The organism is Vibrio sp. NFR (assembly GCF_027587095.1).
GTDB classification, from domain to species: Bacteria; Pseudomonadota; Gammaproteobacteria; order Enterobacterales; family Vibrionaceae; genus Vibrio; species Vibrio harveyi.
This window is the reverse complement of the sequence record NZ_JAPPTN010000005.1, coordinates 287,947-403,289: the sequence shown is the minus strand read 5'-3', so window position 1 is coordinate 403,289 and position 115,343 is coordinate 287,947. Positions and strand designations below refer to the sequence as shown.

Here is a 115,343-nt window from a genome sequence, read left to right as displayed (position 1 = left end):
CTCACGCAGCGCCTCAAAGTCGAGCTGGTTTAATCGCGTATCGTTTAAAGACGGGGCGATGGGTGCAGAAGTCACGCGTATCGACAATGGTAAAACTTGGCTATTGAGTTGCACGGGCGGCGGCATGTCAGTTAACTATATGGGCGTCGATTTCGGTGGAAACGATCCTTACACATGCCAAATCACCCAAGACGGTGTAAAAGTCGGTGAGTTTGCGATGGAGCCTAAATCGGCACTGATTGATATCAGCTTAGAAAAGAAAGAAACAGGCACCGTTCGCGTTGGCGACACTCATTTCAATGTGGAAACCGTACACACTAGCCCTGATTCCATGATGGCGGTAGACATTCCATTGGGTTACAGCTTTAAACAAGGCACACAAGAAATTGCGGCAGTGCAAACCAACGGCACAATCGCAGTACAGATGCTGCCAGAACTTAGCGAGCAACAAAAAGATGTTGTTGCTATAGGTGCGGTTGCAAGTGCACTGAGCTGGCGTCCCGAGCAGTAAACGTCTCATACCCTAAAAACCAAAGCCGCTAAAACGAGCGGCTTTTGTTTACTAACAACACTTGTTCTTACAAAGGCTATTTTTCCAATCGAGCCGCATATTGCTTAGGCGTTAAACCACGATGTTTTTTGAACATACGATTAAAGCTCGCCACATTGGTGTAACCGAGGCGCGTCGCAATATCTTCAATGCTGACGTGCTTACTCAACAAACCCGCAGCAACATTGCTCAATACGTAACCCGATACCGTGGAGAAATTGAGACCTAGTTTATGAAGCCGGCGCTGAAACTGCTGGTCAGATAATCCTAACAACGCAGAGACACGCTCTAGCGTTGGTAATCCGTAATGACTGCTGTAGTGCACCACTTCATATATCACTTTCAACTCATCTTCTGGATCTGGCATATTGAGTAAATCATCCAAATCGGAAAAACTCATTGCTAAACGGTTGTCTTCGCGATGAATTACCTGCCGAGAAGCGAGACGGTCATCGCCGTTAATCCATATTTCGGTCTTGGGTTGGCTCCATTCTACTTCACAGCCAAAGTACTCTTTATAGAGCTCACCGTTTTTCCTAGAGCCAGAAATCATCACGCGCAATGGTTTGTAATCTTGTCCCAGAAATTCACGTAAAATCTTAATCATGAAAATCGCACAGCGAATGCTGTCATGTACTTTCACTGAGGTTTCAACGAAGGGGTTATGGTAAGTCCACTTGATGATCTTCCCTGACTGCTCGCCAGCAAAAAAAGCCCCCGATTGCAGGTTACTCACTCCGTAATTCACACGTCGAATAGTACTGGCTAAATCGTTACCAGAAAATAACCATCGACCGACAGGACCGAGTTTCTGCAATTCGATGCCACGACTCAAATTAAGCACCACATCAGGATCATTACTGAGTTGCTCAACACGTCGATACCATTCCGCGACCGCCTTTAAAGGCACCAATGTCATTGGGTTATGAAACACCGACGACGGGATCCCAAGCTCTTCAGAGCTCAAATTATACTTAGATAACGCGAGGTTATGCATATTTAAAATACCCATCGCGCGAATAAATCGAACCGTTTTCATAACCAATCACATCAAATTTAATCTTCTAGTGATTGAATTTGTCACAAACCCTCACCTATTTCAATTCCAGATCACAATACGCCAACAGTTTGATAGAGGAGTGTTTAATGAGTTTACTGAGTGTCCCATTTGTCGGAACAGGCGCAGATACAGCGTTACATGTTGTCGCTGCCGTCGTTTTAATCGCGAGTGTCGCTGGCGCATGTTACGGCTTTTGGAAAATCCATGAGTTGCCAATCAATAAGGCACACAGCAAAGACCATCACCAGATAGGGCTTATCACCGCCCTCACCTGGATAGGATTTGTCTGGCACTGGGTATGGGTGTTAGCCGTAATCTTTGCATTCGTTGATATGGAAAAAGCCATCATCAATCTGCGCGATACATGGAAAAGTAAACCGCAAACAGAAACACAGCCACAAGAGGAGGCATAATGTTAGAAGGTTTAGCGGTATGGGCACTCTTCATCTACCTGCTCCGTTTAGTCGGTATGCCTTGGAACAAAGCAACCAAATCGTTCGCTTATCTTGGCGGTTTAGGTTGGTTAATGTTCGTATGGGTAGGTCTCATTAACTTCACGCCTATGGACTTATCTGGCGGCTCTGTTGTGCAATCACCGCACATCCAATTGCGTCCAGATTCGACCAACGTGAAAGGCAAAGTTGACCATATTTACATCAAACCAAATCAACAGATTGAGAAAGGTCAGCTCATTTACGAACTCGATCCAACGCAGTATGAGATCGCATTGAACCAAGCGAACGTGTCAGCTGATTCGGCTCGAGTAGCACTGGCAACAGCACAAGGTGATATCGAGATTGAAGAAGCAAACCATCAAGCTCTGGTACAAGATCTAGAAACCTCCAAGAGCCAATTAGAAGCGGCGAAAGTTGACTACAAATTGCAGAAAAAGATGCTCGATCGTTACGTTGAACAAAACCGTGTGGTCCAAAACACCATCACGGAAAGCGACATCGACAAACAATCGAGTGCCGTTGATATGGCACGCCACAACGTGTTAACTCTTGAATCTCAAATTAAGAAAAAACAAGTTGATATCTCACGAGCAAAACTGGCAATTCATAAAGCAGAATTAGCAGTTGAAACCAAACAGGCTGAATTGCGCCAAGCTGAGGAGCAAATTGCAAAAGCGCAATGGGATTTGAACAGTACGAAAGTTCACGCACCAGCAGATGGCTTTGTGACCAACTTTATCTTGCGTGAAGGTCAACGTGTTTCGATGATGCCGCGTATCAATATGTACACCAACGAGAAGTACGTTTTGATGCGCGTCAATCACCAAGCGATTCGTAACATCAAACCAGGTCAACCTGCGGAATTCTCTTCTTCGGTTTATCCTGGCAAGATCTTCTCTGCAACCGTAGAGGGCATTGTTGAAGCGACTGGTGAGTCACAAGGCAACCTACTTGGTTTGGATGATTCCGTTCGCGCTACAACTGGCAAGAACTTACAGAATAAGCATCACTTTGTCCGCCTTAAGATTGACGAGCCAGAAGGCTACGATATCCCTGTCGGTTCGGTTGGCTTAGCATGGGTCAGCGGCGAGAAGCCGATCGGTTTCCTAGCGTTCTTGGATGTGATTCGTGGCATCATCATCCGAATGAAGTCTCAACTGTACTTCTTCTACTCTATCTAAACTCATAAACCGCCAGTTCTGCTGGCGGTTTTCTTTTCATTTGTATCCAAGCACGTACTTTTCCCGTATAACAAATAGTTAGTCATAAGTGGAGAAGATTCATGTCGGCAAAGGAAAGAAGCCTACCTACCCATCGTATCTCAAGATTCAGCAAGTTTGCTTCCCTTGCAACCCGTGTCGCAGGCAACGTAATTGCAGAAGGCACTAAACAAATCGCCAAAGGTAATAAACCTAAAGCGAAAGACCTGTTGCTGACGCCACAAAACATCGCGCGTTTAACAGACCAACTTGCTCACTTGCGTGGCGCTGCAATGAAGCTTGGTCAAATGCTCTCAATGGATGCTGGTGATGTTTTAGAACCTGAACTCGCCGATATTCTCTCCCGCCTTCGCTCCAACGCAGACCCGATGCCAGCCAAACAGCTAAATGGAGTAATGGAAAGTTCATTAGGGACGAATTGGAAAGCCGAGTTCCTGTCCTTTAACTTCAAGCCAATTGCCAGTGCCTCAATCGGACAAGTACACCAAGCCTACAGCGACGGAGGTGATAACCTAGCAGTCAAAGTGCAATATCCTGGCATAAGAAAGAGCATCGACAGCGACGTAGACAACGTGGGTACTTTGCTCAAAGTCGTTGGGTTGATTCCCGAGTCTGTTGATTACAAAGGGTTGCTGGAAGAAGCCAAAAAGCAACTGCATGATGAAGCCGATTACGCACGAGAAGCGCAATTTGCCATTCGTTATCATGACGCTTTGAAGGATCACCCTCATTTTGTCGTGCCAAAGATTCACACTGAAAGTTGTTCAGAATCCGTTCTCGCTATGGAATTCATTGATGGCAGCCCGATTGAGCAAATTGAACACTATGACCAAAATACACGTGACTTCGTTATGCACAGCCTGCTCGAATTGCTATTCCGAGAGCTGTTCGAATTCAAGATGGTGCAAACCGATCCCAACTTTGCCAACTATTTATACATAGAGAACACCCGTCAAATCGGCTTGTTAGATTTCGGTGCGACTCGCGAGTACAGCGAACGATTCAGCACTGGTTATCGCCAAGCTTTTGCATCGGTTGTTAACGACGACGAACAAGGCTTGAACGATGCACTGGAACAGATTGGTTTCTTCAGCACAACCATCATGCCTACGCAGCGCCAAGCGATTCTTGATTTGGTAAAAATGGCATGTGAGCCAATGTTAGTGGATGAGCCTTATGACTTCAAAGCCAGTGGTTTAGCCCAGAAACTTCGAGAAGCTGGAACCATTCTAAGCATGGAGCAAGACTACTGGCACACGCCACCAGCAGATGCCCTATTCCTACATAGAAAGATCGGCGGAATGTACTTGCTGGCAGCCCGTATTGGCGCAAAAGTGAACATTCGCCAATTGGTCTCACCTTACCTACAGATAAGTAACCAATAGGCTATTGTTTTTCTGCTATTTTCGAGTACCTTGATCAGCTGCCTATAAGAATAATCTGACTGTCGGGGTGCTCGGTGAGTAAGTTTCAAGACCTCTCCACTCTAATCGAACAAATTGTCCAAGCAGACGAAGCGGATCAAGTCACCGCTTTGAATGATTCTATCGAATGCGGTCTCGAGCCCGGTGCTGTTGCGCTGATCCTCGAAGCCTTTCCTATCGATGATCGTGTGCGCTTGTGGCGTGCATTACCACTAGAGCTACATATTGATGTACTAACGGAAATGCGTGCTGAAGTGCGCCTTTCTATCATCGAAGCATTATCGGAAATAGAGCTAAAGCTCACGCTAGCCAAGCTAGATAACTTATCTTTAATCGAATGGGCAGACTCTCTGCCAGAAGAGTTCATCAATGAAGCACTAGAGCTTATCGAGAAAGATGAACTTGAGCTTTATGATCAAGCGAACGAATACGAAGACGAACAACTCGGTCGTTGGGCAGAGCGTAAGATAATCACCCTCCCTTTTAATATCACCGTTGGTAAAGCAAGACGCTTGATGGAGCGCTATAGCTACGATACACCACAGCAAGTGTATCTCATCAACCGTAAGAAACAGTTTCGTGGTGCGGTAAACTACTATGAAATCTTGCGTAGTGAAGCTGACGTCCGCCTTAAAACTTTAGCGATTGAGACCGTCACCGTACTCGATAGTAAAATGGAACTTCCGGAAGCAGTGGAAGCACTTGAGCACAGTGCGCTTCCGGCACTTCCGGTTACCGATGCGGATCAAACCCTGATCGGTGAAGTGGATTGGCAATTTGCATTGAGTACTCAACGTGAAATCTACGAAGCACGTTTGATGGCGGGTACCGGTATGGACGAAGGCGATGACTTATTCGCCCCTGTTTTAAAGAGTTCGCAAAAGCGTGGAGTTTGGTTGGGTATAAATTTACTCACTGCAATTCTAGCCTCCGTCACCATTGGTCTATTTGAAGACGTGATTGCACAGGTGGTCGCCCTTGCTGTGCTGATGCCAATAGTAGCCTCAATGGGAGGTATCGCTGGTAGCCAAACACTGACCCTGATGGTTCGTGCTATGGCATTAAACCAGATCACTCCAGGTAACCGTTTTGCATTACTCAAAAACGAATTGGGAATCGGCTCTCTTAATGCATTGCTGTGGGCGCTGATCATCGGTGGTTTAGCAGGGCTTTGGTTCCAATCTCCCGTATTGGGCGGCACCATTGCTCTGGCGATCATCGTCAATATTGTTACTGCAGCCTTATTTGGTGTGGTTATCCCAATAGTTTTAGACAAGCTCAAACTCGATCCAGCATTGGCGGGCTCAGTGATTCTGACCACGGTAACGGATGTCGTTGGCTTCTTTGCCTTCTTAGGTACCGCAAGCCTAGTAATGTTATAAAAAGAATTACTCTAGTTAATTAATTCATCATTAGCATTATAATTACAAATTGCAATCCGCATTTGCAATTTGCAACAAACAGCTAAATTTAGGCAACTCATATCACAGAAACCGTGTTTTTTCGGTGGTTTTAAAGTTGGCACACTAACTGCATTATTTAAAGTGACCCTTCTTAAGCCGAGGGTCACCTAGCCAACTGACGTTGTTAGTGAACTTGAATTTGTTCACAAGTATATAAGCCAATCGCACTCTTTGCGGTTGGCTATTTTTTTGTCTATTCCTTCTCCAACTTCTTCGATTTACCCTCCCGCGCTCAGCAACCAACCTTATTGAATAACTTTACAATCGATTACACACGTAAAAGTCACGACGTTATCTATTATAAATACCCACTTAACCCAAATCATCAAGTCAAACTTACAAAAGAATAAGCTTACAAATCGCCTTTCGATTAAATAACAAACAACGGTTACCAGCAAGCTCATAAAAACGTTTGCCAACCATCACTAAAATCAATCAAATCGCAATTTTATAAACAAACCACATAAATATGACATCATAACCACGAACTACCAATGACACCGATTTCATTACACATTACAGAAAACGAAACCCACTTGTAGCTAAACTTTTTTGATTTTTCAAAAAACCATAACACCATGTTTTAAAAAGCATTAATAAATAAAAACCTTAAAGCAAACGCTTAAGTGACAAAAAACTCATTGACTATGAGATTTACATCACGATAATACGCGCCGTTTGCCCAGAAATTGGGATCTATAATTCGTTTTAATTTTCTTTGCGGAGGTAAAAATGGCTGCAGACAATAACTACAGTCTTGGACCGGTTCCTAACACTGCCAGAAAGGGTGTTGCATCATTAACCATGGTAATGTTGGGACTCACTTTCTTCTCCGCAAGTATGTGGACAGGCGGTTCGCTCGGTACCGGACTTTCTTTTGATGATTTCTTCCTCGCTGTTCTTATTGGTAACCTAATCCTCGGCATCTACACTTCTTTCCTCGGTTACATCGGCGCTTCTACTGGTCTCTCTACTCACCTCCTTGCTCGTTTCTCATTTGGCTCTAAAGGCTCTTGGCTCCCTTCCGCTCTTCTTGGCGGCACACAAGTTGGTTGGTTTGGTGTTGGCGTGGCTATGTTTGCAATTCCAGTAAACAAAGCAACAGGCATTGACACAAACACACTCATTATCATTTCTGGTCTACTCATGACTGCAACGGTTTACTTCGGTATCTCTGCACTAATGGTACTTTCAGCGATTGCAGTACCAGCGATTGCTCTGCTTGGTGGTTACTCAGTAGTCGAAGCGGTAAACAGCGTTGGTGGTGTAGCTGAGCTACAAAAAGTACAACCAGCACAACCTATCGACTTTTCTGTAGCGCTAGCAATGGTCGTTGGCTCATTTGTCAGTGCAGGGACACTAACTGCAGACTTCGTACGTTTCGGCAAAAAGCCAAAAGGTGCCGTGATGGTCACAATGGTGGCATTCTTCATCGGTAACTCATTGATGTTCATCTTCGGTGCCGCAGGTGCCGCAGTAACCGGTCAATCAGACATTTCAGAAGTGATGATTGCGCAAGGTCTTCTTATCCCAGCTATCATCGTGCTTGGCTTAAACATCTGGACAACCAATGACAATGCGCTTTACGCATCAGGTCTCGGATTCTCCAACATCACAGGCTTGCCAAGTAAATACATCTCTATGGCAAACGGTTTAATAGGTACATTGTGCGCACTATGGCTGTACAATAACTTTGTAGGCTGGTTAACCTTCCTATCGCTTGCAATTCCACCAATTGGTGGCGTCATTATTGCGGACTTCTTCATGAACCGTAAACGTTACAAAAATTTCGCAGCAGCAGAGTTCCAAACAGTCAACTGGGCTGGCATTATCGCGGTAGCGATTGGCGTTGCAGCAGGTCACTTCCTTCCGGGCGTAGTACCTGTGAACGCGGTACTAGGCGGCACAATCAGCTACCTGATTCTAAATCCTATTCTTAATAAAAAGACACTGGCACAGCAGCCAGCGTAAGGAACCATCATGACAACACTATTGATCAAGAACGCAACGCTTAAGGGACAGGAAGGTCTCCAGCAAATTTTGATTGAGGATGGTCAATTCAAGCGTATTGAAGACAATAATGTAGAACTAGATTACACAGGTGACACTCTTGATGCGGAGGGCGGCATGGCTGTCGCGCCATTCTGTGAGCCGCACATTCACCTAGACACCACGCAAACCGCTGGTGAGCCGAGCTGGAACATCTCTGGTACACTTTTCGAAGGTATCGAGCGTTGGGCTGAGCGCAAAGAAATGCTGTCGATTGAAGACGTAAAATCACGCGCGAAACAAACACTTAAGTGGCAAATTGCAAACGGTGTACAGCACGTTCGTACTCACGTTGACGTTTCTGACCCTACTCTAATTGCTCTAAAAGCAATGGTAGAAGTACGCGAAGAAATGAAAGAATGGGTAGACATCCAAATCGTTGCGTTTCCACAAGAAGGCATTCTGTCTTATCCGAACGGCAAAGAATTGCTAGAAGAGGCAGTTCAGTTGGGTGCTGACGTTATTGGTGCTATTCCTCACTTTGAATTCACTCGTGAGTACGGCATCGAGTCTCTGCACTACGTTTTCGAACTGGCACAGAAATACGACCGTTTGATCGACGTACACTGTGATGAGATCGATGACGAGCAATCACGCTTTGTTGAAACACTTGCAGCGCTAGCGCACAAGTTCAACATGGGTCACAAGGTAACCGCAAGCCATACAACGGCGATGGGCTCTTACAACGGTGCTTACGCATCTCGCCTGTTCCGTCTGCTACGCATGTCTGGCATCAACTTTGTTGCAAACCCATTGGTGAACATCCACCTTCAAGGTCGCTTCGATGATTACCCGAAACGCCGTGGTGTGACTCGTGTAAAAGAAATGTTGAACGCCAACATCAACGTATGTTTTGGTCACGATGACGTCTTTGATCCTTGGTACCCACTAGGCACTGCAAACATGCTGCAAGTTCTGCACATGGGTCTGCACGTATGTCAGGTAATGGGTTACGACCAAATCAACAACTCACTTGATCTGATCAGCACCAATTCAGCACGCACACTGAACATTCAAGACAAACACGGCATTGAAGCAGGTAAGCCAGGTAGCTTGCTTATCCTTCCTGCAGAAAATGGTTTTGATGCAGTGCGCCGCCAAGTACCTGTTCGCTACTCTGTTCGCCACGGTAAAGTCATTGCTGAAACTCAACCGGCAACAACGCACATTCACCTTGGTCAACAAGAGCAAGTAACGTACAAGCGTTAATCTCTAATCTGCACATACAAAAAAGGGTCTGACTTGCATCAGACCCTTTTTTATTTCTTTACGCGTTGCGTTAGCTGTCTACGGCAACTAATGACATTTCTTAGCAACGAGGGTGTATTCCCTAAATAAACAACCTTGCCATCTTGATCAATGATTGCAGGAACAACCTTTAAGCCTTTCATGTCTGCGCCGTATTCCACCAACTTACGCTCTAGCTCATATAAATCCTGCATAGCTTAGGCTCAATTTATAATTCTCAATTTCGCGTGAATGCTATCCCTCTGAAGGAGGATTAATATTGATCCAGATCACAAAATGGCGATCCAGTTTATGCTTGGCTCAAACATGAGACAGCACAAGCGATCTTGCGCTATTTACACCATTTTAGATTGTTATCTGTTGTGATATTACTTCAAATTATATTTCAGAATATAGATAGTTTACGTAATAAATATTTGCACTCGTGTTGAACAAGCACTAAAGTTAGCAAGTTAGTTGAGCTTTATATTAAAAAGCCAAAAATCGCCCAAAGTAGATTTACCACTAACAACGTCAAAATTAGTGCTTCTAAAATAAAAGAATAAAACCATATAGGGTCAACAGCGATGTTGACCCTTTTCTTTATCTCTTTTTTATCGAGCTATTCAGTTAAGATTTGAGCTTTTTAATAAAAAACATTTACATGTGATAACTGACGGTTATCAGCGAGATAAGTGGATTCACAATCAAACAGCGTTCAATAATAGCTCCGAACCAAACATCTCGGAGTGAACACATGAACATTTTCAACAAAACAACATTGGTCGCGGCGCTATCTCTTCCCCTACTTGCAGGATGCGTGACTCCGGGAGAAGACGATCCAAATGCATTAACAAAACAAGGAGCCGCTGGCGGTGCACTTCTCGGTCTTACTATGGGCGCATTAACTGGCGACGCAGAGCTTGCAATGAAAGGCGCTGTCGCAGGTGGTGTTGCTGGCGGAGTAGCAGGAGCTGGCGCAGATATTCACAACAATCGAGAAAACATTCGCCATGATAGCCGTAACGAAGCGATTGGTGGCATCAATGGCGGTCAGAATACAGCAACCACCAACGCACCTCAGCAATGGCAAGAAATCGATAACTTTGTTGGGGATTGGAACGTAAACATCCAAAACCACAATCGCGATTTTAAAGGCTTAGACGGCTTACAAGCGCACGGTTCTCTGGCGAAAACAACAGAAGCAAATATTAAGGTGACCAACTCGCAAGGTGTTGACCTTAATGCCGCATTCACGTTCGACCAACAAGCTGGCTATCAATTGACATTAACTAACCAAGCAAAAGATGTATCGGTCGCATTTGCAGGCGAGCAACAAGCGCAAAGCAATCGCTACAACTTTTATCCGATGAACATTAACGACGTTATCTATCAAGGAATTCCAACCGGTGATGTACGTGTGGAACTAGGTTTCGCAGGTCCAAACGTTTGGACCATCGATAGCTATGCATACATCGACGGAGCAGAGCAAAAAGTGCAGACGTTCCGCTTCACTCGTACACAATAAAACGACAACGTATTCATCGTAACATCGCAATAACAACGTCTCATTTGGCAATTTAATAAAGGCTTAGGCATACTCTGTCTAAGCCTTTATTTTTTAGAAGAAATCCATGCCTCAACTCAATACATCAGAGCTCAACCGATTTGAGTCTCAGTTCCTTCAATTTATGCAACAAGAGATGCAAACCGATGCGGCTCACGACCTCAGCCATGTCCGCCGCGTAGTCAAGACAGCTCGCCAGCTTGCACTTCAAGAAGGCGCTGAGTTAGCAGTTGTGTTACCCGCAGCCTATTTGCATGATTGTTTCACCTATCCCAAAGATCACCCAAACCGTAAACAAAGCTCTGCTATTGCTGCAACCAAAGCCATTTCGTTTCTTGAAAGTATCGATTACCCTGCTCAATACCATGACGCCATTGCCCACGCGATCGAATCGCACAGTTTTAGCGCCAATATTACGCCAAATACTTTGGAAGCTCAGGTCGTCCAAGACGCAGACCGCTTAGATGCGCTTGGCGCTATTGGCGTTACACGCTGTATTCAAGTCAGCACGCTATTTGATGCCACTTTGTATAACGAACAGGATATGTTTGCAGAGCATCGAGAACTGGAAGATAAACGATTCACCATCGATCACTTCCAAACCAAACTGTTTAAAATTGTAGATACGATGAACACCAAAGCGGCGTATGAAGAAGCTGTGAAGCGTAAAGCGTTTATGCAATCTTACCTAGAACAGTTGCGCCAAGAAGTAGAAGGTTAATATGTCGGAAAGTCACAACCTAATTAAAGAGCTTAAACGCCAGCTCAAGTTGTCCGGTATACACTATGTCGATGTAGCAAAACACTTGGGCTTAAGCGAAGGTTCCGTAAAGCGCTTATTGGCAGAAGGCAGTCAAATTAGCCTCGATCGGTTGGAGCGAATCTGTCAACTAATTGGTTTGGAAATGGCAGAATTGTTTAAGCTATCAGCGGCACGTAACAAAGGGCTGGAATCGCTCATGTTAGAACAAGAAAAGCAGCTGGTCGACGATAAGGGCTTGTTGCTTGTTGCGGTATGTGTGGTTAATGGTTATCGCTTCGAGCAAATCATCGAGCAATACACCTTTGATGAATTGGAGCTCATACAAAAGCTCGCCCAACTCGACCGCCTCAATATCATTGACTTGCTACCAGGTAATAAGATTCGTCTACGTATCTCCCCGACTTTTCGTTGGCACACTGGCGGTCCTATTCAGCGCTTCTTCCAACAACAAGTTCAAGATGCCTTCTTCCAAAGCTATTTCTCCGCCGAAGATGAAAAACTGGTGATGGCGACGGGGCTGATGAGCTTGCCAACAAACAAAAAGATGCAACAGAAGCTACAGAAGGTCATTGATGAGTTTTACCAAATCTGCCAAAGCGACGACTCATTAGACATGAACGAGAAACACGGTACTTCTCTAGTGATTGCCATGCGTCGCTGGACATTTCCGCTGTTTAAGCCTTGGGAACGTAAATAGGGAATACCTGATGCTCGATAAACTCAAAAGCCTATCTATTAAGACAAGACCTGTTCTCCCTTTATTCGTGTTAATTGCATTTGGTGGTTTTGCTGTGTTCGTTGCCACGCTTCTGCAACTTTCCAATATGGTTAAAGAGTCTTATCTGATTCCGAGTGGTGTAGCGGCTTTATGGGCTCTTGCCGCTTGGGTGATGATCTCAAGCTTTCAGCATGTTCCAGAGCTTACGCCAAGCCTTGGCTTTTTCAAACGAATGAAAGCTCGCATGGTACGTCTGTTTTTTTATCTCATTGCTTTGGGCTTTATAGGATTATCTGGCTTCATCCTATTTGTCACATTGAGAATGCTCAGTGTCTGGTTCCGACACTAAATTCATACTCGTAATACATAAAAGCACCAGTTCGTATCAAATCACGAATTTATGCAATCAAAAGTAGCATTAAGTGTTACTTTTGGTTTCTCATAACGTAACTCTTTTCTTCACACTGGCTTCCTAAAGCCAAGCCTTTAAAGTGCTCCCATCTCAACGCTATTTCGCCTTTACGGAGCCAGCATGTTTCTCACTAAACGATTCTTCCCTTATTTCGTCACTCAGTGCCTTGGTGCACTGAACGACAATATCTACAAAAATGTTCTTTTACTGATGGTGACGTACAGCCAAATTGACTCACTGCCAATGTCGGTTGACCTTTTTGTTAACCTTGCAGCTGGCTTGTTTATCCTTCCCTTTTTTCTGTTTTCTGCCCACGCAGGTGCGATTGCAGACAACATGGACAAAGCAAAATTGATCCGCCGCTTAAAACTTATTGAATTAGTGATCATGAGTTGCGCTGCGACTGCCATTATGACGCAGAGTGCTATCCTGATGCTCGTCCTCCTCTTCATGACTGGTACTCAATCGGCTTATTTTGGTCCAGTGAAATACGCTCTACTTCCTCAAGCGCTAAAGTCGAATGAACTAGTGAAAGGTAACGCTTGGGTTGAGATGGGGACTTTCCTTTCGATTCTGATTGGTACATTAAGCGCTGGTCTATTACTCGCAGTTCCAAACGGCATGATTATCGCCTCTTGCATTGTGATTACGCTATCTCTGCTTGGTCTGTTAAGCAGCGCTAACATCCCTTCTCTGCCAAGTAAGAAAAGTGACAAAGTAAAGTTCGAGCCTATTACTGGTTTGAAGAAAACGCTCAAACTGGCACAAAAACAACGCGGTATTTGGATGTCGATTCTAGCCATCAGTTGGTTCTGGTTTATGGGCGCAACTTACCTGACCCAATTTCCAAATTTTGCTCGCGAACACTTATTCGCAGACAGCACTGTGGTTTCTCTATTATTGGCTCTATTTTCAATTGGTATCGCTACGGGTTCATGGCTATGTGAGAAGTTGTCTTTCAATCAAGTAGAACTGGGCATTCTGCCATTTGGTATTTTGGGCTTAACAATTTTCAGTGCAGACCTTTTATGGGCAGTGCCTGCAATCGAATCTTTTCCGAGTCAGTATTACGATATACATAACTTTATTACTCAGTCTTCGCATATTCGAGTGATGTTCGATTTGTTCTTGGTTGGTGTGAGCGGCGGTGTGTTTATTGTTCCCCTTTATGCGTTTATCCAATCACGCTCTGAAGAAGGCGAATGTGCTCAATCTATTGCAGCCAATAACATAATGAATGCACTATTTATGGTCGCTTCTGCTGCTGTTTCAATATTGATCTTAAGTGTTTTAGAGTTCTCTATCGTTGAACTGTTTGCCATTTTGGCCGTCGGTAACTTCATCGTAGCTGTCTACGTTTACCGCCAAGTACCTGAGTTTACTCAGCGCTTTGTTAGCTACTTACTAAGCCACTGTTTGTACCGAGTATCCGTAACTGGTCGTCAGCACATCCCAGAGCAAGGTGCAGCCCTGATTGTGGCAAACCATGTGAGCTATGTAGATGCTTTGATTCTAATGGGCACATCAACCCGCCCAGTGCGATTTGTGATGGACAAATCAATCAGCGAGCTGCCTGTTCTTAAATACGTCTTCCGCCATGCTGGCGTCATCCCAATTTGCTCTCCACGCAAATGCGCAGAGACTTACAAAAAAGCTTTCGAACAGATTGAGCAGGCTCTTAGTAACGATGAAGTTGTTTGTATCTTCCCTGAAGGTCGCTTGACCTCAAATGGCGAACTAGGCGAGTTCAGACCCGGTGTTGAGAAGATTTTAAAGCGTACACCTGTACCCGTGATTCCAATGGCGTTAAAAGGCTTATGGGGATCTTTCTTCAGTCACAAAAATGGACATGCGTTAACTAAACGCCCTACTCGCTTTTGGTCTCGTATCGAAGTCAATATCGGTGAGTTATTGCAACCAGCCACACTAGATCGCCATTTGTTACAAAAAGAAGTGCAAGATTTGCTAATTCGCTGACAGTAGCCCTGTGGAGAATTTAGTAGGATAAAATCAACATCATAAATCTAGGAGGTATTATGAAAATCATCATCTTACATGGTCTTTATATGCATGGGCTGGTCATGCAGCCTCTTAGCCAAAAGCTGAGAAAGCTGGGCTACGAGACCCAAGTATTGAGTTACAACACGGTTTCAATTAATGAAGAATCGCTATTTAACTCCATCGACAAAGCGCTTAACCCGTTGACTGCTAATGTGTTAGTGGGTCATAGCCTAGGTGGCTTGATGATTAAACGATACCTCGCAAGCAGAAAACCATCGACAAGCCTCGTTTCTCACGTTGTTGCAATTGGCTCACCACTGAAAGGCGCTTCCATCGTGACTCGCATTCAGGATTTAGGTTTAGGTGCGATTCTTGGTAACTCACCATACCATGGTCTGAATAAGCACGAGGACAGTTGGACTTTCCCACAAAAGCTTGGCAGCATCGCTGGCACGATGGCAATTGGTGCAAGACCCATTCTAATGCACAGAGACAACACCATGTCTGACGGTACGGTTACTGTCGATGAGACACGCTTAGAGGGCATGCAAGACCATATTGAGACCAAACAAACTCATACCAGCCTTATATACAACACCTACGTGCCTGCACAGATTGATCACTTTATCAAAACTGATCACTTCAGCCGATAGCGCACTTTTCCATCAAGTAGTTGCAATCTACTTTTCAAGCCAAGGCGTTCGCAGTACTATCCCTACTCCGACCACTCATTTGAGTGTCGGAGTTTTTTACTTCTGACCATATTGGTTGGATTCAATGTTCTCAGGGCGGGGCGAAATTCCCCACCGGCGGTATACTCTTTTGAGTGAGCCCGCGAGCGCTCGATTCGTCGAGGTCAGCAGATCTGGTGAGATGCCAGAGCCGACGGTTATAGTCCGGATGAAAGAGAATAAGAAAACATCAGCGTTTTCCTCAACGTTCTTTGTTGATGAACACTGGTGCACTTCTTTTTGGATCGCATTTTTATTGCGTGGGTTTGTGCCAACTTACCGTTGGCGGCTCAGCGCATGCATAAAATGTGACGATCCCTCATACCGCCCTGATTCTGGTGATATTTAGGAGTTAACCATGAATCAGTCATCACTACTTGCCGAATTTGGCGACCCAATTACTCGCGTTGAAAACGCACTTATCGCACTTAAAGAAGGTCGTGGCGTACTTCTTCTCGACGATGAAGATCGTGAAAACGAAGGCGACATCATTTATTCCGTAGAGCACTTAACCAATGAGCAAATGGCTCTTATGATCCGCGAATGCAGCGGTATTGTTTGTCTGTGTCTGACCGATGCTCAAGCAGACAAGTTGGAACTGCCACCAATGGTTGTAAACAACAACAGCGCAAACCAAACGGCTTTCACGGTTTCTATTGAAGCAAAACATGGTGTAACAACTGGCGTTTCTGCCGCTGACCGCGTGACGACCATCAAAACAGCTGCTAACCCAAATGCAAAACCAGACGACTTGGCTCGTCCTGGTCACGTGTTCCCGCTGCGCGCTCGTCCTGGTGGCGTAATGACTCGCCGTGGTCACACAGAAGGCACTATCGATCTAATGCAAATGGCAGGTTTGCAGCCTGCTGGCGTGTTATGTGAGGTGACAAATCCAGATGGCACTATGGCAAAAACACCAGAGATCGTCGCGTTTGGTCGTTTACACAACATGCCAGTACTGACCATCGAAGATATGGTTGCTTACCGTAATCAATTTGATTTGAAGCTAGCGTAATCAACACGTATTTGCTCTAGTAAAAAGCCGCTGAACTCAGCGGCTTTTTTGATCGATTTGGTTCCTTTTCTAGTAGTTATACTTAGTAAAAATAAAAGGAATCAACATCATGAAAGGAATTACTCGCAGCGCACTTATCGCGACACTACTCTCCACCAGCTCTTTGACTTTTGCATCGAGTTGCCCAGATATCTTGCAAGGTAAGCAACGACTTCTCAATTCAACAGAAGAAATAGCCCTGTGTGATGCCTTTAAAGGCAAAACACTATTGGTTGTGAACACCGCGAGCCAATGCGGCTTCACTCCCCAATTCGAGCAACTGGAACAGCTACACCAAACGTACAAAGATCAAAACTTTTCAGTTGTCGGCTTTCCTAGTAACGACTTTCGTCAAGACCGTGGTAGCGAAGAGAAGACCGCAAAAATCTGTTACCTCGACTATGGTGTCACCTTCCCTATGATGGCTAAAACGTCTGTCCTAGGTGAGGATGCAAATCCAGTATTTACCCAGATCAGTACCCAAGCGGGCATTACACCGAAATGGAACTTCTACAAGTTCTTGATCAATAAAGAAGGCAAAGTCGTCGCGACCTTCCCAAGCTCAACCTCTCCAACAAGTACTACGCTTACTAACATGATTGAACAGCAACTGTAAGGAAGGCTGCTATGACAACCACACGTACGACGATGTTGCAATTGGGTTATTTGGGGCTGTTGCCATTTCTGTTCAGCTTGGTTCTCATCGTTACGGAAAGAACTTTGTTTAACTTGTCTGGGGAACAATTTTTTATCGCTTACAGTGCAGTGATTTTGAGTTTTCTCTCAGGAGTACTTTGGGGCAATGCTATTGATCATTTTTATCACCGCTTGAGTCGCAATGCATTGGTGCTCAGTAATTTATTTGTACTACTCGCTTGGGGAGCGCTACTACAAGGTAACAAACACTATTTGATTGCAACTCTGTTATTGGCTGCTGGTTACATTGCCGTTTGGTACGCGGAAAAGCTGATTCGGAAAATAGAAAAAGAGGCGGAGCCAAAAGGTTACCAGATGATGCGAGGCAAGCTCACGACAGGCGTAGTGCTCATGCATGGGTTGGTTTTAATTGCATAAGCTGGTCTGTCCACCTACCAGATCACAAAATTACTGTTGTTATATAAAACAATGTTCATTTCGTGAACCTATAGCAATTTTGAACACTGTTTTGTTCCAATTATGAACAGGCAAGCATATAAGTACTCAAAAGCATTCACAAAGGATATGAATATGTTTTTTCGTAAACTTCTTTTTAGTACTGCAGTTATCAACGCAACAGCAGGTTGCGTGTCTTACCAAGCTCATCAAGCTGCGGTCAATACGGTGAATAACACTGGCGTGGTTTTAAATACCGTGGTGAAAACCACTATAGCCCAACCTTGTAACGTTGCCGTCACCATGGCGAGCTTGTTTTACCCAAACGCGATCTTTATGACCGATATGCCAACAGCAGCTTGCACAGCCGTCCTACGCTAAAGCGAACAAAACAAAAAAATGGCGACCTCATTGGTCGCCATTTTTCATTTTATAATTAAAGCGTTAGTAAGTAGTTTACCAACTTGTTGTACTCATCGTAGCTTCGGATTTCGTTCGGTAATACGATGTACTTGTTGTTAACAACCACCCCCGGAACACCAGTCAACGTACTTTGCTTAAACTGCTTATCGAAACCCTTTTGCATCGAGTTTACGGCAAAGCTGTTGTATGCCGCATCAAATTTCTTACCATCTACCCCATTGTCCACAAAGATTTGCTTCAATTCAGCTTCATTTTGAGGAGCTTGACGTTTCTGGTGAATTTGAGCAAACATCGCCGGTACCATCGTCTTCTCTACGCCCAAAGACACCATTGTCGCGTATGACTTCGCCATCGGCACCGCCATATTGCCGCCCATAAATGCGACATGTACTTTCTCAAAACTCGCGTCTTTTGGTAGCGATGGTTTTAGGTTATCGATGACTGATTCAAATTTGTAACAGTGTGGGCAATAGAAAGAGAAAAATTCGGTTACTGTCGGTTTCTTCGACTTCTCTACGTCCAACACTTTGTAATGTTTACCCGCTTCAAATTGCGCAGCGTGAGCAGTGAATGCCAGTAATAGAGTGCTACAAAGAGCAAATAGCTTTTTCATGTTTGATTCCTTCAGGCACACGTGTGCCGTATTCATTAGTGAGTTTTTAAAAAGCCCAGCAGGGCTGGTTTGTGATGAATAAAAGGATCAAACAATAGGAGGACGGTAAGGTTTATAAACCACAGTCACTGCTTTCGGTGTGGGTGATTTATCGATCAGTGCGAGGCTATGCGGGAGCAAGATGACATCATCTTGCAAAAGGTTAGTTGGAATTTTCACGATACAGGAAGAGCTGCAACTGGTATGTGCTTGCTGCCCTTTTTCCATCAAGTGATCACTATGGTGCGACTCGATGCAATCCTTGCTATCTACACCCATTTTTTGATGAAGTTCAGCGACAGGGTCTTTGTTTGAACTCACTTCAATTGGTGCCGTTGCTGCACGCACACTCGACACGACACCCGTTAGCAACATGGCTAATAGACAAAGCATTGTCGTCAGGAATGTACGGTTAAAACTCGGCATACAACTTCTTCAAAATATGGTGAATCTTCATCATACAGAATCCTTCTTTTCATACAAGCCAATCACTTAGTAGCACGTTCACAAACCAGAGGATTCTGACACTCGATACCGACTGCAATGCCGATAACACTTGAAATCCTTATGAAACCTGAGTAATAGTTAGATCAGTTTTTGTACAAACAAGGAAAGATTAATGCTTAAAAAGAGATTCTTTAAAACAAAAGACGAAGTCGAAGTCACGTTCGAGCTAGACAAAAACCAGTGGGAGTCGATTCAAATTGCAGGCGACTTTAACAACTGGCAACCAGAACCAATGAAGCTCGTGAAGAAAAGTGGACAGTTTAAATTTAAAACACGCTTGCCGAAAGAACAGAATATTCAGTTCCGTTACCTATTTAACGAAGCTGAGTGGGAAAACGACCCACAAGCGGATGCCTACGTACCAAATGGTTTTGGCAGTGATAACAGTGTCGTGTGCACTCAAGAGCAACCAGCTTAATCACACAGACAGAAAAGATAGGCGTACTCAGTGCGCCTTTTTTATCGCCAATTTTTCATCGAGTCACCATTAATTGTTGCTATACAACAACAGTGTTTTACCTAAAGTGATATATATCAACAAAAGCCATTTCCTTAATATACCCACATCGCAGCGAGATAGATGTTCTTAACTAAAAGCTGCTCTCATACAAAAGCAACTCTCAAACAAAGAGATGAAGGAAACAAAAGATGAAAAAACTGATTGTAATTACAGGTGCAAGTTCTGGTATCGGTGAAGCAATTGCCCGTCGTCTAAGCGATGAAGGTCACCCACTTCTTCTTCTTGCTCGTCGTGTAGAACGTTTGGAAGCCCTAAACCTGCCAAACACGCTATGTGAGAAAGTAGACGTAACAGACAAGTCTTCATTTGAAGCTGCGATTGCGAAAGCGGAAGAGAAATTTGGTCCAGCTGATGCACTAGTAAACAACGCAGGTGTGATGCTACTTGGTCAAATTGACACACAAGATGCATCAGAATGGAAACGCATGTTCGACGTGAACGTACTTGGTCTACTAAACGGCATGCAGTCTGTGCTTGCACCAATGAAATCACGTAACAGCGGTACTATCATCAACATCAGCTCAATCGCAGGCAAGAAAACGTTCCCTGATCACGCAGCTTACTGTGGTACTAAATTTGCGGTTCACGCGATTTCTGAAAACGTTCGTGAAGAAGTCGCAGCATCGAATGTTCGTGTAACAACAATTGCCCCAGGTGCGGTAGAAACCGAACTGCTTTCTCACACAACATCGCAAGAAATCAAAGATGGTTACGGCGCATGGAAAGAGGACATGGGCGGCGTTCTTGCTGCTGACGACATCGCACGTGCAGTTGTATTTGCTTACCAACAGCCACAAAACGTTTGCATCCGTGAAATTGCATTAGCACCAACTAAGCAACAGCCTTAATCTATACGATTTTAAGACGACGAAATTCAAAAAGCGGCTTCAAAGCCGCTTTTTCTCTTTATGTAATCAACGCTCTTCATGTAATCAGCAATCTTCGGTAAATGAGGCGACCGTAACGCTACCGCCGGAGACAGCATCTTTGTAATAAACGTAGCATTTCTTGTGCCACACGTTATCTTTCGTAAAGCCAATAAACGCTTCTCTACCCGCGGCATCACTGCCTTTGTTTGTAACGTAAACTTGCTCAGCATCGATATTAAAGCTCCGCAAAACATTATCTCGGTGTGCAGTGGGATACCCATTACAGGTATAAATGTCATCGATATAGGTATAACACTGGTTTTCAAGGCCTTGAGTCAGGGCCTTAGAGAACACAATATCCGAGCCTGTTTTCATCACCGCTTCGATTTCTTTTAATTTTGCCACGCGTCCATCACTAAAAAAACCTAAAATTCGAGGTGCAGAAGTGACAGACACGAGGGCCAATACAACGACAACAATAACCAGCTCTAACAAAGTAAACCCTTTGCTTCTCCTCATAATCTATCTCTCTACAAATCCAAGCAAGCCACCAAAGTAATGAAGAAAATTATTTCATAACCACACAGTCGCCACGTAAGCGTTTGTAAGAGGTCGTGCACTTCGTAGACAAAAAAGCCGAGCAGTTGCTTGCTCGGCTCAATCGGCTAACGCTGAAGAAGAAACCTTCTTTACTTCCTCGGCTTAATCGTTCGATAAGCCACATCAGTTAGGTAGTCATTTAGGCGATGTGATGCCGTGACCGCTTCCTCGGCATCAGTATGGCTGACAGCGCGTAAAACGGCAGCATGAAGAGAAGATGCTTCAACCAAATCTGAGTCTTGGTTTTTAAATGCAAACCAAAAGCGACGGGATAAACCTTGTAGTGGTGCCATCGCTAACTGTAGATATTCATTACATGCAGCTTTGACGAGCAAGGTATGGATTTCTTTAAGTAAAGACGCGTAAAGCAGGTCATCTTTGTTTTCTGCACAAGCTTCTAACTGCTCAGCCAACATTAACATCTGCTGCTTCTCTTCAACACTTGCTCGCGAGGCAGCGTAGTTGACACATAAGGCTTCAATGTCGCGACGGACTTCTAGGATCTTTAGTTGGCTCTCGACAGAGATTGCTGGGATTTGAATTCCACGTCGCGGGTGGATCTCAACCATACATTCATAAGCCAATCTTTGTAACGCTTCTCGAACTGGAGTTCGCCCAAGCTCTAACTCTTCTGCCAACTGCTTTTCACTGACCATACTCCCTGGTTCTAATTCGCGGAAGATGATCATTTTTTCAAGCTTGCTGTATGCAACTTCTGTCTTATTGACTGAATTTACGGTCATTCTCGTTCCTATTCCATTGATCAATCTTTTAGTGAGCAATCTCACGATAAGAAGTTTTGCCATTGTACCAAAAAAAGAAATACGAATATATTAAAAACATACAACTGATATATCAGATGAACATCAGTCATCTATTAGTGAGGTAAGAATGAAATCTTGGAACATTATCCGTCGTTATGAACACACTCCTGACCTACCTGTTTTGGCTGAAGTAGAAGTGTTAGTCATTGGCGGAGGTCCTGCTGGTGTTGCCGCAGCTGAAACGGCTGGTCGTCTAGGTAAGAACACTTGGCTAATTGAGAAATACGGTTTTTGCGGTGGTGCTGCCGTCGCGGGCTTATCTGGCACTATTTGTGGTATGTACATGGCATCGGACGATGAAAATGCGCAGCCAGAACAAGTAGTATTCGGTTTTACAGAACGTTTTCGTCAAGCATTAGAAAACAAAGGTGGTGTCACTGCTCCACAGCGTTACGGTAAAACGTACACAGTGACGCACGATCCTTTGATGTGGCGTGAAGTTGCTGATGATTTCCTAGAGCAAGCAAATGTCAAAACTCTATTCCATACGTCAGTCACTGGCGTGATCATGGAAGGTGACACATTTAAAGGCGTGATCATCGAATCAAACGCAGGGCAAAGTATCATCTTAAGTAAACAGATCATCGATGCTTCTGGTGATGCTGCTGTGGTAGCTCGTGCGGGCATGGATTATTACTTTGGCGACAATGGTCGTATCCAAAACCCAACCATGTTCTTCCGTTTTGGCGGTGTCGATATGGACACTTATCTTGACTACTACGGCAACGACACGATCTGCCCTCCAAAAGTCACCGAAAATATTCTTGCAGCCAACGAAAGCGGCGAATACCAGTTGCCACGTCATAAGATTTGGATTTTCCCGACCACACGCGCGAATGAGCTGATGGTCAATGCGACACGCCTTGCAGGTCAAGATGGACGCATGCTGAACGTCATTGATCCTGAAGATTTCACAGAAGCCGAAGTGTTCGGTCGTCGCCAAGTTCGTGAGTACGCCCGTTTCTTGAATAACTTTGTTCCAGGTTGTGAACAGGCATTCGTTGTCGACACCGGTGTAGAAGTCGGCATTCGTCAAACGCGCTCTATTGTTGGTATCGAAACGCTAACTAATGAAGACGTTGTTAACTGTCGCAAGCGTGAAGACGGTATTTGCCGTACCCCTTGGCCTATTGAATTGCACTCCGGCGATAAACCAAAACTGCACTGGCTAATTAACGATTACTACGACATCCCATTCCATACGCTAGTGCCAGTGGTTGGTGAAAACATCATTGTTGCTGGTCGATGCTTGAGCGCTGAACACGAAGCGCTTGCTTCTGCTCGCGTCACCGCGCAATGCTTTGAGCTTGGTCATGCAGCTGGCGTTGCTGCTGCACAAGCGATTGATACAAATACGGCGATTCGTGACTTAAATGTCGCGGAGATTCGCGCCACCATGATTAAAAATGGCTCACGCCTGTAAGGACTGAAAAATGACCGATCTAAAAATTGAACGTGTAGAACTTTACGCTGTAGCAGACCGCGATGCAGCACCTGTACCATGGGCAGATAACCAAGAACCTTTGTTATACACCAATAACATCGTCCGTCTAATTTGTAACGATGGTACAGAGGGGTTAGGCGCAACAATCAGCTACACAGAGAACGATTTTGACCGCTGCATTATCGAATCTCAACGCACCATAGTTCCAGGTTTACTGGGTAAAAATCCATTGGCAACTCAAGAGCTCTACAACTGGTTAATGGCGCGTTGTACTTGGGGTGGTCTGCCGGCTAAAGCGCCAATTGATATTGCAGCATGGGACATCAAAGGCAAAAAAGCGGGCATGCCTCTTTACATGCTTTTAGGTGGCGCTCGAAACAAAATGTTGTCTTACGCATCGACGCCAATGTTCGACACCGTAGAAGAGTACTTCCCGTACCTAGACGACTGTATTGCACACGGCTTTAAAGCAATCAAGCTTCACTGCTACTGCGTGTACGAAAAGGACGTTGCCCTTGTTGACGCAGTTCAGGCTCGTTACGGCAAAACAGGCATTCGATTCATGCTTGATACGGCAACCTTCTACACGCCAGAACAAGCAATGGCAATGGCCAAACGCCTAGAACGCTACCACTGGGAATGGTTAGAAGCACCGGTTTCTGATTACGACTACAACACTTATAAACGCCTAGTTAGAAACACTGACCTTGAGATTTCTAGTCATGGTAACTGCTTGTTAACACTGCAAGAAGTGACCTATGCCTTATCACAAGAGATGTGGTCTGACATTCGCCAAGACGCGACGGTTTGCGGTGGTATTACACCTCTAAACAAATGCTTCCACATTGCAGAGGGCTTCTCTAAGAACCTAGAGATCCAATCAATGGGTTACACGCTAACGCAAGCCGCAAACCTGCACGTCGCTCTTGCGCACAACAACTGCAAATTCTTTGAACAGTTCTACCCTTACGAAGACTTTGAGCTAGCGTCGAAAACCGTTATCCGCACCGACAAAGAAGGTTATGTCCGTGCTCCTGAAGGCAATGGCTTAGGTGTTGAAATGGATTGGGACAAAGTGAAAGAAATGTCTGTGGCGTCGTACGTTTTCGAATAAACCGCATGCTTCATGACATAAACAATTAATACAGAGACAGCAAAAGACTGACATCCCTCTAACCCTACACTGTCTGCCTTTCTAATTACTCGTATGGGAACGGGAGAAAGGCAGACACCCTGAGTGTCAGTGACAATAAACAAGGCCGTCCGAGTATTCTCATTAATAGACAATATTGGAAAGTCACAATGAAATTGAATACTTCAGAAATCGACTGGAAACTTACTTTTGGCAGTTTTGGATTTGTACTGCTTCTAGGTATTCTTGCAGTGGTATACCCAGAAGCCGTAAAAAGCACCATGAGCGGCATGCTAGATTTTACCGTCATTAACTTCGGTTCTGGTTTCCTTTGGTACACACTTTTTGCAACAGGTGCCCTATTGTTCCTCGCCTTTTCTAAATATGGCGATATTCGTATGGGCGACACCAAACCTAAGTTTACGAAATTCCAACTGTTCGCAATGGCATTGTCTGCGGGCATGGGTGCAAGCACCATGTACTGGGGCTTTATTGAAGCGGTATACTACTTCATGGACCCTCAGTTCGGTATTACAGATAAAGCCATGGCAATGGAATACGCTACAGCTTACAACATGTTCCACTGGGGCGCTGCAGGCTGGTTTATCTACCTCATTGTAGCCATCCCATTCGCCGTCGTATTCTACCTAAAGAAAAGCCGTCGAATGAGCTTAAGTGGTGTCATTAACTCACTGTTTGATGACCGTTTACCGGTTTGGGCACAAAAGTTTATTGACCTACTGTTTATCATCACAACGCTTGCCGCAACCGCATTAACATTAGGTTTGGGCATCCCGATGATTTCCTCTAACCTAGCGAGCTTAACGGGCATTCCAGACAATTTAATGTTGGGTATTGGCGTTATCCTTGGGTTGTCAGTGATCTTCTCTCTCAGCTCTTACATCGGCATTGAGAAAGGCATGGCCCGCCTATCTAGTGCAACCATTTATATCTGTGCAGCGTTTGTTGGTATCATATTCATCATCGGACCATCCGCTCTGATCATGAACAACTTAACCAATGGCATTGGTATCATGTTGACTGAATACATCCGCATGAGCACCAACACAGATCCATATGGCACAACGTTGTTCCCTCAATACTGGACAGTATTCTTCCTAGCGAACTGGATTTCTTACTCACCGGGTGTAGGTGTCTTCATCACTAAGATCATCCAAGGTCAGAAGCTAAAAGACGTGGTTCTCATCCTCGTGATTGGCGGCACAATGGGCTCTGCGGTTATCTTCGGTGTATGTGGCACCTTCTCAATGGATCTTGTAAACAACGGCGTCGTTGATGGTGTCAAACTGATTGGTGAAGGTCAGCCAACTGAGTTGGTGAAGCAAGTATTTGACTCAACATCTATTCCAATGTTGCTAACCGCTATCTACCTAGTCACGATGATTCTGTTTACAGTAACAACACTAGATGGCACCTCGTATTCACTAGCAGGCATCGCAACTAAACAGCTAGATGAAGAAGCAAACGTAAACCCAATGTTTCGTCTGTTCTGGTGCTTATTGCTAACAGCACTACCAATCATCTTCTTACTGATTAATGCTGACTTGAATATCCTTAAAGCGTTCCCTGTACTGATCATCGTATTGATCGTGCCAGTGTTCTTCATCGCGGCGGTTAAAACACTCCAATACCTTAAGCAAAACTACGGACAAATTATGGAGCATCAACGCCAACAAGACGAACTTCTTGCAAAACAAGCACAAGAGCAACAAGTTGAAGTAACAAACTCGACACCCGTTCCTCAAGCTAGCTAGCATCGACTTCTAACTCTCAAAAGCTCCGATAAACGTCGGAGCTTTTTTTATTGGTTGTTAAGTTCAATCACTACCGTCTATAAATTCCACAAGACTATTGATGTTTATTGAAATCACTGACAAATTTGTTTAAGTTTCAGGAAGAATTCCTACAAAGCGCATCACTGCCATGAATGTACAAGACACTAAGCAATCAATTTTCATCGTTGAAGACGATCCTAAACTGCAAGCCATGTTAAGCGAATACTTTGTTGAACAAGGCTTCGACGTCCGTTGTATCGATAATGGAACAGATGCTCCAGATGCGATTATAGAGGCTCAGCCCGACCTCGTACTGCTTGATTTAATGTTGCCTGGCCAAGATGGATTGAGCGTCTGCCGCCAGATTCGCGAGTGCTTTAAAGGCAAAGTCTTGATGCTAACTGCTAGCGACGATGATTTTGACCACGTCGCTGCCCTTGAAATCGGCGCAGATGACTTCGTAAACAAGCCAATCAAACCACGAGTTTTGCTTGCTCGAATCCGCATGCTTTTGCGTCGTAAGGAGGCAACGACGTCTGATTCCGATACTTGTCTAGAAGTGGGGTTATTATGCCTTAACCGCCTACGTAAGGCTTGCGCTCTAAATCATGAGCCCATTGCCCTAACCGATGGTGAATTTGACTTACTTTGGGTCCTCGCAAACCACCCTGAACAAACTCTTTCTCGCGAGTGGCTAACAAAAACATTACGTGGTATCGAATATGACGGCACTGACCGTACTATCGATAACCGCATCGTTACCTTACGCAAAAAGCTGGGCGACAGCACCACTCCACCACAAAAGATCATCACTGTGCGTGGTAAAGGCTACTTGTTTATGCCTGATGCTTGGAATGCGTAATGAAACGTATTTATCTGGAAAGCTTCTTAGGTCTGATTATTCTTTTTGTCGCCAGTTTAGTTGGTTACGAAATCATTGTTTATCAACTGAACACTGACTACGACTACCTACTGGAAGAGCATGAGGCGCAAGCTTTCCATGAGCTTATTTATCCGATTTATCGTGAGAAAGGTGAAGACTACACCATTCAACAATTGGAGAAATTCGCAACCTCTAGCCATATGTTGTTGATCGCTCAAGAGATGACTAGTGTCCCTCTTGAGGTTCAACAGGCTTTCGATGAAGATCCTTCCGTCAATACCGCGTTTGATGAGGATCGAGATTTATGGTTTCGATTTGAACCAGGCTCGCCAGTATTCAAATTAAGCCAAAACCCCAACAGCCCAATCATTCAAGCCATTAATTTTGACGACAATATCGTTTGGCTGTTCTTCCTCGCTGGATTTGCACTGTATTGTGTTCTGCTAATTTGGTTTTTAAGCCGCCGCGTAAGAGCATTAGAGAAGGTTACGATGGATTTTGCATCCGGTGATTTTAATGCTCGCGCCGATACTTCCAGCGCGAAGTCGGTGGGAACATTAAACAAAAGCTTTAACCATATGGCAGAGAAGGTCTCTCGTCTTATTACGAGTAACAAAATGCTAACCAATGCTGTCGCTCATGAGTTAAGAACACCAATCTTCCGACTCCAGTGGCAAGCCGATCTTCTGGCGGACGCTTCGTTAAATGAGCATCAGCAAAAATACGTCGATAGCATTGTAGAAGACATTGACGATATGGAAAAAATGGTTGAAGAATTGCTCTACTACGCAAAAATGGAGCGACCAAATTCCGAGATACAAACATCTACCGTGGTGTTATCTCGCTTTCTTCAATCGCTTCTTCCTAAATGGCAGCGCGATACGCCTTTATCCATTGTGATTGATGATGCCGAATCACAAGGCGTGGTTGTCAACGCCGATCCAACACTGCTCAAACGTGCACTCGATAACCTACTTCGCAATGCAATGCGTTATGCGAAAAAGCAGATCGTTTTGGAGCTGGTTGATACTCCCGACCACTGCTGTATTCAGATCCACGATGACGGCTGCGGAATTGAAGAGAAAGACTGGCCTCACTTGTTCGATGCATTTTATAGCGCCGATAAAGCGCGAAACAAAAGCACCAGTGGTTTTGGCTTAGGGCTCGCCATCGTAAAACAGATTGTCGAGTTACAAGATGGCTGCGTGTCTGTCTCTCACAGTCCTTTGGGCGGCGCATGCTTCACGGTATGCTTTCAAAAATAAAATCATAAACTTATCAGTAACTCCTACCTTGTTGTTACAAAACACGACATTTCAATACATACGATAGACAGAGCTCAAAAATAAAACAGTGTACATTTAATCCATCAATTCACAGCAATAATGGATTACAAAAATGTATAAACACCTTTTTCTCCTCACCCTTTCTTCCACACTTGCTGCTTGTGCCTACAACCAAAAGCCTGTCGTTGATATGACCAATGTCGACCAAGCTCAATACGAGCAAGACTTCGCTTATTGCCAAGGTTATGCCGAAAAAGTCGACAAAGGCGAAGCGGCGAAAACTGAAGCAAAAAATGGAGCTGTGACGGGTGCTCTTGTTGGTGCCGTAGCTGGCGCACTAGAAGATGGCGTCGGTGGTGCTGCCGTAGGTGCCGTAGCTGGTTCAGCAGTCGGTGCTGGCGCAGGTGCACTTGGCGGTGCAAATGACTCAACCAAAACCCAATCGCTCGTGCTTCGTAAATGCCTAGCAAATAAAGGCTATACCGTATACGACCTTGATTCATAACGTATAAATTAGCATCAATTGCATAAAATAATGGTCAGGCGACATCTTTTTCACAAATGTTTCACGCTCGACCTATTACTCTCAACTTTCGCAATTTGATGCCTTTTCTTTTATCAGGGGATGCTTATCCCTCAAGCGCCCCTTCTTTTTTGGCTCAGCAGTATAGGCCCCATTTTGAAACCAGGAAAAACAGGCATTCGCCGGATATTGGACGCAACCGGCTATTCACTTCAAGGATTGAAAGCAGCATGGATTAACGAAGCAGCATTTAGACAAGAGTTAGTACTGACGTTAGTACTCTCTATCGCTGCATTCTTGCTTCCCGTCACCATGCTTGAACGAACAATGATGATCAGCAGCTTATTGCTGGTTGTAATAGTTGAATTGATTAATTCCGCCATCGAAGCGGTTGTCGATCGTGTCAGCGATGACTGGCATGAACTCAGTGGAAGAGCCAAGGACATTGGTTCCGCAGCAGTATTTGTTGCGCTTGTTCTCGCCCTATTTGTTTGGGCGTCGATTTTAATTTAGTTACATCGAAGTACGTCAATTATGAAGACAATTGAACTACCAACTAAAGGTCTCTCTTACGTTACCTTTACGCTTTTACTCGCCTTGTATTTCGCCCTTGTGGTGAACATTCCCATTTACAAGGAATTGGTTCACATCCTTACTAATCTCGATCAAGTTAAGATCGGTTTCATTATTACCATTCCCATCTTCTTTTTTGCAGCGCTGAACTTTTTATTCAACTTGTTCAGTTGGCCTTGGATCAGTAAACCATTCTTTATCTTATTGCTGATCACCTCAGGTATAGTGAGCTACGCGAGCTACAACTACGGTACACTCTTCGATACCGACATGATCACCAATATTGTCGAAACTGATACCAGTGAAGCAAGTTCTTACTTCAGCGCTTACTCGTTGATCTGGACAGTTTTGATGGGGGTACTTCCTGCATTACTTGTCTTTAAAGTGAAGTTTCAATCGCTAAAAGGAAACTGGCTAAGATTCACATTAACTAAAATCGTCTCAATGCTTGCTTCTTTAGTGATCATTGCGGTGATTGCTGGTTTGTATTACCAAGACTACGCATCCGTTGGTCGTAATAATAGCTACTTAAAGAAAATCATTATCCCTACTCAGTACGTGTATGCGATCTCTAGTTATGTCAAAGAAACCTACCTGACAACACCACAACCATACCGTGAGATTGGCACTGATGCTAAGCAATCTCAGCTAGCTTTAGAACAAGCCAAAGAGAAGCCTACTCTGGTTGTCTTCGTATTGGGAGAAACTGCGCGTACTCAAAACTACCAAATCAACGGTTACGATCGCGAAACCAACCCATACACCAGCAAGCTAGACGTCATTTCATTCCAAGACGTTTCCTCTTGCGGTACAGCAACAGCGGTGTCCGTTCCTTGTATGTTTTCGCAACTGCCTCGTAGCGACTTCGATCGTAGTACAGCAGATAACCAAGACAATGCTTTGGATATAATGCAACGTGCTGGCATTGATTTGATGTGGAAAGACAATGACGGCGGAGATAAAGGCGTCGCGCATAAGATCAATAAGATGGATGTGGACCGCAGCCAGAAAAATGAACAGTGCAACGGCAGCACTTGCTATGACATCGCATTGCTAAATAACCTAGATGACCAAATCGCAAGCATGAAAGGTAACCGCCTTGTTGCGCTGCATCTCATTGGTAGTCATGGCCCAACGTATTTCCAACGCTATCCAAAAGACAAAGCCTTCTTCCAACCAGACTGCCCTCGTGCAGACATCGAAAACTGTAGCGTTGAACAAATCGTCAATACTTATGACAATACTATTCGCTACACGGACTTCGTTTTGGATCAAACTATAGCGAAATTGAAAGCGCTAGAAGACAAATACAATACGGCCATGATTTATGTTTCTGATCACGGTGAGTCTTTAGGTGAAAATGGCTTGTTCTTACACGGCATGCCTTACGGATTGGCGCCTGATTTCCAAAAGCGTGTTCCTATGATACTTTGGATGTCTCCGGGCTTTAAGCAAGCTAAACACATCAATACTGATTGTTTGGAACAAGAGGCGCAACAAACCGCGACGCACTCTCACGATAATGTATTCCACTCTTTACTCGGCATCATGGACGTAGAAACCGATGCTTATGATGGAGATTTGGATATCTTTAAAACCTGCAGAACATCTTAGTATCAAACAGCACGATAAAGCCTGATTCACATGAATCAGGCTTTTTTATGACCTTTTGCTCTCAGAAATCCAACAGGTTCTCGTTATAATGTTTATCCCGTCAACGAACAAAGTAGAACCAAATGAAAATTGGCATCATTGGCTTGGGCGACATTGCTCAAAAAGCCTACCTCCCTGTTATCACCCAAATTCCAAATGTTGAACTGGTATTTTGTACCCGTAACGCAAATACACTTAACACACTGGCTCAACAATATCGCATCACACAAACTTGTCAGGACTACCAACAGTTGGTTGGCATGGGTGTGGATGCAGTAATGATTCATGCAGCGACGAGCATTCACCCTCAAATCGCATCTTTCTTTTTAGAACAAGGCATCCCGACATTTGTTGACAAACCTTTGGCAGACAGCGCTGCTGAGGTGGAAAAGCTATACGAACTAGCAGAACGTGTAAGTCAGCCTTTGTATGTCGGTTTCAATCGCCGTCATATTCCGCTCTACAATCAGCATATGCTGGGCGTACAACAAGGCGAACTTTCAGGTCTGAAATCAATACGTTGGGAGAAGAATCGTCATCAATTACCGGGGGATATTCGTACCTTCATTTTCGATGATTTTATCCACCCTCTCGATAGCGTGAACATTACGACCAAAGCAGATCTACAAGACGCTTACATTACGCACCAAATGGAAGGCGACCAACTGGCTCGTTTAGATATCCAATGGCAGCATGGTGAGACACTGCTTCATGCATCAATGAACCGCCATTTTGGTATCACAACGGAGCGAGTCCAAGCTTGCTATTCAAATAAAGCGATTGAATTTGATTCATTTGTTGAAGGGAAAATGTGGCAAGACAATCAAGAGCAAAAGCTCAGCTTGAAAGATTGGACGCCAATGCTGACCAGTAAAGGTTTCCACTCTATGTTGCTTGATTGGTTTAACGTCATTCAGTCAGGTAAAGTCGCCACTGAAATTGTCCAGCGCAACATTGCTAGTCATCAACTTGCCGAAGCGATTTGTCAGCACATTGAACAATCAATGCGTCGATAATTGAGCACTAAAACGAGCGCGGAATGCTTTGGGTGCCAGTCCCATGGTTTTAATGAATACTTTTCGAAACGCGCTCGCATCTTGATACCCCACGTGGTAAGCAATCGCCTCAAAAGCGAGGTTGCTTGATTCCAGCAAGTCACATGCTTTTTGTACCCGGAGGTGTTGTAGATACTGATTCAAGTTCAAACCTGTCGCTTTTTGGAAACGTCTCTGAAGCGTGCGCTCAGTTAAACAACTGATCTCCGATAGAGCTTGGTTTGAAATCACATGGGAGAAATGATCGGCCATGTAGTGCTGAGCACTAAGAACGGCACTATCACCGTGTTGAAAATTAGGCATGAATTGCTGATAAAAACGTTGCTCTCTGGCACCAGTATCAACCACCAGCATCTTTCCCAATAACCGCATCACTGCAGGTGTGCTTAGCTGAGATACCAGCTCCAACCCTAAATCGAGCCAAGACATCATGCCACCAGCTGTGATGACACTGCCCTCGTTGATAAGGATGGATTCAGGCTTAAGCATCACGTTAGGAAACCTATCTCGGAATAACCCTGCCAGCCCCCAGTGTGTCGTGCACGCTTTGTTGTTCAACAAACCAGCTTGAGCGAGAACAAAAGCCCCGGCACATGCAGACGTAACAACCGCTCCTGCTTTGTGTTGCTCAAACAGCCAAGATGTTAACGCCTCACTTGGCGAAAGATAATATTGCTCCGCGCCGCTTGGCGGCAATATGACGACCGTGAAATCACCATCTCGAATAACGTCTCCTTGCCAATCAATGATGTCTGCATCAAAGCGGCATTCAGCACCCAACTCAATCGCAGCGCGGTTTGCCATCTCAAACAACTCCTGCAAACCAAAGACTGACGCTTTGGAGGCGCCCGGATAGCTCACTATGGCAATGTTTATCTCATTCATTCCAATTGTCGTTTTTAACCTATTTTTTGTCATTTTAGACACTGAGCAAGATAAAAGAAAGCACGCATAATAGCTCCCATACCAAAGCAATACATTCACTGAAAACAAAAGGAAAACACCATGAGCCAAGCAGCACTTCTTGTTATCGATCTACAAAACGACTACTTCCCAAATGGTAAATTTCCTCTATGGAATACAGAAGCAACGCTAAACAACATCAAGAGCGCAATTGCTAAAGCGAATGAGAAAAATATTCCTATCATTCATATTCAGCACATTGCGGATCCGGCAATGGGTATTGCACCTTTCTTTAATGAGGGGTCCGAAGGTGCTGATGTTCACCCTGAGATCTTAGCGCTGGCGCCGAGTGCAGATGTAGTTATCAAGCACTTTGCAGACAGCTTTGAGCAAACAAACCTTGAAGAAGTGCTGCAAAAACATGGGGTAACAGAACTATTGGTATGCGGTATGATGACGCAAAACTGTGTCACTCATACTGCGATTTCTAAAGCGGCAGAAAAGTATGATGTCTCAATTCTTATGGACTGCTGCACAACGGTTGACGAAATGATCCACAACATTGCCTTACACGCAGTCTCTACCCGCGTTCCCCTAATAACTGCAGAACAAAAACTATAAACGAAATATTATAGAGGTATGCATAGAACGCATACCTCTATTCACTTTTTGTAATTTGTCTCGCTAGACAATTATCTCTACACTTCGCGCTCATTTTTCTACTTGAGCGCACAATGCATGCTTTTTTCTCAATCCATTTTCGCTCAGGTGCTGAGAATGTCCATCATGTTGGGGCTATCTTTAGTTATCGTCCATCACTCTCCTAGGTTGCTGGAAATATTAGCAGAGCAAGCCATCAACAGCGGCTGTCACCAAACCACAGGCGACGGCGAGCATCATGATCATTCTCATCACCACCATCATTAATAAGAGCAAATTATGAGTATTTTCCGATTTCCAATTCTTGTTTGGCTTGGAATAGGGATTTTGATTATTTGTCTAGGGATCAGACAATCTTTCGGCATTTTCATGATGCCAATTTCAGACTACTTTCACACTGGTCGCGAGTTCTTTAGCTTTGCTATTGCATTGCAAAACTTGTTGTTTGGTGTGTTCCAACCGTTTGTTGGTATGGCTTCAGATCGTTGGGGCGCGAAGCGTATTATCATTTTAGGTGCCATTTCTTACGCTTTGGGTCTCTACCTGACTTCTATCGCAGTTGAACCAACCATGATGTACCTGTCACTTGGTGTTTTGGTCGGTTTTGGTCTGAGCGCGACCAGTTACGTGATCGTGCTAGGTGCCGTTGCAAAGGTCGTCCCTGCGCAACATGCTGCGAAAGCATTTGGTTTGACAACAGCCGCAGGTTCATTCGGTATGTTCGCCATGATCCCAGGTGCCCAAGCGCTGTTGAGTGATTTTGGCTGGCAAGGCGCGCTTCAAGCATTCGCTGTACTGTGTAGCTTTATGATCATGTTTGCACTGTTCATGAGAACGGCGAAACCACAAGCGAGCAATGCAACTAATGCTCAAGAAGACACACAAACTCTAAAAGAAGCATTGAAAGAAGCCTTTTCACATAAAGGCTATTGGCTAATCCATGCTGGCTTCTTTGTTTGTGGTTTCCACGTAATGTTCATCGCGACTCACCTGCCGAGTTACTTAGCCGATAAAGATTTACCGGCATCAACGGCGGCAATGGCGCTAGCGTACGTCGGCATTTTCAACATCTTTGGCTCGTACTTCTGGGGTGTAATGGCAGACCGCTTTAACAAGCGTCATGTTATGTCTGCACTTTATTTGATGCGCACAGTCGTAATCGGTGCTTTTGTGACGCTACCTGTCACCGAACACACCGCTGCTATCTTTGGTGGTGCAATTGGATTTTGCTGGTTAGGCACAGTGCCACTGACTTCCGGCTTAGTTCGTCAAATCTTTGGAGCTCGTTACCTTTCCACCTTGTATGGCTTGGTGTTCTTTACGCACCAAGTAGGTAGCTTCTTAGGAGCTTGGGTTGGCGGTCGTATTTACGATTACTACGGTTCGTACGACCCAATCTGGTGGTCAACCGTTGTATTAGCATTTATTGCTGCACTGATTCACCTGCCAATCAATGACAAGCCAGTCCCTCGCTTGAACTTAGCTACTGCCTAACCTGAAAGGCTCTCGACATTTCTCGTTGAGAGCCTTTTCTTTACTCCATCTCATGCGGTCTAGTACCTGTATTAAATCTGTATTCTCATCAATGATTGCTTATTTAAGATAAAGTGTGTCCATTCATCCTCTGTTAAGATTCGTGTGACATACTTAACACAACGCTATAAATCAAAAAGGGTTTTAAATGAGAACACTCGGCAACATCATCTGGTTTGTATTCGGTGGCGTATTCATGGGTTTGCTATGGTGGTTCTTTGGACTTCTAGCGTTCATCAGCATCATCGGCATTCCATGGGGACGCGCTTGTTTTGTAATGGGAAACTTCTCGTTCTTCCCATTCGGTAAAGAAGCAGTCTCACGAGATGAATTAACCAATGAAATGGACATAGGCACGAGCCCACTTGGTGTCATTGGTAACGTAATTTGGTTTGTGTTTGCAGGTATCTGGTTGGCAATCGGTCACGTACTTTCTGCCGTAGCGTGCTTTGTCACCATCATCGGCATCCCGTTTGCCCTTCAACACCTGAAACTTGCGGTTATCTCTCTAGCTCCGATCGGTAAAACAGTCGTGACAACAGAAGAAGCAGCAATGGCTCGCTACAATATCAATCGTTAATTTACTAAACCCTCTAAGCTTCCGGCTTAGAGGGTGATTCCCGTCAAGAGCAACCCCATAATCGCCACTGCGTATTCAATCATCGTTGATTGTATGTTCATATCGACTCCTTAAAAGTTGAAGTTAACGCCTAGCTCCACACTATTTTCTTCACTTACCTTCGTGGAACCTGGAGAGACCCTATGTTCACCAAATGTGTATTTCACGTAAGGTTCAACCCACTTTGGTTTTAATGTAATTCGCACTTCATGGTTTGTACGATGACCGCCCTCCGTGAGCTTTTTATCGTAGTTATAAGCATAGCCGAGGCTGACAAATTCAATTGGTGTATAACTTGCCCCGATGGTGTTTTTCCATTCTCTTGTTGTATTTTCGAATGCCGGAAATGACTTACCAATAGCGCTTTTTCTCCATTCGTGAGAGCTATTGGCATAAACCATCCAATCTTCACCCAACGCTGTTCCAGTAAATACGCCGGCGTCATACACATCAAACAAATCAGCACGTCCGTAACTCACAAAAGCCTCGGTATAAAACTGTCCCAGCATGACACCATATCCAGTCCCAAGTTCTAGGTAACCAGTCGAGTCGATTTCCGCTGAAATATTCCACTCTTCCGTTGCTTGTAAGTAGCCGCTGGCAGTGACAATCCATTCATCATCTGTATTGGATACGTCCAATCCAAACTCTGGCATTTTATAGTCAGCGGAAAAACACGGGACAGCAAAGAGCGCGCAAAGCAGTGTCAAAGATTTATTCATTGGAGAGACCTGTGAAGAAGAGTTAAAACAAAAAAGGAGCCACTTTATTCAAGCGGCTCCTTGCTACTTACCCTTATGCGATTAGCTTACGAACGCTCAACGCGGTCACGAATCGCTCTTTTTATTTGCTGACGTTGCTCTTGTGACAGAGATTGAACCTTTTGTTTCAGCTCTGCACGCTGTTCTTTGGTTAACTCATTTGCAGGAAGATTAACTGGACCTTCGATCGGGTGACCAATTTCCGGCTCGATTGGGTTAACTGGCGACGGAAGTTCAATTGGATGCATTGGCACACCTTCAATTGGATGGCTAATATCCGGGCGGTTCGTAACGCCTGCGAATAAACGACCATCTTCATTACGGAATACGACTTCTGTACCATCTTCTAAGCGTACGATGTAGTTATCACCCTCTTTTGAAGTGTGTCCGACAACCTCACCGTCTTCATTTCGAATCTCACTACCATTAACGGTGTAAGAGGCACCCGAATCACCGACGGCAATGTTTATCGTGTCTGTTTCGTCTTTACTGATAAACACATGGTTGCCATTATCACCAACGATAACCGCAGCGCCTTCAAGCTCGATGATGTCACCATATGTAGGAACAACGCCGCCTCCGTAACCAGGATCTACATCTTCTTCAATAGGATGCTCGATCTTAGGTTTTACCTCTTCGACTACTAGACGACCATCGTCAACAGATAAGTGAATAAAGCCTTTGTCATTCACAAACACCAATTCATTATTGCGAACTTCAATGTTACCAACTACGTTACCTGAAGCGTCTTTCACCACATCGCCGTCAGTGAAGTACAGCTCACCGCCAACGTTGAATACGGTGTTACCTTCTACGCCGCGAATAGCCACTGTGTTGTATTCGCCGTTGTCACCTTGAATTGCCATGCCATCAAAGTGCTCACCTTCGAAGGTTTGTACCGATGCAACTCCTGCAGGCTCACTTGGGGAGTCCGAAGAACCAGATGATGAACAACCGGCTAGAAAAGACGCTGCGATAACTGCACTTAGTAATTTAACTTTCATGATTTACTCTCTTAATTTGTCGAAATTCAGGGCTGCCTCTTGCAGATTCAGTGGACTCCCTGCCCGATGAAGAGAAGTATATTGAGCGGTGTTTTATTGCTCTAATCGCTTATAAGAAACCCGCCATTAACGGCGGGTTATTAATAAACCAAGGTAGAGAGCTTGATAACCGATGGTTATTATTGTTCTTGAGGGCGTTCGAGGTGACTAATGATCACTTCGGTCACGATATTACGTAACCAGTGCACGGTTTCGTTACGACGATTCTTATGATGGAAGTAAGCGTGCAAACACGGTTCTATCACCATACCATCCAACTCAATATCCAACCTACGTAGCTTATAAAGTTTATCGACATTGACGGTTTTTGATGCAGGAAACACCATATCAGAGTTTGCGACTACGTCGATGATGGCTGATGGAAGCTCTGATCTAAACGCAATTTTTGGCTCTACCCCTTTAATTTTCATGATCTTTTCTGAAAAAGAAATGTTCGAGTTCCAATCAGCAGCGATGACAGTTGCAAATTCTAGATCATTGCAATCAGATATCTGCAGTCGGTGACCTTGCAGAGGATGATCTTTTCGCACATAAGCACAGAATTCATCTTTAACGATCATTTTAGTCAGAAGCTCTTTGGGTGCATGGTTTATTTCGTAATTAACTCCTAACACAACTTCGTCCTTGATGATCTCTTCCATGGTTGAGCGAGACCAATTCAGCAAATGAATTTGGACATGAGGGGCAGCTTGCCTGATGGCTTGAAAGATCTCACTCGCGTAAGAACTAAGAATAAATGGTGCCAGAGCGATCTTTACCGTGCCGTTCATTTCCAGTGGGTTAAATGCCTTGGAACCATTTATCGTTATGGAAATATCGTCCAACAAAGGCGCTAAGCTCTCTGCAAGATCATTGGCATATTCGGTTGCTCGCAAACCATGGTGAGTTTTCACAAAAAGCTCATCTTCAAAATGATCACGCAATCTTTGTAGCGCTTTGCTCACGGCGGGTTGGGAAACAAACAAACGTTCAGCAGCGCGCCGCATATTGCGCTCTTGATGAAGAATGATGAATGTCCTGAGCAGGTTTAAGTCAAGAGTTGAGAATAGATCTTTAGCCATGTTCCACTTCGTTAATAACTTGAGGTTATTATTCAGCATAAGAACAGATTGGCGCAGTTTCCAACCGAAGTGCATGAATTCTTTGCGCTCGATAACTCTCTATGACACAAAAATAACAAAACAGACAGTAAGATTATTTTGAAAAAAGGAATAAATGACGACGCAAATTTGTAAATGAACTCATTGTCTGACGCCATACATACATTACATTCCTGCTGTCAATGTATGAAGATCGTCGACTCGATAGGCAGCAAAGAAAAGAGATGATGGGGTGAAGTCTAGAGGAGATAGGAAAAGGTTAATTTCATCAAACATGACGCGTTTAATGAGAAAGATAGAAAGCAAAAACGTTGGCTAAGCGCCAACATAAAGAAATTAAAAGACCTGACTTCAAACACTTTGAAATCAGGTCTAAACATACTCAAGAGCCAAACAGCCTCTTGGTTTTAGCTATTTACTGTGGTGTTACTTGCTCATTTGGATCAATGAGCGACCAATCAACCACTCTAGCTCTTTGTCACTGCCTGCGCCAAACTGGCTCTCAGCCATTTTGTACAAACGATCAATGCCGTTTGCCGCAAACTCGTGCGCGCTCTCAGAAGTAACAATATGGTGGAATAATAGACGCAAAATCGCTAAGAATTCAGAGTCTTCTAGAGCCGTGATCCAGCTCTTTGAAAACGCTTCTAGACCTTTATCGAATTCTAGATGTTCAACGAACATTTTGAAAATACGACCGTCTAAAGCGGCGGTAAAGTCCGTTTTCTTAGGGAAATGGTGGCTAATACCTGTACGCGATACACCTGTCTGCTGGCTTAACGTGGTGTAAGACATTTTGTCATAACCAAGTCTCAGAAGCTGATCAACAACGGCATCCATGATCTTCTGGATAGTGATTTCGGTATCTTCTTTACTACGCTTTGGCATATTTTAAGCTCTTCTCTTTGTAAATCCATCTAACTCACAATTAAATGAGGCCAGAATGAAAATCATCCTCAGCATTATGTACTGTATACCTCAAACATCAAAGTTAGAGGACCAATCATAACTAAACTGCACTGCGTAACGTGCAATTTACAGTGATATTTCTGTCAATACATGTGACTCAAAATATGGCGAAAAGTCCACTCCATCAAAACCTTGCACCAAATCATTCATCGAAACTATTCTCAGGCTAAGAATGATAATTATGTAAAAATAATTAATCCGGAAATAGTCTTATAAATTGAACCCCAGTTCAACTCACCTGACAGAAATCTCACGAATATCTAGGTTAATTGATTTTAAATATTGATACATATCACACTAATTTCCTTAAGGAAGTTCTAATAAAATTAGTTAACCCTCCATTAACAACATAACATACTGTCCTTTTTTTATCCAAAATCATTCATTTTTGTAGATAGAGATCAAATACCTGATAGAATACTGACAGTATTTACAAGAGGATTCGTTATGAGTGTCGAATTAGAAGAAAACCAAGTATGTGAAGCTTGCGGTTGCGCTGGTGAAATGGGTTTTATCATCAAAGAAGGCGACGATGTCGCTGACGTAACGATTTTCGCAGAGACTAAAGCAGCACTTGAAGCTGAGTTGGCGAAATACATCGAACTAGCAAAACAAGTTTGTACAGGCGTTGAATACAACGTTTCTGAACTAACGGAAGATTCGAAAGAGCTTACTGCTCGATTCAAGTTTGAAGTAAGCGCTGAAAAGCTAATCTTCGAACTTAAGACTCGCTCTCTAGCGCGTTAATCATCGATATTTCATCGTTAGATAGGTAAAAGCGAGCATCCAGCTCGCTTTTTTGATCTCTACTGAACCTATCTATTTCTTGTCTTTCTGAAACACAACCCACTTCAACGAGCCATTAGTTTCAAAATCATTTTCATCGGTACACATCAGTAGCACCCCATCTACGTTTAGCACTGCCCCAGTAGTGTAGGCTTTGTCGTCATAGTAACAAACACGCTGCCCTAGCTTACCGTCTGCCACCACTAACGCTTTTGAATCTGGCGTACTATAGGATTTCGCCATCGCAAAACTTGATAAAACAGCAGCAACGCTAGCAAGCAAAACAGAAATCGATCTTACATTCATGAATATCCCCTTAATGAAGAGCCATAAAACTAACAAAGAAGTGCTTTCAGTTCTTGGCAGCATCTCATATTCTTGAGACATGGATAGGTAGCAGCCCCCCAAGCTTTACGTTATCCTTTTCTCGCTTTTACCAATACTGTGGCTGCTATGCGCATTTTTCCTCTTTTATTAGCTCTGGTGTTTTTCTCGAGCTCTTCTATCGCTTACGAGCTTGATTACTATGCTAAATTCGGTCATACCGACAACTACGGTAATATCGATCTCCGCAACAAGCCCTATACGACCCTACCTGATGGTCTTGTCGTAAAAGGAAACCTCAATATTTCCCAGACACCGATTACTAAACTTCCTAAAGGACTCGATGTTCAAGGCAGCCTTGAAGCAACGAATAGCGCCCTCAAAACGATAAGACCTGGAGTTAAAATTAAAGGCTATGCAAATTTACTTGGTAGTAAGGTTGAACGCTGGCCTCGCGGTGTAAAACTGGGTGGTTATTTGAATTTAACCGATACCCCGTTAACTAACCTACCAGCAAGACTAAGAGTAAAAGGCGACTTGAGCGTCATTCGGACACCATTGACCGAACTACCAGAAGGATTGGTGGTGGATGGTAACCTCTATATAGGAGGTTCAAAGGTCACAACATTTCCTGACACCATGACAGTCAAAGGCAACATCTTCTTGGGAGGAAATCGAGTGACAAAGTGGCCAACGAATTTGACCTTAGGCGGTGCGGTTGCACCATAAAAGTAATTGAAGTGAGGAACGAGCTCAGAATCTAACAAATAACACGCCTGAGATAGATTCCGATTAGGCCCCGTTCCTCGCAATTGAATGTCCATTGCTACTTCGCGCAATGGACAATAGCAAGGTTATTCTTGGTTATTTACTGGGTTAGCGTAACTTGCAACCAAGTAACTGTGCGCACCTGTCGGTAGCTGTTCAAGTTTCTCTTGCAACTGAGATTTTACTGACTCAGTGATCGATTCGTCTTCACGACCCGCAGCGAGCAAGTTGATAGGGAATACGCGGTAGTTATTGTGGATTTGGCGATCGATTTCGTTTGCCAACTCATCCGGCGTCTCGAACTCTTGATCGATCACATCGCCAAATGCGACATGCACTTTACCTTTGTAACCCACGATACCTTGGATGATGCTTTCAATATCTTCAAACTCACCTTTTTCATAACTGCCGTTCTCTGCTTTTTCATACAGTTCTTTAGCTTTTGCAATATCACAAGGGTCATTTTGGTAAGAGATAGAAACAGGCACAATCTTCAGTGAGCGAGTGTATTCACCAAAGCTGATTTTTTGCTTACGACCTTCAACATGGAACATCTTCAAGATTGCTGGGTCAGTGAAATCATTACCGTCTTTCGCACGACCTTCTTTTTGCGCAATCCAGATTGAGTTACCGGTATCTAAAGAGTGCTTGATATAGCCCGACAGTAGACCAAGCGCTTTCATCATTTCACGTGGTGCTTTCGCAGAACGTTTTACGATGAAGCTCTTGTTGAGCCTCATTAGCTCCGTCGCACAAGGTTTCTTAAGCAGGTTATCACCAATCGCAATACGCACTGTACGGTGGTCTGTTTGGTGTAAACCAAAGTTAACAAGCGCGGGGTCCATTGCGATATCGCGGTGATTAGAGACAAACAAGTACGATGTGTTCTTGTCGAGTTTGTCCAAACCAGAAAAAGTAACTCCGTCAGTAGTCGTATCTAGTGTGTCTTTAAGGTACTTCTTCACTTCTAGCTGAATGGCTTCCACAGAATCCAGTTTACTCCACTTCGCTTTTAAGTAGACACGGATAATCGGACTCATGAGTGTTTTGAACCACGCCGCTTTGTTTGCAAAACGGTGGTTTAAAATCGCACTGATAAACTCATCGTCTTTGATCAGGCGGTCCAGCGCAGCTGGAATTTCTTCGTCGTTGTATGGACGAATTTCAATATAAGGATCGTTATTGGCAGTCATTATTCAATTCATTTCAAAAAAAGCTGGCACATTTTACGCATTGTTTTGCCAACCCGCAGCATTTCAGACCATACTTTTAACATGGTCATACCAGTAGCATTACAATTTCTATTCGCAAAAAAATCTGTTATCCGGTTGGCAATTTAGGGGTTTAGCGTTACCCTTAGCGCCCCAAAAACTCTGGTATTCACAATGAACTACGCAATTGAATTTCACGACGCTAATTACCCTTTTCTTAATGTTGCTGCGCGTAAAAAAGCGCTAAAACACAGCTTACTATCAGTTGTGGAAGGTTTGGCGATCATTAAATTGGGTAAACATGAGTATGCCATTGAACCGGGTCAACACTTCTGGATTCCTCAGGGATGTTTGAGCTCCCTCACCTTTTTACCTAACACACGAGTAACTCGCTGTGACTTCTCTGTGCGCTTAACTGATGCATTTGCTCAACAAGCAGGCTACGTGAAACTACCAGTGTTATTGTCAGCGCTGATTGAAAAGTTGGTGATGACAAAAGCGCGCAGTGAACATCAACTCGACTTGCTAGCGGTTGTGAAACACGAAGTGCTAACACTCAAACCAATGCTTACCAGTTCAGCATTAACGGATTCTATCAATAAGTGGAAACCAGGCTGTGAATCTCAGATTTCCATTGAGCTTTGTCTAGTATTAACGCTTCGAGAAGCACGCAAGATGAAGTTATCCGGCAAAAAACAAGCGGATATCGTTGCGAAGCTATTTAACGACAATGAAGAAGAATACGAACAGCTTTGCTTTTTGGTGTTTGGGGAAACGCTATAAAGGGTAAGTCGCAATAGAATACAAAAAGGACGCATCAATGTGCGCCCTTTTTATTTTGATTCGAATATTAAAACGGTACTTCGATCTGCATCATCCAATCAGCGTCGTAGTATTCATGCCAGCGGTAATCAACACGCATTCGTGGTTCACTGCCATTCTTGTCACCAAAGCCGATGCTGAACATTAAGCCATGACTTCTCAGCCACTCTTCTGTACTCATTTTGGCTTCATCATCACGCAGTTCTTCTGGCATCCATAACCCGAGCCCAAAATAGTTACTATCTAAATTTTGAGTAAGTATTGGAGAGTCTTCAGACTTGAACGCCCATTGATCCCAGTAACTTTCTGTCGGACCTTCTATCTGTTTTTCTGCGGTATACCAATTGAGCGTATCGATACTAAGAACGCCAACACTGTCAAAGATGTCTTCACAAACTGGCATGGTGTTATCAGCAAATACAACGGAACGATCAGATAAATAGTTACATGCGGAACTCGCCTGTGTTGCCACAAGCATTGCGCATGCACTAAGTACGACGATTCTGACCATGAAAACCTGACCTCTCAGTTCTCAGATTAAGATTGTTTATATAAGCCTTCGCTTAGCAATAATTCACTGACCGTTGATGTTGTATACCCGCTAATATCGTTACCTTCGAGCAATGCATTGCGAATATCGGTGCTCCTGATTTTCACTCTCTCAGGGCATGCCATCACAGTCCAACGTTCCGTAATTTCTTCTGCTTTGTAAAATTTAGCAAATTTGAAGAAATTATCAGGACCAATGACAAAAGTTATATCGGCTTGCGTGTGGATTTCTTGAATTTTTTCTAATAACGCAAAAGTCGTCACACTTTGTCCTGGTTGGTACAAAGTTTGCTCAAGGTCTGAGCGTTGAACATTAGAAAGCCCCATGTCTTTAATAAAGGCATCAACCAGTTTGCACCGAATTGGGTAATCCAACATATTTTTGCCCCAAGCGTGTGCAATGCTTGGTTCTAATAGCACAAGATCAAAGTGGCTCAGTGACTCGATCACGCTCTTGTGACCTAAGCTTGGTGGGTTAAATGCGCTGCCAAAAACGGCGATTTTTTTCATATCCGGTGATTACCTGGTTGAAGAGAGTTTTCTAATCCGATGAATTCGGTATGATACTACTAATCTTTAGAGCTTTTTGACACTAAAGCGACGTTTATAGACATCAACTGCATGGTTTATCGCCATTTGTGAACTATAAACGCCTGCGACAGTATGAATTTATTCACACTCACTTGGTGTCGTACATATTTGCAGGAAAAGGAACCCTAAATGGAACAATCCATCCGCGATGAAATGCGAGTACTCCCTTCTATCGATCCGCATTTCGAAATTGAACGCCGTGTCGCTTTTATTAAGCGTAAATTGCAAGAAGCAGGCTGTAAGTCTCTTGTTCTTGGCATTAGCGGTGGCGTTGACTCAACGACATGTGGTCGCTTGGCTCAACTGGCTGTAGACCAACTAAACGAAGAAGCTGGTGACAACAACTACCAGTTTATCGCTGTTCGTTTGCCTTATGGCGAACAAAAAGACGAAGATGAAGCACAGCTCGCACTTTCTTTCATCCAACCAACGCACTCTGTATCGGTAAACATTAAAGCTGGTGTCGATGGTCTCCATGCTGCTTCTCACATCGCACTTGAAGGAACAGACCTTCTTCCAACGGATGCTGCAAAAGTGGACTTCGTGAAGGGTAACGTAAAAGCGCGTGCACGCATGGTCGCTCAATACGAAATCGCTGGTTACGTTGGTGGCTTGGTTCTTGGTACTGATCACTCAGCAGAAAACATCACTGGTTTTTACACTAAGTTCGGTGATGGCGCGTGCGATATGGCCCCACTATTCGGCTTGAGCAAACGTCAAGTTCGCGAAGTTGCAGCAACATTGGGTGCGCCTGAGCAACTCGTGAAGAAAGTACCAACGGCAGACTTAGAAGAGCTTGATCCTCAAAAAGCTGATGAAGATGCACTGAGTTTAACTTACGAACAAATCGATGACTTCCTAGAAGGCAAGCCAGTATCTCAAGAAGTCAGCGATCGCCTTGTGGCTATCTACAAAATGACTCAGCACAAGCGTCAGCCGATCCCAACGATCTACGACTAAATCACGATTGTGCACATCAACGATTCGTTTTTAAATCGTTCTGCTATAGATAAAAACGCCGCTAATTTAGCGGCTTTTTTGTTTGCTTGTTACAAGCAGTGTTTATGCTCAGCAACGTTAGTCTGTTAGCGTCACATCCGTTTCCGGAATAGCACAACACGCGAGCACTTTCCCCATCGCGCGCTCTTCTGCGCTCAGTGCAGGCACGTCAGGATGCTCTACCTGTCCTGATTCTAATTGAACCTTACAAGCACCACACAAGCCCGCACGACAACTATTGGTAATACTTTGACCGGCATTCTCAACTTGTTCAAGTAACGTTTGTTGGTTGTTACCCATCAACTTAAAGCCGTTGAATTCAATCTCAACACTTTTCTCTGGCTTAGCTTTTGTCGCTGCAACACCAAATGCTTCTTGATGATAATTGCCTTCTGGGAGCCCCTTCTTAAGCAATAGGTTTTTCGCCTTTTGCATAAAGCCGTCAGGACCACAAACAAACACTTGGCGCTGTTCAACATCTTTGATCTGTTTTATGTGAGATAGACTGATTCGCCCCTTAAGACCAAACCAATCTATCGCAGGTTGCGTTAAGCAGATCTTTACATCCAACCCCGGGTGTTGGCGCTTTAACTCGTTTAACTCATCTTTGCATGGAATATCAATCTCGCTGCTGCACTGATGGTAGAACACCACATCATCGAGTTGGTTGTGATCAGCCAAGTAACGAACCATCGACAGCATTGGTGTTACGCCGCTACCAGCAGACAACAGCAATAGAGGCTGAACAGAATGCTCTTTTAGATGAAATTGGCCATCTGGCGTTTCCGCTTCCAGAACATCCCCCACTTGTAGGTTGTCAAGCAAAGCATTGGATACGCGCCCACCAGAAACACGTTTCACCGAAATTGCGTAGCGTCCCGGGCGAGACGGGCTAGATGACAGCGTATAACGACGCCCTACTTTCTTACCGTCTATATCCACTTCAATAGGTAAATGCTGTCCCGGTAAGTACGTTGGTAATTGACCTTTGCTTGGCTCAAGCCACAAGGTGACAAAGTCGCGTGCGATTTCTTCTCGTTCGACACAAGTTAGCGTCATTCGCTGAGGAGAGTTGTCTGGATAGAACTCTGGCTCTTTGTATTCCAGCACTTCAACTTTGTCACCAGAACGAATAATGCCTTCGTTCAGAGCAACAAGGTTTTGACCGAAGAACACGCCCCCACGCTCGTTTGCACGAAACTCTTGCAATGTCTTCAGTGGTTCTTTGCTTTCTCGAAATGTGCCTCGCTGAGTATTAACGGTAGTTAGAATACATCGCTCACATGGTTTTACTGATTCAAATTCCACTTCGCCAATGCGAATACGCTTCCATGAGTCTTCTTCAAATGGCTTGGTATCAGATACCACAAGGTTGGTTCGGAATTGATCCATTGAGTGCAGCTCAGAGCTTCTGCGGTTTAATTCTTCCAGTGATGCCTCACTGATGACAAGTACTGGGTAGCCATCGGCAAAGCTGACGTTGTGACCCAGTTTCTCTCTTATGCGATTTGATTGCTCACCAGTAAAAAGTAACTCGACGCGAAGACCTAATACTTTGCTAAACCAATCATCCGCTTCATCCGTGGTGGTATATGCCGTAAAACTGTCTTTCCAAACCGTTGCAGGTGCTTCCTGCATTTTGAAATCTTGATAGCGAATCTTTAGTGGCTCTTCGCCAAGACTGGTAAACACCACTCCGTCTGGCAACAGCGCGGACTTGATGGTCACCATTTGAGGGAATTTTCGAGCTGTCACCATTGAGCCATCTGACGTCGCAATCATAAATCGACGATCAAAACTCAATCCTTGTTTTTCTACCCAAGCGGAAGATAACGCAACGCCTCCGACGGATTTGACTGGAAAAACATTAATTTGGGACAAAACTGATTGCGACATAGCCTTCTTCCTACAGGTACTTTCTCATTATTGGACTATCATATCCTTATAACAGTTATGACCCAAGCCTCTATAAAATATCGATTTATAACCGCACTTTCGTCAGTCACCCGATATGACGCTTGCTTTGCAGGTGGAAGAACTTCTTCTTATGAATGGAGTCCCATAAATTTGCATAGTATTGACGAAACTAGGATTGCCAAGATGTGATATTGAGCACATAATTCGCCAACTTTTTGACACTATAGATAATCTATCCGGAGCATAGACCATGGATACTAATAAACTGATTCTAATTCTACTTTGTATCTTCCTTCCACCAGTGGCGGTTTACATGGAAAAAGGTCTAGAGAAAGACTTCTTCATCAACCTAATCCTGACTTTCTTCTTCTTCCTACCCGGCACAATTCACGCGCTTTGGTTGACGATGAAGTAACCAACTGAGCTCCTACCGTAAAGAAATGTGAAAAATGGGGTGAAATAGAACTGCAATTCCTCTATCATCCTGTCGCCTAAGCGCAAGCGTTTGCTCTTGAGGTAAATGCAGCGTTTAGGCTCCAAACATAACTTTTTAATGGTGGGAGCAATTAATGACAACACTGACTATTACTCGTCCTGACGATTGGCACGTTCACTTACGCGATGGTGAAGTTCTAAAAGATACCGTTCGCGATATTAGCCGTTATAACGGCCGTGCGCTGATCATGCCAAACACCGTCCCACCAGTGACCAATACTGAAATGGCATTAGCCTACCGTGATCGAATCCTTGCTGAGCAACACGGCGAGCAATTCGAACCTCTGATGGCACTATACCTGACAGACAACACCACGCCAGATGAAATCCGCAAAGCCAAAGCAACAGGCAAAATTGTCGCAGCAAAGCTTTACCCAGCAGGTGCAACCACCAACTCTGATTCTGGCGTAACCGATGCAAAGAACATCTACCACGTTTTTGAAGCGATGGAAGAAGTTGGCATGCTGCTTTTGGTTCATGGAGAAGTGACTCACAACCACGTTGATATTTTTGACCGTGAGAAGGAATTCCTAGACACGGTTCTTGCTCCTATCGTTAACGACTTCCCTAACCTAAAAATCGTTCTTGAACACATCACGACGGCGGATGCCGCAAACTTCGTTAAGAACGCTTCTGATAACGTCGCAGCAACCATCACTGCTCACCACCTGCTGTTCAACCGCAACCACATGCTAGTCGGTGGCATTAAGCCTCACTTCTACTGCCTGCCAATCCTTAAGCGCAATACCCACCAACAAGCGCTTATCGAAGCAGCAACAGGCGGTAGCAAGAAATTCTTCCTAGGTACAGATTCAGCGCCGCACGCAAAAGGCGCAAAAGAATCAGCTTGTGGTTGTGCAGGTTCTTATACCGCACACGCAGCACTAGAACTTTATGCAGAAGTGTTTGAGAATGAAGGCAAACTAGAAAACCTAGAAGCATTCGCAAGCTTAAATGGTCCTGATTTTTACGGCATCGCTCGCAACTCAGACACAGTAACACTAGAAAAAGCAGCTTGGGATGTACCAGAAACGATGCCGTTTGGTAGCGACATCGTTGTGCCAATTCGTGCAAATGAAAAGATTGAGTGGGAAGTGAAGTAATCATCTCCACGAAATAAAAATGGGTCATGCCACCATATTCGATATGGAAACGCATGACCCTTTTCTTTTGGCTCCTATAAAGCCTTATGTCTACTGTCTACAGAGTAATTATTTACCACGAACTTTCTCTACTAAAGTCCAAGCTGCAACCACAACCAAGCCAGCGATGACACCAATCACACCATTAAGCAATGTCGGCACAATCGCCGTCGCAATCGTATGACCACGGAAATCCATAATGATCGGTTCAATCAGATGATGAATTGCAGGCACGTTATGGACAACAATACCGCCCCCAACAAGGAACATTGCCGCAGTACCCACCACAGCAAGCATCTTCATCAACTTAGGCGCAAACGCCACTAACGCTCCACCTAGCTTGGCTTTCAGTCCTTCACCATTTGATGTGCGTTCTAGGTAAAAACCTAAGTCATCAAGCTTAACGATGCCAGCGACTAAGCCGTAAACACCAATGGTCATCAATACCGCGATTAAGCTGACCACAAGAATTTGCGTTACGATGCTTGAGCCTGTCACCGTACCCAAAGCAATCACGATGATTTCTGCAGAGAGGATAAAGTCAGTACGAATCGCACCGGCGACCTTTCTCTTCTCGTACTCTTCAACCGATTCTCCGGTATTGAGCTCTTCTTTCTTCTCTTCATGTTGGTGCGCATGAGGAAAAAGCTTTTCTAAGACCTTCTCAGCCCCTTCAAAGCAAAGAAACAAACCACCAATGAGAAGTAATGGCATGATCAGCCAAGGAATGAAGGCACTGATCAACAACGCCGATGGCACTAGAATCAGTTTGTTTTTAAACGACCCTTTTGCCACCGCCCAAACCACCGGGATTTCTCGTTCTGACGCTACGCCAGACACCTGTTGCGCATTTAGCGCTAAATCGTCGCCCAGTACACCAGCGGTCTTTTTCGCCGCCATCTTAGACATCAACGCGACATCATCCAATACAGCTGCAATGTCATCCAACAGTGTTAGTAAACTTGCTCCAGCCATTTATTTATCTCTTTTATGGAATTGAATAAGTAACAAAATGTAACACCAATAAACTACTCAGCAAAGTTATGATTTCGCAAAGAATAAGGTCACAAATTGTGTTTTCTATTGCCGTGGCTTTGAGACAAGACTAGTCTTGTCTTACCTTTCACGCACACAAAAGAAAAAGTATAGATGAAAAGCGGATACACTTACCCAATTGGTACCCCAGGTCAGTCATGGGGTGAAGCAGAACGTAAAGCTTGGCGTGAGCAACGTGACGTAAAACGTAGCTACCAAGAAGAAGTCGTGACCAAAATTGATGCTCTTCGCGAGCGTTTTGATGTTGAGCAATACGGCGCACTCTCTTACGACGAAGCGCGCTTCCCTCTGTTTTGTATCAAGACTCGTAACTGGGATGCTGCAAAACCGGTTGTTTTAGTAACTGGCGGCGTACATGGCTACGAGACAAGTGGCGTACATGGTGCGCTGAAGTTTGTTGATACGCAGGCAGAGCGTTATGCAGAACACTTCAATATTGTCGTTGCACCATGTGTCAGCCCTTGGGGGTACGAGGTGATCAACCGCTGGAACCCAAATGCGATTGACCCAAACCGCTCTTTCTACGCAAATAGTCCTGCGGAAGAGTCAGCTAACTTGATTAAGCTTGTTGCGACCTTAGGTGATGTTCTAATGCACATCGACCTGCACGAAACCACCGATTCTGACGAGACCGAATTCCGCCCTGCACTTGCAGCACGTGATGGTCTTGAATACATCGAAGGCATGATCCCAGATGGTTTCTACACGGTGGGCGATACAGAAAACCCGCAACCTGAGTTCCAAAAAGCCGTCATCGAGTCAGTAGCGAAAGTAACGCACATTGCACCTGCTGACGATAAAGGCGAAATCATTGGTTCGCCAGTGGTGCAATTTGGTGTGATTAATTACCCAATGGTGAAACTGGGTCTGTGTGGCGGCGTCACCAACTGCACTTACGGCACTACAACAGAAGTTTACCCAGACAGCCCGAAAGTCACTGATGAAGAGTGTAACGACGCTCAAGTTGCAGCAGTTGTAGGTGGTTTAGATTACGTGCTTACTCAGCTATAACAAGCGGTTCTTATATTGCTCCGGTGTAATGCCGGAGTATTTCTTAAACATGGCGATAAAAGGACTGGCCTGGTTGTAACCCAATGTCAACGCTACCTCTTTTACTGTTTGCCCCTTCCTTAACAACTCCATCGAATGCAAGTAACGCACTCGCAATCGCCACTCGGTAAAACTCATCCCTAACTCACTTTGGCAATGGCGAGCTAAAGTGCGCTCCGTGGTATGAACCTTTTCCGCCCATTCCCCCAAGCTAATTTCATCAGTTGGCGCTTCTTCGACGGCTTTAAGAATTGGCTCCAGATATTTGTTGTCTGTGGTTGGCAAAAAGTGATGTTCGACTTCTTGTTTGGCTAGCTGATCCAACAAGACCTGAACGAGGCGTTTATCTTCTTCGCTCTTAGCAACATTAATATCACGCTGGCGAAAGTCTTCCACAATCGCCGAAACAATGGGCGTCACTTTGATCAAGCTCGTTTTGGATGGAAAGTGCTGAGTCAACTCTGGGTCGATATTTAACGAGCAGTATTCCAAAGGCTTACGATTATAACTGGTGTGACGGATCCCAGCCGGTACCCAAATCGCAAGATGCGGAGGCGCTAAGAAACGTGTGTCTTCCGCATCCATTTCTAGAATACCGCCACTGATCAGTTGAACTTGTCCCCACGGGTGGCTGTGAATGCGAGTTTCTGTATTCGACAAAAAGGCTTCAAAATTCATAAACACATCTGATGGTGCTCTGTCGATTGATAATGACGGATGAAGATTCCTTGTGCTCTTTTTCAAATTTGTCTTCCTATCGCTTACGATGTCTTTCCAGAGATACTTTTCATTATAAAGACCTGTCAGACTAGCGCCATTAATTATTCTGCGATGAGGTTCTCATGGTTTATTTGCTTCCGTTTTTTACTGTCATGATTTGGGGTGGGAATTCCATCGTAAATAAAATGGCAGCAAGTGCCATCGAACCTAGCGCAATGAGTTTCTACCGTTGGTTTGTTGCTATGGTACTTTTAACGCCATTTTGCTTACCAGCAGTGATCAAACAACGTCATGTGATTCGCCCATACTTGGCTAAATTGGCTTTCCTCGCACTATTAGGCATGGTGCTAAACCAATCCCTAGGTTATTACGCAGGGCTAACAACGACCGCTTCTAATATGGCACTGATTACGTCTCTCGTTCCTTTGATCAGTGTTTTCTTGAGTGTACCTTTACTTGGCAAATCGATTTCCATGCTGAGCGTGGCTGGTGGTGTGATTTCATTAGGCGGCTTGGCGTTTATGTTAGGGCACGGCGATATCACCTACTTCCTGCATCAAGATATGACGCAAGGTGACAGCTTGATGCTGCTGGCTGCGCTTTGCTACGCAATTTATTGTGTGTTACTAAAACGCTGGAAGATGCCTTTCAACAGTATGACTTTGGTTTACATGCAAGGCTTTTTCTCATTGGTTATGCTTGCGCCATTGTGGCTAAGCAGCGATCAACTTCTACCAAGCCAAAGCGCATTACCTTTAATTGCTTACGCTGGTATTGCCGCGTCTATCTTTGCTCCATTGATGTGGGTAAAAGCGATTGACTTGATTGGTGCTGACTCAAGTGCCATGTTCATGAACCTGATGCCTGTGGTTTCGGTAGCTCTCGCTTCAACCATGCTCGGCGAAGAAGTTCATGTTTACCACATCATTGGCGGTATGTTGGTTATCTCTGGCGTTATCTTGTCGCAAATTAAAGTACGTAGAAAAGGCAAAGTCATCGACCCAGAAGCTCAAACTGCAACGAGCTCATAGCAACTAAAAAGAAAAGAGCCATGATGGCTCTTTTCTTTTTGCTTTCATTTGGATTAAAGGGCTTCAGCCTGCTGTTCCAATTCTTTGCTTGTCTTTTGGCTCACAAACTCTTTATATAGCGCCGCTTTATCCGTTGGATCAATATCCGTTCCTGCCGTTACAGCAGAGTTAAACATCTTTTCTGATTCAATCTTTGGCATGACTACTAGCGCACAAATTTGCTCTACACCACCAATTTCAACCAGTGATACTTGCTCAACTTGGCTCTTTTGAATTGAAGTATTAGTTATTTGCTTAGCGATTTGCTCAAAAGATGTGCCAGAGGTTTGACCGTCAACTGAGCTATCAATTTTTTGATAGTTCTTCTCTAACACACTGACTTTAATATCAAGGTTTTGCGCAAGCGTGTTACGTGCTAGAGAGATAGCGTGGTTACGATCAACAGAAAAGTTACCTGACGCCGTAACACAGTTTGACGCTGCAAAGCCATTCGCTGAAGTTGGGTTTAGTACCCAGCTAGGCACATTGCTGCCTTTGTTGGTTTCCACTTTCGCCGTGTTTTCAGAACCACTTTGACTCGCACAGCCAGATAAGATCACTGCGCTGATTGCAGCGGTAAGAATTTGATATTTCATCTTCAATTCCTTTTAGATAATTGAGTTGGACTGCGCATGATAGGTTTTCATTCTATCGTTGACCTTTTTGAGATATTTGCGAGTCTCGTTATAAGGTAAGTTCTTGATAAGGTGCTCATATACTTCATCAGAACTCATGGTATTGATTTTCTTAATCGCACTAGAAACACGTCGCTCACCAAATGCTTTGGCCACATTACCTGACCCGGTGTTGTAAGCCGCGATCACACTGTAAGTCGCACTTTGTGGGTCTTTAATGCCTTTTAGGTATCGACTCTGAAGAATTTTTAGATACGCCGTGCCAGTTTCGATATTCAAATTGGGATCGTATAAGTCATTCGCTTTCATCGGCTTATCTTTACCGCGATATAGCTTATTCACGTCATGACCAGCGGTTGTCGGCACGATTTGCATCAGCCCATATGCGGGCACATGAGATTTTGCTTTCGGGTTGAAATGCGACTCTTCGTGCATGATTGCCAAAACAAGTGCAGGCGGTAGTTCTCGCTTTGCACTTTCTTGTTGAATCGCAGGAAGGTACTGATTAGCGCGGTTCGCCAGTGATGATTTTGGAATCTTGACCTTATACTCAACAATCTTTTTAGGCTGTTGCTTTAGCTGCTTTTCTTGCAGAGCTAATTCTTGCTTCACAGCAGCAATGCGTTTTTCTTCCAGCTTCACCATTTGTTGTTTTTGCTGAACAATCACTTGCTCTTGCTTTTGTTCACTTAACACCGCACTTTTCTCAGCAGCAAAGATGTCAAGTTGACTCATTTGGCGCTCAGTTTGCGCCTCAATCTCTTTCTTCACCTCTTCGAAAGTCTTTGGTTCTACTTTAATTTCCTCAACGAAAACCATTGTGGGCTCAGCTTTTTTAGGTTGAATTACACCAACTTCTTCAAACACCTTGGCGTTTTTCTCGATAACGGCATTGACGACTTCAGCTTCAACAACTGGAGCTTCGGCTTTTCCTTCTTCCGCAGGCGGTAAGTAGCTAACCGTAATCTCACCTTTCTCCAAATCAACAACGGTTCGTGCGTTATGTTGTTCGTCATAAACCACTACCACATCCGGAGAAGGTATTTTGGTGTCACCCCATTTTTGAATAGAGGCTTTCTGTTTTTTGTCCCAGTCCGCTAAGTAAGCTTGCTGCCATTGATTGAACTCTTGAATTTGGGCGGCATACCATTGCTCAAACTCATCCGTATCATCAGCGGTTAATTGTTCGATTTCTTGGTCCAGTTCAGCAAAAGGATCATTTGCAAAACTTGGTTGCATCACAATTAGGTTTAACAACGCAGCCAGTGCGCAATATTTCAATTTCATAAATTGAGTTACCGTAATTTGTTAAATCAGAAATAAGAAGACAGATCTCCGACACTCTCAGCTTGCTGCTCAAACATTTGATCTTCAATGTCTATCACTAAACGCTCGCATTCTTTGCTTGAGCACTGCTTTGCGATGAACAAGCTTTCCTCAAGTTCTCCTTGCTCAAACTGCCATTGAGCTAGCCAGTGCTTGATTTCACTGTTGGAAATTGCGGGAACATCGACATACTGTTGATAGTAATTTTCAGCTTTGGTCACGTCTGATTGAGATAAGAGCAAGGTGACTAAACCTGCAGCATCCATCGCAACGCTAGGTTCTTTGATGATCAACGGTAATATCGGCTTGATGTGCTGGTACTGCTTGGTTGAGTAATACGCAACGGCATAGTTCAGCGCTGTGGTTTGGAGATTGGTTTTGTAGCCAGTATCATTCACATTCGCACGGCACTGAGCTTGACTCTTACTCACTGAAGAAAACTGAATATTGGTCAGTTCGTAAGTTAGACTCGCAAAAGGCCACGAATCTAAAGTTTCACGAATGAAACCACCTTCAAGCAACTTGTCTTCGTATTTTTTGCGAAGCTCTAAACCGAGCCCTTTACGACACAATGACTTCATTTGTTTCGTGGTCAGTTCATGCTGTCTTTTCACTTCAACTGACACTTCTGCATCACTGGTTTTAAGCTCATAATCCGTGCCGTTGAACGACCAAGAATGAGAGTCGGAAGCAAAAACTGGTAGACCTAAAAGGCCTACCAGAACAAGCAAGTATCTGTGGTTACAGATCATTTGCGTTACTCACTTGACCAGATGGTCCTTGAGTATTGTTGCTTCCGTCAGTCAAACCGCCAGTTGTTGAAATTTTGTGGTCTGAGCTTGCGTTTTGACCTTCACGAACGCGCTTTTTGTTTTCTGCAGCGGCTTGCTTTGCCGTCGCCTCTAGAGAAGGGGCATAAACCGCAACGGCTAACATCCAGTCACCATCGCTACTCTTAAAGGTTTTAACGGAAACACCTGGAGGAACTTGACCCGCTGCAAATGACTTGTACGAATCAAAGCTCTTGATGTTGTTCATGAACGTGTGTTTGTCTTCTGCCAATACTTTCGCATCTGCTGGGTTAACGCTCTCAGGTGGGTACTCGAACTGTTCATTCTTCTCTAACTGGTTCTCTGTGAAACCACCTTCCCAGTAAACTTGTTCACCTTGCATTACTGCAATCAGACCGTTTCTCGCTTTTGCTTGCGCTTGAGATTTAGACATACCAAGCAGCTTGCGTTTCACGCTCTTATTCTTGTTGTCACGAATGATCGAAGAACCGAAACCAAGTACAAACGACTCGCCCGTTTCAGCGTTGGTAATCACTTTCGCACCAACAGGAGGCATCACACCCGCCTGCAGATCAGCGATGATTTGTTTGAAAATCACGTTTGGTTCTGTAGTCTGAGTCAGAGCGCCCACTTTACGCTTCGTTTGCTCACGTGTTTTCGGCGTTGAAATCAAACTAACACGAACTAGGTTTTCACTTGGATCATCATACACATCGAACGTCACGTAACCTGCCAACGCGCCTTTTACTGACTCAGCACAGTTATCGCTCATCATGCTTGTGGTGTTTGCCGCGCCTTCTGTCGCAGTATCAATCACATCCATGGTTTCGTTGATCGCTGTCGCACACATGTTGCTCATGCCTTCCATGTTTTCCACTAATTGCTTTTTCGCAATTTGGAAAGCTTTCATGTATGCACCACGCTTAGATAACAACGTCGCGTTACGGTTTTCGTAAGTTTCGTAGCTACCAGAACCCGTAGATAGAATACCGATACCCGAGCCAACTGCGATCATCTTAACGCCATCACCTTCGTCTTCGATCAGGCTTTGGTGAGCAACAAGTACCGCGGCTTTCGGGTCTGCCGCCACAACTAGATCACCCACCTCTTTTACGTCATCTGTATTTACAGCTTGTGTTTCAGAAGGTGCATCGGTTGCAGGAACGAGATCATTAAGGTCAAAATCTACATTTGCATGTGCAGAACCAAAGGCACTTGCTAGTACCAATGAAAGAAGTGTTTTTTTAAACATAAATATCCTGTAGAGGTCTTAAAGCACGTTGATTTGGTAATCGTTCAAAACACGTAGCTTGGACTGATAATTTGGCTGATGAATGCGCAACGTTGGCTGGATAAACTGAGCAAGGTCATTGGCGTTGTTTAATGAGCGAAGTCGGACAATAACCTTGCCAGAACGACTTTCAATCTTGATATCAGAAACGCCGTTAATCGCACTAAGCAAGGTATAAAGTTGACCTTGTTGACCCGCCGCTTTCGGCGTAAAGATCAATTCTCTAACCGGGCCACCACGCATTGCCATTTTTTGGACGGCGCTATGTAACGCTTGAGTCAGCATTTTCTGGTTTTGATCGACAGCCAAGTGCACTGACGCTAGTTCATTCAGCATCCCCTCTTTGTTAGGAAGGGTCATCAGTGTTGGATCGTTGTGCCAATTACCGTATTCATTACCCGCTCGGTCTAATAGCTTAGCCGCCAATTCCAACTGCAAGCCGGAAGGCGTCACTTTCTCTTTTTCTTGAACTTGAAGAATGATGGTTGCCTGCTCTGGAGTACCAGAGAGATCGAAGCCCATCTGAGCAAGAGAGCTACTGAACGTGGTTTGAACAACCGGAAGGTGCGCATCCACGTAAACGGCAGGTTGCCCTAAACTCTTGATAAGTTGAGCGATCTTAGCCTCAACCTTTTGGCGTTCAACAGACACATCGAGCGTCACGACAAGCACACCATTTGGTTTAGTTTGGCTAGAAATTTCGCTCCAACCAGTAATCATACCTTGCGATTGCATTGATAAGGATTGGACAGCCACATCATGCAAGTTAAAGTCATCACTGACCGCATTTGCCGACATGCTTGAATAGGTTTGCTGGAGGTAGCCAGATTTAACCATCACGCCCAAAACTTGGCTGATAGCACGACGAAATGCATCTTGCTCAGCCGCTTGGCGCGCACTTAAACCTTGCTTAGCGTTCGGGATACCCTCACCGATGACCACAACAGAAACCGTCGAGTCAGAACCCCAAACAATACCCTCGTCTGAGTCTTCTTCTGTTTGCGTTGGTGGCATAAGACGCACATTCACACAGGTATCATCGCCGTAGATCTCAGGTTGCCCAAAATCCGCAGTGATCATCCCTCTCTCGATTCCAGTTACCAACATTTCTCGAGCAGCTTGATTAAACTGTTCGTTGAGTAATTCGGAATCTTCAGAAGATAAAGAAAGTGAAACCTGCCCATTTAAAAACAGTCGCAGGTTATTGATCGCATCCGCTTTCGCCCCCTCTATCGCTAACGCACCACGACCATAGGCGCACCCCTGCTCAACAAGAGCCAGTGTTGACTGGCTCTTATCAAGTTCAAGCGCAGCTGCAGGTGCAGCCGAAAGCAATCCACCGAGGGTAAGACTAAGACTTATCCCTTTTGCGCCCATGTGCTGCGTTCCTTCATGAATTCCATCGGGACACCGACGCTAACTGCAAAGATTCGACGCTGACGATCTGGACGGTAAATACCCTGCTCAGCTTCGTCTTTCACTTGTTCAGCAAGCTTACTGTCTTTCCAGCGTACGATTTTGCCTTGAGCACTTTGTTGGCTAGGGTTAACCGTCGCCACACCGATTGGCTCAACAAAACCTGCACTGTACTCAAATACAACCATGGTTTCATTTGGTAATACACCAGCATTTTGACCACGATCTAGCGAGATTCGGTCGCCTTTAATGCCCATAACTTGTGCTGTTGCTGGCATCTCTTTTAGCAGACGAGTCAACATGATATCGAAACCACGTGACGCCATTTCGTTCATCACAGAATCAACGTCTTTACTACTGGTGTAGTTAAAACCGCGGTAGTAGTCACCATTTGCGATTACGGTTGTGAAGCTTTCCTTATCACGAACATCAAAGTTAGAAACGCGGATCTTACCGATATTCGGGTAGCTCAGCTTTTCACGAGTGTACGGGTCAATAACACCCGTCGTCATTTCCATTGATGTTTGGAATAAAGACTGCGTAGAACCAAAGAGCATATCGCCAGTTTTAAGCACGTCGACCTTCATGATGTAGTCCGTCGATAACTTGTCACGACCACTCATTTTTTGTGCGACTTTTGCTGCACCTTCATCGGCAAGAATCTCTTCCATCGCCGCGTTTACTGACTTAGTGTCACGCGTCAAGATACGGAAACGGTTCACACCCGCAAATTGGTTTTCTAACGTGTTCTCAAGCGCTTTCGTTTCGAACTTACCAATACTTGAATGCATTGCATTGAATACATCGGCAGATTTGCCTTGAAGGTTCTCGCTAACGTCAGTTTGAACGTCACCGAAGTAAAGGCGAATAGTCTTTTTAGCTAACGGACAACGGCTGTCTTTCTCGTTTGCTTCGTAAGTACAGAATTGAAGACCTTGAGTGTTGAAGTATGCTGGAACTTCGATGTCACTGTTGGTGAATTCAAACGCTGACTTACCAATGATTAAAGACGAATTGCCTGCGTTACTCTCAACTGCGTAAGTTTGTTGGCTGGGCGTGCTATTACACCCAGCCAAAACAAGACCAGCAGCGACAAGTGTTGCGATCTTTGAATATTTCATTACGACTTAACTTTCTCTGCTAAAACTTTGTCTAGGTTCTCTAGTTGCTCGATTGTGTTTTGGTCTAGAGAAATCATGTCGTTTGCGTCGTAAACAAGAAGAGAACGTGCTTTCATCTCGTTGTAAGCTTCAACAACTGGCACTTCTTCTTTTGCTTCTGCATCCGCTTCGCCTTCTTCTTCAGACTCGTTCGATAGGAAAGAAAGTGCGTTGCCTAAACCCGCCATTGCAGAATCTTGCGCAATTACTGCCGCGTTGTCTGAAGCAATAATTGCAATTTCAGCCGCCTCAAGCGCGATGTCTTTCGCTAGCTCAACGTTCTTGTCAAAGATTGAATCAGACGCCGCTTTGTACGCTTCAACTTGTGGGCGAATTTTCTTGTTTTCAGCTTTGCCTTCATCGAATTCATTCATCGCAACAAGAAGCTCTTCGTCACTCTTATCAGCATTGATCTTTAGGAAACCTGCTACGTCTGCATGCTTGTCTGCTAGTGTACGGTAGTCTTGGAATACAGCACATTGACGCTCTTGAATCGACACCATCACTTTAGATACTTTGTCTACAGCGTAAGATACTGGTGTGTACTCAGAGCCTAGCTCAGTACAAGATTTAACAAGAGCTGCACTCATTTCGTTGCGGTCAACCGTCGCAGACTCCATACCTGGCATTGAAGAACAACCTGCTAGTGCGGTAGCAAATAGAGAAGCCATGACTGTTTTTTTAAACATTTCTGTATCCTTTAGATCAATACTGAATAGATAGATTTATTAGTAAGCTTTTTAATTATTTTTTGCTCAGCAGCGTGTTTTGCCGCCGCAGAGCTAGCTTGGGATTTACCTAACACGGTGATCACTTTTTGGGTCACCATATGAGATGAATTTGAATCGAAGACTTTAAGTTGAATACTTTGCTTGGCGACAAAGTCTTTCCCTTGTCGTCCCTGCTGGGATTTCGTCTTGATATAAACGGAGATGCCACCATGATTCGACGCAAATGCGTGATGTGATAGCAACTCGTGAATTTGATGAGAAAAAGCATCATTCGATGCGACAAACGAAATCGAGAGCATTTCTCTCTTCGCGTTCATCGTTTCGCTAATCTGTAGGTGTTGTGCACGGTATGACTGTGCAGCATCGGAATCTAAAATACCAAGCACATCGAGCTGAACGGCACTTTTCGTCATTAGCTCTTCAGCATGAAAGTAGTCCTTCACACCACGCCAGTTGTTGTTGAGATTTTTAAGTTTTATCGCAGCCGTTTGGTACGAGACCGTCAAATCATGCTCAACCTGTTTCTGCCAGGTTTTCTTACTCAGCCGATAGCGATACTCACAACCTTTCTCGCCACATTCATGACTTAAAACTTCCAAGTGAGGGATTTCAATTGGAAGTGAATGTATGGATGAATCCTGAGAAAAAGAGGAGTCGACACCATGGGAAGTCTTAACAATAGATGACTTTTCATTCACTTCGATAACACTAATCAAGTTAAGTGCCAATTGCTTCTTAGCATCTTTTAGAGCTACATGTTCAGCGTCACCAAACCCTGAAGCATACAGATACCCAGAGTCCACCCCTGCATATATCTTTATACTAATTAGTGAGATAGCTAAACTAAGACTTAAAACACGGAACAAGAGACTAACCATAAAGTGTTATTTAAAAACGGGCAGAACCATACGAAATAATTAAACCGTATGCAATTGAGCAAACAATCACCAAACAGCATTCCGAATGAATATTTATTCACAAATGAAATTATGTGATATTCATTCCACAATTACAGATCCTTACACAACCCTTACAAACAAAGACACATCATTCTCAAAAGTAAGATAACCAACAAAACAGATATTCAATTAATTGAATTAGTGCGCTTTTTATCAATAGTGTATTTTTTTAATAAGTGTGACTTATGTTTTATCTATAAAATGATAAAACTCGATTTTTGAAGGATTTTTAGCCAGCTTTCGGATTGCTTAATCCAACTCGAAGCGACACTGATGTGATAAATGTTTTGCTGACGTATTTAAGAGTCGTTGCATTGCTGTTACATTGAAGCTAAACAACGCACAAAGGAATGACAGATGAGCAGTGGTCAAAGAGACATTACCCTTCGTTTTCTTGCAGAACCTGGAGACGTAAACTTCGGTGGCAAAGTACACGGCGGCGCCGTAATGAAGTGGATCGATTTAGCAGCTTACGCATGCAGTGCAGCTTGGAGTGGAAAATACTGCATTACCGCGTACGCAGGTGGTATTCGCTTTGTCGCCCCAATTCATGTTGGGAATTTAGTCGAGGTCAGTGCCAAGGTCATTTATACGGGGCGCAGTTCAATGCACATTGCTATTGATGTACAAGCCAGCGATCCAAAAGAATTGAAAAACCGCCTTACAACACATTGCATCGTCATCATGGTTGCGGTTGACGAAGACGGAAAGCCAACTGATGTTCCTAAGTGGAAACCGGAGTCTGAAGAAGATAAAGCGCTCGAACAATCGGCTATTCGCCTAATGAATATGCGCAAGCAGATTGGCGAAGAAATGGAAGCTCACGTCAAATATCTCAAATAAATCAACTTATATACCCAAGTGTCCTCCAGACACTTGGGTGTACCCGTGAAGTAATGTCATGGTTCTGTCATTCACTTCATGCCAGGTTCAAATTGTCATAAATCTTTCACTTTGATTTGGTTAAATCCACCCACAATTTTGGTGTTGGGTAGAGTTTGGATCTTGAGCTTAAAAAAGACCACGTTAAGTGAAAATACATTAACCAATTTAAAAGCGGTCGAATATCAGTGGGTCAGAACCATGTATGTCGAAGGCTACAACGAAGAAGAAATTAACCATTACATACAAACTTGTTTTGGTGGTGACTCAACTTTTGCCGATCTATTCCGCCGTGTTGCTCTACAGCAAGAAAGTTTATATACCTTACTTCAATATGTAGGCTGTGCTCCCTCTAGCCGCGAGTTTTAACGCTTTCTCAGCAAATCCAGCCCCTTCCCTCTAAATACGCTTAAATTAATTCTGTGAAGTGATACGCAGGGCATTCTGATGTCACTGTGTAATCCATTGCAAACTGGTTAGTCTGTATCGGAAACAAGAAAGCATAGAGATTCTACGGGTATAAAAAAACCTGAGTCGAGACTCAGGTTATGGTTACAAGAAACTGTTAGTGATTAAAGCGTAAGGAACTAAGCTAACAGCCAGCTATGCGTAACGCCAATAAAGCCTGATATTACTGATCGGCGGCCAAACCAAAAGCGTAATATCGATGCTAAATATAAGGGCGACCATTTGGTCGCCCTTTTCTAGTTATTCTTTTCTCTCAGAGACCAACTGAGATTATCCTTTCACACCACCAGCTGTCAGACCACCGACTAACCAGCGTTGTGCAAGCAAGAATACGATTGTAATTGGTAGTGCAGACAATACTGCTGCAGCTGCGAAATCACCCCATAGATAGTTCTGCGGGTATAGGTACTGCTGCATACCAACTGCTAGTGTGTAGGAGTTTACATCAGAAAGTAGTAGAGATGCTACCGGTACCTCACCTACAACACCGATAAATGACAAGATGAACACTACAGCTAGAATTGGCACAGATAGTGGTAGTAGTACCAAACGGAACGCTTGCCATGGCGTAGCACCATCCAATGCCGCGGCCTCTTCTAGCGAGTTATCAATCGTCTCAAAGTAACCTTTAATGGTCCACACGTGCAGTGCAATACCACCTAGGTAAGAGAAGATCAAACCACCGTGCGTGTTTAACCCCAGGAACGGAATGTACTGGCCTAGTTTGTCAAACAATGCGTAAAGAGCCACAAGCGCAAGTACCGCCGGGAACATTTGGAAGATCATCATCGCTTTCAAGATGGTGTTCTTACCTTTGAAGCGTAGACGTGCAAACGCGTAAGCCGAAGTTGTTGACAGTGCCACGATAAGGATTGACGTGATACCCGCAACTTTTACTGAGTTCCAAAGCCAAGTTAGTACTGGGAATGGAGGCGGTGTTACAGAACCATCTGCATTTGTTACCGAGAAGCCTAGTGCTAACTTCCAGTGCTCTAACGATGGGTTGTCTGGAATCAGACTACCCGTTGCAAAGTTACCCTCACGGAATGAGATCGCAATGATCATCAGCAGTGGGAAAATAATCAGTGACAGGAAAGCCCAAAGAGCAATATGGGTCGCCCATACACGGTACTTTAAAGATTTACCTTGTACTATAGCCATGGTCGTTACTCCTTAGTCCTGAGATAGCTTAGTGAAACGTAGGTTCAATAGTGCTAGCGCGCCAACCAATAGGAAGATAAGCGTTGCGATTGCACTTGCTAGACCGAAGTCTTGACCACCTGCACCTTCAAACGCGATACGGTACGTGTAGCTTACTAGTAGGTCGGTGTAACCCGCTGGCTCAGAAGTACCAATCATGTTTGGACCACCGCCAGTCAATAGCTGAATCATTACGAAGTTGTTGAAGTTAAACGCAAAGCTCGCAATCAGTAGTGGAGTCAGAGGTTTAATCATCATAGGTAACGTTACTTTCATGAAGTTTTGGACGAAGTTCGCCCCATCGATTGCAGACGCTTCATAAAGGTCATCAGGAATCGCTTTTAGTAGACCCATACATAGAATCATCATGTAAGGGAAACCAAGCCAAGTGTTCACGATCATTACCATGGTTTTCGCTAGGAATGGGTCAGAGAACCAAGATGGGCTAATACCAAAGATAGCGTTCAATACCATGTTGATCTCACCAAAGCTTTGGTTGAAGAGACCTTTAAAGATTAGGATTGAGATAAACGCCGGAACCGCATAAGGCAGAATCAATAGTACTCGGTACACTGCTCGACCTTTAAGCTCCTCCCACTGAACAACACTCGCTAGAACTAAGCCAATAACTAGCGTGAACACAACCGTCAGGATTGAGAATACGACCGTCCAGATGAAGATACTGATGAAAGGCTCTTTGATGCCGTCGTCTTTCCAAACTCGCTCAAAGTTATCTGTGCCAATGTTTACGACAAAACCAGGAGAAACTGTGTTGTCAACAAACTGACCATTCTCATCAACGGGTTGGTAGTAACCCACATCCATGTTTGGACGCAATAGTTCTTGAGTACGGTTGTTGAACAGTGATTCGCCATCATCTTGAAGTGTGTATAGCGGAACCACAGCTGCGAACTTACGTAGACCGCTCATACGAATGTCATCGCCGCTTGGAAGGTGCAAGTCAACGCTGCTTAGTGCACTGCGGTTCTTAACGATAGTTTTGATTGGCTCTTTGTCACCAGTCGCTTCAGTGATAGGCGCTAAATCAAGATCCGTTGCAGAGAAGCCGTCAAGTTGGAAGGTTGGCGTTGCTAATAGCTCGTCGCCTTTCTTCACAACAATTTGATGACCTTGCTCAGTCTTGTACAGAGTGAATGGGAAACTTTCACCACTCTGATAAGTTCTGTCTAACAGTACAGTCTGTGCACGATCGAAAGAAAGCTGGTTTTTCGCGCTGTAGTTAGTAAACGCCAGACCGACGGTATATGCCAAAGGGAACAGGATGAATAGAATCATCCCGGCAATACCAGGGTAGATGTATCGGTGAGCGTAAGTTTTCTTACTACCAAAAATGAATAGCGCTAATGCGGTTAGAATGATCGTAAGTAGCGCAAACGCAATCTCACCGCGAGAATACATTAAGATAGTTGCGTAGCCATTGATAATGCCGACTGTGCCCAATAGTGCCCATTTGGTGAACACTTTTTTGCTGCTTGGTAGGCTGGCTTCTGGTGCTGTCATAGCATCTGTACCTTGAACTGACTGCATAGGGAACCTGCTAGCGAATATAGGATAAATATAGAAAAGTAAGGAGGAGTTGCCCCCTCCTTAAAAAGGGTATTACTGAATTATTTAGTCATTTGTTTTTCTGCATCTGCTAGAGCAGCATCTACAGTTTGACGACCGTCAACAACGTTGATGATAGCGTTCTTAGCTGCACCCCAGAATGCATTCATTTGTGGGATGTTTGGCATGATTTCACCGTTCATCGCGTTGTCCATTGTTGCTGCGATACGAGTATCTGAATCTAGCTCACGTTGGAACGAGTTAAGCGCTACTGCACCTAGAGGCTTGTCGTTGTTAACCATACGTAGACCATCGTTAGTTAGTAGGTAGTTCTCGATGAACTCTACCGCTAGGTCTTTGTTAGGTGATGCGGTGCTGATACCAGCAGTTAGCACACCAACGAATGGCTTAGAAGACTGACCTTGGAATTTAGGCAGTGTTGTTACACCGTAGTTGATGCCAGACTTCTCGATGTTGCCCCAAGACCACGGACCGTTGATAGTCATTGCTGCAGTACCTTGGTTGAACGCAGACTCAGATACTGAGTAGTCCATATCCGCAGAGATTACGCCTTTGTCTACTAGACCTTTAACGAAGTTCATCGCGTCTTTCACGCCTTCCTTCGCGATACCAGCATCTTTAATGTCGTAACCTTCAGATGTGTATTTAAACGCGTAGCCGCCATCAGCTGCCATTAGTGGCCATGTGAAGTACGGTTCTTTTAGGTTCCACATGATCGCAGACTTACCGTCTTTCTTAAGCTTCGCATCTAGCGCTGCTACTTCTTCCCAAGTCTTAGGTGGGTTTGGAACAAGGTCTTTGTTGTAGATTAGAGATAGAGACTCAACTGCTACTGGGTAACCGATAAGTTTGCCGTCGTAACGAACTGCATCCCATGCAAAATCAACGATGCCGTCTTGAATTTCTTTAGATGGTTTGATTTCAGCTAGTAGACCAGATTCTGCGTAGCCACCGAAACGGTCGTGAGCCCAGAATACGATATCAGGACCATCACCTGTCGCTGCAGTTTGAGGGAACTTGTCTTGTAGACCGTCTGGGTGAGCCACTGTTACCTTGATGCCAGTGTCTTCTTCAAACTTCTTACCAACTTCAGCAAGACCGTTATAGCCTTTGTCGCCGTTGATCCAGATAGTCAGTTGTCCTTCTTCGATGGCAGCATTAGCACCAAAAGAACCCAAAGCAACAAGAGTACCTAGTGCTACAGCGCTTAATTTTTTCATGTTCGTATCCTTTTTATATTTTTGATGTAGGGCTAGTCCATTGAGGTTCAGCCGTATTTCGACATATATCATCTGAAATAATCCTATATGTCTCATCCTCCTAATCCCTACGCCCTTGCAATTATGACGTATTTTCGTGATCTGAATCGCCAAGGGTTAGAGACTCAAATCACAAAATGAATACTTCCTGTGATCGGTTTCAACTTTAGGTCACGCAATAATGTGATTTCAGCCCAACTCCCACTCTACTCCTCCTTTTTGACTCCTCCCCGCCTACTCCCCCTACAATTATTTCGATTAGGAGGATGTAGCAGTGAACACAATCTTAGAAACTGCAGTCATCCAAGAGTGGATGGTAAGAACCCTTTCCCAGCAGTACCTACCCTATAGGTGAAAAGATTTGCTGGTTTTTCATTGCCATACGAGTGGAATGTCATTATTGGTGTTGTTTGTGGTAATTATTTCACGGGGGAGACAACACGAATAATGTGGGGGAGAGAAACTCGTATTTGGCTATGATGGGTAGTGCTCCAGTTCAGGACATTTGGAGCGCTACCCTGTTTTTCTTACCAATCCCAATAACTTACCGATTCCTACTGTTACTGCTCGCTAGATAATTCATATAATGATGAGCGGTGAATAATAAAAATTGATCGAGGACGAGCTACATGGCGAGTGTCACGTTAAAAAATGTTTGTAAAGCGTATGGCGACGTACTGATTTCTAAGAACGTAGATCTAGAGATCAACGAAGGTGAATTCGTTGTTTTCGTAGGTCCATCAGGTTGTGGTAAATCTACCCTGCTACGTTGTATTGCCGGTCTTGAAGACATTACTTCAGGTGATTTGTATATTGGTGACCAGCGCATGAATGACGTAGAACCATCCAAACGTGGTGTTGGTATGGTGTTCCAGTCTTATGCTCTTTACCCACACCTAAACCTATATGACAACATGTCATTTGGTCTGAAACTAGCAAAAGCTGACAAAGCTGAAATCGATAAGCGTGTTGAACACGCAGCAGAAATTCTACAGTTGGGTCACCTGCTAGAGCGTCAACCAAAAGCACTTTCTGGTGGTCAACGTCAACGTGTTGCGATCGGTCGTACGCTTGTGTCTCAACCAGATGTATTCCTTCTTGATGAACCATTATCAAACTTGGACGCAGCACTGCGCGTAAACATGCGTGCGCAAATCACGAAGCTACAACGCCAGCTTGGTTGTACCATGATCTACGTTACGCACGATCAGGTTGAAGCGATGACAATGGCTGACAAAATTGTCGTTCTTGATGGTGGTTATGTATCACAAGTTGGTAAGCCATTAGAGCTTTACCACTACCCACAAAACCGTTTTGTTGCTGGTTTCATTGGTTCACCAAAGATGAACTTCATGAGTGTTTTCATTGACGAAGTCGAATCAGAGCGCGTAAAAGTACAACTTTCTAACGGTGTATCATTCTGGATCCCAGTAGATGGTACGACGGTGAACCGCGGTGACCGTATGTCACTAGGTATTCGCCCAGAGCACTTAGTTCAAGCCGTTGACGCTGATGCGACAATTCACGGTGAAGTGATGATCGTAGAGAAACTAGGTAACGAGACTCAAGTTTACCTAAACCTAGAAGGGGCGGACGCAGACGTTATCTACCGTCAACCAGATACACTACCAGTAGAGTCTGGTGACAAACTAGAAATCGGTATCCCTGCACATCGTTGTCACCTATTCCACAGCGATGGTCGCGCATGCCGCCGACTACATAAAGAAAACGGCGTAGATTTCGAGTAAAACTTCTTTCACCTTTGCTTGCTACCAATCCCTCTCATTCGAGAGGGATTTTTTATTTCCGAAACTAACGTATTAATTTTCCGTCCTAAGAATTAATTCGATAGACCATAAGCAAATTAAAACCTTAGTTTCTTTTCAATCCTTTACGATTAGTACTTTTACCCGCCCTACTCAGACAAGTATTAAGTTTTTCCTAAACTGCCAATATTAGCCGAAGGTCTAAATTTCATTCTTATTTCCACTTACCTAAACAGAGCGAATTTTTAAACTAATTTCCGAATTATGGTGATTGATAGATCGGTTTTCTGCGGTCACCGACAAACACATTTTATTTATCACTAAAAAGCGTTAACGACACGGATATTGGGAAACGACACCCAATGGCGGTAGCGTGTCTTAAGGGAAATTAGGTTATGAAACACAAAGGACTCATACGTTCTCATGAGATGGAATTCGCATTTTTATACCGCATCTCTGATCTCGTAGTCATCGTCTCGTTTATGCTGTTTTTGGTTGTCAAAGATGCCAACACGTCACTCTACAAAGATTACGTTATCCTATCTTTCGTAGGCAGCGTTTCTTTCCTCATCATGGCTGAGAGCGGAAAGCTATATCGTTCTTGGCGCACCAGTTCATTTAAAGAACAAATATTTATCCTGTGCATTTCATGGTTAGTGACCTGCACCTTCCTGTTTATGGTTCTGTACTTTTCTCAAGTACATATCTTGTTCGAGCGCTACATTCTTGCATCTTGGTTCTTAATTACACCAGTACTACTTCTTTCTTGGCGCGTTGCGTTTCGTGCGGTCTTGGCATACATGAGAAAGATGGGCTACAACACTAGAACTGCAATTATTATTGGTCAAACGCCACACGGTTTAACACTTGCAAATGAACTAGAAAGCCACACAGAGCATGGTGTCTTATTTGATGGTTTCTACGATGAGCGCTCTAAAGACCGATTGCCAGAATCCGAATACCCAATAAAAGGCAATGTTGGTCTAGCCTTAGAACGAGCTAAACGCGGTGAAGTGGATTACGTTTATATCGCTATGCCAATGCACGCTAACGAGCGTATTGCATCATTCCTGACTCAGTTTTCAGACACCACGGCGAACACTTACCTTATCCCTGATTTCTTTACCTATAACTTACTGCACTCTCGTTGGGATCAAATAGGTCAAGTTCAAACACTCAGCGTTTTCGATACACCTTTCGCTGGTATTTCATCATGGGTAAAACGTCTAGAAGATATTGTTTTATCAAGCATTATCTTGCTTCTTATTTCACCAATCCTACTCGCAATTGCTATCGGCATTAAAGCTACATCTAAAGGTCCGGTTATCTTTAAGCAATTCCGCTACGGATTGGATGGCAGAAAAATTGAAGTTTGGAAGTTCCGTTCAATGACCACGATGGAGCAAGGGAACGACGTAAAACAAGCCACCAAAAACGATCCTCGCATTACACCATTTGGTGGGTTCCTACGTCGCACTTCTCTTGATGAACTGCCCCAGTTTATCAATGTTCTGCAAGGCACGATGTCGATTGTCGGTCCGCGTCCGCATGCGGTTTCACACAATGAGGAATATCGCCAAATCGTCGACCGTTACATGCTAAGACACAAAGTAAAACCAGGCATCACAGGCTGGGCGCAAATCAATGGCTACCGTGGTGAGACCGATACACTCGATAAAATGGAAAAGCGTGTCGAGTTCGATTTGGATTACATCCACCAATGGTCAGTTTGGATGGACATCAAAATCATCTTCCTGACGATATTCAAAGGATTTACAGGTTCAAATGCGTACTAAGTCGATCATGATAAAAAAGACGTACTTGGGGGGTGTTCTGGTACTAAGCTCTGCTGCTTCAATGGCAGAACCGATGGCTTACAGAACCGAATCAGGCATTGAGTTTATTCCTACCGTAGGCGTGTTTTATGAAGGCAATGACAACATTGCGAAAGCTGACCAAGGTGAAAACGTTGAATCAGTAAATATTTGGGGTGTTGAGCCAAGCCTATTAACAAAGATTGAACGCAATCAATACCGTGCAGACTTGCTTTATAAGTTAAGCGCGGGCTTCTCCTCTGATGAACAAAATGATTACGATGATCATGTTATTCAGTTCACTAACTTCTTTGAGTTTAATCATCGTAACCGCTTGGTCTTGGATTACCAATTTCGCGCTCAGCATGAAGAAAAAGGTGAAGAGTTTACTGAGGGGCAAGGAAACAAAATTACCGATCCGTTGGAGTTTCATCGCAATGTTTTCAGATCCAATTACATATTGGGCTCTGACGGTTCAAAAGGACGGTTTGAGTTTGGTATAGGTTACCAAGATAAAACCTATCAGAACTACCGTGATGGACTGCCAGGAAAGCCTGACTCTAAAACCAAATACAACGACTTTCGAGCGCCGAGCGCGCATCTCGAATTTTATTTGCGCGCCACACCCAGGACTTATTGGTTAATCGGAACAAAACAAACCTTAACAGATTATCAAACAGATAATCCAAATGTACCTTCCAAAGATAATCACTCGGGCTTCTATTACACCGGTGCTCAGTGGGAAGTCACGGGGAAAACACAAGGTATCGCGCGATTGGGTTACCAAATAAAGGACTTCGATAGTCATCAAAGAGAAACCTTCGAGGGATTTAGTTGGGATATCGGATTGGAATGGCAACCACAGGAACACACGCTCCTGACCTTAAAGACGACTCAAGCTGCGGTTAGCCCAGATCAGGATGGCGATTACAACTTGCAAACTCGTTATACGCTAGCGCTCAAGCAAGATTGGAACAGCTACTTAACCACACGTTTAGAAGCACTCTATCAGCAAGATGACTATACCGGCGTCACACGTAACGAGGATCGCTACGCCTTGTCCGCAGGTGTGGATTATCAAATTAAGCGCTGGGTACTACTTAAGGCAGATTGGCGCTATCAAGATAAAAACTCCAACTTGCAGGGCTATAGTTTTGACCAAAACGTTTGGTCTATCAGTGCCCGATTCTCTTTATAACAAGGAATATCAATGAACCTTTTAACAACGCTGCTTGGCTTAACGCTGGTTCTATTTAGCGCCTTTGTTTCGGCAAATACCAGTGAGCAAGATTATTTGCTCGATACAGGCGATACTATTTCTGTACAAGTGTATGGCGAAGAAGATCTGACGATAAAAAACATCCTAATTACGTCAGATGGCTACTTCGATTACCCATACCTAGGACGCATCAAGGCGATCAACAAAACACCAAAACAGCTGAAATACGAAATAGAAACCGGGCTAAAAGGTGATTACCTCATTAACCCTAAAGTCATGGTCACAATCAACAGCTTTCGACTTTTCTATGTGAACGGTGAAGTAAGAAAACCAGGTGGGTTTGAATATCAACCAGGGCTCACCATAGAAAAAGCGATCGCTCTAGCCGGTGGTTTGACCGACCGAGCATCAAGAAAAAGTATCAACCTTACCCAACATGCAACAGGTAAAACTGTTGAAAGCGTCAACATGCAGCGCTCGGTAGAGCCTGGCGACATTGTATTTATCGATCAGAGCTTCTTCTAATGACAGGCAATTCAATGAACGGAATTCATTCTACTCATCCTTCTTCCAATCGCATCGAGTTGATTCGTTTTGGGCATCACTACCGAACACTTAAAAAGAATTGGTTAAGCATTTTAGCGTTTACCATCATCTTTTCTCTCACTTGCACTTGGTATATCTATTCGAAAAAGTCGGTATACCAAGCCACTGCTACCCTTCTTATTCAAGAAGAGCAAAAAAGTGCACTCTCAATTGAAGAAGTGTACGGCGTGGACACCACTAAAAAAGAGTACTTTCAAACTCAAATCGCCATTCTTAAATCAAATCACATTGCCGACAAAGTGATTACTCAGCTTAACTTAACCCAGCACCCTGAGTTCACAGGGTCAAGTAGATTTGAGCAGAAAATTGATGAGATTAAGTCCATCCCGCTAGTACAAGATGTGTTACGAGTGTCTCCAAACCCTGAAGAAACTCAACAGCATGCAAAGCCATACTACCAAGCTCTTCAAGCATTCAAAGAGAAGCTAGAGATCGAACCTGTACGTAACACTCAGCTAGTGAAAATTCGCTTTCGCTCTACTGATCCCGAGCTTGCGACCAAGATTGCGAATGCCGTCGGTCAGGCATACATCGATACCAACTTCGAAGCCAAGCTAGTAATTACTCAAAACGCAGCGACTTGGTTGACCAATAACTCACAAAAGCTAGAACAACGCTTGAGAACGTCTGAGCAAGCGCTACAAGACTTCTTATTGCAAGAAGGTCTGATTGATATCAATGGTATTGATGATATCTACGCCAGTGAACTCGAAGAGCTAAGCCGCAAGTTAAATGCCGCGATTAACAACCGTATTGAAGCGCAGACTCTGATCGACCTTTTGAAGCGTAAATCTTCACAAGACTTAGATAGCCTTCTGTCTATCGACGAATTTGCAAACCAAGCGCAGATCCGCGATCTTAAACTTTCTGAAGCTCAAGCTGAGAAAAATGTCTCTGAGCTTTCTCAACGCTATGGACCAAAGCATGACCGTATGGTTCAAGCTAGGGCTCAGCTAGATTCAATTCGCACCCGAACTCAACAGCTGATTCGCGAAATCTCATTCAGCAAACAACAAGACTTACTCGCAGCGAAAGCGCAAGAAGATATGCTTCGCGCGGAATTAGACAGCAAAAAGTCAGATTTCCAAATGTTAGGCTCCCAAAAAGCCAAGTATGAGCAACTGAAGCGAGAGGTCGAATCGAACAAAGATTTGTATGAAGCGTTTTTGAACCGCGAGAAAGAGACCAGTGCCACTAGCGATTACAAAAACGTCACTGCGCGTTTTACTGATCCAGCAATCATTCCGCTTTTCCCGATTGCGCCACAACGTATGAAGCTGGTGTTAATTGCAACCTTCTTTGGTTTTGCTATTGCCTGTGCGCTTGTCATCATTTTAGAAACATTGCGTGAAGTGATTCGTACTTCTTCAGATGTACAAGAAAAGCTGGGTGTCACCTGCCTAGGCACAATACCAAGAGTGAAAAAGCGTAATCTACGCAAAGGTGGGGTGAGCTATACCGCTTATCTCGACAAAGATGAGAAACTGTTCAGCGAAGCCTGCCGTTCGGTCAGAACCTCTCTCCTGCTCAGATTAACAAACTCGAAACAGAGAGTGATCCCTTTCACTTCAGCTATTCCAGAAGAAGGTAAAACATCAACGAGCATCAATATGGCAGTGTCTTTTTCCACCATGGAGAAAGTCTTGATCATCGATTGCGACTTACGCAGACCATCGATCGCCAAACGTTTTAATATCTCGGAGTCGAGCCCTGGACTCACCAATATCCTTACGATGGATACATCGCTAAGTGAGTGTATTGTTCGCAGCGAGGAGGCGAATCTAGATGTATTGCCTGCAGGGATTATTCCACCAAACCCACAAGAGTTGTTGGCATCCGATCGTTTCGACAAATTGATCGAATACCTCAAGGGGAAATATGACCGCATCATTATTGATACGCCTCCACTGCTATCAGTGAGCGATGCACTCATCCTAGGTAAGAAAGCAAACGGATTAATTACGGTAATCCGATCAGAATCGACCAAGGCATCATTGGTTAACGCAGCGCTATCTAAACAAATTCAACACTCAGTTCCTTCGCTTGGCGTTCTGATTACTCAGGCAAAATCAAAGGAAGGAGAAGCGAATTATGTCCAGCAGTACGCCTATTAGCCTTAGCATGCAGTGGTACCAACTGTTAAAGGAGCAGGACAGCCCGGTACTGATTTATCAAATGGGAAAAGTGGGGTCGAGCGCGTTGGAGAAATCGATTCCAAAATCGATTCATCTACACGATCTGATGTCTATCGATGCAGAAAAACAGATATCTCCAGTTCGTGCACAACTGCATAACCCTGCGACTAACTACATCAAGCGCTTATTAAAGCGCTTGATCATGAGTCGCATGCTCAAGCGTAAGAAACAAGTCCGCATCATTTCTTTAGTGCGTGAGCCGATTGGTCGAAACATATCCATGTTCTTCCAATCCCTACCATTCTGGATGGCGGCAAAGTACTTAAACGATGACAGTGCAGTACGCTCTGAACGTTCTCAATTGTTACATGAAGCTTTTGAGGAGCATGTAAACCATCAATATCCATTGGAATGGTTTGATAATGAAATCAAGCCACTCACTGGCATCGACGTGTTTACACACCCTTTTGATCATGAGCTTGGATATCAAGTTTACCAAAAGGACAACTTCTCTCTTATGGTTGTTCGTGTCGATAAACTCGATCAGTCACAAAAAGCAATTAGCACCTTTTTACAACAAGAAGTAAAGGTGCAGCATGACAACCAAGCCGATAACAAGTGGTACTCCCCTCTTCTTGTTGAATTTAAACGTACTTTTCATCCCAAAGTAGCGCTCATTGAAGAAATGCTCACTTCTAAATTCACTAAGCATTTCTTTTCTGCATCTGAGATCGAAAAGTTCAAAAAAGATTACTTATCTGCCTAATTATGAAAACAAAAATACTTCATATCATCAATGACTTATCCAAAAATGGAGGCGCGCAAAAATTCCTTGTGGATCTTGTGATGGAACACGCACCTCAATACGATATAAAGATTCTTGTATTGTGCGATGACAACGACTATCTGGACTTGTTATCTGCTCAAGGCATCAAATGTTTTAACTGGAAAACGCTTTCACTAAAAGAAAAGTGGTCACTGTTGCGTTGGCCTGATTTAGTTCATGGTCACCTATATCCTTCCATCTATCTCGCGCTATTAGCTGTGGGGAAAAAACGAATTCAAACCGAGCATTGTTCTTATAACCGCCGCCGTGACTACCCCCTATTCAAATTCATGGAACACCTGCTTTACAGAGGTCATAACCTTACTGTTAGCATCAGTGAAAAAGTGCAAGAAGAGCTCGTGAAATTCATGCCTCACTACCAACACAAATATCGTGTTGTACACAATGGCGTTGATCTCGAACGTTTTCCAATGGTCGCAAAGTCCGCCAGTTCAGTGCTACAAAAGCCAGTTATTAATATCGGTATGGTCGGAAGACTGCATGAGCATAAAGACCATGAAACCTTGATTCGTGCGACTGCCCTAATGCCGACCAATTATGAGCTTCACTTAGCGGGAGATGGCAGTAAACGCACCGAACTACAGTCTCTTAGTCATCAACTCAATATTGCCGAAAGGGTTCATTTTCACGGCATCATCTCTGATATTCCGTCATTCCTGAGCGACATCGACGTATACGTCCAGTCTTCTAAAGTGGAAGGCTTCGGTTTAGCTGCGGTTGAGGCGATGGCAGCAGGTTTGCCAGTATTGTCTTCTGACGTACCTGGATTAGATGAAGTCATGGGCAGCAGCGAATACCTGTTTGATCTGGGAGATTCAAAGCAACTTGCCCACAAATTAACTCAACTTTGCACCACCCAAGAAATGTACAACAGAGCAAGCGAGTACTCAGTTAATCGCGCCAAGTTATACACCATCGACAAATTCCGAGACGGTTACTATGGACTTTACCAGCAACTCTGCACCAGTAAGTAGTCGCATCTCATTACTGGCAGCAATTACGCTCTCCCTCTTTTTCGCACCATTTAAAGTGGGAGCAGGTAGCCTCGTACTCGCGCCTTCCGATATTGCAAGCTTGCTCTCGATCGGTTTGGTGGCTCTTATCATACTGGAAGGTAAGACCCATGCATTGCTACATCCTCGCATGGGCTTCTTATTACTGTTTACCAGCTATGTTTTTGTCAATGGACTTCTTAATCGTGTCCCATTTATGCCTTTGGTCACGGAGACAGTTCAATGGGTAGCCATATTAAGTTTGCTGTGTTTACTTTACGCCTACGGTGTCTTTAACGACGAGCGAATCATGGTCTATTTTACATACAGCTTACTGGTAATTTGCTCTCTTGTTGCGCTGTGGCACTTCTCACAAGGCTATCAGAGTGGATTCAAGCTATTGGGCGTGAGTAAGTACGCCTTCGGTGTTCTCTGCTCCCTACTCTACCTTTACAGAGACAAAATCCGCGCTTTTCCCCTATTAATGCTATTTGCATTCGTACTACTGGTTCTTTCTCAAGAGAGAAAAGCGTTGCTCGGTTTTTGCTTGTTGGTTTTTATGGATCAACTGGTGATCAAGCGATTAGTACGACAAACCATCAGTGAGACCTACACTTGGACTGTTCTGATTGGGGTAAGTTTAGTCATCTTCTTCGTCGTATCAACAACGCTTTACGTGGGTTTTGACCAGCTTGCAGACAAGCTCGAAATTACTCAGGAAGACATCCTATTTGCCAACCAAAGTGAAGCGCGTTGGGTCTCCAATTTACACCGTAAATTGCTCTTGGCAAACGGGTTAGACATCTTGCTTCAATATCCAATTTTAGGTGTCGGAGCAAAGATGTTACCTCACTACATGATCAACTACTTTAACTACGATGAGTTAGCGATTTACACCCACAACTTTGTTCTAGATACCTCTATCGAATACGGGCTATTAGGCATTTTGTTGTTATTTGGTGGTTATGTGCACTTTATGAAGGGCTGTTTCAACTCATTGGAAGAGAATAGAAAGAGCTTCCTACTCGCAATCTACGCTCTAATCATGGTGTTTTTTGTCGCCGTGAATACCACCATCATTTTAATACTTTTACTACCCGTCATGATCAGTAAAGCAAGGCATTATAACCTCCAGCAAGAGACAACCGTTTCGGCAGAGTTCCACTCTCAACCTGCTCATGATTCAAAACCCAATTAACTGATTTCGCCACCAACCAACAAATAGAAATGGCGAAGAGCAAACAATTTAAAGCTATCAAGGATAGGATAAATGAAATATTCAATCTCTCGACAATTTGAGAAAAACCGAGAACTTCAAGCAGACAATTTCGTGCTGGTTTACCAAATGGGTAAAGTCGGTTCGTCGTCTATTGAGCATACTTTGGGTGAGCGTAAAATTCCGAGCTACCACATCCACACGTTTGATGATCACGAAGAGTTCCAGATGTACCACAATAAAAAAGATGTGAGTAAATTCTTCGACTTTAAAAAACGCACCATGTATCGCCTTGTTCTCAACAAAAGAAAACGCATCTTACAAAAGCGCGACAACATCAAGATTGTGACTCTGGTACGTGACCCAATTGCAACGGTTTTCTCCCGCTTTTTCCAAGACCTGCATATTCAATTCATCGAAGGCAAGAAAAACGACGCTATCCATCGCGATATGGATGTGACTTACAAACATTTAGAGCATTGCTTCGATAACTACCTTAACCTTAATTATTTTGCTAACTGGTTCGATAACGAGCTTAAACGTAACTTCAACATCGATGTACTTCGCCAAGAGATTGATAACACTCAACCTTTTTATACATTCAGTAATGAAAAGGCGAGTGTAATTCTAATTAAATGCGAACAGCTGAGCTCCCTTGATAAAGAGATCGGTGAGTTTCTTCAGCTTGATGATTTTATTCTTAAAAACAGCAACGAAGCAAAGAACAAGTGGTATTCCAATATCCATCAGTACTTTAAAGAGCGTTACGACTTCTCCAAGCTTTTCTACATGTACGATCTTCCTCTTTATCGTCACCTTTACTCAGAGCAAGAGCGTGAAGCATTTAAGAACAAGTGGAAGCAAACTCCAGGGACCAAAGCATAATGAAGAAAGTACTGCACATAACCGAAGCTTTTGGCGGTGGGGTTCAAACAGCACTCTACAGCTACGTTCACTCTTCGCGTAGCGAAGCATTCGAGCATTCATTGCTTGCTCGTGCTCGCTCAAATGATATGACTAATGAATCAAGCAACCATGTCTTTAGCCACACAAAATGGGTAGAGGGCAACTTATTGCAATTCATGAAGGACGCAAACGCATTCATTGCGGAGATCAAGCCAGATTTTGTTCACTTGCACTCAAGTAAAGCGGGCTTCCTCGGTCGATTCTTAAAGCTCGGTCATGCTCGCCTTATCTACACGCCCCACTGTTATGCATTTGAACGTGAAGATATTTCCAATTTTGCCAAACAGATTTACAAGACGTTAGAAAAAATCGCGCTCAAAAAAATCGATGTTGTTGCTGGGTGCAGTCAACGCGAATGCGATTTAGCCATCAGCATAGGCGCTAAGCGCGCTGAGTTACTCAATAACTACGTAACCTATGGTAGCGAAGAGCGCAGTCCAAATACTAACAACACTCAACTGAAATTGGTCATTCTAGGACGAGTCGCTCCACAAAAAGATCCTCAGTTCTTGCTTGATACACTCGGTCAAATCAAAAAGGCTGAGTTAGCACATGATATTGATATCACTTGGATTGGTGGCGGCGAGAGAGAGCTTGAAGATCAGTTACGTGCACAAGGTATTAAAGTCACGGGCATGATTCCACGAGATGAAGTCGTTAGCCTACTCAAAACTTCGGATTTGTACTTACATACTGCAGCTTGGGAAGGTATGCCGCTGACCATTCTTGAAGCGGCGAAGCTGCATTTACCTATGGTCATTCGCTCTATCGGTGCCACCAAAGATCTTAACTACCCTTTCTTGGCACAAGGTCCACAAGAGATGGCAAAACAAATCACCCATTGCATTAATCACTACCACGATATTGACTTCAATCAGTACTCAAAGGAGCTCAATGAAACATTTAGTGAAGAAAAACAACGAATCGCGCTAATCAGCATTTACAGCTAGAGGATCAAATGCTTCAACAACTACAACAAAAGCGCGCAGCCACTCAGAACAAGGAAAAAAGTCTGTTTTCCCTCGGCTTTCAAACCGCAGTTACCCGTGTTCTGAGTGCTGGTTTTGCGTTTCTTTTAACGCTCATCGTTTCCCGAGTCACAGATGCATCGACATCAGGGCAGTTTTTCTTTTTGTTTAATCTCGCTTACTTCACTGCCATTATTTCTCAGTTAGGATTTGATGTTTCGCTTGTTAAGTACAACGCTATTGGTTTCTCGAATAACAATAGTGAGGAACAGAGCAACAACTACCGTATCGCGCTAGCACGAAGTCTGTTGTTTAGTGTAGCAGCGTGTACTTTTATCTACTTGGCATTCAACTTTTTCCCTAAACACGTAAACACAACTGGCGTTTCCGACGCTGCACTGGCACTTGCTTTGTTGTCGATCCCATTACTCGTTATTGGGCAGACAAATAGCCGAGTATTGCAAGCCTCTAGACGAGTTGTCCCCTCGCTATTTGCGTTACAACTCGGCGTGAGCTTCTTTATGGTTGCGCTGGTATTAGTGGCTCAGAGAGCTTACTCAATTGATGCAGATCTCCTTATGATTTTACTCGTCATAGCAACAGGGGCTGTCGCTCTCCAATCGAGCATCAAATGGCTTAAGTCTGATCAATATAGTCATGGGAAAACGGAGAAAAATACCGAGCTAACCTATTCAGCAAAACAAGTTTGGTTTGGCAGCATCTTTTCCAATTTGGTTCAGTGGGGCAGCTTGGTCATTGCGGGTTTCTTTCTCGCAACTTCCGATCTTGGCTTACTCGCTGCAGCACAACGCACCTCATTACTCATTGGCTTTGTGTTAGTCACAATTAACTTCGTCGTCGCTCCGATGTTTGCTTCACTCTATAAGGAAGGAAAACTAGATCGACTGCAAAGCCTTAGTCGTTTGGCATGCCGTGCAAATATTGGAGCAGCAATGATTCCCGTGGTTGTGTGCGTCGCCTTTCCTGAGTTTGTTATGCAACTGTTTGGCAAAGAGTTTACTGCAGCTGCGCCCTTACTCGTTGCATTGTCGCTAGGGCAACTAGTGAATGTAGCAACAGGTTCAGTTGGGTTTTTATTGCTTATGAGTGGACATGAAAAGACCATGAAATACATCACTATCGTATCTGGTGTCATCTCCATTACATTACTGGTCACGCTCTCTCAATGGTACGGCGTATTAGGCGCAGCTTGGGCAATGGCGATAGGTTTAGCAATCCAAAACTTAGCCGCACTCTACTTCGTGAAACGTTATCTTGGCTTTTTTCCTGTGGGGTAAATATGACAAATACGATTGCACGAATTAGCTTTATCGGAGTGTTACTACTGACGATTTCTCTATCGCTTTGGAAGAGTTCTGATATCAGTCATGCCACGTACCAAAATCTAGAGAATTATGTCGGCGGCTCAAGTACGTTACATTTTACCTTTAGCCTTTTGATTGGTTTTCTAGCCGTGTTTAACTTCCCTAAATGGGTGACAGCAACAAACGCGGACATGTTTGGTATTCGGTTACTGATCGTCCTATTGTTTATCGTCTCTTTAGAGGAGTTCAGCCAATTGTTTATCGCAACTCGCTCCTTCAGTTTTGATGACTTAAGCACTAATTGGATCGGTATTATATTAGGTTACTTCTGTGCCAAACTTATAAAACTCATTGTTAAATAATAATATTTTCGGCGCACTCAACACTCTAAAGCGACAAACTACACACCTCGAAATAGCGACTCTACATAGGCGTCTTTGGTGAGCACTTTTTTGGATATTTTTCTTAAATGGCGAGATATACTCTCGCCCTATTACATTAATATGAGCATCGGTTATGTCTTCGCATCCAACTAAAATCACCTTCTTTGAATTCCTAACACCACTTATCACTGCAGGTAAAAAGACAATCACGATTCGTGATGAATCAGAAAGCCACTACGTGCCCAATACCGAAGTGGAAGTGTTTACTTTAGAAACAGATCGCAAGGTATGCGACATTAAAATCCTGTCAGTAGCACCACTGAAGTTTGATGACATCAATGAGTTCCACGCAGAGCAAGAAGCGATTGAACTGCCAAAACTGAAAGAACTTATCCGTGAGATCTACCCAAATATCGATGAGCTGTATGTGATTGAATACGAACTGATCAAGTAAGATTTACAAATTACTAGACGACTGGTCTAATCGATTTTATAGTATTAGTCATGAATGCAAAAACGAACGATACACGCCAACACATTCTTGATGTCGGCTACCAGTTGGTAGTGACCAAAGGTTTTACCAGTGTTGGACTCTCAGAACTATTAAAGGTAGCGGATGTGCCGAAAGGCTCTTTCTACCACTACTTCAAGTCGAAAGAGCAATTTGGTGAGGCATTGATTGAAGATTACTTCTCTCGCTACCTTAAAATGATCACAGCCCACTTTACTGAAAGTGAAGGCTCTGGTTCCGAGCGCCTGTTGAGCTACTTCGAGCGCTGGATGGCGATTGAAAATGGTCAATGTAATGCCAACAAATGCTTGGTGGTGAAGTTGAGCGCGGAAGTTTCTGATCTTTCAGAAGCAATGCGTGTAAGACTGGCTTCGGGTGCCACTCAAGTGGTGAAAGCCATCGAAGATTGTGTCCAAGCGGGCATTGAAGACGGCTCTATCCAAGTTGAATCAGCAGAACAAACCGCCCACTTGATTTATCATCAATGGATTGGTGCAAGCTTACTCAACAAACTGTATCAGGATCGTTCCGGCTTAATACGCAGCTTTGAGAGCACTCAAAGTATGCTAAAAGGCAAATAACGAACCACACTTAATCCGCCTTATCTTTACCCAAAAAGTACGGCGGATTTTTTAGGAATAAAAACTAGACGACTGGTCTAATAATTAATGTAGGAACTTACCATGACCCAAACGCTTAACCGTCAAATCGTATTGGCTAACCGTCCAAAAGGTTCGCCAGTCCCAGAGAACTTCCGTTTAGAACAAACTGCTATCCCTACTCCAAGTGAAGGTGAAGTGCTTCTGCGCAGCGTATACCTATCTCTCGACCCATATATGCGCGGTCGAATGAATGAAGGCAAATCCTACGCAGATCCCGTTGAACTAAACGACGTGATGGTTGGCGGGACCGTTTGTCAGGTCGTGGAATCGAAGAACTCTGACTTCCAAGCAGGCGAATGGGTGGTAGCTTACACAGGCTGGCAAGATTACGCGCTATCTAACGGCGAAGGTCTATTTAAATTAGGCAGTGAGCCGACGCATCCTTCTTATGCCCTTGGTGTGCTTGGTATGCCTGGCTTTACCGCTTACGTGGGGTTATTGGAAATTGGTCAGCCTAAAGCTGGTGATACTCTAGTTGTCGCTGCTGCAACCGGTGCGGTCGGTTCTATGGTTGGTCAAATCGGTAAGCTAAAAGGTTGTCGTGTAATCGGTATCGCAGGCGGCGCAGAGAAGTGTCAGTACGCAAAAGAGACCCTAGGCTTTGATGATTGTCTTGATCACACCGCAGATGACTTTGCAGATCAACTAGCAGCAACATGCGACAAAGGTATCGATGTCTACTTTGAAAACGTAGGCGGTAAAGTCTTTGATGCCGTGTTACCTCTGTTAAATGTCGGCGCTCGCGTGCCACTTTGTGGTTTGATTTCTCAATACAACGCGACAGCGTTACCAGAAGGTCCCGATCGTATGTCGATGTTGATGGGCAACATCCTGGTCAAACGCATCAAGATGCAAGGTTTCATCATTTTTGATCACTATGAGCAAAGCTACACAAATTTCGTGAAAGATGTAAGCCAATGGCTAGCGGAAGGCAAAATCCACTACCGTGAGCATTTAGTGGAAGGTTTAGAAAATGCACCAGAAGCATTCATCGGTCTGCTGGAAGGCAAAAACTTCGGCAAACTTGTTATTAAAACTAATCAACCTGTATAAGAAAAGGATTCTTCTATGATTAAACTGCATCACTTAAACCAGTCTCGTTCAAAACGCATCATTTGGTTACTAGAAGAGCTGGGCGTAGATTATGAAGTCATACCTTACCTTCGTGACGGCGTCACCTTTCTTGCTCCACCTGAGCTCAAGAGCATTCACCCACTCGGCAAGTCACCCGTATTGGAAGATGGCGACGAGATCGTTACAGAGTCTGGTGCCATCACTGAATACTTAATTGAGAAGTACGCGGACGGGCGTTTTGCACCAGAACGTGGCAGCAAAGCTTACACGCAATACATTCAATGGATGCACTTTGCAGAGAGCTCAGCCATGGTTCCATTGCTTCTCAAAATGTTTGTCGCTAAAGATGGCGTGCAAACGAATTTCCTAGCTGACTATGCAGATGCGGAAACCATGAAAGTCATGGGTTACGTTGATCAAAGCCTTAAAGGAAAAACCTACTTTATTGAAGAGCGGCTAACAGGCGCGGATTTCATGATGTCGTTTATTGTCGACATCCTAAACAAGTTTGGCGTCATTGAGCGCTTCCCAAACATCCAACGTTATGGCGCACAGTTAGCGACTCATCCTGCGTTTACTAAAGCAGAAGAACTTGAAGTGAAGTTCGGTTAATCGAGTTGAGACCTTCTCAAACCGTTGAGACTTTCTGTCTATTTCGGGAATCTTTGAAATAGACAGAAATCATTCACACTAAACATTCCTGAATACCATTTATAATCCATACGACAAATAATGTTAATTGACACAAAGGCATTGTTTAACAAGCACTTAAAGCATAGGTGATACCTATCACACTGATTGCTAATAACAGTTTTTTTATTCTCAGTTGCAGCGCTATTCTCCTTGCATAACTTTCGAGCAGTTGCCGAAAAGTCGATAAATAATCACTATATTGCAAGGAAAATCAAATGAGCAAAAAACTGACTACAGCAGCAGGTTGCCCTGTCGCCCATAACCAAAACGTTATGACTGCTGGTCCTCGTGGCCCTCAACTATTACAAGACGTTTGGTTCCTTGAAAAATTAGCGCACTTTGACCGCGAAGTGATCCCAGAGCGTCGTATGCACGCAAAAGGCTCTGGTGCTTACGGTACGTTCACTGTAACGCACGACATTACAAAATACACTCGCGCGAAAATCTTCTCTGACATCGGTAAAAAAACAGAACTATTCGCTCGCTTCACGACCGTAGCTGGTGAGCGCGGTGCAGCAGATGCAGAGCGCGATATCCGTGGTTTCGCACTAAAATTCTACACTGAAGAAGGTAACTGGGACTTGGTTGGTAACAACACACCAGTATTCTTCCTACGTGACCCGCTAAAATTCCCAGACCTAAACCACGCAGTAAAACGCGACCCTCGCACTAACATGCGTAGCTCTACCAACAACTGGGATTTCTGGACATCACTACCAGAAGCATTCCACCAAGTGACTATCGTAATGAGCGACCGTGGTATCCCAGCTTCTTACCGTCATATGCATGGTTTTGGTAGCCACACATTCAGCTTTATCAACGCAGAAAACGAGCGTTACTGGGTGAAATTCCATTTCAAAACTCAGCAAGGCATCAAAAACCTAACTGACCAAGAAGCAGAATCAATCGTCGGTAAAGACCGCGAAAGCCATCACCGTGACCTTTACGAAGCGATTGAGCGTCAAGACTTCCCTAAATGGAAGATGTACGTACAGATCATGCCTGAGCTAGAAGCGGATGAAGTCAACTTCAACCCATTCGACCTAACAAAAGTGTGGTCTCAAAAAGACTACCCACTGATCCCAGTTGGTGAGTTTGAACTGAACCGTAACCCAGAAAACTTCTACGCAGAAGTTGAGCAGTCAGCGTTCAACCCAGCAGCAGTAGTCCCTGGTATCGGCTTCTCTCCAGATAAGATGCTACAAGGTCGTCTGTTCGCTTACGGCGATGCTCAGCGTTACCGCCTAGGTGTGAACCACCATCAAATCCCTGTGAACGCACCTCGTTGCCCTGTTCACAGCTACCACCGCGATGGCGCAATGCGCGTTGATGGCAACTTTGGTTCAACACTGGGTTACGAGCCAAACTACAAACAAGAATGGGCAGAGCAACCAAATTACTCTGAGCCACCTCTACGCATCAATGGCAACGCTGATCACTACGATCACCGTGTAGACGAAGACTACTTCAGCCAAGCGGGTGACCTATTCCGTCTGATGAGCGAAGAGCAACGTCAAACTCTGTTCGACAACACAGCTCGCGCAATGGACGGTGTGCCAGAGTTCATCCAACAGCGCCACGTTCAACACGCATACCAAGCGGACGAAGCGTACGGCAAAGGTCTTGAGGTTGCACTAGGCTTAAACAAGTAAGCGAACGCTGTAATCATCACACTGTGTGATTAAAAGACATAAAAAAGGAGGTGCTCTACAGCACCTCCTGATTTCAAATCACTAATCCTTAATCACAGGTCACTAATCACAACCATACTCAAGGAGATTCATTATGATTAACTTAGATTTCTTTAAGCTCTTTGATACCAAAGAACTGTTTATCTATTACTGATTCATCAACTACTGATTTTTAGCGACCGCTTTGATCAGTACTGATGTATCCATGCGACCTAAGCCATCACGCTGAAGGTCTGCGTATTGCTCATCCACTTTCTTCGTCAGTGGAAGTTCTAGACCCACTCGCTCTGCTTCTTGCAGACAGAAACCCAAGTCTTTGCGCATCCAATCAATAGCGAAGCCAAAATCGAACTTATCTTCCGCCATCGTATTTGCGCGGTTTTCCATCTGCCATGAACCTGCAGCGCCGTGCTTCAACGTTTCTACAACTTGAGCGATGTCCAAGCCTGATTTTTGTGCCAGTAGCAAAGCTTCACTCAAACCTTGTAAAACGCCACCAATACAAATTTGGTTTACCATCTTACAGCGTTGACCCTGACCGTTTTCACCCATTAGTGTCATCTGCTTCGCGTACACATCCATCACTGGAGACACACGGTCAAAAATGCTTTGTTCACCACCACACATGATGGTTAGGACACCATTTTCTGCACCTGCTTGACCACCAGAAACTGGCGCATCAATGAAGTGATTGCCGTATTTAACACACGCTTCAGCCAGTTCTACCGCTAGATCTGCAGAAGTCGTCGTGTGGTCCACTAACACTGCATCCGCTTTCAAGCCGACCAGAATGCCTTCTTCACCGTAAACAACGCTACGAACGTCATCATCATTACCCACACAGGTAAAAACGATGTCACAGCCTTCTGCCGCTTCACGTGGTGTTTCACAAGCCACGCCTTGGTATTCTTCAGCCCACTTGTCAGCTTTCGCCTTTGTGCGGTTGTATACTTTGGTTTCATAGCCCGCTTTACTTAGGTAACCAGCCATTGGGTATCCCATCACACCCAGACCAATAAATGCTACTCTTAGTTTTTCCATTGCAAGCCTCCTTGAATTCGAAATAAGTGACGTTTTGAAACTATTACTATTTGAAACAGTTACTATTTGAAACATGTTACTAAAGATTTCAGAACATTACTTGCAATAATTTCGTCTTAAATAAGCGCAACAAACTCAATCAAAGGCGAAGCTACCAAAAGTGACAATAAAAGCGTCACAATAGACGGAATCGCATCTTTCCAAGTATCAAAACGAAAATGGAAAAACATAGCACCAACGGAGGTGAAAACAATAAAACTTGCACCTATCGCACTTAACAAGTTGTTCGCCGATAGCAAGCCAATTAACATCAAAATTGCACCCGTTACCTCAACCAGTCCAACCAAAAACATAGCGGCACGGTTCAATCCATATTTATGAAAGAAAGCGAGCTGTGGCTCAAAAATCGGCTTCACCCAACCGATGATTTTGATAGAACTGGCAAACAAGAAAAACGCGATTAACAACCCTTGAATAAACACCATAATTTTAACTCCCGAACAGATGATGGAAGTATTAAAGCATTCCACTTAAAACTTAAGGAGGGTAATATTTAGCTACTTATCATTCCAAATAGGAATGCATCATGGATAAATTTGATTGTTTGAAAGTCTTTTCTCGTGTTGCTCAGTTGGGTTCATTTACTGCCGCGGCTAACGAACTCAATACCACTCAGAGTGCGGTGAGCAAGAAGATCGCTTGGCTTGAGCGTGAAGTCGGCATCACCTTGTTTCATCGTCATGCTCGCGCTATCAGCTTAACTTCTGGTGGAAAACAATATCTCGAACTGGCACAAACACTCACAGAGCAAATGGATTCCTTCGAGTCGCAACTTAGACAAGAGCAAGCGTCGGTCTCTGGCGAGCTCAAGCTTTCAGTGCCGAGTGCGTTTAGCGTTCGCTTGTTATCTGCGCCACTGAATGAGTTTCTCAACCAACATCCGGAGCTTAGCGTCGATGTGTCAGTTTCGGACAAGTTTGTCGATTTAGTTGAAGGCAATGTTGATATCGCGATTCGTGCCGCCTACCTAAAAGACTCGGGGTTAAAAGCGCGTTGGTTGATGGATAACGAATTGGTTTACTTCGCTTCTCCAAGTTACATCGACAAGCGCGACCCTATTCTTAGTGCTAACGATTTGAGTACGCACTGCTGCTTAACCTACTCACTCTCCAATCCGTCTAACTTGTGGCGTTTTAGCGATGGAAATGAAACCATTAAAGTCAAAGTGAAAGAGCAGGTTCGAAGTGATAGTCCTGAGATGTTGGTGCAAATGGCAAAGCTTGGGCAAGGCATCGCTGCAATGCCAAAATGGATGGTAGAACAAGAGCTTAACAATGGTGAACTGATTCAAGTATTAACGCAATATCAATCAGTTAAGCTACCAATGTACTTGGTTTACAAAGATAGTGAGTACCAACCTCAGCGCATTCGCACTTTCATTGATTTCTTGGTTAAGCACTTTTCTCAGGGATAAAAAAAGCTCCATCAAAAATGATGGAGCTAACTAGCAGATAGCCTTATTTGGGGGCTACATACTTAAGGGATTCTTTTCGCCTGCAACAGTGCTGCGGCATTGAGCATCGCGTCTTTAGTGCTGACATCCAGCACCTTCATTTTTCTAAATCGCTCCGGCTCTTTGATGGCGACATCGTGAGCGAAGATAACAAACCTCGCCTTGGCGATATCTTTGTCAGTGATTCGGTTAATGATGCCGTTCGCACCTTGCGTTTCAACCTTGATCTTAATGCCTAACGCACAGGCAGCTTTTTCTAGTGACTTCGCCGCTAAGAAGGTGTGCGCCACACCTGATGGACAAGACGTCACGGCAAGAATGTCTGCTTCGCCCTCGCCTTGCACAGACGTATAAGCTTGAGATTGACCAACCGGACTATCGTCTTCTGTGACTGTCTTCTTAAGCGCAATAACAATCAATGCTGTGGTAAACGAACCTGCAATTGTGCCAACTATGTAGCCAATCTTGCCGTCCACAACTGGCAGCACAATCCAGCCGCCCCACGGAGCATGGTTAATGACATGGAACATAAACCCAATCACGTTACCGACGATACCACCAGCAACAATCGCAGGCAGTACGCGAGCTGGGTCACCCGCCGCAAACGGAATTGCTCCTTCGCTGATGCCAATCATACCCATGATGCCCGCGGCTTTACCCGCTTCACGTTCATCACGTTTAAACTTACTTGGCGATAGAAAAGTTGCTAACGCCATACCCAAAGGCGGGGTACAAATCGCGATACCGACACCACCCATCAACCACGGCTGAGTATTCACTTGAGTCTGAGCAAACAAAGTCGCCACTTTGTTGATAGGACCGCCCATATCAAACGCCGTCATTGCACCCAGCACGGTGCCCAACATCACTTTGCCTGAGCCCGCCATACCCGTGAGCACATCGTTCATGGTTGTCATTGCGCTGGCGATCGGTGAGCCGATCACCCACATCACAGCGCCACAGGTGACAAACGTACCAACCAGTGGGTAGATAAAAATCGAGCCGAGGGAGCTCATGCTGTCCGGCAATTGAATCTTCTTCAGTAGCCAAACCACAAAGCCGGCGAAAAATCCGACGACAATCGCGCCCAAGAAGCCAGTGTTGTAATGACTAACCGCAATCCAAGATCCAATCATTCCCGGAGCAAGACCAGGCTTATCAGCGATCGAATAGGCAATGTAACCACCTAATACCGCGGTAAATAGTGTCAGACCTGCAATGCCCATTTTGGCGATATCAGCCAGAATGCCGTCTTTCGGAACCCCACCATGACCTGAGATCATCACAGAGAGAGATAGCAATACACCGCCCGCGACAATAAACGGGATCATATGTGAAGTGCCGAACAGCAAGTGCTCTTTCATTCTGCTCAGCTTTTGTGCCCAAGGGCTAAGGGGTTCAGATGCGAATTCCAGAGGATCTAAACCTGAGTCGTTTGCGTTCGACTGAATGTCAGTGAGTAGTTCGTGCGCTTCATCCACTGACTTCGCCGCTTTTAACTTATTGACGAAACCATCTTCAATGATTTTAGTGGAGATTTGTGCCAAGACTTCGATGTGGTGATGATCATCCCCATCTGGAGAAGCCAGCATGAAAAATACGTCAGACAGTTCGCCATCATCAGCACCGTAATCAATCCCTTTGCGGCTGATGCCCACTGCAACTGCGGGTTTTGCGACCGCATTGCTTTTGGCGTGAGGAATGGCAATACCCTCGTCAAAGCCGGTATTGCCAATCTCTTCTCGTTTCCAAATGTCCGCCAAGAACTGACTTTTGCTAGTGAGCTTGCCCGCCGCGTCCAACAATTCGACGAGCTCTTTGAGCGCTTCATCTTTGGTTTGAGCCTGCAAATCCAAGCAAATGGTTTCCGGTTCAATAAGGTTTAATATGTCCATTGTTTGTACCTTGCAATGTTCACGCTCGAGAGTCATGAGTTATTTGTTCCATCTATGACTGTGTTCAGAGTAACCAACACTCGTCCTTTCCAATACAGGACAAAAAGTGCATTAACTGGATTAATGTAACATGAGATTTAAACTGTGATAGAGCTCTTGCGATTATCTGCTTTAAATCCATCCTTCCGACGGTCACTATGCTAAAATCCACAAAAAAATAAAGTGGATAGAACATGAAGATCGTAGCGGTGACAGCGTGCCCTACAGGCATCGCTCATACTTATATGGCGGCAGATGCACTAATGAAAGCTGCGCCTAAGCATAACGTACAAATTAAGGTTGAGACGCAAGGCGCGATGGGTATTGAGAATCAGCTCACTCCCCACGATATTGCACAAGCGGATCGTGTCTTAATTGTGTCCGATATTGAGATTGAACAACCAGCTCGCTTTGAAGGCACCAACAAAGTCCAAATCCCGATTGAAGACGTGTTACTCAATGTCGATAAAGTATTCCTTGTACACTGTCGATGATACGCTGTGCTGATGAACGAATACCAAATCACCTTTTTTGTCGACGATATTAATGCCAGTGCTCATGTCGCACAGCCCCTCAATCGCGTCGCCAAAAAGTTCAAAAGCACATTACACATCATCAACATAACCCAAAACCGCGTCGCTGAACTCACTAAGTCAATCGCGGTTTTACAAGTTGGCTTGCAGCAAGGCGACTTGTGTCAAATCACGGCTATTGGTATTGACGCCGAGCTTGCCTGTTTCGTTATCAAAGATATGATTGCTGAGAACTTCACCGTTGTGGGTTCTCACATCAACTACGAGTTCTCAAGCCAACTTGCTGAGCGTCTTCCGCAAATCTGCCCGCCTTGTGAAATTAAATGGCATTACGCCAAAGCACACACTGAGCTCACCAAGTTTGAGTGCTTGAAAGGGCTAGCTCAGCTTATTCATCCTATTCACCCAGACGAACTCATTCTCGCCTTTATCAAACGTGAAGAGCGGTCCTCAACCGCAGTAACACCAGGCATTGCTCTACCCCATGTCATGTTCGAAGGTGTGGACCACATTTCTGTCGCAGTTATCGCTAACGAGATTCCGATGGATTGGGCATCCAAAATGGGTGAAGTACATCTTGCTATAGCATTAGTAATGCCAGCGAAACCCACACGCGAGCACATCATTGCAGCAACCAACTTAACTCGTAATCTACTGACCGACCAAATGGCTGAACGTTTACTGCTAACAAAAAGCAGCGTCGACTTGCAGGCGCTTCTGATGTACGCCATGTCGAGGCTGCTTGCTTAATCTTTACTTGCTTTAGATCGAACCGCGATATTCCGTCGGCGTTCTGCCCGTGCGGTTCTTAAAGACTCGGCAGAAGTAGTTCACATCTTTGAATCCACAGCGCACCGATACCTCATTCAACTTAAAGTTGTATTTCTTGAGCATAAACTTCGCGCGGTCTACCCGTACCCACGTAATGTAATCGGCTAACGTCATGTGACCTTGCTGACGGAACAAACGCGACAAATGGTTAGAAGAGATGCTGAACCTCGACGCAATACTGTCACGTGTGATTGGGCGGTGAAAGTTCTCTTGGATGTAGATACAAATGCCCTGATACAGATCTTGCACTCGACTGTGCGCCTGCGTCTCAATAGGTGCATCTAACATCGACTTAGCGTATTGCAACAAGGCTTGCAGTAACAACTCATCCATTGGCTTTTTATTACACTCACGAGCCAATGAACTCAGCGCTTCCAAAATATTATCAATGGCAAATCCAGAACGAGTTTGAATACTGTGTTTTTGAATATCGTAAAAGCTCACTTCCCCTTTGCGTTTAGATACGAGACTCAAACCCAATTGACGGCGACCAAAGAGAATACTTAATACCGAGCAGTCTGTATCCCAGTCAGGTTTATTCCAACAGTTAGGCGGAATAAATATCGCATCACCGGCTTTCGCCACGATATGCGTCACTTTGCGATCATGACTTTCCATTTCATTAATATATTCACCAGACAAGACCAATTCTAATCGAGGGAAGTTAACCTGATAGCTAAATTCAGGTGGTGTATGAAAATCACCAGCAAACCATATATTGTGGAATGGTTCTCGCTCGTTTAATACTGATGAAATCAAATCATGAAAAATCATTTTACGTACTCTTAAACACGCATCCATGATGCTATACCTATAGATATACACCCTACTGGATTTTTGTGCTATTGAGCAAAATCACACTTCCATTTTAAGGTTACAAAAATCCAGTTTACGCATCAATTATCCAGTCTAGTAAGTTATCAAAAAAGCCTCAAAGCCCTTATTTATTGGAGCAGTAACACATTTTACTTATGGTTCACCGAGTTTCACATAATGTCACAGATATGCAGTGAGTTTATCCAGTAGACGATCTACATCACACTCTCGCCGGGCGGTTACAATCATCCAGTAAATGCATTTTTTCTTCACTACTGTCTCCGCTTGGTTAATTTCAAAATACCCCTGAAATAAAAATTATATTTATAGGGGTTCGACAATGATCACCAAACTAATAAATGAAGACTTGATTAAGCTTGATCTTCAAGCGACTTCAAAAGAAGACGTATTTAAAGAACTGGTTGCAGTTCTACACGCCCAAGGTCGTATTTCAGACCAAGAGCAATTTCTTGCAGATATAAAAGCACGTGAAGAATTAGGTAACACCGGATTTGAGGATGGCGTTGCTATCCCACACGCGAAAAGTGCAGCAGTTCTTGAACCAGCGGTTGTGATCGGCGTAAGCAAATCAGGTATCGAATACGGTGCAGAAGACGGTTTGCCTTCAAAACTGTTCTTCATGATCGCTTCTCCAGACGGTGGCGATAACCACCATATCGAAGTACTTGCAGAGCTGTCTTCAAAACTGATTGAAGATGGTTTCATTGATGCGTTCTTAGGTGCAGCAAACAGCCAAGACGCACTGGCACTCCTACTTGCTAAAGAAGAGCCTCAAGCAGTGGCAGACGCACCAGCAAACCAAGGTTTCATTATTGGTGTTACTGGTTGTCCTGCGGGCGTTGCGCACACTTACCTAGCAGCAGAAGCGCTAGAGAAAGGTGCTGCGGCGATGGGTTACGAAATCAAGGTTGAAACGAATGGCTCAATCGGTGTGAAAAACAGCCCAACCGCAGAAGAAATCGAACGTGCAGACGCAATCATAGTGGCATGTGACAAACAAGTCGACATGAACCGCTTTGCGGGCAAACGCGTGGTTAAAACCAACGTAAAAGCCCCTATCCGCGATGCTCAAGGTCTGATTAACGAAGCGTTAAGCGCTCCAGAATACCAAGCAGAAGCAAGCAGCAATGCACAAGCGTCTGTTGCAAACAAAGCCTCTCAGGCTCGCTCGGACCTTTACCGCTACTTGATGAACGGCGTGTCACACATGATCCCATTCGTTGTAACGGGTGGTCTGCTGATTGCACTTGCTCTTGCAGTCGGTGGTCAGCCAAGTGAAGCGGGCATGGCAATTCCTGAAGGCAGCATGTGGAACCAAATCCTCAACGTAGGTGTGGTTGCCTTTACGCTGATGATCCCAATCCTAGCGGGTTACATTGCTTACGCGATTGCTGACCGTCCTGCCCTAGCTCCTGGCTTGATCGGTGGTTGGATTGCAAACAACGGTTCTTTCTACGGCGCAGACGCTGGTACAGGCTTTATCGGTGCCATCATCGCTGGTCTGCTTGTGGGTTACTTCGTGAAGTGGATTACGTCGATTAACTACCACAAGTTCATTCAACCTTTGGTGCCAATCATGATTGCGCCAATCACAGGTTCGCTATTCATCGCTGGTCTCTTCATCTTCGTTATCGGCGCGCCAATCGCAAGCCTAATGGACGGTCTGACTGCGCTACTAACAAGCATGAGTACAGGTAACGTCGTTCTACTAGGCATCGTACTTGGTGGTATGGCTGGCTTCGATATGGGTGGTCCATTCAACAAGGTCGCGTTCCTATTCTCTGTGGGCATGATTGCGAGCGGTCAAACTCAGTTTATGGGTGCGATGGCGTGTGCAATCCCAGTTGCACCTCTAGGCATGGCACTGGCAACGGCGCTTGGTCGTAAGTTCGACCTGTTCGAAGAATCAGAAACCGAAGCGGGCAAAGCAGCAGGCGCTATGGGTCTGGTCGGTATCTCTGAGGGTGCGATTCCGTTCGCAGCGCAAGATCCAATGTCAGTGATTCCAGCAAACGTACTTGGCTCAATGGTAGCGGCAGTAATGGCGTTCTCATTCGGCATTACCAACAGTGTTGCTCACGGCGGTCCAGTTGTTGCTCTACTTGGCGCGATGAACCACCCAGTACTTGCTCTGATTTGTATGGCAGCTGGCGCAGTGGTTACCGCAGTAACGTGTGTAACTCTGAAGAAAGTTCGCAAAGCAAAAATGATGCAAGCAGCCGCTTAATCATCCCTACCCCCAAATGGCTCCTATGGCTTGGGCAATGTCGCCCAAGCCATGATTTTCTCTCATGGTGACACTCTATGTTTGATTTAACGATGTCCGATACACAAACGATTCAAACTCAAGCTAAGCATCCGATGTTTTTCCTGATGAACAACGTGATTCAAAACTACGCTTGGGGCAGTACTACTTCTGTTAACCAACTGTTTGGCATTGAAAACCCAACGGGCGAACCACAAGCAGAAGTATGGATGGGCGCGCATCCAAACGGTTGCTCATTGGTGATGGTAAACGGTGAAGAGACCAAACTCTCTTCACTGATTGCTCAAGACATGAATGCCTTTCTGAGTGAAGAAGTCACAAACCGTTTTGGTGAACTTCCATACCTGTTTAAAGTGCTTGCCGCTGAGAAAGCACTGTCGATTCAGGTTCACCCAAACAAACAGCAAGCAGAATTAGGCTTTGCACTGGAAGAAAAACAAGGCATTCCCCTAACCGCTGCAAACCGTAACTACAAAGATCCAAACCACAAACCTGAGTTGGTTTACGCGCTAACCGAATACCAAGCGATGAATGGCTTCCGCCCAACAAGTGAAATCATCAGCTTCTTCTCTGAGCTGGCGATTCCTGAGCTGCAAGGCTTGGTGGGTGACCTTATCGCAAACCAAACGCCAACGGGCTTAGCAACCTTCTTCTCGGGTCTACTGTCACTAGAGGGCGAACAGAAAGAGATGGCGTTGACGGTGCTATTGGCTCAAGCTCGCATCACCGACTTACCTCTGTTCAACCTCATTCTTGAACTAGAGAAGCAATACCCTGGCGATATTGGTTTATTTGCACCACTGATGCTCAATGTCATTACCCTACAACCGGGCGATGCCATGTTCTTAGATGCAGAAACGCCACACGCTTACTTGAAGGGTACAGGTCTTGAGATCATGGCGAACTCAGACAACGTACTGCGCGCGGGTCTGACACCAAAATACATGGACGTGAAAGAACTCGTTGCGTGTACACGCTTCAACGAGAAGCCATTCGACAGCTTATTGCTCGCACCAAACGAAATCGACGATATGTTGGAATACCCAATTCCTGTGGACGATTTCAAATTCGCCATCGTTAAGCAAGCTCATCAGCGTACTCTAGAAGTTCAAACCGCTGAGATCCTTATGCCTCTGGATACCAAACTTGTGCTGACTCATGCAAACGGCGAAACATGCGAAGTTGAAAAAGGACAATCAGTTTTCATTCCGGCTTACGCAAAACAGGTCACTTTGGATTGTGAAGGTCGTGTCGCACGCGCTTACAGCTAATCGTAATTATTAATAGTACGCCACTAAAACCAACGCCTCGCCACTCGCGGGGCGTTTTGCTTTTAACCCTAGTCTTTTTAACCCTAGTAAAGCAATGGTTAATTAAGCACTATAGTCTTGATCCAAAACAGAAAAATTTACCTACAAAACCAAGAAACTGTGTAAGACTTATTGAGTAGCCCTGTTGATAAAGGTGGCAAGATGACTCATAGAAACGCTCGCTCTCTTCATGCCATTATCGGCGCACTCGTCGGTGATGCAGCATCTCTCGGATTTCATTGGCTTTACGATCAAGAACTCATCAGGCAGTTTGGTTCTCCGCATCCGGAATTTCATCAACCTAACCGAACTGAGTACCATGACAAAGGTTATTTTGCCCACGGTAGCAAGCAAGTCGGTGATCTCACCCACTATGGCGCGCAGCTTGTTGCCATGTTAGACGCTCTGGTTCAAACCGGACACTACGACGAGGCGCGTTACATTCGCTCCTTTCGAGAATGGTTTGATTTTGGTGGTAAATGGCAGGGCTATACAGACAAACCGACAAAGCAAACACTGCTCAACATTCATGAGTTGGAAGCCAAAGAACTGCGTGTGACCCTATGTGGGGCTGACGACACACAAAACCCTGCATTATCTAAGCTTCCGCCGTTGGTGGCTTTTCATTCCGATGATGACAAACTCGCCAAACTGGTCGATTCCGCCGTGCGGGTTACCAATAACAACGACACCGCAGTTATGTATGCCCAAGCTATCGCAGTGATGATTCAGATGGCGTTGCAAGGCGCTGCGCCCAAAGCGTGTGTAATGGCAGCTCAGACGGTTTCTCCAAAGATTGCTAACGATATTCAACGTGCAGAAGCGATGAGCGGCAGAAGCGCTACCAGCGTTGCGGAGTCGGTTGGGATGCATTGCGGTTTAGATGCTTCATTTGTGGTGATTTGTCATTTGTTGATGAATTCAGAAAGCTACGAAACCACCATGCGTGAGAACATTTACTGTGGCGGCGATTCAAGTGGACGAGCTATTCCGCTCGGTGCCATTCTTGGGGCAAGTTACTACGACACACCAATGTCGATTCCAAATCACTGGATGGATAAAACCGCACTACCTCGCCGTTTACTGCAGTGTTTATAACCCTCTTGAACCAGCGAAAAAGAGCAGAACCCATACTCTGGTCTTTTCGTTGGTGATGATTTGAATCTCGCCTGACAGAAATAATCCTCGAAATCTTTACGCTATCCACCTACATTGAAGATAAAGCAAATCAAAGAGATAGCCTATGGACCTTAACTTGTTAAAAACGTTTGATGCGGTCATGAAATCAAAAAGCGTCAACGATGCCGCTACCGCGTTAAACATCACTGCGCCCGCCGTGAGTCACGCACTCAACAAGTTAAGAGATCAATACCAAGATCCCCTCTTTGTTCGTCAAGGCAGAGGTATTGTGCCGACGAATTTCGCGATTGAGCTACACGCAGAAATCAAAGAGCCTTTGAGCCTGCTGATCAACGGTTCGAAATCTCGTCAAGAATTCACGCCAGAAACCAGCCAACGCACGTTTCGAATCTCTAGCCATAAAGACATCGATTTAATGCTTGTGCCAGCTTTGGCGAAATACAAATCTCAGCATGCACCATTGGTGTCCATTGAAGCGGATCTAGAACACTTAAACGAACAAGACCGTCAAGACGACTTAAGACGTCGACGCGTGGATGTGATCCTTGCTACCGTGCCTTTGACGGATCATGGTTATCACAATGAATTGTTGTTTGAACAGGAACTTATGGTGACAGTAAGCCAAGATCATCCTCGTATTCAGGACGAGCTCACGTACGACGACTTCATGCGTGAATCTCATGTGACTTGGCGAACTCAGCGACTCAATACCAATGCTTTAGACTCTTTGATTATCGAAGATACGCTGCCACCAAGGCAAGTGGCATATTCGACAGGTTCGAGCATGACAGCGCTTCAATTAGTGTCTCAAACCGATTGGATATGCGTCACCTCGCGTTGGTTCTCTGACAACTTGGCGAACAGCCTCGGATTAAACGCTTTCCCTCTGCCTTTTGAAGCCAATAAGGTGCCTATTTACATGACTTGGCACCAATCACAAAAGAGCGACAAAGGGCATGAATGGCTGAGGAATGCAATTAAACAGGCGGTCGCTCAATCCATTGACTAACAGACAAATAATCACAGAACATCCATAGAAAAAGGGCGAAGCCTGCTGCTTCGCCCTTGTTGCTATTAGCCTTCGAATAACCAGTTTTGCCAACTCTGCATTCTCAGGATCACTTTACGTACGATACTGAACATTTCCCATTTCGGTGAGTACACCGCAACATGTGCATCTGTGCCGGATGGCAATGGCATGTCTTTTACCAAGTCTGGATTATCCAGTTCCACTTTCACTAAGATTCGACCACCAGCAGGAATTTGTTCTGGGTACTTCATATTGCCTGATGGTGATACCGCGCCTTGAGCAAAAATGTCATTCACTTGTGTCACATGCGCCTTGTAAGCATGACCGGGAATGGTATTGAAGGTCACTTCCGCCGGATAACCGACTTTCACGTATCGTGCTGGCGCTTGTTTAAATGCAGCAAACAGTTGTTTGTCTTCTTTATGGACGAAGGTCAGGTTTCCTTGAAACGGCACAATGCGACTCTTCATCCCCGGACGCAGCGCCACTTGCGTGACAAAGCCATCCGTTGGTGCGGTGACGGTGGTTTTGCCTAGTTTAAACTCAGCAACAGCTAACTCTGATTGATATTTGCTCTTATTTGCCTTTTGTTCCAGCAATTGGTTCTCAATATCGTCCACTTTCTCTTGAGAAGAATACCCCTTACGCCCTAACTTTTGGTATCTCTCCAGCTCCGCCTGATAGAAATCAATCGCTGATTCGGTACGACTGATATCACCTTGAATACGGCTCACTTTATCTTTGAACGGTGTATCGTCAATTTGATAGAGAGGGTCACCCGCTTTCACTTGTTGGTTTCCTTGCACATACACGTGAGTAACTATACCTTCTACCTGAGAAGTGATTGGTGTCGTCACACTGTACAAACGCGCCATGCGAGAAACGGGTTGATACATTGCCATATAGAGAAAAATCCATCCCACGATGAACATGCCAATAACGGATGCCGTGGTGAGTGTCCACTTGGTTTTAGGTACACGAAATACTCGAAATACGATAACGCACAGCGCTACGTAACTTAGGATGATAAGAGTTTCCATTATTCGTCCCCTCTCACTTGCTCAAGTTGATTGATACGAACCAGTAGTTGCTCATAATCTTGTTGAGATACCGAAGGCTTAGCACCTAACCAGTTTTGCTTCTCTCCGTCGTACATGGCTGCCCATATCCAAAGAAACGGCCAAATCACATGAAGAAAGAACAAGCTCACCCAACCGGCAATATGAATCGCATCGGCATGGGGATGGTTGCGCTTTTTTGCAATTTCGTAGGGGATATCATGTAAAGCTATCAATCCAAAAATCAGAATTAACAGCACCACAAATAAGATCGCCAGAGAGGCGTAGTCCAACATTAAATTCATTGTGGAAGCTCCTAGTTTAAGACGCTTTAGACGTTTAAGACGATCTAAACAATGCTAAAACGTAACTGAGTGATGACTTTCCTTAAGCTTGTCGCTCCGTCGCAATGAAGAAATTGTAGGATGAGGCTTACATCAGGACTATTGATTCCTATTTAAATGACAGTTTAGTGATATTTAATTGTCTATAAAATCATCAAGTTAGACCTCTATACCCATTCAAATCCTGAATGATTTCAGAATAAGCAGAACAGGATCGAATCTAGCTTTCTACAGGCAGAAAAAAAGCGATACCAACATTGATATCGCTTTGGATAAGGTTGCAAGACCAGTAAATAATCCGAAAAAATCGATTGGACCCCTCCATCTCTCTAAACGGGTATTAATAACCCGGCGCAAGCAACAAACCTAAATCACTTTTTCATCTGGTTATTGACCCAAACAAGTGTCACCCATACGTGCAGGCGCAATCTGGTCCAGGACTTTGTTTAACGCTTTCCAATCACTCGCCATCTTATTTGCTTGTTCCTGTGTTAGTACTGCTCCATTTGCTGCAATACGGTCATGCTCTACTTTGGTATAGTGGAAGATTGTCATATCTACTGCTTTGTCATCTTTGTAGGCATTCTTCATATTGACGACGTTCTTCTCACTGTCATCAACAAACACAACGTCACTAAAGCTTTGATCTGTCTTATCTAAAATGTACTCAAGCATGGTGCCTTTGTTCATACCTGTGGTCATCATAATGCCATTGATGTAGCTCAGCGGGCGCTTGGGATTATCGATATAGATAGGCAGTGCATCTGAACCTTTCTCTTTAAGCGCAGTGCGTGTCATATCAAATTGATTACGCATCATTTCACGCTCTGTGGCGTAACGATAATTTGGAGAACGAGACGTTAGAGCCATCACCGTTAGACCATCATCTTGCCAGCCGCGCAACATCGCAGGCACGCCATTTTCGATGGTTTTCATCGGTACTAGCTCGTACAGCATGCCGATGGAGTCTTGAAAAAGACAATCGACTTTATCGCCATCTTTCGGCTTCACATCCAATTTACCGCGTTGCCATTGGTACCAAATATCGCCCCCAATATCGGAAGTCGAAGTCAGCAAAGTATTGTCGATATCAACCACGATCAGTGGATTTTTCCCTGCTTCTTTCAGCTGATTTACTTTAGCCGCAACATCGTTAAAGTTGTTGGTATCTTTGACCTCCACATCTGCCATTGCGTTAGTTGCGAATGCCAGTGCGCAAAATAGAGCCACTTTTTTTAGCGTCATAGTATTTCCTTAAGTTGATTCTTTCCGAATAACTCGAGCTTTTCAATATTAATTACGTTATAACACAACAAAAACATCGTAACTTTTTGTTACATTCCAACTATATAATTGATATCCATCACATAAATGAGAGCACGGTTTCGTTTTAACGCTCTTCTCGTCGGAGTTCTGTGTACGCAAACCATTATTCAACATCATTTGTAATCGTCGTAAAGTAAGAGACAAAAAAGAGCAGAGACGAATCTCTGCTCTTTTGCCTACGCTTAATGCATAGTGTGATAGTAAACGCTTCTTCCCGACAAATTAGCGCTGTATTCACTTCTGTATGCGTTATTTCTTCGCGTGGAACATCGCTTGCCCACTCTTATCTTTGTTCGACCAAAAATTGATGTTGAACTGAGCATCATCGCTCATCTCAATTCGGTGCCAATATTGCGGAGGACTGGTAGCAAACTGGCCTGCATTAATCACCACCACCAATTCTGCTTCTGTGGCATTTTCATCAGCAAAGCCGTAGTAAGTCACTTGCCCTTCCATGACACACAGCTGCCCAAACACACCCTCAGCGGTATTATGATGAGTCAGTAGCGCTGGTGGCACATTGTCTTTAGTGAAGAAAGGCGTTGAACGTTGAACAGTCCAGTCTTTAGGAATTCGTAAGTGCGACATAATGATACCCTCTCTAATTACAATTCTTTTCGTTTAAATCGGTTAAGCCTGACCGGCTTGAGACAACTCTCGAAGTAATGGAAATGCTTGGCTGACTTGTTCGCCCGTCACGACGAAGCCCTTGAGTCGGCTATTTTCATCTTCAGCCTTTGCGGCAATACCAGTTTGAGAAATCTGCACGCTCCAGTTCGTCACCGAACTAAAATCGCCCGCTAATTGAATTGGGTAGCTCGGCGTTTTCACCTTTACCATCATAGGTGGTAGTTTCAACTCTGCTTCTTGCCCCAGTAGCTGTTTGCCTAACACATTGGCACTTAGCACGATCGGTTGGAGATACGGCATCATTCGACCTTGGATCTCGGCGCAATCGCCTAATGCAAATACATTGGCTACTGATGTCTGTAATCGAGCATCCACCTTGATGCCTTTATTGACGCACACCCCACAAGCCTTCGCTAACCAAGTGTTAGCACGTAAACCCGCCGCTGAAATCACTACATCGGCTTCGATTGCATTACCTTTGCTCACGCTTGCTACCAGCGAATCATCTGAGTGATTGATCGCGACAACCCCAGTCTCCAAAGCAAGTTGAATACCTTGCTGCTTAAGTTGGTTTTCGAGCGGTAATGCGACGAATTCAGGAATCAGGTTAGCGAGCAAACGGGGATTTGGCTCAACCACCGTAACCGCTTTACCACTGGTCGCGAGATCCATGGCAATCTCGACGCCGATCAACCCACCACCAATCACTAAAACACGTTTCGCACGGCTAATTTTCTCTTCTGCCAATTGGTATTCTTGGAGTGAATTTAACGTGATCACCTCAGATGCCGCATTACCTGACATCGGTGGCACAAAGGCTCTCGCACCTATCGCAAATACCAATTTGGAGTAAGGATAGACTTGACCATTGACTACCACTTGCTGAGCTTGCACATCGACATGCTCAATCATGGTATGGGCAAATAACTCAATGTTGTGTTCCTGTGCAAACGCTTCTCCACTCTTAACCACTAGGTCCTGGGCGGTTTGCTTGTTGCTGAATACATGACTCAAATCAGGCTTGTTGTATTCCGCGCCATCATCAGCAGTAAACACTTGTAGCGGAATATGTGCGTCCATTCGACGCACTGTTTTCACCAATTGGTAAGCGGCGAAGCCACTGCCAATAATCACAATAGGTGCTTGCATATTCGCCCCCTTACCCGTTGTATTCGACAAAGACGTCTTTACCCAAGTGGCATTCTGGGCACAAGAAGTAATCTGGCACTTCAGACCATGCCGTACCCGGTTCAACACCTTGATTAGGCTCGCCTTTTGCTGGGTCGTATACCCAATTACAAACGGTGCAAACCATGCATTGACAATCTGCGGGATGCGCCTCAGTACTAGGGTTGCTAGGAGCAGTGTCTACTATCGCCAGTGTTGTTGCTGACGCAACGGGTTGTGATTGAACTTGTGGTGCAGACGCAGCAATCGCCGGAGAAATAACAGGACTTGTCAGGTCATGCTTTGCCCACAATTTCGCGATGTTTTGACCATGTTCGCGACATTCACGCATCGCTTTACCATCTGGTCGCCATTTGGTTTTCAAGCTCACCGCCGTTTCAAAGCCTGCGTCAGTCAATCGAGCATGGATACGATCCACCGCACCACCGTTCCAACCGTAGCTACCGAACGCAGCGGCTTTCTTCGCTTTAAAGCGCAGACCGGTAATTTCTTCTAGCATGCCTGCGATCTTCGGCATCATGACGTTATTCATCGTAGACGAACCAACCAAGATACCTTTTGAGCGGAATACATTGGCGAGAATTTCATTCTTATCGTGCTTAGAGACATTAAAGACTTTGACCGCCACACTAGGGTCGACATCGTGAATGCCTTGCGCAATGGCATCGGCCATCATTCGAGTGTTGTTTGACATAGAATCGTAGAAAATCGTAATGCGATCTTCTTGATAATTGTCTGCCCACGCCAAGTATTGCTCGATGATTTGAACCGGATTATCGCGCCATACAATACCGTGTGACGTTGCGATCATGTCGACAGGCAAGTTGAAGCTCAGCACTTCTTTGATTTTAGCGGTTACCAAGCTGCTAAATGGCGTTAGGATGTTTGAGTAGTAACGCAAACACTGCTCCATCAATTCATTTTGGTCCACTTCATCATTGAACAGACGTTCATCGCAGTAGTGCTGACCAAATGCGTCGTTACTGAATAGCACCGCATCGCCCGCTAGGTATGTCATCATGCTGTCCGGCCAATGCAGCATTGGCGCTTCCACAAACACCAGTTGCTTGCCATTACCGATATCGATACTGTCGCCCGTTTTTACGGTTTTGAAGTTCCACTCGGGATGGTGGTGATGACCAACGATGGAGTCAATCGCCGCTTCTGTACAGTAAATTGGCGTGTTCGGAATCTTCTCCATCAATGCAGACAATGCGCCCGAGTGATCTTCTTCTGCATGGTTTACCACGATAAAGTCGATAGACTTAAGGTCGATTTCCATCTCTAAATTTTGGATGAATTGTTGACTGAATCGATGATCGACCGTATCAATCAGTACGGTTTTCTCTTCACGAATTAGATAACTGTTGTAGCTGGTACCTTTTGTCATTTTGTATTCTGTACCATGGAAGTCCTGAACTTCCCAATCGCGCTGACCTACCCAATGAATGTTGTTTTTTACGTGAATTGTCATAATTACTACCTTGAATGACGAAATAAATAAGAAGAACTGACTTTTATACTGCATCGGGCATGCCAACTTTTTAATTTCTTTATTTTCAACAAGTTAAAACAAAATCAAAAATAATAACTGTCATTAAGACACAGTTGAAAATTGTCATTAAGACACTACAATAGTCATATTGACACAATTGGTATTGGTTATGACTTCTTTAATCGCGCAGTGGCTACACATCACACAAGACCTTAACTCAGCACTCACTCAGCAAGCTCGTTTTGATACGTTGTTAACCACGATTCGAGAGGTATTAAAGTGTGACTCTTCTGCCCTTCTTTTGTATGAAGATCAGCACTTTAAGCCGTTAGCGATCAATGGTTTGGCAGAAGAAGTGCTGGGACGCCGTTTCTCCATTGAGCAGCACCCAAGGTTAGAAGCCATTGCCCGAGCTGGCGACATCGTGCGCTTTCCCTCTGACAGCGACTTACCTGATCCTTACGACGGCTTGATTCCAAACCACGATGACAAACTGCATGTCCATTCCTGCATTGGTTTACCTTTGCTGATCGACGATCAGCTCATTGGTGCTATTACGATTGACGCCTTCGACCCCAACCAATTTGATGGGTTGCGTAACCAAGAATTACGTTTTGTTAGTGCATTAGCCGCAGGTGGCTTACATACAGCTCTACTGTTAGAGCAACTAGAAACTCAAGCGAGCCTGCCACGTGATTCTTACGCCGAGAAACGCACCTTGAGCAACGAAATTATTGGCAACTCTCAGGGGATGAAGAATCTTCAAGAACAAATAGATGCAGTCGCCGATACCGAGTTGTCTGTACTGATCATGGGTGAGACTGGCGTGGGTAAAGAATTAGTCGCCAGCGCTATTCACCATCGCTCCAATCGTTCCAGCAATACCTTGGTTTACCTCAACTGTGCGGCACTGCCGGAGTCCGTAGCAGAGAGCGAACTGTTTGGGCACATCAAAGGCGCATTTACGGGCGCAATCAGTAATCGTAAGGGTAAATTCGAACAAGCAGATGGCGGCACACTGTTTTTGGATGAAGTCGGTGAACTGTCATTAGAGCTACAAGCCAAGTTACTTCGAGCCCTACAATACGGCGACATCCAACGAGTGGGTGACGACCGTCATATCCGAGTCAATACACGTATTGTCGCCGCCACCAACCGTATTTTGCATGAAGAAGTCACCGCTGGGCGTTTTCGAGCCGACTTATATCACCGCCTAAGCGTCTTCCCACTTCATGTGCCACCTCTTCGCGAACGCGAGGATGATGTAGTGTTGCTAGCGGGCTTCTTTGCTGAACACTTGAGAAGTAAGCTCGGATTGAACAGCATTCGCTTGTCCCCTACGCTCGTTCACGCACTTAAGGATTATTCGTGGCCAGGCAACGTTCGAGAACTCGAACATGTCATCAAACGGGCTGGAGTTTTGGCAAAAGCACGCACCCATTCCATGGATATTGAGTTAGTCGAACAAGATTTTGATATTCGAACGCCGAATCAGAACATCAAGAACGTTGAAGAAACGAAACAAAACTCTCGCTTAGAGCTGCCAGAAGGCGGATTAAAACCAGCCACAGACGCATTCCAAAAAGCGATGATTGTTCGATCACTGGAAGAGAACCAAGGTAACTGGGCAGCAACGGCACGTCAACTTGAGCTGGATAACGGCAATTTGCACCGTTTAGCAAAACGCTTAGGAATAAAATAAGGATTGAGTAAAAAGCATGTGAGATGGTGGAATTCCACAAGAAAATCGTTTTCGCTTATGTCAAAATGCGCCATCTCAATCGACAAGTCATAACGTAATGAATTTTCAAGCTGCTATTTTTGACATGGATGGTTTACTCCTCGATACGGAACGTGTGTGCATGCGCATTTTCCAAGAAGCGTGTGAAGCACAAAACCTCCCATTCTATAAAGACGTTTACCTTTCAATCATTGGTCGCAATGCAGCCGGCATTGAAGTGATTTTCCGCAAAGCTTATGGGGATGATCTTGACCGCTTACACAAAGAATGGCGCGACCGATACGATGCGGTAGTTAAACACCAAGCCATTCCGGTCAAAGAAGGAGTGATTGAGCTACTTGAATGGTTGAAAGAGCAAGGGTTACCCATTGCTGTTGCCACTTCTACAGCAAAAGAAGTGGCGAAAAAGAAGTTGGAATTGGCAGGTTTGAGCCAGTATTTCGACAACTTAACTACTGGCTGTGAAGTTTCACACGGTAAACCCGATCCAGAAATTTATTTGCTTGCGGCAAGTCGTTTAGACATAGAACCAACCAAATGTCTCGCCTTTGAAGATTCAAATAATGGCGTTCGTGCTGCTGTTGCTGCCAACATGGTAACTTTCCAAATCCCAGACCTCGTTGAACCTTGTGAAGAAGTGCGTGGATTTGGTCATGCGATCGTTCCTTCACTGCACCACGCTCTCGCTGAGTTAAAACAAGGCTAAGCAATTTTTGCTCATTGAATTAACGCAAAACGCTCCAACTTTCGGAGCGTTTTTTGTGAACAAAATTTACCCAACTTTACACTGACATGTGTAGTTCTATTCACAACATTAATGGATAATCGTTCGTATAACCACAAAGAAAAAGAGGATTATCTTATGCTCAACAAAACGCCTTTAACTTGGCAAACTATTGCTTTGCACTGGGTAACTGGACTCGCTTTTATTGGTGTGTTCGCACTTGGTTTATACATGGTGGATTTACCACGCAGCCCAGTAAAATTCGAATGGTACGGGATTCATAAATCGCTAGGCGCTATCCTTTTAGTTATCGCTCTTGCTCGTCTAGTGTGGCGCTTAAAAGAAGGCGCTCTACCACCAGCTTCTAAGATGCCAGCATGGCAAGACAAAGCAGCCAAGGCAGTCCACGGTATTCTACTGTTAGCCACCTTAGCAATGCCTATCTCTGGTATTGCTATGAGTGCTGGCGGTGGTCGAGCTGTTGATATTTTCGGGTGGGTGATCATCGCAGAAGGCGCAGAAACACCTTGGCTGCAAGAGCTTGGCTCAACGATTCATCACTCTGCGGTAGAAGTGCTCATCTTAGTGTTTGTTTTGCACGTTGCTGGCGCTATCAAACACCAAGTGATCGATAAGGATGGCACCATCTCACGTATGCTTGGTCGCAGCTAATCTTCTTAATTTTATAAGAAAAAACGCCACTTAATGCGAATTAAGTGGCGTTTCCATTGAATATTATTCAGGCTACTTTTGCTGTTCTGCCAGTTCAAGCTCCCAATAAGGCGGTTGACCGTAATACTCCGCGAAATAGTCAATAAACGCTCGAACTTTAGGGGCGATCAGGCGAGAGCTCGGGTAGACCGCCCAGATACTCGCATTCATCACTAATGGATAGTCTTGTAATATTTCGACTAACTCACCTTTTTGTAGCTGTTTGTATACGCTCCAAATCGAGTTAATTGAAACCCCAAGCCCATCAATGCAAGCATCACGCATTGCATCACCATTATCGGTTCTAAAGCTGCCAGAAGCGCGCATCGAGTACTGCCCTTCTGGGGTTTCAAATACCCAGTTCTCCAAACCAGCCAAAGTCACACATTCATGATTTACAAGCTCTTCTGGCGATTGAGGTGTGCCATGCTGCGCCAAATACTCCGGTGACGCGACAACAATACGACGATCTGGAGCAAGTTTGCGTGCCACTAGAGACGAGTCTTTCAGCTCGGCAAGGCGAACAGCAACATCGAAGCCACCTTCCACCATGTCGATAATCGAATCGGAGAAGCGAAAATCAATGGTCAACTCTGGGTACTTTGCCATAAACCCTTTAAGTGCTGGCACTAAATGCAAGCGCCCAAAAGATGCAGATGCGGTGACTCGTAACGTCCCTGTTGGCGCCTTGTGACCAACACCTACAGCGCCTCGTGCCGCTTCAACCGTTGCCAACACTTCTTCAGCATGAGGTAAGAATGCCTGCCCCTCTTCTGTTAACGAAACCTTGCGCGTGGTTCGATGTACAAGGCGCACGCCCAAACCTTCTTCCAATTTATTAATATGGGCACTAGCAACCGCAGGAGATAATCCCAGCTCTTGTCCCGCCATACTGATATTGTGGGTCGATGCTAAACGAACGAAAAGTTTTAGATGTTCTATGTTCATTTTATTTTCAACTTATTCTATAAAGTCTGAGGTTATTAATGGCTATTTTCTTCCCACACAATAGTAAAGCATTCAATTTGAAGCAAAGACTATTAGAAGAAACTGATAGGTAAATAGAAATCTAACTCGAAGACTTCTTCGTGATTAAGAAAATGGTTTTTATGATAGTGCACATAAGCAGGTGTCGAACGTTGCTTAAAACCAGAGTTAGGTAACCACTTTTCCAATACCATGCTGATTTGCGGCAAAAGCTCACCATAGACGCCTGTTAATCGGAACACCGCGTGTAAGCCACCTGGAATGGTCATTTGATTCACCACACCACGGTATTTAAGCGGTTTATCAATCGCCATGCACGCGACATAGCGACACTTATCCAGCTCTACCCAAGCAGGGTTGGAATGGTGCAAACCATATTGAGTAGAGAAATCACGCTGCTCAGAGTTCGCCCACGCTTTCAGCACCAGCCACGCATTACGAATCGAACGGTTGTAACCTTCATGTCGAACGTACGCAGCAAAGCGTTGTGGAACTTCAATAATCTTTGGCTCTGGTAGAGTGCGCTTTGCGACTCGATGATACCCTGCTGCCACTTCCGGATCCTTCAAATACGGCTTTTCTGCCACATGAAGGTCATGCTTACGCCATGCTCCTGGAGACAATTCAAACGTCGCTTTAAAAGCACGGCTAAAAGACGACACTGAGCTGAAACCACACTTATTAGCAATTTCCAATACCGACGATTTAGTATCAAACATCAACTGATTTGCTGCGTATTCCATTCGCGTACGACGTATGTATTGATGAATAGACTCACCTACTACATCTTTAAATATACGGTGGAAGTGCTGTTCAGAATACGCCGCTACATCAGCTAGCTCTTTGGCGGATAATTCTCTACTGATGTCTTGATGAATATAGAACAGCACGTCATTGATTCTGGAAACCTGTTGCTGGCTCATAGCTTATCGCTTTACTTAAATAGCATAAATGGACATGTTTAACAGCATAAATGGACACACCTTAGTTAGCAAATCCCATGTACTATCTTTCACATAAAATTAAAAAATACGAGAAACACAACACATGGAAATCGCACAGTCACTGCAACAAGTAAAGTCATCGTACATTCGAGAGATCCTCGCTGCCGCTAGCGATAAAAACGTCATCTCACTTGCTGGTGGTTTGCCAGATGAAAAAACCTTTCCTATCGAGCTGATGAAGCCAACATTAGAGAACTTGGCAAACATGCCTGAAGTTTTCCAATACGGTTCAACGGCAGGCTATGGACCACTACTAAACTTCCTAAACGGTTACTTCAAACTGCCTGAAACACACACTGCGATGATCACTACTGGCTCCCAGCAAGGTTTGGATTTGATCGCACGTGCTTACGTGAATCCAGGTGACAAAGTCGTGATGGAAGCGCCAAGTTACTTAGGTGCCATGCAGGTATTTGGTTTAGTTCAAGCAAACATCGTTACCGTTTCTCAAACAGAATTTGGTCCAAACCTTGATGAGCTCGAGCAATGCTTCGCTAAGCAACAACCAAAGATGTTCTACGCCGTGCCAGATTTCCATAACCCAACAGGTGTTTGCTGGGCACTGGAAACACGCCAAAAGGTTGCGGAGCTTTGTATTCAATACAACGTGGCTTTCATTGAAGATGCACCATACCGCGAGTTACGCTTCTCTGGTGAAGCTCTGCCCTTGGTATCTGACTTCTGCCCACAAAACTCTATCGTGTTGCGTTCTTTCTCTAAGATCGCTTCTCCGGGTTTACGAATCGGTGTTGTAACGGGTAAAACCAGCTACCTAGAGCCACTGATTAAAATCAAACAGGGTGCAGACCTGCATTCTAGCGTGCCTATGCAAGCCCTGTTGCACGGTCTATTGCAACACGATAACTTTGCAACCCACATCTCTACTATTTGTGAGCTATACAAATCGCGCTACGACGTGATGTATGCAGAATTAGAAAAACAGCTTCCGACAAGTTGTGTATTGAAACCGGTTGATGGCGGTATGTTCGTATGGGTGGAGATTCCAGAGTGCGATACGTTTGAGCTAGCGAAGTCATTGCTTGCGAACGGTGTAGCTGTCGTACCGAGCCCAGTGTTCTACCCAGAAGGTTCAGAAGTAAAAGCAGCGCTTCGCTTGAACTTCACCAACGCAACACCTGATGAACTCAGAGTTGCCGTAACCCGTTTAGCTGATGTACTGAACGCGCTGTAATCCGAATTCCCCTTTAGAATCCAATCACCTGCCTTTGGGATGCGAATTAAGTCCCAAAGGCAGCAGTATAAAAAGTTCCCTAAAAAATTTATTTTTTTTCTCTCAAAATCAACTCTCTAGCTTAAGTGTCTGTTTTCGCTTGATCCTCGCACTATCGCAAAAAATAGATCTCGATCACGTATTTGAAGCTTGGAAAAGTTACGTCTATCTTTCAGAAAAAAGACATCGCCCTTGCAGCATCATCTGCGAATTCAAACACTTTTGATCGTGATGGCTTATCACCATCGAAAGTCGAGCTGATACCATCAGCAATGTCGTCTTGTGAAGATGAAGATGAACGTGGTGAGGACGCAATTACAACCATTCTGAATGTCGCTATACCAATCCGCGATTGGTCTTATACACGTCGGCTTAGCGCATCATATTACAGAGGGGTTTATCAGGATGAACAATCGACCATCGAAAGGACTCGTCGTCACGGGCTTGTCCGCCATGCTTTCTCTCGCAGCCATACAAACAGCGCATGCGGGCAATTCACCAAACTGTAGCGACGTACTAGCGGGTAACAAGACCGCCGCTTCTCAGAAAATGACGATATTGCTGGGTGAAGACATCACCAAATCAAATCTAATCACTACTGTTGTCCCAGCAAAAAATAATCCGTTTGTGACCGAAGAGCTTGTCTCTGTCTCTAACAATGTTTCACCAAATGGACCGTTATCCAAGCAGTCATTAGAAGAAATCAAGCAAGTACGAGAAAACATCGAAAAAGCAGGCGTAGAAGTGAGTAAGCTTCAAGGGACTTTTGAAGTAGCGTTTGTGAGCCTTATTGACGGGCACTGCCAGTTCTCAACCAACCAACTCACTACGCATGCAAAAATCGATTTTGACCATTTAGAGGGGTTAACTGCATTTTCAATACCAGCTCTGCTAACAATGGTCGATAAGTCTTATTCGATGGCAGAAAAACGTATTGCTGAAGAAGAAGCGAAGCTCGCAGAAGAAAAGGCGCGCCAAGAAGAAGTAGAACGTGAGAAAGAAAGACAGCAAGAGTTAGCGGCAGCCGCAGCAGCAGCTCGCTATCAAGACCCAAATGTTTTGGTTAAAGTTGAAAAGTTCGATGGCTCCAATGTGACCTTCTCTGTGACTAACCTATCCGCTGATGGTGAACTACAACCAAACTTCAATACGTTTAGGGCATACCAAACAGACAAAGGTGAACTTATCTACAAATCAGAATCCTTGTTGAGCTTAGTGGACAGCGAGGGAAATGGTCTAACAACCGTGGGAATCGCTGAACTCGGTCCAGAAAGCGGAACTGATCTGGTGATTGCTCCGGGAGAAACACGCACTTTCATTACCAGTATCGAGTCGGAAGTCGCATCCGAAATGAAGCTTAGCCTGGAATTTCCTGCGAAGGTGTTGAATACCGACGAAGCATTCTCGGTGTCATTTACTGATGCGGTCGCCATGGCAACGGCGGGCTTGAATTAGATAGCAAAATTGACGATTACACAAAAACAAAAGCAGACCTCAGGTCTGCTTTTATTAGTTCTGGCATTTATACGCGTTAGCGAACATTGTCACTGAGCTCGAAAAACCAAGCGGTTGGTACAAATAAAGAGTGTAGCCCCCCAGTTCAGCAGCTTTGATACGCATTTGGTTCAGCGTTCCCCAAACCATATCTTTGTCCGCATGCAACCAGTAGTCATAGAAGTGACCTTCTGAGCCGATCACTGTACCTAAATGTTGGCAGTTCGCGATTGCGTTTGCGTCATCCCAAATCACTTTAACTTGTTCAGATTCTTGTGTTGGGAACGTCACACAGCCAGTTAATAACGCTGCTAATGCTGCACCAGTCATTAACTTTTTCATAATTTCATCGCCTTAGAATTAAATCGTCTGCGGATTCTATTTATCGTTTAGGCAATGACCAACAAATTATTTTTATGCTTTACATAACCGCTCGTTTAGGAGCTTTCTTAGGCTTCTTTAATGCACGCGCATCGCGAATGTTCAGCGTCATCAATGTTAGGTTCGTGAAACCAGCAAGCAACTCAACCAACTGAACAATATAGAAGGTCGTATCAAACTGATTACTTGCGGCTAAATGCTGCAAATAAATCGCCGCCGGAACCAAAATCAAGATGCCGTTCATCGCAACGAAAGGCATACGCTTTTTCTTTGCCGCTAGAGGTCCTTTTTTCACATTCGGAGCCATCTTTGACCCGGTTATGCCAGCTGCTGCCATAAGAGGGACAACTGCCCAAATCGCGTACGAGATATAAGTTTTAACCGCCAAAATTGTGTGATGATCACCAAACAACTCAACCGCGACTGTACTGGTGAAAAAGCTCATGATGAGCAGGTATGCACTAATAGAGGTGATTCGATGAGCAAAGCTGAGTGTCTTTTTCATAGCGATATTCTCTTTTCATGTTGTTGGGACTCACGGTATAAAAAAGATTACATAACAATCATTGCATACGCAACACTTGCGCCCAAAATAAAATCATTAAAATTTAGCTTAATTAAATGGATTTTTATTAAGTTTATGTTTTAGTTAATAATTTAATAGAAAACATAAATAACTAGGCGATTTGCTTTTTGACCAAATTAGAGTAAAACAGAGGAGTAAGCGGCAAGAGGGACTGAATTTGACTTCGAAAAACAAACTGATCCGTTACCAATCTAAAGAAGTAGCTGACGTATTCAGCAAAGAAGACGAGTTAATCAAGCTTGTTCAATCTGGTCAACTTTCTCAAGTATTACTGTTGTGGCAAGTCAAAAGCCCTACGCTAGTGCTTCCAGCAGGTAAGAAGTGGACAATTTCAGAGCAACTAGAACAAGATCTAGCAGACTCAGGTTGGAGGCTGTTTTCACGTAAAACCGGCGGTGCACCAGTTCCACAGGTTCCGGGGATCATAAACCTCTCTCATATCTACCACTGGTCTGAAGGTCAACCTTACAACATTAAAAAAGCGTATCTCGACTTATGTTCCGTACTCGCCGTGTTTTTTAAACAGTTAGGTGTCAAAGTTGATGTGCACGCTACGCCAAACTCCTATTGTGATGGCGAATACAACTTAAATATTGATGGGAAAAAAGTGGTTGGGACAGCACAACGTGTCTTACTGAAAAAAGGCGGAGGACAAGTAGTGCTCTCTCAAGCCTGTATTCTCATAGATGCTGACGTAGAAAAAATCGTTGAACCAGTAAAGCTATGTAATCGCCTTTGCGGGCATAACGATGATATTCGTGGCGACGTTCATACTCCCCTATTCGACCATATAGAACAAAAACTAAGTGTTGATACGTTGTTTCAAACGCTGACTCAAGCGTTTTTGGATCACGCGAAGCATTGAGTCTATTCGCGATATTCATCAAAAAAGGGAGCATTTGCTCCCTTTTATCATTTATTAAACTCATTAAGTTAAAAACGAACTTCCACTTCAACGCCCTCAATCCATCTCGTTTGCTCTACGGGTTCGTCAAAAGATAATGTGACTTTCAGGTACGCTGGTTGACCCTCAAATGGGCTTTGCAGCTCTTGGGGTAGCTTGTTAACCACTTCAACCGGTCTTGAAACTGTCGCAGATAACTTTTTACCGTCAGGGAAGATGACCTTCGCTTTGGTTCCTTTTTGGCTGTAATCCAGATACTTAGGATTTAAAAATGCGGTAATGTCCGGTGTTACGTTCTGAGCTACCGTCAATAATGGTGCATTCTCTGTAACGCGCTGACCTTCATGAACATGAATATCCAAAACTCGACCACTAAACGGTGCTCTAAACGTCAAGCTCTCTTGTTGGGCACGCTTTACGACAAGCTCTTGCATTAACGCTCGATACTGCTGTGCAACCGGCCCCGCCAATGCCAATTGCTCTCTATCACGTTTGGCATTGATGTAAGCTATTTCTTGGTCGCTCAATTGGCTATCAATGGCATTGCTCACGTTAACTACCGCAGCGTAATCCACTTCTGACACCTGACCTTTCTTTCTAAATTGGTCGTACTTTTGCTGAATTTGTTGCACCTTAGCGAGGCTTGTTTTGGTACTGGCTATCGCTTGCTGGTACAACTCATCAGTACTTTGAACCTTGTTATTGGACAACGAAACCAACTCTTTTTGTAAAAACTCGACTTCTTTGTTTAACGCACTATCTGCCAATAGAATTAAAGACTGCCCCTTGCCTACCTCGTCACCGACATTCGCCGGAATCGGTCCAACAATTGCGGCTTGAGTCGCCGTTATCGTTAATGGATAAGAGGTCACGATACCGGGCGCAGTCACTAGAAT

Annotated in this window: 116 protein-coding genes and 1 riboswitch (2 of these 117 only partly in view); of the genes, 72 read left to right on the top strand and 44 right to left on the bottom strand. The window is 44.5% G+C overall.

From position 1 onward, the window contains the following. On the top strand, positions 1–511 hold the 3' portion of the coding sequence (locus OH463_RS12645) for a hypothetical protein (RefSeq protein WP_193222994.1). It extends 179 nt beyond the left edge of the window; the window shows 511 of its 690 coding nt (coding positions 180–690); the start codon falls outside the window, past its left edge; the stop codon is at positions 509–511. Between the two features lie 76 nt (positions 512–587). On the opposite strand, the gene OH463_RS12640 is transcribed toward OH463_RS12645, so the two are convergent. Next, positions 588–1,589, bottom strand: a complete 1,002-nt coding sequence (locus tag OH463_RS12640) for an AraC family transcriptional regulator (RefSeq protein ID WP_050939322.1) — start codon at positions 1,587–1,589, stop codon at positions 588–590. A 107-nt stretch (positions 1,590–1,696) separates the two neighbouring features. On the opposite strand from OH463_RS12640, the gene OH463_RS12635 reads away from it, so the two are divergent. The 6 genes from OH463_RS12635 to OH463_RS12610 all read left to right on the top strand — a co-directional run bounded on the left by OH463_RS12635 (position 1,697) and on the right by OH463_RS12610 (position 9,430). Further along, positions 1,697–2,023: an MFS transporter gene (locus OH463_RS12635; RefSeq protein WP_005433326.1), complete on the top strand. Its 327-nt coding sequence runs from the start codon at positions 1,697–1,699 to the stop codon at positions 2,021–2,023. Further along, complete coding sequence (locus tag OH463_RS12630) at positions 2,023–3,246, top strand: HlyD family secretion protein (RefSeq protein WP_005453541.1); 1,224 nt, start codon at positions 2,023–2,025, stop codon at positions 3,244–3,246. The genes OH463_RS12635 and OH463_RS12630 overlap by 1 nt, the downstream gene beginning before the upstream one ends. Before the next feature lie 101 nt (positions 3,247–3,347). Next, positions 3,348–4,670 carry an ABC1 kinase family protein gene (locus OH463_RS12625; RefSeq protein ID WP_009696246.1) on the top strand — a complete coding sequence of 441 codons (1,323 nt, stop codon included), beginning with the start codon at positions 3,348–3,350 and terminating at the stop codon, positions 4,668–4,670. A gap of 74 nt (positions 4,671–4,744) precedes the next feature. After that, positions 4,745–6,091, top strand: a complete 1,347-nt coding sequence (locus tag OH463_RS12620; RefSeq protein WP_269991379.1) for a magnesium transporter — start codon at positions 4,745–4,747, stop codon at positions 6,089–6,091. A gap of 813 nt (positions 6,092–6,904) precedes the next feature. Further along, entirely contained in the window at positions 6,905–8,143 is a 1,239-nt protein-coding gene (gene codB, locus OH463_RS12615) for a cytosine permease (RefSeq protein WP_005453535.1), read from the top strand. 9 nt (positions 8,144–8,152) lie between these two features. Next, on the top strand, positions 8,153–9,430 hold the full coding sequence (locus OH463_RS12610; RefSeq protein ID WP_009696249.1) for a cytosine deaminase: 1,278 nt from the start codon (positions 8,153–8,155) through the stop codon (positions 9,428–9,430). A gap of 50 nt (positions 9,431–9,480) precedes the next feature. Here OH463_RS12610 and OH463_RS12605 read toward each other — a convergent pair whose 3' ends face one another. Continuing rightward, a complete protein-coding gene (locus OH463_RS12605) occupies positions 9,481–9,663 on the bottom strand; it encodes a hypothetical protein (protein WP_005453531.1) in 183 nt (60 codons plus the stop codon). A 542-nt stretch (positions 9,664–10,205) separates the two neighbouring features. Between OH463_RS12605 and OH463_RS12600 the strand changes: the two genes are divergently transcribed. The 10 genes from OH463_RS12600 (at position 10,206) to OH463_RS12555 (ending at position 18,167) form a co-directional block, all read left to right on the top strand. Then, entirely contained in the window at positions 10,206–10,976 is a 771-nt protein-coding gene (locus OH463_RS12600; protein WP_009696250.1) for a hypothetical protein, read from the top strand. 106 nt (positions 10,977–11,082) lie between these two features. Beyond that, on the top strand, positions 11,083–11,736 hold the full coding sequence (locus OH463_RS12595) for an HD domain-containing protein (protein WP_009701804.1): 654 nt from the start codon (positions 11,083–11,085) through the stop codon (positions 11,734–11,736). A gap of 1 nt (position 11,737) precedes the next feature. Further along, the gene (locus OH463_RS12590) at positions 11,738–12,475 is read left to right on the top strand and encodes a helix-turn-helix domain-containing protein (RefSeq protein WP_269991378.1); all 738 of its coding nucleotides are present in this window, start codon (positions 11,738–11,740) and stop codon (positions 12,473–12,475) included. Between the two features lie 10 nt (positions 12,476–12,485). Continuing rightward, positions 12,486–12,845, top strand: coding sequence for a hypothetical protein (locus OH463_RS12585; protein WP_017188705.1), 360 nt, complete (start codon positions 12,486–12,488; stop codon positions 12,843–12,845). A gap of 183 nt (positions 12,846–13,028) precedes the next feature. Then, positions 13,029–14,885 carry an MFS transporter gene (locus tag OH463_RS12580; protein ID WP_269991375.1) on the top strand — a complete coding sequence of 619 codons (1,857 nt, stop codon included), beginning with the start codon at positions 13,029–13,031 and terminating at the stop codon, positions 14,883–14,885. A 59-nt stretch (positions 14,886–14,944) separates the two neighbouring features. Then, positions 14,945–15,562 (top strand): cob(I)alamin adenolsyltransferase/cobinamide ATP-dependent adenolsyltransferase, encoded by a 618-nt coding sequence (locus OH463_RS12575; RefSeq protein ID WP_005453520.1) that lies wholly within the window; start codon positions 14,945–14,947, stop codon positions 15,560–15,562. A gap of 122 nt (positions 15,563–15,684) precedes the next feature. Further along, positions 15,685–15,825, top strand: a riboswitch (FMN riboswitch). A gap of 173 nt (positions 15,826–15,998) precedes the next feature. After that, positions 15,999–16,655: a 3,4-dihydroxy-2-butanone-4-phosphate synthase gene (gene ribB / locus OH463_RS12570; RefSeq protein WP_005453519.1), complete on the top strand. Its 657-nt coding sequence runs from the start codon at positions 15,999–16,001 to the stop codon at positions 16,653–16,655. 109 nt (positions 16,656–16,764) lie between these two features. Beyond that, positions 16,765–17,310 carry a glutathione peroxidase gene (locus OH463_RS12565; protein ID WP_009696257.1) on the top strand — a complete coding sequence of 182 codons (546 nt, stop codon included), beginning with the start codon at positions 16,765–16,767 and terminating at the stop codon, positions 17,308–17,310. Positions 17,311–17,321: 11 nt separating this feature from the next. Continuing rightward, entirely contained in the window at positions 17,322–17,768 is a 447-nt protein-coding gene (locus tag OH463_RS12560) for a DUF3429 domain-containing protein (RefSeq protein ID WP_005453517.1), read from the top strand. A gap of 153 nt (positions 17,769–17,921) precedes the next feature. Continuing rightward, entirely contained in the window at positions 17,922–18,167 is a 246-nt protein-coding gene (locus OH463_RS12555) for a hypothetical protein (protein WP_005453516.1), read from the top strand. Between the two features lie 55 nt (positions 18,168–18,222). Here the strand turns inward: OH463_RS12555 and OH463_RS12550 are convergent, their stop codons facing one another. Then, complete coding sequence (locus OH463_RS12550; protein WP_005453513.1) at positions 18,223–18,822, bottom strand: thiol:disulfide interchange protein DsbA/DsbL; 600 nt, start codon at positions 18,820–18,822, stop codon at positions 18,223–18,225. An 87-nt stretch (positions 18,823–18,909) separates the two neighbouring features. Then, positions 18,910–19,287, bottom strand: coding sequence for a hypothetical protein (locus tag OH463_RS12545; protein ID WP_269991373.1), 378 nt, complete (start codon positions 19,285–19,287; stop codon positions 18,910–18,912). Between the two features lie 193 nt (positions 19,288–19,480). Between OH463_RS12545 and OH463_RS12540 the strand changes: the two genes are divergently transcribed. Together OH463_RS12540 and OH463_RS12535 are read left to right on the top strand one after the other, a co-directional pair. Beyond that, a complete protein-coding gene (locus OH463_RS12540; protein ID WP_009696260.1) occupies positions 19,481–19,786 on the top strand; it encodes an isoamylase early set domain-containing protein in 306 nt (101 codons plus the stop codon). A gap of 230 nt (positions 19,787–20,016) precedes the next feature. Further along, a complete protein-coding gene (locus tag OH463_RS12535; protein ID WP_005453507.1) occupies positions 20,017–20,736 on the top strand; it encodes an SDR family oxidoreductase in 720 nt (239 codons plus the stop codon). 84 nt (positions 20,737–20,820) lie between these two features. Here the strand turns inward: OH463_RS12535 and OH463_RS12530 are convergent, their stop codons facing one another. Together OH463_RS12530 and OH463_RS12525 are read right to left on the bottom strand one after the other, a co-directional pair. Next, positions 20,821–21,276 (bottom strand): prepilin-type N-terminal cleavage/methylation domain-containing protein, encoded by a 456-nt coding sequence (locus OH463_RS12530; protein WP_005453505.1) that lies wholly within the window; start codon positions 21,274–21,276, stop codon positions 20,821–20,823. Between the two features lie 170 nt (positions 21,277–21,446). Beyond that, a complete protein-coding gene (locus tag OH463_RS12525) occupies positions 21,447–22,100 on the bottom strand; it encodes a GntR family transcriptional regulator (protein WP_005453503.1) in 654 nt (217 codons plus the stop codon). A gap of 148 nt (positions 22,101–22,248) precedes the next feature. Between OH463_RS12525 and OH463_RS12520 the strand changes: the two genes are divergently transcribed. From OH463_RS12520 to OH463_RS12480, 9 genes are all read left to right on the top strand, one after another. After that, positions 22,249–23,604: an FAD-dependent oxidoreductase gene (locus tag OH463_RS12520; RefSeq protein ID WP_009696263.1), complete on the top strand. Its 1,356-nt coding sequence runs from the start codon at positions 22,249–22,251 to the stop codon at positions 23,602–23,604. Between the two features lie 10 nt (positions 23,605–23,614). Next, positions 23,615–24,739 carry a mandelate racemase/muconate lactonizing enzyme family protein gene (locus OH463_RS12515; RefSeq protein ID WP_199480114.1) on the top strand — a complete coding sequence of 375 codons (1,125 nt, stop codon included), beginning with the start codon at positions 23,615–23,617 and terminating at the stop codon, positions 24,737–24,739. Between the two features lie 188 nt (positions 24,740–24,927). Continuing rightward, a complete protein-coding gene (locus tag OH463_RS12510) occupies positions 24,928–26,532 on the top strand; it encodes a BCCT family transporter (protein WP_017188698.1) in 1,605 nt (534 codons plus the stop codon). A gap of 169 nt (positions 26,533–26,701) precedes the next feature. After that, on the top strand, positions 26,702–27,415 hold the full coding sequence (locus OH463_RS12505) for a response regulator (RefSeq protein ID WP_005453495.1): 714 nt from the start codon (positions 26,702–26,704) through the stop codon (positions 27,413–27,415). Continuing rightward, entirely contained in the window at positions 27,415–28,701 is a 1,287-nt protein-coding gene (locus OH463_RS12500) for an ATP-binding protein (protein ID WP_009696266.1), read from the top strand. The genes OH463_RS12505 and OH463_RS12500 overlap by 1 nt, the downstream gene beginning before the upstream one ends. 133 nt (positions 28,702–28,834) lie before the next feature. Beyond that, the gene (locus OH463_RS12495; RefSeq protein ID WP_009696267.1) at positions 28,835–29,227 is read left to right on the top strand and encodes a glycine zipper family protein; all 393 of its coding nucleotides are present in this window, start codon (positions 28,835–28,837) and stop codon (positions 29,225–29,227) included. A 174-nt stretch (positions 29,228–29,401) separates the two neighbouring features. Next, positions 29,402–29,758, top strand: coding sequence for a diacylglycerol kinase (locus OH463_RS12490; RefSeq protein ID WP_005453489.1), 357 nt, complete (start codon positions 29,402–29,404; stop codon positions 29,756–29,758). Positions 29,759–29,779: 21 nt separating this feature from the next. Next, positions 29,780–31,432 (top strand): phosphoethanolamine transferase, encoded by a 1,653-nt coding sequence (locus OH463_RS12485; protein ID WP_009696268.1) that lies wholly within the window; start codon positions 29,780–29,782, stop codon positions 31,430–31,432. 122 nt (positions 31,433–31,554) lie between these two features. Further along, positions 31,555–32,487: a Gfo/Idh/MocA family protein gene (locus tag OH463_RS12480; protein ID WP_269991367.1), complete on the top strand. Its 933-nt coding sequence runs from the start codon at positions 31,555–31,557 to the stop codon at positions 32,485–32,487. On the opposite strand, the gene OH463_RS12475 is transcribed toward OH463_RS12480, so the two are convergent. Continuing rightward, positions 32,473–33,411 carry a GlxA family transcriptional regulator gene (locus OH463_RS12475; RefSeq protein ID WP_269991366.1) on the bottom strand — a complete coding sequence of 313 codons (939 nt, stop codon included), beginning with the start codon at positions 33,409–33,411 and terminating at the stop codon, positions 32,473–32,475. The genes OH463_RS12480 and OH463_RS12475 overlap by 15 nt on opposite strands. Before the next feature lie 120 nt (positions 33,412–33,531). Between OH463_RS12475 and OH463_RS12470 the strand changes: the two genes are divergently transcribed. The 4 genes from OH463_RS12470 (at position 33,532) to OH463_RS12455 (ending at position 36,202) form a co-directional block, all read left to right on the top strand. Then, positions 33,532–34,050 carry a cysteine hydrolase family protein gene (locus tag OH463_RS12470; RefSeq protein ID WP_269991365.1) on the top strand — a complete coding sequence of 173 codons (519 nt, stop codon included), beginning with the start codon at positions 33,532–33,534 and terminating at the stop codon, positions 34,048–34,050. A 156-nt stretch (positions 34,051–34,206) separates the two neighbouring features. After that, positions 34,207–34,356, top strand: a complete 150-nt coding sequence (locus OH463_RS12465) for a hypothetical protein (RefSeq protein WP_269991364.1) — start codon at positions 34,207–34,209, stop codon at positions 34,354–34,356. 12 nt (positions 34,357–34,368) lie between these two features. After that, positions 34,369–35,583 carry an MFS transporter gene (locus OH463_RS12460; protein ID WP_038899558.1) on the top strand — a complete coding sequence of 405 codons (1,215 nt, stop codon included), beginning with the start codon at positions 34,369–34,371 and terminating at the stop codon, positions 35,581–35,583. Between the two features lie 187 nt (positions 35,584–35,770). Next, on the top strand, positions 35,771–36,202 hold the full coding sequence (locus OH463_RS12455) for a YccF domain-containing protein (RefSeq protein ID WP_005433505.1): 432 nt from the start codon (positions 35,771–35,773) through the stop codon (positions 36,200–36,202). 110 nt (positions 36,203–36,312) lie between these two features. Here the strand turns inward: OH463_RS12455 and OH463_RS12450 are convergent, their stop codons facing one another. The 4 genes from OH463_RS12450 to OH463_RS12435 all read right to left on the bottom strand — a co-directional run bounded on the left by OH463_RS12450 (position 36,313) and on the right by OH463_RS12435 (position 40,054). Continuing rightward, a complete protein-coding gene (locus OH463_RS12450) occupies positions 36,313–36,963 on the bottom strand; it encodes a hypothetical protein (RefSeq protein WP_005453457.1) in 651 nt (216 codons plus the stop codon). A gap of 86 nt (positions 36,964–37,049) precedes the next feature. Next, positions 37,050–38,006 (bottom strand): hypothetical protein, encoded by a 957-nt coding sequence (locus OH463_RS12445; RefSeq protein ID WP_009696275.1) that lies wholly within the window; start codon positions 38,004–38,006, stop codon positions 37,050–37,052. A gap of 179 nt (positions 38,007–38,185) precedes the next feature. Further along, positions 38,186–39,127: a LysR family transcriptional regulator gene (locus OH463_RS12440; protein WP_009697126.1), complete on the bottom strand. Its 942-nt coding sequence runs from the start codon at positions 39,125–39,127 to the stop codon at positions 38,186–38,188. A gap of 465 nt (positions 39,128–39,592) precedes the next feature. Further along, positions 39,593–40,054 (bottom strand): TetR/AcrR family transcriptional regulator, encoded by a 462-nt coding sequence (locus tag OH463_RS12435; RefSeq protein WP_005453451.1) that lies wholly within the window; start codon positions 40,052–40,054, stop codon positions 39,593–39,595. Positions 40,055–40,582: 528 nt separating this feature from the next. Between OH463_RS12435 and OH463_RS12430 the strand changes: the two genes are divergently transcribed. Then, on the top strand, positions 40,583–40,882 hold the full coding sequence (locus OH463_RS12430; protein WP_005453449.1) for a YfcZ/YiiS family protein: 300 nt from the start codon (positions 40,583–40,585) through the stop codon (positions 40,880–40,882). Positions 40,883–40,954: 72 nt separating this feature from the next. Here OH463_RS12430 and OH463_RS12425 read toward each other — a convergent pair whose 3' ends face one another. Then, positions 40,955–41,227 (bottom strand): YnjH family protein, encoded by a 273-nt coding sequence (locus OH463_RS12425; RefSeq protein ID WP_005453446.1) that lies wholly within the window; start codon positions 41,225–41,227, stop codon positions 40,955–40,957. A gap of 147 nt (positions 41,228–41,374) precedes the next feature. Between OH463_RS12425 and OH463_RS12420 the strand changes: the two genes are divergently transcribed. Then, positions 41,375–41,974, top strand: a complete 600-nt coding sequence (locus tag OH463_RS12420) for a hypothetical protein (protein ID WP_017819336.1) — start codon at positions 41,375–41,377, stop codon at positions 41,972–41,974. Positions 41,975–42,099: 125 nt separating this feature from the next. Here the strand turns inward: OH463_RS12420 and OH463_RS12415 are convergent, their stop codons facing one another. Next, positions 42,100–43,206, bottom strand: a complete 1,107-nt coding sequence (locus OH463_RS12415; RefSeq protein ID WP_005453443.1) for a 1-acyl-sn-glycerol-3-phosphate acyltransferase — start codon at positions 43,204–43,206, stop codon at positions 42,100–42,102. A 192-nt stretch (positions 43,207–43,398) separates the two neighbouring features. Here OH463_RS12415 and OH463_RS12410 point away from each other — a divergent pair, with 192 nt between their 5' ends. Further along, entirely contained in the window at positions 43,399–44,007 is a 609-nt protein-coding gene (locus tag OH463_RS12410) for a hypothetical protein (protein WP_005453442.1), read from the top strand. 67 nt (positions 44,008–44,074) lie between these two features. Here OH463_RS12410 and OH463_RS12405 read toward each other — a convergent pair whose 3' ends face one another. Together OH463_RS12405 and OH463_RS12400 are read right to left on the bottom strand one after the other, a co-directional pair. Next, positions 44,075–44,557 carry a hypothetical protein gene (locus tag OH463_RS12405; protein ID WP_005453441.1) on the bottom strand — a complete coding sequence of 161 codons (483 nt, stop codon included), beginning with the start codon at positions 44,555–44,557 and terminating at the stop codon, positions 44,075–44,077. Between the two features lie 26 nt (positions 44,558–44,583). Continuing rightward, positions 44,584–45,105: a nicotinate-nicotinamide nucleotide adenylyltransferase gene (locus OH463_RS12400; protein ID WP_009697132.1), complete on the bottom strand. Its 522-nt coding sequence runs from the start codon at positions 45,103–45,105 to the stop codon at positions 44,584–44,586. Between the two features lie 210 nt (positions 45,106–45,315). Between OH463_RS12400 and nadE the strand changes: the two genes are divergently transcribed. Then, the gene (gene nadE / locus OH463_RS12395) at positions 45,316–46,146 is read left to right on the top strand and encodes an ammonia-dependent NAD(+) synthetase (RefSeq protein ID WP_005453439.1); all 831 of its coding nucleotides are present in this window, start codon (positions 45,316–45,318) and stop codon (positions 46,144–46,146) included. 117 nt (positions 46,147–46,263) lie between these two features. Here the strand turns inward: nadE and OH463_RS12390 are convergent, their stop codons facing one another. Next, positions 46,264–48,081, bottom strand: coding sequence for a hybrid-cluster NAD(P)-dependent oxidoreductase (locus tag OH463_RS12390; protein WP_017819339.1), 1,818 nt, complete (start codon positions 48,079–48,081; stop codon positions 46,264–46,266). A gap of 271 nt (positions 48,082–48,352) precedes the next feature. On the opposite strand from OH463_RS12390, the gene OH463_RS12385 reads away from it, so the two are divergent. Further along, positions 48,353–48,517 carry a YqaE/Pmp3 family membrane protein gene (locus OH463_RS12385; protein WP_005453437.1) on the top strand — a complete coding sequence of 55 codons (165 nt, stop codon included), beginning with the start codon at positions 48,353–48,355 and terminating at the stop codon, positions 48,515–48,517. Between the two features lie 154 nt (positions 48,518–48,671). Continuing rightward, positions 48,672–49,700, top strand: a complete 1,029-nt coding sequence (gene pyrC, locus OH463_RS12380) for a dihydroorotase (RefSeq protein WP_005453436.1) — start codon at positions 48,672–48,674, stop codon at positions 49,698–49,700. 108 nt (positions 49,701–49,808) lie between these two features. Here the strand turns inward: pyrC and OH463_RS12375 are convergent, their stop codons facing one another. After that, positions 49,809–50,714 carry a DUF808 domain-containing protein gene (locus OH463_RS12375; RefSeq protein ID WP_050933619.1) on the bottom strand — a complete coding sequence of 302 codons (906 nt, stop codon included), beginning with the start codon at positions 50,712–50,714 and terminating at the stop codon, positions 49,809–49,811. Between the two features lie 174 nt (positions 50,715–50,888). Between OH463_RS12375 and OH463_RS12370 the strand changes: the two genes are divergently transcribed. Continuing rightward, the gene (locus OH463_RS12370; RefSeq protein ID WP_005453433.1) at positions 50,889–51,806 is read left to right on the top strand and encodes a M14 family metallopeptidase; all 918 of its coding nucleotides are present in this window, start codon (positions 50,889–50,891) and stop codon (positions 51,804–51,806) included. Here the strand turns inward: OH463_RS12370 and OH463_RS12365 are convergent. Then, positions 51,801–52,589, bottom strand: a complete 789-nt coding sequence (locus OH463_RS12365) for an AraC family transcriptional regulator (RefSeq protein ID WP_005453431.1) — start codon at positions 52,587–52,589, stop codon at positions 51,801–51,803. The genes OH463_RS12370 and OH463_RS12365 overlap by 6 nt on opposite strands. 98 nt (positions 52,590–52,687) lie before the next feature. Between OH463_RS12365 and OH463_RS12360 the strand changes: the two genes are divergently transcribed. Next, the gene (locus OH463_RS12360) at positions 52,688–53,596 is read left to right on the top strand and encodes a DMT family transporter (protein WP_009697137.1); all 909 of its coding nucleotides are present in this window, start codon (positions 52,688–52,690) and stop codon (positions 53,594–53,596) included. Between the two features lie 53 nt (positions 53,597–53,649). Here OH463_RS12360 and OH463_RS12355 read toward each other — a convergent pair whose 3' ends face one another. The 8 genes from OH463_RS12355 to OH463_RS12320 are packed head-to-tail and all read right to left on the bottom strand — an operon-like array spanning position 53,650 to position 61,851. Further along, complete coding sequence (locus tag OH463_RS12355) at positions 53,650–54,231, bottom strand: hypothetical protein (RefSeq protein WP_017819341.1); 582 nt, start codon at positions 54,229–54,231, stop codon at positions 53,650–53,652. Between the two features lie 12 nt (positions 54,232–54,243). Next, positions 54,244–55,557, bottom strand: a complete 1,314-nt coding sequence (locus OH463_RS12350; RefSeq protein WP_258456446.1) for a transglycosylase SLT domain-containing protein — start codon at positions 55,555–55,557, stop codon at positions 54,244–54,246. 26 nt (positions 55,558–55,583) lie between these two features. Next, positions 55,584–56,348, bottom strand: coding sequence for a hypothetical protein (locus OH463_RS12345; protein ID WP_069688102.1), 765 nt, complete (start codon positions 56,346–56,348; stop codon positions 55,584–55,586). Continuing rightward, positions 56,338–57,639, bottom strand: coding sequence for a hypothetical protein (locus OH463_RS12340; RefSeq protein WP_005453420.1), 1,302 nt, complete (start codon positions 57,637–57,639; stop codon positions 56,338–56,340). Before OH463_RS12340 ends, OH463_RS12345 begins: the two co-directional genes overlap by 11 nt. 18 nt (positions 57,640–57,657) lie before the next feature. Continuing rightward, positions 57,658–59,055 carry a hypothetical protein gene (locus OH463_RS12335; protein WP_017188683.1) on the bottom strand — a complete coding sequence of 466 codons (1,398 nt, stop codon included), beginning with the start codon at positions 59,053–59,055 and terminating at the stop codon, positions 57,658–57,660. Continuing rightward, positions 59,037–60,215 (bottom strand): hypothetical protein, encoded by a 1,179-nt coding sequence (locus OH463_RS12330; protein WP_017188682.1) that lies wholly within the window; start codon positions 60,213–60,215, stop codon positions 59,037–59,039. Before OH463_RS12330 ends, OH463_RS12335 begins: the two co-directional genes overlap by 19 nt. After that, positions 60,215–60,943, bottom strand: a complete 729-nt coding sequence (locus tag OH463_RS12325; protein ID WP_009697141.1) for a hypothetical protein — start codon at positions 60,941–60,943, stop codon at positions 60,215–60,217. Before OH463_RS12325 ends, OH463_RS12330 begins: the two co-directional genes overlap by 1 nt. Before the next feature lie 11 nt (positions 60,944–60,954). Further along, positions 60,955–61,851 (bottom strand): hypothetical protein, encoded by an 897-nt coding sequence (locus OH463_RS12320; protein WP_269991355.1) that lies wholly within the window; start codon positions 61,849–61,851, stop codon positions 60,955–60,957. A 450-nt stretch (positions 61,852–62,301) separates the two neighbouring features. On the opposite strand from OH463_RS12320, the gene OH463_RS12315 reads away from it, so the two are divergent. Together OH463_RS12315 and OH463_RS12310 are read left to right on the top strand one after the other, a co-directional pair. Next, positions 62,302–62,787: an acyl-CoA thioesterase gene (locus OH463_RS12315; protein WP_005453411.1), complete on the top strand. Its 486-nt coding sequence runs from the start codon at positions 62,302–62,304 to the stop codon at positions 62,785–62,787. Between the two features lie 162 nt (positions 62,788–62,949). Further along, positions 62,950–63,195, top strand: a complete 246-nt coding sequence (locus tag OH463_RS12310; RefSeq protein WP_005453409.1) for a hypothetical protein — start codon at positions 62,950–62,952, stop codon at positions 63,193–63,195. 369 nt (positions 63,196–63,564) lie between these two features. Here the strand turns inward: OH463_RS12310 and malG are convergent, their stop codons facing one another. The 3 genes from malG to malE all read right to left on the bottom strand — a co-directional run bounded on the left by malG (position 63,565) and on the right by malE (position 67,301). Then, positions 63,565–64,455, bottom strand: a complete 891-nt coding sequence (malG, locus tag OH463_RS12305) for a maltose ABC transporter permease MalG (protein ID WP_005432001.1) — start codon at positions 64,453–64,455, stop codon at positions 63,565–63,567. A gap of 12 nt (positions 64,456–64,467) precedes the next feature. Then, positions 64,468–66,042, bottom strand: a complete 1,575-nt coding sequence (gene malF, locus OH463_RS12300; RefSeq protein WP_269991352.1) for a maltose ABC transporter permease MalF — start codon at positions 66,040–66,042, stop codon at positions 64,468–64,470. Positions 66,043–66,122: 80 nt separating this feature from the next. Continuing rightward, entirely contained in the window at positions 66,123–67,301 is a 1,179-nt protein-coding gene (gene malE, locus OH463_RS12295) for a maltose/maltodextrin ABC transporter substrate-binding protein MalE (RefSeq protein WP_005453405.1), read from the bottom strand. Between the two features lie 668 nt (positions 67,302–67,969). On the opposite strand from malE, the gene malK reads away from it, so the two are divergent. From malK to OH463_RS12210, 17 genes are all read left to right on the top strand, one after another. After that, positions 67,970–69,088 carry a maltose/maltodextrin ABC transporter ATP-binding protein MalK gene (gene malK / locus OH463_RS12290; protein WP_005453403.1) on the top strand — a complete coding sequence of 373 codons (1,119 nt, stop codon included), beginning with the start codon at positions 67,970–67,972 and terminating at the stop codon, positions 69,086–69,088. Positions 69,089–69,501: 413 nt separating this feature from the next. Then, a complete protein-coding gene (locus tag OH463_RS12285) occupies positions 69,502–70,902 on the top strand; it encodes an undecaprenyl-phosphate glucose phosphotransferase (RefSeq protein WP_069688099.1) in 1,401 nt (466 codons plus the stop codon). Next, the gene (locus OH463_RS12280) at positions 70,892–72,118 is read left to right on the top strand and encodes an outer membrane beta-barrel protein (RefSeq protein WP_422455960.1); all 1,227 of its coding nucleotides are present in this window, start codon (positions 70,892–70,894) and stop codon (positions 72,116–72,118) included. Before OH463_RS12285 ends, OH463_RS12280 begins: the two co-directional genes overlap by 11 nt. A gap of 12 nt (positions 72,119–72,130) precedes the next feature. Continuing rightward, positions 72,131–72,664, top strand: a complete 534-nt coding sequence (locus OH463_RS12275; RefSeq protein WP_005453398.1) for a polysaccharide biosynthesis/export family protein — start codon at positions 72,131–72,133, stop codon at positions 72,662–72,664. After that, positions 72,664–74,859 carry a GumC family protein gene (locus tag OH463_RS12270; RefSeq protein WP_069688097.1) on the top strand — a complete coding sequence of 732 codons (2,196 nt, stop codon included), beginning with the start codon at positions 72,664–72,666 and terminating at the stop codon, positions 74,857–74,859. Before OH463_RS12275 ends, OH463_RS12270 begins: the two co-directional genes overlap by 1 nt. Beyond that, positions 74,837–75,646 (top strand): putative capsular polysaccharide synthesis family protein, encoded by an 810-nt coding sequence (locus OH463_RS12265; RefSeq protein ID WP_017188677.1) that lies wholly within the window; start codon positions 74,837–74,839, stop codon positions 75,644–75,646. Before OH463_RS12270 ends, OH463_RS12265 begins: the two co-directional genes overlap by 23 nt. A 2-nt stretch (positions 75,647–75,648) precedes the next feature. Continuing rightward, on the top strand, positions 75,649–76,701 hold the full coding sequence (locus OH463_RS12260; protein WP_069688096.1) for a glycosyltransferase: 1,053 nt from the start codon (positions 75,649–75,651) through the stop codon (positions 76,699–76,701). After that, on the top strand, positions 76,667–77,917 hold the full coding sequence (locus OH463_RS12255; RefSeq protein WP_045489950.1) for an O-antigen ligase family protein: 1,251 nt from the start codon (positions 76,667–76,669) through the stop codon (positions 77,915–77,917). Before OH463_RS12260 ends, OH463_RS12255 begins: the two co-directional genes overlap by 35 nt. Before the next feature lie 72 nt (positions 77,918–77,989). Further along, complete coding sequence (locus OH463_RS12250; RefSeq protein WP_069688095.1) at positions 77,990–78,820, top strand: putative capsular polysaccharide synthesis family protein; 831 nt, start codon at positions 77,990–77,992, stop codon at positions 78,818–78,820. Then, positions 78,820–79,851 (top strand): glycosyltransferase, encoded by a 1,032-nt coding sequence (locus OH463_RS12245; RefSeq protein ID WP_017819348.1) that lies wholly within the window; start codon positions 78,820–78,822, stop codon positions 79,849–79,851. The genes OH463_RS12250 and OH463_RS12245 overlap by 1 nt, the downstream gene beginning before the upstream one ends. 8 nt (positions 79,852–79,859) lie before the next feature. Then, on the top strand, positions 79,860–81,167 hold the full coding sequence (locus tag OH463_RS12240; RefSeq protein WP_017188673.1) for an oligosaccharide flippase family protein: 1,308 nt from the start codon (positions 79,860–79,862) through the stop codon (positions 81,165–81,167). A 2-nt stretch (positions 81,168–81,169) separates the two neighbouring features. Beyond that, complete coding sequence (locus OH463_RS12235) at positions 81,170–81,556, top strand: VanZ family protein (protein WP_009697151.1); 387 nt, start codon at positions 81,170–81,172, stop codon at positions 81,554–81,556. 154 nt (positions 81,557–81,710) lie between these two features. Beyond that, positions 81,711–82,031, top strand: a complete 321-nt coding sequence (gene yqfB, locus OH463_RS12230; protein WP_005432046.1) for a N(4)-acetylcytidine aminohydrolase — start codon at positions 81,711–81,713, stop codon at positions 82,029–82,031. A 50-nt stretch (positions 82,032–82,081) separates the two neighbouring features. Next, positions 82,082–82,669 (top strand): TetR/AcrR family transcriptional regulator, encoded by a 588-nt coding sequence (locus OH463_RS12225; protein WP_009697152.1) that lies wholly within the window; start codon positions 82,082–82,084, stop codon positions 82,667–82,669. Positions 82,670–82,771: 102 nt separating this feature from the next. Next, on the top strand, positions 82,772–83,803 hold the full coding sequence (locus tag OH463_RS12220; RefSeq protein WP_069688094.1) for an NADP-dependent oxidoreductase: 1,032 nt from the start codon (positions 82,772–82,774) through the stop codon (positions 83,801–83,803). A 15-nt stretch (positions 83,804–83,818) separates the two neighbouring features. Continuing rightward, complete coding sequence (locus OH463_RS12215; RefSeq protein WP_069688093.1) at positions 83,819–84,436, top strand: glutathione S-transferase family protein; 618 nt, start codon at positions 83,819–83,821, stop codon at positions 84,434–84,436. 296 nt (positions 84,437–84,732) lie between these two features. Further along, complete coding sequence (locus OH463_RS12210) at positions 84,733–86,169, top strand: catalase (RefSeq protein ID WP_069688092.1); 1,437 nt, start codon at positions 84,733–84,735, stop codon at positions 86,167–86,169. A gap of 201 nt (positions 86,170–86,370) precedes the next feature. On the opposite strand, the gene OH463_RS12205 is transcribed toward OH463_RS12210, so the two are convergent. Both OH463_RS12205 and OH463_RS12200 read right to left on the bottom strand, forming a co-directional pair. Then, a complete protein-coding gene (locus OH463_RS12205; protein WP_069688091.1) occupies positions 86,371–87,249 on the bottom strand; it encodes an NAD(P)-dependent oxidoreductase in 879 nt (292 codons plus the stop codon). Positions 87,250–87,365: 116 nt separating this feature from the next. Beyond that, entirely contained in the window at positions 87,366–87,734 is a 369-nt protein-coding gene (locus tag OH463_RS12200) for a DoxX family protein (RefSeq protein WP_045404742.1), read from the bottom strand. Positions 87,735–87,835: 101 nt separating this feature from the next. On the opposite strand from OH463_RS12200, the gene OH463_RS12195 reads away from it, so the two are divergent. Next, positions 87,836–88,723, top strand: a complete 888-nt coding sequence (locus OH463_RS12195) for a LysR family transcriptional regulator (RefSeq protein ID WP_269991336.1) — start codon at positions 87,836–87,838, stop codon at positions 88,721–88,723. Positions 88,724–88,785: 62 nt separating this feature from the next. Here OH463_RS12195 and OH463_RS12190 read toward each other — a convergent pair whose 3' ends face one another. Next, positions 88,786–90,657, bottom strand: a complete 1,872-nt coding sequence (locus tag OH463_RS12190) for a fructose-specific PTS transporter subunit EIIC (protein WP_188014343.1) — start codon at positions 90,655–90,657, stop codon at positions 88,786–88,788. Positions 90,658–90,890: 233 nt separating this feature from the next. On the opposite strand from OH463_RS12190, the gene OH463_RS12185 reads away from it, so the two are divergent. Both OH463_RS12185 and OH463_RS12180 read left to right on the top strand, forming a co-directional pair. Then, positions 90,891–91,190, top strand: a complete 300-nt coding sequence (locus tag OH463_RS12185) for a PTS fructose transporter subunit IIB (protein ID WP_005441202.1) — start codon at positions 90,891–90,893, stop codon at positions 91,188–91,190. A 12-nt stretch (positions 91,191–91,202) separates the two neighbouring features. Then, entirely contained in the window at positions 91,203–91,979 is a 777-nt protein-coding gene (locus OH463_RS12180; RefSeq protein WP_017819357.1) for a PTS sugar transporter subunit IIA, read from the top strand. Positions 91,980–91,991: 12 nt separating this feature from the next. On the opposite strand, the gene OH463_RS12175 is transcribed toward OH463_RS12180, so the two are convergent. After that, complete coding sequence (locus tag OH463_RS12175) at positions 91,992–92,834, bottom strand: helix-turn-helix domain-containing protein (protein WP_269991332.1); 843 nt, start codon at positions 92,832–92,834, stop codon at positions 91,992–91,994. Between the two features lie 382 nt (positions 92,835–93,216). Between OH463_RS12175 and OH463_RS12170 the strand changes: the two genes are divergently transcribed. The 4 genes from OH463_RS12170 to OH463_RS12155 all read left to right on the top strand — a co-directional run bounded on the left by OH463_RS12170 (position 93,217) and on the right by OH463_RS12155 (position 98,622). Continuing rightward, complete coding sequence (locus OH463_RS12170; protein WP_009697160.1) at positions 93,217–95,124, top strand: PTS fructose transporter subunit IIABC; 1,908 nt, start codon at positions 93,217–93,219, stop codon at positions 95,122–95,124. A gap of 92 nt (positions 95,125–95,216) precedes the next feature. Next, positions 95,217–96,434, top strand: coding sequence for a mannose-6-phosphate isomerase, class I (gene manA / locus OH463_RS12165; protein WP_333482790.1), 1,218 nt, complete (start codon positions 95,217–95,219; stop codon positions 96,432–96,434). Between the two features lie 201 nt (positions 96,435–96,635). Beyond that, positions 96,636–97,571 (top strand): ADP-ribosylglycohydrolase family protein, encoded by a 936-nt coding sequence (locus tag OH463_RS12160; protein ID WP_269991329.1) that lies wholly within the window; start codon positions 96,636–96,638, stop codon positions 97,569–97,571. A gap of 145 nt (positions 97,572–97,716) precedes the next feature. Next, positions 97,717–98,622: a LysR family transcriptional regulator gene (locus tag OH463_RS12155; protein ID WP_269991327.1), complete on the top strand. Its 906-nt coding sequence runs from the start codon at positions 97,717–97,719 to the stop codon at positions 98,620–98,622. A gap of 65 nt (positions 98,623–98,687) precedes the next feature. Here OH463_RS12155 and OH463_RS12150 read toward each other — a convergent pair whose 3' ends face one another. The 6 genes from OH463_RS12150 to norV form a co-directional block, all read right to left on the bottom strand. Then, positions 98,688–99,683: an HlyD family secretion protein gene (locus OH463_RS12150; protein WP_269991325.1), complete on the bottom strand. Its 996-nt coding sequence runs from the start codon at positions 99,681–99,683 to the stop codon at positions 98,688–98,690. Beyond that, positions 99,683–100,006, bottom strand: a complete 324-nt coding sequence (locus OH463_RS12145) for a DUF3302 domain-containing protein (RefSeq protein ID WP_009697165.1) — start codon at positions 100,004–100,006, stop codon at positions 99,683–99,685. Before OH463_RS12145 ends, OH463_RS12150 begins: the two co-directional genes overlap by 1 nt. 426 nt (positions 100,007–100,432) lie before the next feature. Next, positions 100,433–101,290 (bottom strand): DUF2608 domain-containing protein, encoded by an 858-nt coding sequence (locus OH463_RS12140; RefSeq protein ID WP_009697166.1) that lies wholly within the window; start codon positions 101,288–101,290, stop codon positions 100,433–100,435. Positions 101,291–101,620: 330 nt separating this feature from the next. Beyond that, positions 101,621–101,959, bottom strand: a complete 339-nt coding sequence (locus OH463_RS12135) for a DUF1971 domain-containing protein (protein WP_009697167.1) — start codon at positions 101,957–101,959, stop codon at positions 101,621–101,623. 42 nt (positions 101,960–102,001) lie between these two features. Beyond that, a complete protein-coding gene (norW, locus tag OH463_RS12130; protein ID WP_269991321.1) occupies positions 102,002–103,150 on the bottom strand; it encodes an NADH:flavorubredoxin reductase NorW in 1,149 nt (382 codons plus the stop codon). 10 nt (positions 103,151–103,160) lie between these two features. Further along, positions 103,161–104,663 (bottom strand): anaerobic nitric oxide reductase flavorubredoxin, encoded by a 1,503-nt coding sequence (gene norV / locus OH463_RS12125; RefSeq protein WP_269991317.1) that lies wholly within the window; start codon positions 104,661–104,663, stop codon positions 103,161–103,163. A gap of 190 nt (positions 104,664–104,853) precedes the next feature. On the opposite strand from norV, the gene norR reads away from it, so the two are divergent. The 3 genes from norR to OH463_RS12110 all read left to right on the top strand — a co-directional run bounded on the left by norR (position 104,854) and on the right by OH463_RS12110 (position 107,821). Further along, a complete protein-coding gene (gene norR / locus OH463_RS12120) occupies positions 104,854–106,386 on the top strand; it encodes a nitric oxide reductase transcriptional regulator NorR (RefSeq protein WP_050935311.1) in 1,533 nt (510 codons plus the stop codon). A 97-nt stretch (positions 106,387–106,483) separates the two neighbouring features. Beyond that, positions 106,484–107,131 (top strand): HAD family hydrolase, encoded by a 648-nt coding sequence (locus tag OH463_RS12115; RefSeq protein ID WP_017188655.1) that lies wholly within the window; start codon positions 106,484–106,486, stop codon positions 107,129–107,131. A gap of 156 nt (positions 107,132–107,287) precedes the next feature. Further along, positions 107,288–107,821, top strand: coding sequence for a cytochrome b (locus tag OH463_RS12110; RefSeq protein ID WP_017819366.1), 534 nt, complete (start codon positions 107,288–107,290; stop codon positions 107,819–107,821). Between the two features lie 72 nt (positions 107,822–107,893). Here the strand turns inward: OH463_RS12110 and OH463_RS12105 are convergent, their stop codons facing one another. After that, positions 107,894–108,808, bottom strand: a complete 915-nt coding sequence (locus OH463_RS12105; RefSeq protein ID WP_005451346.1) for a LysR family transcriptional regulator — start codon at positions 108,806–108,808, stop codon at positions 107,894–107,896. Between the two features lie 92 nt (positions 108,809–108,900). Further along, the gene (locus tag OH463_RS12100; RefSeq protein ID WP_009697173.1) at positions 108,901–109,770 is read right to left on the bottom strand and encodes an AraC family transcriptional regulator; all 870 of its coding nucleotides are present in this window, start codon (positions 109,768–109,770) and stop codon (positions 108,901–108,903) included. A 124-nt stretch (positions 109,771–109,894) separates the two neighbouring features. Here OH463_RS12100 and OH463_RS12095 point away from each other — a divergent pair, with 124 nt between their 5' ends. Then, entirely contained in the window at positions 109,895–111,043 is a 1,149-nt protein-coding gene (locus OH463_RS12095; RefSeq protein WP_005451342.1) for an aminotransferase-like domain-containing protein, read from the top strand. Between the two features lie 444 nt (positions 111,044–111,487). Next, positions 111,488–112,537: a hypothetical protein gene (locus OH463_RS12090; protein ID WP_005451340.1), complete on the top strand. Its 1,050-nt coding sequence runs from the start codon at positions 111,488–111,490 to the stop codon at positions 112,535–112,537. A gap of 54 nt (positions 112,538–112,591) precedes the next feature. Here the strand turns inward: OH463_RS12090 and OH463_RS12085 are convergent, their stop codons facing one another. Then, positions 112,592–112,918: a DUF4156 domain-containing protein gene (locus OH463_RS12085; RefSeq protein ID WP_269991314.1), complete on the bottom strand. Its 327-nt coding sequence runs from the start codon at positions 112,916–112,918 to the stop codon at positions 112,592–112,594. A 79-nt stretch (positions 112,919–112,997) separates the two neighbouring features. Further along, positions 112,998–113,462, bottom strand: a complete 465-nt coding sequence (locus OH463_RS12080) for a hypothetical protein (protein WP_050921185.1) — start codon at positions 113,460–113,462, stop codon at positions 112,998–113,000. Positions 113,463–113,700: 238 nt separating this feature from the next. On the opposite strand from OH463_RS12080, the gene OH463_RS12075 reads away from it, so the two are divergent. Beyond that, positions 113,701–114,408, top strand: coding sequence for a lipoate--protein ligase family protein (locus tag OH463_RS12075; RefSeq protein WP_269991307.1), 708 nt, complete (start codon positions 113,701–113,703; stop codon positions 114,406–114,408). 68 nt (positions 114,409–114,476) lie between these two features. Here OH463_RS12075 and OH463_RS12070 read toward each other — a convergent pair whose 3' ends face one another. Further along, positions 114,477–115,343, bottom strand: the 3' portion of a protein-coding gene (locus OH463_RS12070) for an HlyD family secretion protein (protein WP_009697177.1). 171 nt of this gene lie beyond the right edge of the window; the window shows 867 of its 1,038 coding nt (coding positions 172–1,038); the start codon falls outside the window, past its right edge; the stop codon is at positions 114,477–114,479.

Bases quoted from the DNA above. Each gene is read 5' to 3' on its own strand.
- OH463_RS12640 (WP_050939322.1), bottom strand. From the start codon at position 1,589: ATGAAAACGGTTCGATTTATTCGCGCGATGGGTATTTTAAATATGCAT.
- OH463_RS12635 (WP_005433326.1), top strand. From the start codon at position 1,697: ATGAGTTTACTGAGTGTCCCATTTGTCGGAACAGGCGCAGATACAGCG.
- OH463_RS12630 (WP_005453541.1), top strand. From the start codon at position 2,023: ATGTTAGAAGGTTTAGCGGTATGGGCACTCTTCATCTACCTGCTCCGT.
- OH463_RS12625 (WP_009696246.1), top strand. From the start codon at position 3,348: ATGTCGGCAAAGGAAAGAAGCCTACCTACCCATCGTATCTCAAGATTC.
- codB (WP_005453535.1), top strand. From the start codon at position 6,905: ATGGCTGCAGACAATAACTACAGTCTTGGACCGGTTCCTAACACTGCC.
- OH463_RS12610 (WP_009696249.1), top strand. From the start codon at position 8,153: ATGACAACACTATTGATCAAGAACGCAACGCTTAAGGGACAGGAAGGT.
- OH463_RS12605 (WP_005453531.1), bottom strand. From the start codon at position 9,663: ATGCAGGATTTATATGAGCTAGAGCGTAAGTTGGTGGAATACGGCGCA.
- OH463_RS12600 (WP_009696250.1), top strand. From the start codon at position 10,206: ATGAACATTTTCAACAAAACAACATTGGTCGCGGCGCTATCTCTTCCC.
- OH463_RS12595 (WP_009701804.1), top strand. From the start codon at position 11,083: ATGCCTCAACTCAATACATCAGAGCTCAACCGATTTGAGTCTCAGTTC.
- OH463_RS12590 (WP_269991378.1), top strand. From the start codon at position 11,738: ATGTCGGAAAGTCACAACCTAATTAAAGAGCTTAAACGCCAGCTCAAG.
- OH463_RS12585 (WP_017188705.1), top strand. From the start codon at position 12,486: ATGCTCGATAAACTCAAAAGCCTATCTATTAAGACAAGACCTGTTCTC.
- OH463_RS12580 (WP_269991375.1), top strand. From the start codon at position 13,029: ATGTTTCTCACTAAACGATTCTTCCCTTATTTCGTCACTCAGTGCCTT.
- OH463_RS12575 (WP_005453520.1), top strand. From the start codon at position 14,945: ATGAAAATCATCATCTTACATGGTCTTTATATGCATGGGCTGGTCATG.
- ribB (WP_005453519.1), top strand. From the start codon at position 15,999: ATGAATCAGTCATCACTACTTGCCGAATTTGGCGACCCAATTACTCGC.
- OH463_RS12565 (WP_009696257.1), top strand. From the start codon at position 16,765: ATGAAAGGAATTACTCGCAGCGCACTTATCGCGACACTACTCTCCACC.
- OH463_RS12560 (WP_005453517.1), top strand. From the start codon at position 17,322: ATGACAACCACACGTACGACGATGTTGCAATTGGGTTATTTGGGGCTG.
- OH463_RS12555 (WP_005453516.1), top strand. From the start codon at position 17,922: ATGTTTTTTCGTAAACTTCTTTTTAGTACTGCAGTTATCAACGCAACA.
- OH463_RS12550 (WP_005453513.1), bottom strand. From the start codon at position 18,822: ATGAAAAAGCTATTTGCTCTTTGTAGCACTCTATTACTGGCATTCACT.
- OH463_RS12545 (WP_269991373.1), bottom strand. From the start codon at position 19,287: ATGCCGAGTTTTAACCGTACATTCCTGACGACAATGCTTTGTCTATTA.
- OH463_RS12540 (WP_009696260.1), top strand. From the start codon at position 19,481: ATGCTTAAAAAGAGATTCTTTAAAACAAAAGACGAAGTCGAAGTCACG.
- OH463_RS12535 (WP_005453507.1), top strand. From the start codon at position 20,017: ATGAAAAAACTGATTGTAATTACAGGTGCAAGTTCTGGTATCGGTGAA.
- OH463_RS12530 (WP_005453505.1), bottom strand. From the start codon at position 21,276: ATGAGGAGAAGCAAAGGGTTTACTTTGTTAGAGCTGGTTATTGTTGTC.
- OH463_RS12525 (WP_005453503.1), bottom strand. From the start codon at position 22,100: ATGACCGTAAATTCAGTCAATAAGACAGAAGTTGCATACAGCAAGCTT.
- OH463_RS12520 (WP_009696263.1), top strand. From the start codon at position 22,249: ATGAAATCTTGGAACATTATCCGTCGTTATGAACACACTCCTGACCTA.
- OH463_RS12515 (WP_199480114.1), top strand. From the start codon at position 23,615: ATGACCGATCTAAAAATTGAACGTGTAGAACTTTACGCTGTAGCAGAC.
- OH463_RS12510 (WP_017188698.1), top strand. From the start codon at position 24,928: ATGAAATTGAATACTTCAGAAATCGACTGGAAACTTACTTTTGGCAGT.
- OH463_RS12505 (WP_005453495.1), top strand. From the start codon at position 26,702: ATGAATGTACAAGACACTAAGCAATCAATTTTCATCGTTGAAGACGAT.
- OH463_RS12500 (WP_009696266.1), top strand. From the start codon at position 27,415: ATGAAACGTATTTATCTGGAAAGCTTCTTAGGTCTGATTATTCTTTTT.
- OH463_RS12495 (WP_009696267.1), top strand. From the start codon at position 28,835: ATGTATAAACACCTTTTTCTCCTCACCCTTTCTTCCACACTTGCTGCT.
- OH463_RS12485 (WP_009696268.1), top strand. From the start codon at position 29,780: ATGAAGACAATTGAACTACCAACTAAAGGTCTCTCTTACGTTACCTTT.
- OH463_RS12480 (WP_269991367.1), top strand. From the start codon at position 31,555: ATGAAAATTGGCATCATTGGCTTGGGCGACATTGCTCAAAAAGCCTAC.
- OH463_RS12475 (WP_269991366.1), bottom strand. From the start codon at position 33,411: ATGAATGAGATAAACATTGCCATAGTGAGCTATCCGGGCGCCTCCAAA.
- OH463_RS12470 (WP_269991365.1), top strand. From the start codon at position 33,532: ATGAGCCAAGCAGCACTTCTTGTTATCGATCTACAAAACGACTACTTC.
- OH463_RS12465 (WP_269991364.1), top strand. From the start codon at position 34,207: ATGTCCATCATGTTGGGGCTATCTTTAGTTATCGTCCATCACTCTCCT.
- OH463_RS12460 (WP_038899558.1), top strand. From the start codon at position 34,369: ATGAGTATTTTCCGATTTCCAATTCTTGTTTGGCTTGGAATAGGGATT.
- OH463_RS12455 (WP_005433505.1), top strand. From the start codon at position 35,771: ATGAGAACACTCGGCAACATCATCTGGTTTGTATTCGGTGGCGTATTC.
- OH463_RS12450 (WP_005453457.1), bottom strand. From the start codon at position 36,963: ATGAATAAATCTTTGACACTGCTTTGCGCGCTCTTTGCTGTCCCGTGT.
- OH463_RS12445 (WP_009696275.1), bottom strand. From the start codon at position 38,006: ATGAAAGTTAAATTACTAAGTGCAGTTATCGCAGCGTCTTTTCTAGCC.
- OH463_RS12440 (WP_009697126.1), bottom strand. From the start codon at position 39,127: ATGGCTAAAGATCTATTCTCAACTCTTGACTTAAACCTGCTCAGGACA.
- OH463_RS12435 (WP_005453451.1), bottom strand. From the start codon at position 40,054: ATGCCAAAGCGTAGTAAAGAAGATACCGAAATCACTATCCAGAAGATC.
- OH463_RS12430 (WP_005453449.1), top strand. From the start codon at position 40,583: ATGAGTGTCGAATTAGAAGAAAACCAAGTATGTGAAGCTTGCGGTTGC.
- OH463_RS12425 (WP_005453446.1), bottom strand. From the start codon at position 41,227: ATGAATGTAAGATCGATTTCTGTTTTGCTTGCTAGCGTTGCTGCTGTT.
- OH463_RS12420 (WP_017819336.1), top strand. From the start codon at position 41,375: ATGCGCATTTTTCCTCTTTTATTAGCTCTGGTGTTTTTCTCGAGCTCT.
- OH463_RS12415 (WP_005453443.1), bottom strand. From the start codon at position 43,206: ATGACTGCCAATAACGATCCTTATATTGAAATTCGTCCATACAACGAC.
- OH463_RS12410 (WP_005453442.1), top strand. From the start codon at position 43,399: ATGAACTACGCAATTGAATTTCACGACGCTAATTACCCTTTTCTTAAT.
- OH463_RS12405 (WP_005453441.1), bottom strand. From the start codon at position 44,557: ATGGTCAGAATCGTCGTACTTAGTGCATGCGCAATGCTTGTGGCAACA.
- OH463_RS12400 (WP_009697132.1), bottom strand. From the start codon at position 45,105: ATGAAAAAAATCGCCGTTTTTGGCAGCGCATTTAACCCACCAAGCTTA.
- nadE (WP_005453439.1), top strand. From the start codon at position 45,316: ATGGAACAATCCATCCGCGATGAAATGCGAGTACTCCCTTCTATCGAT.
- OH463_RS12390 (WP_017819339.1), bottom strand. From the start codon at position 48,081: ATGTCGCAATCAGTTTTGTCCCAAATTAATGTTTTTCCAGTCAAATCC.
- OH463_RS12385 (WP_005453437.1), top strand. From the start codon at position 48,353: ATGGATACTAATAAACTGATTCTAATTCTACTTTGTATCTTCCTTCCA.
- pyrC (WP_005453436.1), top strand. From the start codon at position 48,672: ATGACAACACTGACTATTACTCGTCCTGACGATTGGCACGTTCACTTA.
- OH463_RS12375 (WP_050933619.1), bottom strand. From the start codon at position 50,714: ATGGCTGGAGCAAGTTTACTAACACTGTTGGATGACATTGCAGCTGTA.
- OH463_RS12370 (WP_005453433.1), top strand. From the start codon at position 50,889: ATGAAAAGCGGATACACTTACCCAATTGGTACCCCAGGTCAGTCATGG.
- OH463_RS12360 (WP_009697137.1), top strand. From the start codon at position 52,688: ATGGTTTATTTGCTTCCGTTTTTTACTGTCATGATTTGGGGTGGGAAT.
- OH463_RS12355 (WP_017819341.1), bottom strand. From the start codon at position 54,231: ATGAAATATCAAATTCTTACCGCTGCAATCAGCGCAGTGATCTTATCT.
- OH463_RS12350 (WP_258456446.1), bottom strand. From the start codon at position 55,557: ATGAAATTGAAATATTGCGCACTGGCTGCGTTGTTAAACCTAATTGTG.
- OH463_RS12345 (WP_069688102.1), bottom strand. From the start codon at position 56,348: ATGATCTGTAACCACAGATACTTGCTTGTTCTGGTAGGCCTTTTAGGT.
- OH463_RS12340 (WP_005453420.1), bottom strand. From the start codon at position 57,639: ATGTTTAAAAAAACACTTCTTTCATTGGTACTAGCAAGTGCCTTTGGT.
- OH463_RS12335 (WP_017188683.1), bottom strand. From the start codon at position 59,055: ATGGGCGCAAAAGGGATAAGTCTTAGTCTTACCCTCGGTGGATTGCTT.
- OH463_RS12330 (WP_017188682.1), bottom strand. From the start codon at position 60,215: ATGAAATATTCAAAGATCGCAACACTTGTCGCTGCTGGTCTTGTTTTG.
- OH463_RS12325 (WP_009697141.1), bottom strand. From the start codon at position 60,943: ATGTTTAAAAAAACAGTCATGGCTTCTCTATTTGCTACCGCACTAGCA.
- OH463_RS12315 (WP_005453411.1), top strand. From the start codon at position 62,302: ATGAGCAGTGGTCAAAGAGACATTACCCTTCGTTTTCTTGCAGAACCT.
- malG (WP_005432001.1), bottom strand. From the start codon at position 64,455: ATGGCTATAGTACAAGGTAAATCTTTAAAGTACCGTGTATGGGCGACC.
- malF (WP_269991352.1), bottom strand. From the start codon at position 66,042: ATGCAGTCAGTTCAAGGTACAGATGCTATGACAGCACCAGAAGCCAGC.
- malE (WP_005453405.1), bottom strand. From the start codon at position 67,301: ATGAAAAAATTAAGCGCTGTAGCACTAGGTACTCTTGTTGCTTTGGGT.
- malK (WP_005453403.1), top strand. From the start codon at position 67,970: ATGGCGAGTGTCACGTTAAAAAATGTTTGTAAAGCGTATGGCGACGTA.
- OH463_RS12285 (WP_069688099.1), top strand. From the start codon at position 69,502: ATGAAACACAAAGGACTCATACGTTCTCATGAGATGGAATTCGCATTT.
- OH463_RS12280 (WP_422455960.1), top strand. From the start codon at position 70,892: ATGCGTACTAAGTCGATCATGATAAAAAAGACGTACTTGGGGGGTGTT.
- OH463_RS12275 (WP_005453398.1), top strand. From the start codon at position 72,131: ATGAACCTTTTAACAACGCTGCTTGGCTTAACGCTGGTTCTATTTAGC.
- OH463_RS12270 (WP_069688097.1), top strand. From the start codon at position 72,664: ATGACAGGCAATTCAATGAACGGAATTCATTCTACTCATCCTTCTTCC.
- OH463_RS12265 (WP_017188677.1), top strand. From the start codon at position 74,837: ATGTCCAGCAGTACGCCTATTAGCCTTAGCATGCAGTGGTACCAACTG.
- OH463_RS12260 (WP_069688096.1), top strand. From the start codon at position 75,649: ATGAAAACAAAAATACTTCATATCATCAATGACTTATCCAAAAATGGA.
- OH463_RS12255 (WP_045489950.1), top strand. From the start codon at position 76,667: ATGGACTTTACCAGCAACTCTGCACCAGTAAGTAGTCGCATCTCATTA.
- OH463_RS12250 (WP_069688095.1), top strand. From the start codon at position 77,990: ATGAAATATTCAATCTCTCGACAATTTGAGAAAAACCGAGAACTTCAA.
- OH463_RS12245 (WP_017819348.1), top strand. From the start codon at position 78,820: ATGAAGAAAGTACTGCACATAACCGAAGCTTTTGGCGGTGGGGTTCAA.
- OH463_RS12240 (WP_017188673.1), top strand. From the start codon at position 79,860: ATGCTTCAACAACTACAACAAAAGCGCGCAGCCACTCAGAACAAGGAA.
- OH463_RS12235 (WP_009697151.1), top strand. From the start codon at position 81,170: ATGACAAATACGATTGCACGAATTAGCTTTATCGGAGTGTTACTACTG.
- yqfB (WP_005432046.1), top strand. From the start codon at position 81,711: ATGTCTTCGCATCCAACTAAAATCACCTTCTTTGAATTCCTAACACCA.
- OH463_RS12225 (WP_009697152.1), top strand. From the start codon at position 82,082: ATGAATGCAAAAACGAACGATACACGCCAACACATTCTTGATGTCGGC.
- OH463_RS12220 (WP_069688094.1), top strand. From the start codon at position 82,772: ATGACCCAAACGCTTAACCGTCAAATCGTATTGGCTAACCGTCCAAAA.
- OH463_RS12215 (WP_069688093.1), top strand. From the start codon at position 83,819: ATGATTAAACTGCATCACTTAAACCAGTCTCGTTCAAAACGCATCATT.
- OH463_RS12210 (WP_069688092.1), top strand. From the start codon at position 84,733: ATGAGCAAAAAACTGACTACAGCAGCAGGTTGCCCTGTCGCCCATAAC.
- OH463_RS12205 (WP_069688091.1), bottom strand. From the start codon at position 87,249: ATGGAAAAACTAAGAGTAGCATTTATTGGTCTGGGTGTGATGGGATAC.
- OH463_RS12200 (WP_045404742.1), bottom strand. From the start codon at position 87,734: ATGGTGTTTATTCAAGGGTTGTTAATCGCGTTTTTCTTGTTTGCCAGT.
- OH463_RS12195 (WP_269991336.1), top strand. From the start codon at position 87,836: ATGGATAAATTTGATTGTTTGAAAGTCTTTTCTCGTGTTGCTCAGTTG.
- OH463_RS12190 (WP_188014343.1), bottom strand. From the start codon at position 90,657: ATGGACATATTAAACCTTATTGAACCGGAAACCATTTGCTTGGATTTG.
- OH463_RS12185 (WP_005441202.1), top strand. From the start codon at position 90,891: ATGAAGATCGTAGCGGTGACAGCGTGCCCTACAGGCATCGCTCATACT.
- OH463_RS12180 (WP_017819357.1), top strand. From the start codon at position 91,203: ATGAACGAATACCAAATCACCTTTTTTGTCGACGATATTAATGCCAGT.
- OH463_RS12175 (WP_269991332.1), bottom strand. From the start codon at position 92,834: ATGATTTTTCATGATTTGATTTCATCAGTATTAAACGAGCGAGAACCA.
- OH463_RS12170 (WP_009697160.1), top strand. From the start codon at position 93,217: ATGATCACCAAACTAATAAATGAAGACTTGATTAAGCTTGATCTTCAA.
- manA (WP_333482790.1), top strand. From the start codon at position 95,217: ATGTCCGATACACAAACGATTCAAACTCAAGCTAAGCATCCGATGTTT.
- OH463_RS12160 (WP_269991329.1), top strand. From the start codon at position 96,636: ATGACTCATAGAAACGCTCGCTCTCTTCATGCCATTATCGGCGCACTC.
- OH463_RS12155 (WP_269991327.1), top strand. From the start codon at position 97,717: ATGGACCTTAACTTGTTAAAAACGTTTGATGCGGTCATGAAATCAAAA.
- OH463_RS12150 (WP_269991325.1), bottom strand. From the start codon at position 99,683: ATGGAAACTCTTATCATCCTAAGTTACGTAGCGCTGTGCGTTATCGTA.
- OH463_RS12145 (WP_009697165.1), bottom strand. From the start codon at position 100,006: ATGAATTTAATGTTGGACTACGCCTCTCTGGCGATCTTATTTGTGGTG.
- OH463_RS12140 (WP_009697166.1), bottom strand. From the start codon at position 101,290: ATGACGCTAAAAAAAGTGGCTCTATTTTGCGCACTGGCATTCGCAACT.
- OH463_RS12135 (WP_009697167.1), bottom strand. From the start codon at position 101,959: ATGTCGCACTTACGAATTCCTAAAGACTGGACTGTTCAACGTTCAACG.
- norW (WP_269991321.1), bottom strand. From the start codon at position 103,150: ATGCAAGCACCTATTGTGATTATTGGCAGTGGCTTCGCCGCTTACCAA.
- norV (WP_269991317.1), bottom strand. From the start codon at position 104,663: ATGACAATTCACGTAAAAAACAACATTCATTGGGTAGGTCAGCGCGAT.
- norR (WP_050935311.1), top strand. From the start codon at position 104,854: ATGACTTCTTTAATCGCGCAGTGGCTACACATCACACAAGACCTTAAC.
- OH463_RS12115 (WP_017188655.1), top strand. From the start codon at position 106,484: ATGAATTTTCAAGCTGCTATTTTTGACATGGATGGTTTACTCCTCGAT.
- OH463_RS12110 (WP_017819366.1), top strand. From the start codon at position 107,288: ATGCTCAACAAAACGCCTTTAACTTGGCAAACTATTGCTTTGCACTGG.
- OH463_RS12105 (WP_005451346.1), bottom strand. From the start codon at position 108,808: ATGAACATAGAACATCTAAAACTTTTCGTTCGTTTAGCATCGACCCAC.
- OH463_RS12100 (WP_009697173.1), bottom strand. From the start codon at position 109,770: ATGAGCCAGCAACAGGTTTCCAGAATCAATGACGTGCTGTTCTATATT.
- OH463_RS12095 (WP_005451342.1), top strand. From the start codon at position 109,895: ATGGAAATCGCACAGTCACTGCAACAAGTAAAGTCATCGTACATTCGA.
- OH463_RS12090 (WP_005451340.1), top strand. From the start codon at position 111,488: ATGAACAATCGACCATCGAAAGGACTCGTCGTCACGGGCTTGTCCGCC.
- OH463_RS12085 (WP_269991314.1), bottom strand. From the start codon at position 112,918: ATGAAAAAGTTAATGACTGGTGCAGCATTAGCAGCGTTATTAACTGGC.
- OH463_RS12080 (WP_050921185.1), bottom strand. From the start codon at position 113,462: ATGAAAAAGACACTCAGCTTTGCTCATCGAATCACCTCTATTAGTGCA.